At 67.4% G+C, this 113,079-nt stretch carries 103 protein-coding genes, 2 tRNA genes, 3 rRNA genes and 4 pseudogenes (2 of these 112 running past the window's edge); 38 read left to right on the plus strand and 74 right to left on the minus strand.

Translation table 11 applies throughout. The annotated features are described in order from the left end of the window. A protein-coding gene (locus AC5Y5E_RS19715; RefSeq protein WP_499904373.1) for a monocarboxylic acid transporter crosses the window boundary here: on the plus strand, positions 1-1,487 show its 3' portion. 148 nt of this gene lie to the left of the window's left edge; 1,487 of the gene's 1,635 nt are visible here — the last part of the coding sequence; the start codon falls outside the window, past its left edge; its stop codon occupies positions 1,485-1,487. Positions 1,488-1,531: 44 nt separating this feature from the next. Here the strand turns inward: AC5Y5E_RS19715 and AC5Y5E_RS19720 are convergent, their stop codons facing one another. The 7 genes from AC5Y5E_RS19720 to AC5Y5E_RS19750 all read right to left on the minus strand — a co-directional run bounded on the left by AC5Y5E_RS19720 (position 1,532) and on the right by AC5Y5E_RS19750 (position 8,815). After that, positions 1,532-2,722: an acyl-CoA dehydrogenase family protein gene (locus AC5Y5E_RS19720; RefSeq protein ID WP_499904374.1), complete on the minus strand. Its 1,191-nt coding sequence runs from the start codon at positions 2,720-2,722 to the stop codon at positions 1,532-1,534. A gap of 15 nt (positions 2,723-2,737) precedes the next feature. Beyond that, positions 2,738-3,796, minus strand: a complete 1,059-nt coding sequence (locus AC5Y5E_RS19725; RefSeq protein WP_499904375.1) for an acyl-CoA dehydrogenase family protein — start codon at positions 3,794-3,796, stop codon at positions 2,738-2,740. Positions 3,797-3,798: 2 nt separating this feature from the next. Continuing rightward, positions 3,799-4,629 (minus strand): amidohydrolase family protein, encoded by an 831-nt coding sequence (locus AC5Y5E_RS19730; RefSeq protein ID WP_499904376.1) that lies wholly within the window; start codon positions 4,627-4,629, stop codon positions 3,799-3,801. After that, a complete protein-coding gene (locus AC5Y5E_RS19735; protein ID WP_499904377.1) occupies positions 4,626-6,239 on the minus strand; it encodes an acyl-CoA synthetase in 1,614 nt (537 codons plus the stop codon). The genes AC5Y5E_RS19730 and AC5Y5E_RS19735 overlap by 4 nt, the downstream gene beginning before the upstream one ends. A 22-nt stretch (positions 6,240-6,261) precedes the next feature. After that, positions 6,262-7,464 carry an amidohydrolase family protein gene (locus AC5Y5E_RS19740; protein ID WP_499904378.1) on the minus strand — a complete coding sequence of 401 codons (1,203 nt, stop codon included), beginning with the start codon at positions 7,462-7,464 and terminating at the stop codon, positions 6,262-6,264. Between the two features lie 31 nt (positions 7,465-7,495). After that, positions 7,496-8,338, minus strand: a complete 843-nt coding sequence (locus AC5Y5E_RS19745) for an enoyl-CoA hydratase (protein ID WP_499904379.1) — start codon at positions 8,336-8,338, stop codon at positions 7,496-7,498. A 204-nt stretch (positions 8,339-8,542) separates the two neighbouring features. Continuing rightward, on the minus strand, positions 8,543-8,815 hold the full coding sequence (locus tag AC5Y5E_RS19750; RefSeq protein WP_499904380.1) for a GlsB/YeaQ/YmgE family stress response membrane protein: 273 nt from the start codon (positions 8,813-8,815) through the stop codon (positions 8,543-8,545). Positions 8,816-8,913: 98 nt separating this feature from the next. Here AC5Y5E_RS19750 and AC5Y5E_RS19755 point away from each other — a divergent pair, with 98 nt between their 5' ends. Then, a complete protein-coding gene (locus tag AC5Y5E_RS19755; protein ID WP_499904381.1) occupies positions 8,914-9,111 on the plus strand; it encodes a hypothetical protein in 198 nt (65 codons plus the stop codon). Between the two features lie 96 nt (positions 9,112-9,207). Continuing rightward, positions 9,208-9,447, plus strand: a complete 240-nt coding sequence (gene mbp1 / locus AC5Y5E_RS19760) for a microaggregate-binding protein 1 (RefSeq protein WP_499904382.1) — start codon at positions 9,208-9,210, stop codon at positions 9,445-9,447. Between the two features lie 81 nt (positions 9,448-9,528). Here mbp1 and AC5Y5E_RS19765 read toward each other — a convergent pair whose 3' ends face one another. Both AC5Y5E_RS19765 and AC5Y5E_RS19770 read right to left on the minus strand, forming a co-directional pair. Further along, on the minus strand, positions 9,529-10,536 hold the full coding sequence (locus AC5Y5E_RS19765; protein ID WP_499904383.1) for a dihydrodipicolinate synthase family protein: 1,008 nt from the start codon (positions 10,534-10,536) through the stop codon (positions 9,529-9,531). Positions 10,537-10,570: 34 nt separating this feature from the next. Next, positions 10,571-11,368: an SDR family NAD(P)-dependent oxidoreductase gene (locus AC5Y5E_RS19770; RefSeq protein ID WP_499904384.1), complete on the minus strand. Its 798-nt coding sequence runs from the start codon at positions 11,366-11,368 to the stop codon at positions 10,571-10,573. Positions 11,369-11,507: 139 nt separating this feature from the next. On the opposite strand from AC5Y5E_RS19770, the gene AC5Y5E_RS19775 reads away from it, so the two are divergent. After that, positions 11,508-12,314, plus strand: coding sequence for a TetR/AcrR family transcriptional regulator (locus AC5Y5E_RS19775; protein WP_499905007.1), 807 nt, complete (start codon positions 11,508-11,510; stop codon positions 12,312-12,314). A 90-nt stretch (positions 12,315-12,404) separates the two neighbouring features. On the opposite strand, the gene AC5Y5E_RS19780 is transcribed toward AC5Y5E_RS19775, so the two are convergent. Continuing rightward, complete coding sequence (locus AC5Y5E_RS19780) at positions 12,405-13,301, minus strand: enoyl-CoA hydratase/isomerase family protein (RefSeq protein ID WP_499904385.1); 897 nt, start codon at positions 13,299-13,301, stop codon at positions 12,405-12,407. Further along, positions 13,298-13,981, minus strand: coding sequence for a hotdog family protein (locus AC5Y5E_RS19785; RefSeq protein WP_499904386.1), 684 nt, complete (start codon positions 13,979-13,981; stop codon positions 13,298-13,300). Before AC5Y5E_RS19785 ends, AC5Y5E_RS19780 begins: the two co-directional genes overlap by 4 nt. A gap of 131 nt (positions 13,982-14,112) precedes the next feature. Between AC5Y5E_RS19785 and AC5Y5E_RS19790 the strand changes: the two genes are divergently transcribed. Genes AC5Y5E_RS19790 through AC5Y5E_RS19815 form a run of 6 tightly spaced genes read left to right on the plus strand, consistent with a single transcriptional unit; the run spans position 14,113 to position 21,049 of the window. Beyond that, positions 14,113-14,934 carry an enoyl-CoA hydratase/isomerase family protein gene (locus tag AC5Y5E_RS19790; RefSeq protein WP_499904387.1) on the plus strand — a complete coding sequence of 274 codons (822 nt, stop codon included), beginning with the start codon at positions 14,113-14,115 and terminating at the stop codon, positions 14,932-14,934. A 10-nt stretch (positions 14,935-14,944) separates the two neighbouring features. Continuing rightward, complete coding sequence (locus tag AC5Y5E_RS19795) at positions 14,945-15,757, plus strand: enoyl-CoA hydratase/isomerase family protein (RefSeq protein WP_499904388.1); 813 nt, start codon at positions 14,945-14,947, stop codon at positions 15,755-15,757. After that, the gene (locus AC5Y5E_RS19800) at positions 15,748-16,539 is read left to right on the plus strand and encodes an enoyl-CoA hydratase/isomerase family protein (RefSeq protein ID WP_499904389.1); all 792 of its coding nucleotides are present in this window, start codon (positions 15,748-15,750) and stop codon (positions 16,537-16,539) included. Before AC5Y5E_RS19795 ends, AC5Y5E_RS19800 begins: the two co-directional genes overlap by 10 nt. Beyond that, the gene (locus AC5Y5E_RS19805; RefSeq protein ID WP_499904390.1) at positions 16,539-17,993 is read left to right on the plus strand and encodes a class I adenylate-forming enzyme family protein; all 1,455 of its coding nucleotides are present in this window, start codon (positions 16,539-16,541) and stop codon (positions 17,991-17,993) included. The genes AC5Y5E_RS19800 and AC5Y5E_RS19805 overlap by 1 nt, the downstream gene beginning before the upstream one ends. Beyond that, a complete protein-coding gene (locus tag AC5Y5E_RS19810; RefSeq protein ID WP_499904391.1) occupies positions 17,983-19,524 on the plus strand; it encodes a class I adenylate-forming enzyme family protein in 1,542 nt (513 codons plus the stop codon). Before AC5Y5E_RS19805 ends, AC5Y5E_RS19810 begins: the two co-directional genes overlap by 11 nt. Then, entirely contained in the window at positions 19,517-21,049 is a 1,533-nt protein-coding gene (locus tag AC5Y5E_RS19815) for a class I adenylate-forming enzyme family protein (RefSeq protein WP_499904392.1), read from the plus strand. The genes AC5Y5E_RS19810 and AC5Y5E_RS19815 overlap by 8 nt, the downstream gene beginning before the upstream one ends. Here the strand turns inward: AC5Y5E_RS19815 and AC5Y5E_RS19820 are convergent. From AC5Y5E_RS19820 to fabG, 6 genes are all read right to left on the minus strand, one after another. Then, positions 21,046-21,408 (minus strand): Rv1352/Rv1906c domain-containing protein, encoded by a 363-nt coding sequence (locus AC5Y5E_RS19820; RefSeq protein WP_499904393.1) that lies wholly within the window; start codon positions 21,406-21,408, stop codon positions 21,046-21,048. The two genes, AC5Y5E_RS19815 and AC5Y5E_RS19820, sit on opposite strands and share 4 nt — an antisense overlap. 73 nt (positions 21,409-21,481) lie before the next feature. Then, positions 21,482-22,174 carry a GntR family transcriptional regulator gene (locus AC5Y5E_RS19825; RefSeq protein WP_499904394.1) on the minus strand — a complete coding sequence of 231 codons (693 nt, stop codon included), beginning with the start codon at positions 22,172-22,174 and terminating at the stop codon, positions 21,482-21,484. A gap of 4 nt (positions 22,175-22,178) precedes the next feature. Beyond that, positions 22,179-23,372, minus strand: a complete 1,194-nt coding sequence (locus tag AC5Y5E_RS19830) for an acyl-CoA dehydrogenase family protein (protein WP_499904395.1) — start codon at positions 23,370-23,372, stop codon at positions 22,179-22,181. Next, on the minus strand, positions 23,369-24,502 hold the full coding sequence (locus tag AC5Y5E_RS19835; protein WP_499905009.1) for a CoA transferase: 1,134 nt from the start codon (positions 24,500-24,502) through the stop codon (positions 23,369-23,371). The genes AC5Y5E_RS19830 and AC5Y5E_RS19835 overlap by 4 nt, the downstream gene beginning before the upstream one ends. 65 nt (positions 24,503-24,567) lie before the next feature. Beyond that, positions 24,568-25,785, minus strand: coding sequence for an acetyl-CoA C-acetyltransferase (locus tag AC5Y5E_RS19840; RefSeq protein WP_499904396.1), 1,218 nt, complete (start codon positions 25,783-25,785; stop codon positions 24,568-24,570). A gap of 14 nt (positions 25,786-25,799) precedes the next feature. Further along, positions 25,800-26,597 (minus strand): 3-oxoacyl-ACP reductase FabG, encoded by a 798-nt coding sequence (fabG, locus tag AC5Y5E_RS19845; protein ID WP_499904397.1) that lies wholly within the window; start codon positions 26,595-26,597, stop codon positions 25,800-25,802. A gap of 74 nt (positions 26,598-26,671) precedes the next feature. Between fabG and AC5Y5E_RS19850 the strand changes: the two genes are divergently transcribed. The 4 genes from AC5Y5E_RS19850 to AC5Y5E_RS19865 are packed head-to-tail and all read left to right on the plus strand — an operon-like array spanning position 26,672 to position 32,532. Next, positions 26,672-27,844 carry an acyl-CoA dehydrogenase family protein gene (locus tag AC5Y5E_RS19850; protein ID WP_499904398.1) on the plus strand — a complete coding sequence of 391 codons (1,173 nt, stop codon included), beginning with the start codon at positions 26,672-26,674 and terminating at the stop codon, positions 27,842-27,844. Then, positions 27,841-28,662, plus strand: coding sequence for a mycofactocin-coupled SDR family oxidoreductase (locus tag AC5Y5E_RS19855; protein WP_499904399.1), 822 nt, complete (start codon positions 27,841-27,843; stop codon positions 28,660-28,662). The genes AC5Y5E_RS19850 and AC5Y5E_RS19855 overlap by 4 nt, the downstream gene beginning before the upstream one ends. A 48-nt stretch (positions 28,663-28,710) precedes the next feature. Continuing rightward, a complete protein-coding gene (locus tag AC5Y5E_RS19860; RefSeq protein WP_499904400.1) occupies positions 28,711-29,136 on the plus strand; it encodes a pyridoxamine 5'-phosphate oxidase family protein in 426 nt (141 codons plus the stop codon). 51 nt (positions 29,137-29,187) lie between these two features. Beyond that, positions 29,188-32,532, plus strand: a complete 3,345-nt coding sequence (locus AC5Y5E_RS19865; protein ID WP_499904401.1) for a helix-turn-helix transcriptional regulator — start codon at positions 29,188-29,190, stop codon at positions 32,530-32,532. On the opposite strand, the gene AC5Y5E_RS19870 is transcribed toward AC5Y5E_RS19865, so the two are convergent. The 5 genes from AC5Y5E_RS19870 to AC5Y5E_RS19890 all read right to left on the minus strand — a co-directional run bounded on the left by AC5Y5E_RS19870 (position 32,518) and on the right by AC5Y5E_RS19890 (position 40,505). Beyond that, positions 32,518-33,597 (minus strand): phosphotransferase family protein, encoded by a 1,080-nt coding sequence (locus AC5Y5E_RS19870; RefSeq protein WP_499904402.1) that lies wholly within the window; start codon positions 33,595-33,597, stop codon positions 32,518-32,520. The genes AC5Y5E_RS19865 and AC5Y5E_RS19870 overlap by 15 nt on opposite strands. An 82-nt stretch (positions 33,598-33,679) precedes the next feature. Beyond that, positions 33,680-35,419 (minus strand): ABC transporter ATP-binding protein, encoded by a 1,740-nt coding sequence (locus AC5Y5E_RS19875; RefSeq protein ID WP_499904403.1) that lies wholly within the window; start codon positions 35,417-35,419, stop codon positions 33,680-33,682. Continuing rightward, a complete protein-coding gene (locus tag AC5Y5E_RS19880) occupies positions 35,416-37,983 on the minus strand; it encodes an ABC transporter ATP-binding protein/permease (protein WP_499904404.1) in 2,568 nt (855 codons plus the stop codon). The genes AC5Y5E_RS19875 and AC5Y5E_RS19880 overlap by 4 nt, the downstream gene beginning before the upstream one ends. 153 nt (positions 37,984-38,136) lie before the next feature. After that, on the minus strand, positions 38,137-39,369 hold the full coding sequence (locus AC5Y5E_RS19885) for a fatty acid desaturase family protein (RefSeq protein WP_499904405.1): 1,233 nt from the start codon (positions 39,367-39,369) through the stop codon (positions 38,137-38,139). Between the two features lie 8 nt (positions 39,370-39,377). Further along, positions 39,378-40,505: a ferredoxin reductase gene (locus tag AC5Y5E_RS19890; protein ID WP_499904406.1), complete on the minus strand. Its 1,128-nt coding sequence runs from the start codon at positions 40,503-40,505 to the stop codon at positions 39,378-39,380. A 274-nt stretch (positions 40,506-40,779) separates the two neighbouring features. Here AC5Y5E_RS19890 and AC5Y5E_RS19895 point away from each other — a divergent pair, with 274 nt between their 5' ends. Further along, the gene (locus AC5Y5E_RS19895) at positions 40,780-41,691 is read left to right on the plus strand and encodes an NAD(P)H-binding protein (RefSeq protein ID WP_499904407.1); all 912 of its coding nucleotides are present in this window, start codon (positions 40,780-40,782) and stop codon (positions 41,689-41,691) included. Here AC5Y5E_RS19895 and AC5Y5E_RS19900 read toward each other — a convergent pair whose 3' ends face one another. Both AC5Y5E_RS19900 and AC5Y5E_RS19905 read right to left on the minus strand, forming a co-directional pair. Continuing rightward, positions 41,692-42,006, minus strand: coding sequence for a hypothetical protein (locus AC5Y5E_RS19900; RefSeq protein WP_499904408.1), 315 nt, complete (start codon positions 42,004-42,006; stop codon positions 41,692-41,694). A gap of 57 nt (positions 42,007-42,063) precedes the next feature. Then, positions 42,064-42,147, minus strand: a tRNA-Leu gene (locus AC5Y5E_RS19905). Between the two features lie 73 nt (positions 42,148-42,220). Between AC5Y5E_RS19905 and AC5Y5E_RS19910 the strand changes: the two are divergent. The 4 genes and pseudogenes from AC5Y5E_RS19910 to AC5Y5E_RS19925 form a co-directional block, all read left to right on the plus strand. Continuing rightward, positions 42,221-42,328: pseudogene (locus AC5Y5E_RS19910) on the plus strand (hypothetical protein); the annotation flags it as partial. Positions 42,329-42,484: 156 nt separating this feature from the next. Next, positions 42,485-42,958 (plus strand): LAGLIDADG family homing endonuclease, encoded by a 474-nt coding sequence (locus AC5Y5E_RS19915; RefSeq protein ID WP_499905010.1) that lies wholly within the window; start codon positions 42,485-42,487, stop codon positions 42,956-42,958. Positions 42,959-42,974: 16 nt separating this feature from the next. Beyond that, positions 42,975-43,355 (plus strand): hypothetical protein, encoded by a 381-nt coding sequence (locus AC5Y5E_RS19920; RefSeq protein WP_499904409.1) that lies wholly within the window; start codon positions 42,975-42,977, stop codon positions 43,353-43,355. Then, positions 43,352-43,693 carry a DUF3817 domain-containing protein gene (locus tag AC5Y5E_RS19925; RefSeq protein WP_499904410.1) on the plus strand — a complete coding sequence of 114 codons (342 nt, stop codon included), beginning with the start codon at positions 43,352-43,354 and terminating at the stop codon, positions 43,691-43,693. The genes AC5Y5E_RS19920 and AC5Y5E_RS19925 overlap by 4 nt, the downstream gene beginning before the upstream one ends. A 52-nt stretch (positions 43,694-43,745) precedes the next feature. On the opposite strand, the gene rdgB is transcribed toward AC5Y5E_RS19925, so the two are convergent. The 10 genes from rdgB to clpS all read right to left on the minus strand — a co-directional run bounded on the left by rdgB (position 43,746) and on the right by clpS (position 50,988). After that, on the minus strand, positions 43,746-44,360 hold the full coding sequence (gene rdgB, locus AC5Y5E_RS19930; RefSeq protein WP_499904411.1) for an RdgB/HAM1 family non-canonical purine NTP pyrophosphatase: 615 nt from the start codon (positions 44,358-44,360) through the stop codon (positions 43,746-43,748). Between the two features lie 126 nt (positions 44,361-44,486). Next, positions 44,487-45,086 carry a DUF4395 domain-containing protein gene (locus AC5Y5E_RS19935; protein WP_499904412.1) on the minus strand — a complete coding sequence of 200 codons (600 nt, stop codon included), beginning with the start codon at positions 45,084-45,086 and terminating at the stop codon, positions 44,487-44,489. A gap of 36 nt (positions 45,087-45,122) precedes the next feature. Next, positions 45,123-45,494 (minus strand): SpoIIAA family protein, encoded by a 372-nt coding sequence (locus tag AC5Y5E_RS19940; protein WP_499904413.1) that lies wholly within the window; start codon positions 45,492-45,494, stop codon positions 45,123-45,125. A 291-nt stretch (positions 45,495-45,785) separates the two neighbouring features. Next, entirely contained in the window at positions 45,786-46,565 is a 780-nt protein-coding gene (gene rph / locus AC5Y5E_RS19945) for a ribonuclease PH (protein WP_499904414.1), read from the minus strand. Positions 46,566-46,592: 27 nt separating this feature from the next. Further along, positions 46,593-47,375, minus strand: a complete 783-nt coding sequence (locus AC5Y5E_RS19950; protein ID WP_499904415.1) for a cyclic nucleotide-degrading phosphodiesterase — start codon at positions 47,373-47,375, stop codon at positions 46,593-46,595. Between the two features lie 72 nt (positions 47,376-47,447). Continuing rightward, positions 47,448-48,263: a glutamate racemase gene (gene murI, locus AC5Y5E_RS19955; RefSeq protein WP_499904416.1), complete on the minus strand. Its 816-nt coding sequence runs from the start codon at positions 48,261-48,263 to the stop codon at positions 47,448-47,450. Further along, positions 48,260-48,928, minus strand: coding sequence for a rhomboid family intramembrane serine protease (locus AC5Y5E_RS19960; protein ID WP_499904417.1), 669 nt, complete (start codon positions 48,926-48,928; stop codon positions 48,260-48,262). The genes murI and AC5Y5E_RS19960 overlap by 4 nt, the downstream gene beginning before the upstream one ends. A 92-nt stretch (positions 48,929-49,020) precedes the next feature. Then, positions 49,021-50,052 carry a P1 family peptidase gene (locus tag AC5Y5E_RS19965; protein ID WP_499904418.1) on the minus strand — a complete coding sequence of 344 codons (1,032 nt, stop codon included), beginning with the start codon at positions 50,050-50,052 and terminating at the stop codon, positions 49,021-49,023. Next, on the minus strand, positions 50,049-50,657 hold the full coding sequence (aosR, locus tag AC5Y5E_RS19970; RefSeq protein ID WP_499904419.1) for an oxidative stress transcriptional regulator AosR: 609 nt from the start codon (positions 50,655-50,657) through the stop codon (positions 50,049-50,051). The genes AC5Y5E_RS19965 and aosR overlap by 4 nt, the downstream gene beginning before the upstream one ends. Before the next feature lie 25 nt (positions 50,658-50,682). Further along, complete coding sequence (gene clpS, locus AC5Y5E_RS19975) at positions 50,683-50,988, minus strand: ATP-dependent Clp protease adapter ClpS (protein WP_499904420.1); 306 nt, start codon at positions 50,986-50,988, stop codon at positions 50,683-50,685. A gap of 55 nt (positions 50,989-51,043) precedes the next feature. Here clpS and AC5Y5E_RS19980 point away from each other — a divergent pair, with 55 nt between their 5' ends. Together AC5Y5E_RS19980 and AC5Y5E_RS19985 are read left to right on the plus strand one after the other, a co-directional pair. Beyond that, positions 51,044-52,342 carry a nicotinate phosphoribosyltransferase gene (locus AC5Y5E_RS19980; protein ID WP_499904421.1) on the plus strand — a complete coding sequence of 433 codons (1,299 nt, stop codon included), beginning with the start codon at positions 51,044-51,046 and terminating at the stop codon, positions 52,340-52,342. A gap of 10 nt (positions 52,343-52,352) precedes the next feature. After that, positions 52,353-54,356, plus strand: a complete 2,004-nt coding sequence (locus AC5Y5E_RS19985) for an ATP-dependent DNA helicase (protein ID WP_499904422.1) — start codon at positions 52,353-52,355, stop codon at positions 54,354-54,356. On the opposite strand, the gene glgP is transcribed toward AC5Y5E_RS19985, so the two are convergent. After that, positions 54,340-56,967 carry an alpha-glucan family phosphorylase gene (gene glgP, locus AC5Y5E_RS19990; RefSeq protein ID WP_499904423.1) on the minus strand — a complete coding sequence of 876 codons (2,628 nt, stop codon included), beginning with the start codon at positions 56,965-56,967 and terminating at the stop codon, positions 54,340-54,342. The genes AC5Y5E_RS19985 and glgP overlap by 17 nt on opposite strands. Positions 56,968-57,188: 221 nt before the next feature. Here glgP and AC5Y5E_RS19995 point away from each other — a divergent pair, with 221 nt between their 5' ends. Then, a complete protein-coding gene (locus tag AC5Y5E_RS19995; protein ID WP_499904424.1) occupies positions 57,189-59,282 on the plus strand; it encodes an alpha-1,4-glucan--maltose-1-phosphate maltosyltransferase in 2,094 nt (697 codons plus the stop codon). A 6-nt stretch (positions 59,283-59,288) separates the two neighbouring features. After that, positions 59,289-61,484, plus strand: coding sequence for a 1,4-alpha-glucan branching protein GlgB (glgB, locus tag AC5Y5E_RS20000; RefSeq protein ID WP_499904425.1), 2,196 nt, complete (start codon positions 59,289-59,291; stop codon positions 61,482-61,484). Between the two features lie 6 nt (positions 61,485-61,490). On the opposite strand, the gene AC5Y5E_RS20005 is transcribed toward glgB, so the two are convergent. Together AC5Y5E_RS20005 and AC5Y5E_RS20010 are read right to left on the minus strand one after the other, a co-directional pair. Continuing rightward, the gene (locus AC5Y5E_RS20005; protein WP_499904426.1) at positions 61,491-62,393 is read right to left on the minus strand and encodes a tetratricopeptide repeat protein; all 903 of its coding nucleotides are present in this window, start codon (positions 62,391-62,393) and stop codon (positions 61,491-61,493) included. Positions 62,394-62,517: 124 nt separating this feature from the next. After that, positions 62,518-63,699: an acetyl-CoA C-acetyltransferase gene (locus tag AC5Y5E_RS20010; protein ID WP_499904427.1), complete on the minus strand. Its 1,182-nt coding sequence runs from the start codon at positions 63,697-63,699 to the stop codon at positions 62,518-62,520. A gap of 78 nt (positions 63,700-63,777) precedes the next feature. On the opposite strand from AC5Y5E_RS20010, the gene mce reads away from it, so the two are divergent. Beyond that, positions 63,778-64,236, plus strand: a complete 459-nt coding sequence (mce, locus tag AC5Y5E_RS20015) for a methylmalonyl-CoA epimerase (protein WP_499904428.1) — start codon at positions 63,778-63,780, stop codon at positions 64,234-64,236. A gap of 84 nt (positions 64,237-64,320) precedes the next feature. On the opposite strand, the gene AC5Y5E_RS20020 is transcribed toward mce, so the two are convergent. Together AC5Y5E_RS20020 and nucS are read right to left on the minus strand one after the other, a co-directional pair. Further along, positions 64,321-64,614: an Rv1322 family protein gene (locus AC5Y5E_RS20020; RefSeq protein WP_499904429.1), complete on the minus strand. Its 294-nt coding sequence runs from the start codon at positions 64,612-64,614 to the stop codon at positions 64,321-64,323. A gap of 22 nt (positions 64,615-64,636) precedes the next feature. Beyond that, positions 64,637-65,308: an endonuclease NucS gene (gene nucS / locus AC5Y5E_RS20025; protein ID WP_499904430.1), complete on the minus strand. Its 672-nt coding sequence runs from the start codon at positions 65,306-65,308 to the stop codon at positions 64,637-64,639. A gap of 44 nt (positions 65,309-65,352) precedes the next feature. Here nucS and AC5Y5E_RS20030 point away from each other — a divergent pair, with 44 nt between their 5' ends. The 3 genes from AC5Y5E_RS20030 to AC5Y5E_RS20040 all read left to right on the plus strand — a co-directional run bounded on the left by AC5Y5E_RS20030 (position 65,353) and on the right by AC5Y5E_RS20040 (position 68,614). Next, positions 65,353-66,978, plus strand: coding sequence for an adenylate/guanylate cyclase domain-containing protein (locus AC5Y5E_RS20030; RefSeq protein WP_499904431.1), 1,626 nt, complete (start codon positions 65,353-65,355; stop codon positions 66,976-66,978). Positions 66,979-67,121: 143 nt separating this feature from the next. Beyond that, complete coding sequence (locus AC5Y5E_RS20035) at positions 67,122-68,513, plus strand: L-lactate MFS transporter (protein ID WP_499904432.1); 1,392 nt, start codon at positions 67,122-67,124, stop codon at positions 68,511-68,513. After that, positions 68,510-68,614 (plus strand): MFS transporter small subunit, encoded by a 105-nt coding sequence (locus AC5Y5E_RS20040; protein WP_499905012.1) that lies wholly within the window; start codon positions 68,510-68,512, stop codon positions 68,612-68,614. Before AC5Y5E_RS20035 ends, AC5Y5E_RS20040 begins: the two co-directional genes overlap by 4 nt. On the opposite strand, the pseudogene AC5Y5E_RS20045 reads toward AC5Y5E_RS20040, so the two are convergent. Beyond that, positions 68,615-69,802 (minus strand): annotated as a pseudogene (locus AC5Y5E_RS20045) (MFS transporter); the annotation flags it as partial. A gap of 90 nt (positions 69,803-69,892) precedes the next feature. On the opposite strand from AC5Y5E_RS20045, the gene AC5Y5E_RS20050 reads away from it, so the two are divergent. Continuing rightward, the gene (locus AC5Y5E_RS20050) at positions 69,893-70,780 is read left to right on the plus strand and encodes a LysR family transcriptional regulator (RefSeq protein ID WP_499904433.1); all 888 of its coding nucleotides are present in this window, start codon (positions 69,893-69,895) and stop codon (positions 70,778-70,780) included. On the opposite strand, the pseudogene AC5Y5E_RS20055 reads toward AC5Y5E_RS20050, so the two are convergent. Further along, a pseudogene (locus AC5Y5E_RS20055) lies at positions 70,740-71,391 on the minus strand (TetR/AcrR family transcriptional regulator). The gene AC5Y5E_RS20050 and the pseudogene AC5Y5E_RS20055 overlap by 41 nt on opposite strands. 191 nt (positions 71,392-71,582) lie before the next feature. On the opposite strand from AC5Y5E_RS20055, the gene AC5Y5E_RS20060 reads away from it, so the two are divergent. From AC5Y5E_RS20060 to AC5Y5E_RS20075, 4 genes are all read left to right on the plus strand, one after another. Continuing rightward, on the plus strand, positions 71,583-72,137 hold the full coding sequence (locus tag AC5Y5E_RS20060) for a pyridoxamine 5'-phosphate oxidase family protein (protein ID WP_499904434.1): 555 nt from the start codon (positions 71,583-71,585) through the stop codon (positions 72,135-72,137). Positions 72,138-72,149: 12 nt separating this feature from the next. Further along, entirely contained in the window at positions 72,150-73,454 is a 1,305-nt protein-coding gene (locus AC5Y5E_RS20065) for an amidohydrolase family protein (protein ID WP_499904435.1), read from the plus strand. A 67-nt stretch (positions 73,455-73,521) separates the two neighbouring features. Then, a complete protein-coding gene (locus tag AC5Y5E_RS20070) occupies positions 73,522-75,009 on the plus strand; it encodes an AlkA N-terminal domain-containing protein (protein WP_499904437.1) in 1,488 nt (495 codons plus the stop codon). Beyond that, positions 75,006-75,497: a methylated-DNA--[protein]-cysteine S-methyltransferase gene (locus AC5Y5E_RS20075; protein ID WP_499904439.1), complete on the plus strand. Its 492-nt coding sequence runs from the start codon at positions 75,006-75,008 to the stop codon at positions 75,495-75,497. The genes AC5Y5E_RS20070 and AC5Y5E_RS20075 overlap by 4 nt, the downstream gene beginning before the upstream one ends. A gap of 46 nt (positions 75,498-75,543) precedes the next feature. On the opposite strand, the gene rrf is transcribed toward AC5Y5E_RS20075, so the two are convergent. The 4 genes from rrf to murA form a co-directional block, all read right to left on the minus strand. Continuing rightward, positions 75,544-75,656 (minus strand): 5S ribosomal RNA (gene rrf / locus AC5Y5E_RS20080). A gap of 80 nt (positions 75,657-75,736) precedes the next feature. After that, a 23S ribosomal RNA gene (locus AC5Y5E_RS20085) occupies positions 75,737-78,834 on the minus strand. Positions 78,835-79,109: 275 nt separating this feature from the next. Next, positions 79,110-80,629, minus strand: a 16S ribosomal RNA gene (locus AC5Y5E_RS20090). The 16S, 23S and 5S rRNA genes sit together here, the layout of an rRNA operon. A 381-nt stretch (positions 80,630-81,010) precedes the next feature. Next, a complete protein-coding gene (gene murA / locus AC5Y5E_RS20095; protein WP_077102943.1) occupies positions 81,011-82,264 on the minus strand; it encodes a UDP-N-acetylglucosamine 1-carboxyvinyltransferase in 1,254 nt (417 codons plus the stop codon). Positions 82,265-82,336: 72 nt separating this feature from the next. On the opposite strand from murA, the gene AC5Y5E_RS20100 reads away from it, so the two are divergent. Continuing rightward, the gene (locus AC5Y5E_RS20100) at positions 82,337-82,918 is read left to right on the plus strand and encodes a cob(I)yrinic acid a,c-diamide adenosyltransferase (protein ID WP_499904441.1); all 582 of its coding nucleotides are present in this window, start codon (positions 82,337-82,339) and stop codon (positions 82,916-82,918) included. 80 nt (positions 82,919-82,998) lie between these two features. Here AC5Y5E_RS20100 and AC5Y5E_RS20105 read toward each other — a convergent pair whose 3' ends face one another. The 24 genes and pseudogenes from AC5Y5E_RS20105 to AC5Y5E_RS20220 all read right to left on the minus strand — a co-directional run bounded on the left by AC5Y5E_RS20105 (position 82,999) and on the right by AC5Y5E_RS20220 (position 107,635). Then, entirely contained in the window at positions 82,999-83,442 is a 444-nt protein-coding gene (locus AC5Y5E_RS20105) for a DUF2550 domain-containing protein (RefSeq protein WP_499904443.1), read from the minus strand. A 6-nt stretch (positions 83,443-83,448) separates the two neighbouring features. Beyond that, positions 83,449-83,814 (minus strand): F0F1 ATP synthase subunit epsilon, encoded by a 366-nt coding sequence (locus AC5Y5E_RS20110; RefSeq protein ID WP_499904445.1) that lies wholly within the window; start codon positions 83,812-83,814, stop codon positions 83,449-83,451. 25 nt (positions 83,815-83,839) lie between these two features. Next, positions 83,840-85,297 carry a F0F1 ATP synthase subunit beta gene (atpD, locus tag AC5Y5E_RS20115; RefSeq protein WP_499904447.1) on the minus strand — a complete coding sequence of 486 codons (1,458 nt, stop codon included), beginning with the start codon at positions 85,295-85,297 and terminating at the stop codon, positions 83,840-83,842. Between the two features lie 19 nt (positions 85,298-85,316). After that, positions 85,317-86,231, minus strand: coding sequence for a F0F1 ATP synthase subunit gamma (locus AC5Y5E_RS20120; protein ID WP_499904448.1), 915 nt, complete (start codon positions 86,229-86,231; stop codon positions 85,317-85,319). 6 nt (positions 86,232-86,237) lie between these two features. Further along, positions 86,238-87,902, minus strand: a complete 1,665-nt coding sequence (gene atpA / locus AC5Y5E_RS20125; protein WP_499904450.1) for a F0F1 ATP synthase subunit alpha — start codon at positions 87,900-87,902, stop codon at positions 86,238-86,240. Between the two features lie 54 nt (positions 87,903-87,956). After that, the gene (locus tag AC5Y5E_RS20130) at positions 87,957-89,297 is read right to left on the minus strand and encodes a F0F1 ATP synthase subunit B/delta (protein WP_499904452.1); all 1,341 of its coding nucleotides are present in this window, start codon (positions 89,295-89,297) and stop codon (positions 87,957-87,959) included. A 4-nt stretch (positions 89,298-89,301) separates the two neighbouring features. Continuing rightward, the gene (locus tag AC5Y5E_RS20135; protein ID WP_499904454.1) at positions 89,302-89,820 is read right to left on the minus strand and encodes a F0F1 ATP synthase subunit B; all 519 of its coding nucleotides are present in this window, start codon (positions 89,818-89,820) and stop codon (positions 89,302-89,304) included. 9 nt (positions 89,821-89,829) lie between these two features. Then, positions 89,830-90,075 (minus strand): F0F1 ATP synthase subunit C, encoded by a 246-nt coding sequence (locus AC5Y5E_RS20140; RefSeq protein ID WP_066928722.1) that lies wholly within the window; start codon positions 90,073-90,075, stop codon positions 89,830-89,832. Between the two features lie 47 nt (positions 90,076-90,122). Next, entirely contained in the window at positions 90,123-90,878 is a 756-nt protein-coding gene (gene atpB / locus AC5Y5E_RS20145; protein ID WP_499904456.1) for a F0F1 ATP synthase subunit A, read from the minus strand. Then, positions 90,871-91,338, minus strand: coding sequence for an ATP synthase subunit I (locus AC5Y5E_RS20150; RefSeq protein WP_499904458.1), 468 nt, complete (start codon positions 91,336-91,338; stop codon positions 90,871-90,873). The genes atpB and AC5Y5E_RS20150 overlap by 8 nt, the downstream gene beginning before the upstream one ends. A 225-nt stretch (positions 91,339-91,563) precedes the next feature. Next, on the minus strand, positions 91,564-92,787 hold the full coding sequence (locus tag AC5Y5E_RS20155; protein WP_499905013.1) for a glycosyltransferase family 4 protein: 1,224 nt from the start codon (positions 92,785-92,787) through the stop codon (positions 91,564-91,566). 15 nt (positions 92,788-92,802) lie between these two features. Further along, positions 92,803-93,456 carry an L-threonylcarbamoyladenylate synthase gene (locus AC5Y5E_RS20160; protein ID WP_499904460.1) on the minus strand — a complete coding sequence of 218 codons (654 nt, stop codon included), beginning with the start codon at positions 93,454-93,456 and terminating at the stop codon, positions 92,803-92,805. Continuing rightward, complete coding sequence (gene prmC / locus AC5Y5E_RS20165) at positions 93,453-94,292, minus strand: peptide chain release factor N(5)-glutamine methyltransferase (protein WP_499904462.1); 840 nt, start codon at positions 94,290-94,292, stop codon at positions 93,453-93,455. Before prmC ends, AC5Y5E_RS20160 begins: the two co-directional genes overlap by 4 nt. Then, entirely contained in the window at positions 94,289-95,362 is a 1,074-nt protein-coding gene (gene prfA / locus AC5Y5E_RS20170; RefSeq protein ID WP_499904464.1) for a peptide chain release factor 1, read from the minus strand. Before prfA ends, prmC begins: the two co-directional genes overlap by 4 nt. A gap of 75 nt (positions 95,363-95,437) precedes the next feature. Beyond that, positions 95,438-95,680, minus strand: a complete 243-nt coding sequence (rpmE, locus tag AC5Y5E_RS20175; protein WP_499904466.1) for a 50S ribosomal protein L31 — start codon at positions 95,678-95,680, stop codon at positions 95,438-95,440. 143 nt (positions 95,681-95,823) lie between these two features. After that, positions 95,824-97,435: pseudogene (fadD1, locus tag AC5Y5E_RS20180) on the minus strand (fatty-acid--CoA ligase FadD1). A gap of 12 nt (positions 97,436-97,447) precedes the next feature. Then, a complete protein-coding gene (gene rho / locus AC5Y5E_RS20185) occupies positions 97,448-99,280 on the minus strand; it encodes a transcription termination factor Rho (RefSeq protein ID WP_499904468.1) in 1,833 nt (610 codons plus the stop codon). A 261-nt stretch (positions 99,281-99,541) separates the two neighbouring features. Beyond that, complete coding sequence (gene thrB, locus AC5Y5E_RS20190) at positions 99,542-100,489, minus strand: homoserine kinase (protein ID WP_499904470.1); 948 nt, start codon at positions 100,487-100,489, stop codon at positions 99,542-99,544. 3 nt (positions 100,490-100,492) lie between these two features. Beyond that, entirely contained in the window at positions 100,493-101,575 is a 1,083-nt protein-coding gene (thrC, locus tag AC5Y5E_RS20195) for a threonine synthase (RefSeq protein ID WP_499904472.1), read from the minus strand. Next, positions 101,572-102,897 (minus strand): homoserine dehydrogenase, encoded by a 1,326-nt coding sequence (locus tag AC5Y5E_RS20200; protein ID WP_499904474.1) that lies wholly within the window; start codon positions 102,895-102,897, stop codon positions 101,572-101,574. The genes thrC and AC5Y5E_RS20200 overlap by 4 nt, the downstream gene beginning before the upstream one ends. 3 nt (positions 102,898-102,900) lie before the next feature. Then, positions 102,901-104,319, minus strand: a complete 1,419-nt coding sequence (lysA, locus tag AC5Y5E_RS20205) for a diaminopimelate decarboxylase (RefSeq protein WP_499904476.1) — start codon at positions 104,317-104,319, stop codon at positions 102,901-102,903. Next, positions 104,316-105,968: an arginine--tRNA ligase gene (gene argS / locus AC5Y5E_RS20210; protein WP_499904478.1), complete on the minus strand. Its 1,653-nt coding sequence runs from the start codon at positions 105,966-105,968 to the stop codon at positions 104,316-104,318. Before argS ends, lysA begins: the two co-directional genes overlap by 4 nt. An 81-nt stretch (positions 105,969-106,049) precedes the next feature. Then, positions 106,050-107,156, minus strand: a complete 1,107-nt coding sequence (locus AC5Y5E_RS20215; RefSeq protein ID WP_499904480.1) for a DSD1 family PLP-dependent enzyme — start codon at positions 107,154-107,156, stop codon at positions 106,050-106,052. A gap of 32 nt (positions 107,157-107,188) precedes the next feature. Then, positions 107,189-107,635: a hypothetical protein gene (locus AC5Y5E_RS20220; protein ID WP_499904482.1), complete on the minus strand. Its 447-nt coding sequence runs from the start codon at positions 107,633-107,635 to the stop codon at positions 107,189-107,191. 107 nt (positions 107,636-107,742) lie between these two features. On the opposite strand from AC5Y5E_RS20220, the gene AC5Y5E_RS20225 reads away from it, so the two are divergent. Further along, on the plus strand, positions 107,743-108,711 hold the full coding sequence (locus AC5Y5E_RS20225; RefSeq protein ID WP_499904484.1) for a GlxA family transcriptional regulator: 969 nt from the start codon (positions 107,743-107,745) through the stop codon (positions 108,709-108,711). A gap of 74 nt (positions 108,712-108,785) precedes the next feature. Further along, positions 108,786-108,861: transfer RNA gene (locus tag AC5Y5E_RS20230), tRNA-Arg, on the plus strand. Positions 108,862-108,911: 50 nt separating this feature from the next. Here the strand turns inward: AC5Y5E_RS20230 and AC5Y5E_RS20235 are convergent. Further along, the gene (locus AC5Y5E_RS20235) at positions 108,912-109,217 is read right to left on the minus strand and encodes a DUF732 domain-containing protein (RefSeq protein WP_499904485.1); all 306 of its coding nucleotides are present in this window, start codon (positions 109,215-109,217) and stop codon (positions 108,912-108,914) included. 350 nt (positions 109,218-109,567) lie between these two features. On the opposite strand from AC5Y5E_RS20235, the gene AC5Y5E_RS20240 reads away from it, so the two are divergent. Then, positions 109,568-109,795 (plus strand): hypothetical protein, encoded by a 228-nt coding sequence (locus AC5Y5E_RS20240; protein WP_499904487.1) that lies wholly within the window; start codon positions 109,568-109,570, stop codon positions 109,793-109,795. 5 nt (positions 109,796-109,800) lie between these two features. Here the strand turns inward: AC5Y5E_RS20240 and odhI are convergent, their stop codons facing one another. Together odhI and AC5Y5E_RS20250 are read right to left on the minus strand one after the other, a co-directional pair. Further along, a complete protein-coding gene (gene odhI / locus AC5Y5E_RS20245) occupies positions 109,801-110,232 on the minus strand; it encodes an oxoglutarate dehydrogenase inhibitor Odhl (RefSeq protein ID WP_499904489.1) in 432 nt (143 codons plus the stop codon). 128 nt (positions 110,233-110,360) lie between these two features. Next, positions 110,361-110,861: a nitroreductase family deazaflavin-dependent oxidoreductase gene (locus AC5Y5E_RS20250; protein ID WP_499904491.1), complete on the minus strand. Its 501-nt coding sequence runs from the start codon at positions 110,859-110,861 to the stop codon at positions 110,361-110,363. A gap of 119 nt (positions 110,862-110,980) precedes the next feature. Between AC5Y5E_RS20250 and AC5Y5E_RS20255 the strand changes: the two genes are divergently transcribed. Next, positions 110,981-111,358 carry a DoxX family protein gene (locus AC5Y5E_RS20255; protein ID WP_499904492.1) on the plus strand — a complete coding sequence of 126 codons (378 nt, stop codon included), beginning with the start codon at positions 110,981-110,983 and terminating at the stop codon, positions 111,356-111,358. 1 nt (position 111,359) lies between these two features. Here AC5Y5E_RS20255 and AC5Y5E_RS20260 read toward each other — a convergent pair whose 3' ends face one another. Continuing rightward, positions 111,360-111,902 carry a carboxymuconolactone decarboxylase family protein gene (locus AC5Y5E_RS20260; protein WP_499904494.1) on the minus strand — a complete coding sequence of 181 codons (543 nt, stop codon included), beginning with the start codon at positions 111,900-111,902 and terminating at the stop codon, positions 111,360-111,362. Positions 111,903-111,983: 81 nt separating this feature from the next. Here AC5Y5E_RS20260 and AC5Y5E_RS20265 point away from each other — a divergent pair, with 81 nt between their 5' ends. Further along, entirely contained in the window at positions 111,984-112,772 is a 789-nt protein-coding gene (locus tag AC5Y5E_RS20265) for an SDR family NAD(P)-dependent oxidoreductase (protein ID WP_499904496.1), read from the plus strand. Here AC5Y5E_RS20265 and AC5Y5E_RS20270 read toward each other — a convergent pair. Next, a protein-coding gene (locus AC5Y5E_RS20270) for an SDR family NAD(P)-dependent oxidoreductase (RefSeq protein WP_499904498.1) crosses the window boundary here: on the minus strand, positions 112,769-113,079 show its end. 502 nt of this gene lie beyond the right edge of the window; the window shows 311 of its 813 coding nt (coding positions 503-813); its start codon lies off the right edge, out of view; the stop codon is at positions 112,769-112,771. The genes AC5Y5E_RS20265 and AC5Y5E_RS20270 overlap by 4 nt on opposite strands.

The raw sequence follows: 113,079 nt of genomic DNA on the forward strand, positions 1-113,079 counted from the left end.
GGGCGTTCTCGGGACCGCAGAACGGCATCGCCATCGCCGGGGACTATCTGTCGGCGGCCAGCTTCCTCGGCATCGCCGGCGCGATCGCGGTCTACGGGTACGACGGGTTCCTGTATTCCATCGGATTCCTCGTGGCCTGGTTGGTGGCCCTGCTGTTGGTGGCCGAATTGATCCGCAACACGGGCAAATTCACGATGGCGGACGTGCTGAGCTTCCGGCTGCGACAGCGCCCGGTGCGGCTGGTCGCGGCGGTGTCGACGCTGACGGTGTCGCTGTTCTACCTGCTCGCCCAGATGGCCGGCGCGGGCGGTTTGGTCGCCCTGCTGCTGAATGTCAAAGGGCGCCTTGGTGAGTCGATCGTCATCGCGGTCGTCGGCGTCTTGATGATCGTCTATGTCCTGGTCGGCGGGATGAAGGGCACCACGTGGGTGCAAATCATCAAGGCCGTCCTGTTGATCCTCGGTGCCGCGGCGATGACGGTGATGGTGCTGGCGAAGTACGGCATGAACTTCTCCGACATCCTGGGGTCCGCACAGTCGGCGGTGTCGCATGCCACCACCAAGGGTGTTTCCGGCCGCAACGTGTTGGCCCCGGGCGCGCAGTACGGCGGGTCGACGACGTCCAAGATCAACCTGCTATCGCTCGGCCTTGCGCTGGTGCTGGGCACCGCGGGCCTGCCCCACGTATTGATGCGGTTCTACACGGTGCCGACCGCGAAAGAGGCACGCCGGTCGGTGGTCTGGGCGATCGGGCTCATCGGCGCCTTCTATCTGTTCACGCTTGCGCTTGGCTATGGCGCGGCCGCCATCGTCGGGCCCGACCGGATCCTCAAGGCCGCCGGCGGCCAGAACTCGGCGGCGCCGTTGCTGGCATTCCATCTCGGCGGCGTGGTCCTGCTCGGCGTCATTTCCGCGGTGGCGTTCGCGACTATCCTCGCCGTGGTCGCGGGTCTGACGATCACGGCATCGACGTCGTTCGCCCACGACATCTATGCCAGTCTGATCAAGCGCCACAAGGTCACCGAGAGCGAACAGGTCCGGGTGTCCCGCATCACCGCCGTGGTGCTCGGCATCTTCGGCATTGCGCTCGGAATCCTGGCCAACGGCCAGAACGTCGCCTTCCTGGTAGCGCTGGCGTTCGCGGTCGCGGCCTCGGCCAACCTGCCGACCATCTTGTATTCGCTTTATTGGCAGCGGTTCAACACCCGCGGCGCGCTGTGGAGCATGTACGGCGGCCTGGTCTCGACCATCGTGCTGATCATCTTCTCCCCGGCGGTGTCGGGCGCCAAAACCGCGATGCTCCCCGGCGCGGACTTCGCCTGGTTCCCGCTTTCCAACCCCGGAATCGTGTCGATCCCACTGGCGTTCGTCCTCGGCATCGTGGGCACGCTGTCGTCACCCGATCGCGGTGACCCGGTGCGCAACGCCGAGATGGAGGTCCGCTCGCTCACCGGCATCGGCGCGGAGAAGGCCGTCGTCGCGCATTAGCCGAGCGGGCGGCCGCACTGATTACACGTTGGGTGCGATATGACTCAGGTCTTCGCAAGTGGCGGTGAGTAATTCGGCTTGCCGAGACCGAGGGTGTACTGGCCGATCATGTTGCGGAACACCTCGAGCGTGCCGCCATAGATGCCCACCAAGGGAGCGAACCGGAAGGCATACTCGGCGCTGCCATCGTCGGCGGCGCCGTCGGTGCCATATGGCAGCGTCGAGGCGGCCCCGAGGATGTCCATCAGGTCCGGCGAGATGTCGCGCATCGTCTGCGCGATGGCGACCCGGCCGTAGATGCTCGGGGACGACAGCGCGACTTCCAACCGGGCGGCGCTGCGGCCCAGCCGGTAGGCGACCGACTTGTCGTCGATCAGCCGGCGCCCGTCCGGGCCGGGCCGGGTCACGGCCGCCGCCGCGTTGTCGACCGCCTCGGCCAGGGATCCGGCCTGGTGCATCATGATCGAGGTGTCCTGCAGCCCGTCGGGCGCCGCCGCGACGGCACCGTGCTCGACGTTGAGCGGCTCGCGCAGCACGGTCCAACCCGCGTTGACGTCGCCGAGCCGGTATTTGTCGTCGACGCGAACGTCACTGTAGTAGACGATGTTGGTCCGGTCACCGTCCACCGTGCGGAGGCCCTGAATTTCGATGCCCGGCGACTCCAGCGGAACCAGAAACATGGTCAGGCTCTTGTGTTTCGGCGCCTCCGGGGCGGTGTTGGTGATCAGAAACACGTACTGGCAGTTATGCGCTCCGGTGGTGAACATCTTGGAGCCGTTGACAATCCAGTTGTCGCCGTCGCGCACCGCGCGGGTCTTGCAGGTGGCGACGTCGGAGCCGCCCTCGGGCTCGGTGTAGCCGAGGCACAGCCGGACCTCGCCGCTGAAGACCTTGGGCAGCACCTCGTCGCGCACTTCCGGTGTTCCGAACTTCGCCACCGAACGCGCGACCATCGCGGTAGTCCCCCACGTCACCCAGGGCACGTGGGCCCGCCGCTTCTCCTGCTCCCAGATGCGGCGCCGGACCCGGCTGAACCCGCCCTCGGATTCCGACTTCCACTCGGCCGCCAAGTAACCTGCGGCGCCGAACTTCAGGTGCAGGCCCTCGTCGAAGTTGTCGCCCGTCTCGCGGTCGCGACGCCGGACCTCTTCGGTCATGTGGGTGCTCAGGAAGTTCCGCGCCTCCTCGCGGAAGGCCCGGTCCTCCGCGGACAGCTCGACTCGGGAGAAGTCCATGGTTTTGCTCCTGTCCTAAGCCGGCTGGGGTGCGCTCTCGCGGGCCGCGACGATCTCGGCGACGCGCAGGGCGGTGGCGCCGGGATCGCCTCCGGCCAGCGGCCATCCCCTGGCGCGCACCAGATACGCCGTGGCCGCGGCTTCGGAGGAAACCCCAAGGCCGCCTTGGATGTGCACCGCCATCGTCGCCGCCTTCGAGGCCTCCTCGGCCATGAAGACGAAGGCCGACGGCGCCAGGTCGGGCCGCTCGTCGGGTTCGTTGTCCAGGAACCAGGCGGCCCGCCGGGCCAGGTTACGGCCGCCCTGAACGGTGATGGCCATGTTGGCAAGCGGGTGCGAGATGGCCTGCAGCGTCGAGATCGGCACGCCCAGCGTGTAGCGGGTCTTGGCGAACTCCGCGGCGATGGTCATCGTCTCCTCGACCAGGCCCACCAGGGCCGCCGCGGTCAGCAGCCGCCATTCGTCCAGGGCCCGTTGGTAACTCGCGACGGCGTCGGGTCCTTCGCCGATGACCGTGCGGGTATCCGCGGCGGCCGGGTCCACCCAGGCCATCGGCAACCGGCCGATGTTGTCGACCTGGGCCGGCCGAGTGCCGAACGTCAGCCGTACGATCTGGTCGCCGTCACGGATGACGATGTGGTCGGCGATCGAGCCCGTCGGGATCAGCCGGGCACCCACCGGACCGTCGATGCGGGCGTCGAGCCCGGCGAGCCGTTCACCGCCGGCCACCCCCGCGGTGTTGGCGTTCAATCCGCCCAGGCGTGCGAGCAACCGCGCGGCGCACACGTGGTCGATCCACGGGACCGGCGCCAGGGACCGGCCGATCTCCTCGGCCACCAGGGTAAGATCGACCAGCGTCGCGCCGTCGCCGCCGGCGGACTCCGGCAGCGCCATGGTGGTGGCGCCCATCGCGCACAGCCGCTCCCACAGGTTCTTGTCGAACCCGGATGGTTCTGCGGCGCGCACAGTTTCGATGGAGCAGTGGGTCTTGAAGAATTGCTTGTACGCGTCTTGCAGAGCCACGTGGTCCTCGGACAGGCTGTAGTCGAGTCTGCGCAGTTCGAAGCGGTCCATGGTCAACGTTCCTTCCCGAAGAAAAACTCCTGCGCGTTGTTGTAGAGGTAGTTGTCCAGCACCTCGGGGGGCAGGTCCAGCGCACGGGCTTCGGGTATCACCCGGCTCATGCGCAGCACCGGCCAGTCCGACGCGTAGATCACCTTGTTGGGGCCGCGTGTCCGCATGTAATGCAGCAGGCTTTCCGGCAGCCGCTTGGGCGACCACGCCGACGTCATCAGGCGCAGGTTGGCGTACTTGAGCAGCAACCGGATCGCGACGTCCCACCATGGGTCGGCGCCGTGGATCATGCACAGCTTGAGCTCGGGAAACCGCACGCACACCCGGTCCAGGTGCATGGGGTGCTGCACCTCTCCGGGAATCGGCGGGCCCGGGATGCCGGTGTTGACGCACAGCGGCAGGTCCAGTTCGGCGCATTTGGCGTAGAGCGGATAGTAGACGGCGTCGCTGGGCGGGTACTGCCCGTCGCCCCAAAAGCTGGGTCCCACAACCGCATACGCCACCGGTAGGTCGCTCACGAGGGCGGTCAATTCGCGCAGCGACCGGACGGGGCGAAGCAGGTTGACCCCGCCCATCGCCAGGGCGAACCGGTCCGGCTTGGCTTCGATGAACTTGCGCGCGGTGGTCGACGGGCTCGACATCGAGTCCATCAGGATCGCCCGCTGCACACCCTGGGAGTCCATCTCGTCGAGCAACTCGGACAGGTCGACCGGCGCGAACATCGATTCCGGGCCCTTGAAGTAGTCGTCCCGAACCTTGAGCATCCAGGTGGGCTGGGAGTCGGTCTCACCGAAGTGCACGTTGACGAGGCAGTCAATCGCTTTGGTGATCATGACACCTTCTCTTCGGCTTGTTCCCGCGCCCAACGGTAATTGGGTTTTCCGTTGCCCAGGCGCTGGACCTGCTCGACGAAGATAAACGCCTTGGGCGCCTTGAAATGTGCCAGCTGCGAGGTGCAGAAGGTGTAGAGTTCGGCGGCGGCGAGGTCGGTGCCCGGGTGTGGCGCGACGAGCGCGACGACTTCCTGGCCCCACCGCTCGCTGGGCCGCCCCACGACCAGGGCGTCGGTGATGCCCGGATGCGCCCGCAGCACTTCCTCGACCTCTTCGACGAAGACCTTCTCGCCGCCGGTATTGATCACCAGCGAGTCACGGCCGAATAGGCGTATGGTGCCGTCCTTTTCTATGGACGCCCGGTCACCCGGGATCACCACCCGCCGGCCATCGATCTGGGGAAAGGTGCGCCGGGTGGCCTCGGCGTCGTTGAAGTACCCCAGCGGAATCCGGCCCGTCCGCGCGGCCCACCCGACCTCTTGGTCACCGGGCCGCAGGAACCGGGTTCGGTCGGAGGAGACGACGGTGGCGCCCTCCCGGGGTTCGAAGGTTTCGCTCGCGGTGCCGTCGCGGCTGTGCCCGAAGGCCATGTTGCCGCTTTCCGAGGATCCGTAACCTTCGATGATGGTGATGTGGGGCAGGCATTCCATCAGTGCCCGTTTGTATTTCGCGTTGGTGGCGGCCCCGCCGGTGCCGATGGCGTTCAGCGAGGACAAGTCGTAGCGATGGGCGCGCAATCCGGCGATCAGCGGCCCGGCGTACGCGTCGCCGACCATCGTCATCATGCCTACCTTTTCGCGCTCGGCGGTTTCCCACACCGACCGGACGTCGAGCTTGTTGCGGTCGTCATAGAGCACAACCGTGAGGCCCGCGCAAAGCGCGGCGAACGCGGTCCACATGCCGGCCGCGTGCATCAGCGGTGAAACCGCGAACCATGGCGGGCCGCCGCCGCGCACCTTGTCGTGAATCTCGGTGACGCTCGCGTGGTCGGCCCCCACCATCGACGACACGTACATGTCGCTCTGGCGCCACAGGACCCCCTTGGGGCGGCCGGTCGTTCCGCCGGTACACATCATGATCAGGTCGTCGGGCGACCCCGCCGGGCGAAAGTCCGTACCGCCGGCGGCCAGGGCGTCGTCGAGCGACACGGCGCCCGGCAATTCCGGAGCTCCGCTTCCGTCATCGATTGACACCAGCAGCTCCGTGCCGTCCGGGGGCAGCACGTCGGCGAAGCGCGCACCGAGCGAACGGTGATAGATGATTCCCCGGGGCCGGACATAGGCGAGCAGGTCGGCGATTTCGCGCGGCGAGTAATGGTGGTTCACGTTGACCGGGACGGTGCGCGCCTTGAGGCATCCGATCACCATGTCGGGGTACAGGTCGTTGTACATGATGAGCGCGACCCGGTCCTGACCGCATTCCCACGGCTTGAGCGTCTCGCGCTCGGCGTGGGCCCCGAACCCCTTGCCGCTGAGGTAGTTCGCCAGCTCGTCGGTGCGCCGGGCAGATTCGGCAAACGTGCTTCGGCGGTCTCCGCAGACGGTCATCAGGCGATCGGGGATGACGTCGGCGATGGCGTCAAGAACCGCGCCTACGGTCCATTCGCTCACTAGCTTAACCAGCCTCGAATAATCAAGCAGCCGACCTCACTTGGACACCGAGGAGGTCTAGAGCGTTGTCACGCATGATCTTTCGGACATCGGGGTCACCGAATCCCGTGAGCTCTTCGGCGAACGACAGCGGCGATTCGAGGCCCTCACCGTGCGGCCAGTCGGAACCGAACAAAATCTTGTCGACGCCGATAACCTTGGCCAGCTCCGTCAGGTCGTCCTCGTAGTACGGCGCGATCCACACGTTGTTGCGCAACTGCTCCACCGGATCCTCTGGGAAATTGCGCGGGTAACTGTTGGCCGCCTTCTTCAGGCGCTTGACCAGCCGGTGCACGAAGTAGGACCCGTTCTCGATGCTGACCGCCCGGAGCTTGGGGTGCCGGGTGAATACGCCGTGCACGATCATCGACGCCATCGTGTCGTGGATGGCGCGGTCGTCGAGAAGCACGGTATCCAGTGGATCCTTTTCGCCGAACCCCTCGAAGGTCGCCTTGCCTCCCCACTGCGCCGCGATGTGCAGATATCCGCTGTCGCTGAGGTGGAAGCCAACCGGTACGCCCGCGTCGGCCAGCCGGGCCCACACCGGGTCATGACTGCGATCGCCCAGCGATCTCGGCTTCACGACACCGGGCACCGGCGCCGGCCGCACCAGGACAAGCTTGGCGCCACGCGCCAACACGAACTCGACCTCTTCGAGAGCCTTGGCCGGATCGGCCAGCGAGATGATCGGCGCCGCGACGATCCGGTGGTCGGGCCGGTCGAAGCCCCAATCCTCGTCGAGCCAGAGGTTGAACGCGTGCACCGACGCCATCGTCGCCTCGATGTCGTGCTTGAGCGCCTCCTCGACCCCGCACCCAAACGTCGGCAGCATGAACACCGTTTCTATGTCCTGGGTGTCCATCACCGCGATCCGCGCATCGCGGTTCTGGTACTCCGGGTGTTCGGCGAGCCGCTCGACCTTCATCAGCGATGCCGGGTCGACGCCCTCGGGAATCTCACCGCGGAACAACAGGTCCAGGCAGCCCGGCACGATGATCGGATCGAAGGTGGGATTGGGAACGAAATTGTTGACCCGGCCGCCAATTACGGCCAACGTGCGCTTGCCTTGAGTGACCATCTGCACGCCGCGGGCCTTGAACGCCTTGTCCAGGTGACGGGTGAAGGCGTCCAGCGGCTCGTAATAGTGATTGTCGACGTCGATCGCCTGGTAATCCAAGTTGGCCATGATCATCCTTTCCCGGTACCACCGGCAAGATTCAAGCGTCGGTTGAACTGAGCGACGGGAACTGCGGCGGCCGCTTCTCGAGGAAGCTCGTGATCCCTTCGATAACGTCCGGGCGCGGCATCGCCTCGTGCAGCAGGACCTCGGCGCGCGACGTGGCGTCTACGACATCGCGGGTGGCGTCGCCGTATACCTGCCGTTTGATCACCGCTATCGAAGCCGGTGAGCAGTTGCGCGCGATGTCCTCCGCGTAGTCCAGGGCCCGGCGCAGCAGATTTTCGGGGGCGACGACTTCTTTGACGAGGCCCAGCTCGGCCGCCTCCTCGGCGAGGAAGGTGCGCCCGCTCAACAACAGGTCGAGGGCGACACCCCAACTGGTCAGCCGCGGAAGTATCCAGGAGATGCCGAATTCGGCGATCAGCCCGCGGCGCGCGAACACCGCGGCGAACTTGGCGCCCGCGGCCGCGAACCGGACGTCGCACATGAGCGCCTGGGTCAGGCCGATGCCGACGCAGGCTCCGTTGATGGCCGCGACGACGGGCTTGCGCAGCATGGTCACGAAATGGGGTGGCCGCTCGCCGACCAACTCGGCCAGGTCGGTCTGACCCGCCTTCTCCATCTTTTCGCCGTAGCTGGGCGCCGAACTCGGCGCGCCCAGATACGCACCGGCGCAGAACCCCTTGCCACGGCCGGTCACCACGATCGCCCGGACGTCCGGATCCTGTTCGGCTCGGTCGATCCCGGCATAGAAGCCGGCGGCGATGTCGGGGCCCCACGCGTTCAGCCGATCCGGGCGGTTGAAGGTCAGGATCGCGACGCCGCTCGCCGTGGCCTCGTAGAGCACCGCTTCTTCGGAAGCACCGTCGCTGCCGGACATCTGCCGCGGCACCTCCTCACGCTTGCCTACCGGATCCCCACCGACTTTGTACGCATACTGTATACCTATCGGTAGCGCATTCCACAACTGCCTCCGCGGCCGACCGCAACCCGACCCAGCAGCGGTTTTCCGGCCACTGAACCGTCATCCGGCCGATGGCCGAAGGTGCTTGGCGATCTTGGCTTTCCGGTCACCGGCCGTCGCCTACCGGGACGCCCGTCGCCCGGTTATGAGCTTGACGATCGCCAGCAAGATCACCGCGCCGAGCAGGCACGTGAGAAACGAGAAGATCAGACCTCCGCCGGCCACGTTCACGCCGAAGCCGCGGAGCAGAAACCCGCCGATCAAACCGCCCACGATGCCGACCACGATATTGAGAACCAGTCCCATCTGGGCGTCGGTACTCATGATCTTGCTGCCGACCCAACCGGCCAGGCCACCGATGACTATCCAGCCGATCACACCCAGAGTGAGCATTCCCCCAATCCTTTCGATAGATGAGTAGCAATCACCTTATGCCCGACGCCGGCGTTTGAAATGGCGATCCGGCGGGTTACCGACGACTCGTGAAGGCAATGTTGAGAGCGCTTGTTCATCGCCTCCGCCAGGCCCGCGCGGCGGCGCTGCGGGCCCAGCTGGCGTTCACGGGCGCTCAAATCCTGTTCTGGGTGGCCCTGATCGGTGCCCCCGCCGGTCTCGCGCTGCGGGCCCGACGACGCCGAATGCGGCGCGAACTCCCGAAGCCGGGTGACGCACCGCCGATGGTCAACTGAGGGCTGTGGCGCGCCCCACGCTGCGAGCAGGTTTGCGTCGAGGGGGTAACCGGGAAGCCCACAGCTAAGCCAATCCGTCAACGGGAGGGAAATGCAGTGGTTGACATCAAGAGCGGTCCCATCGAGCTGGTCCGGGGCATCGTCGAGGACGTCTTCGGTAAGGCCAAGGAATTCATCGGCACCATCCTGGGCCGGGATGACCTGATCAACGAGGGCGAAGCACAGCAGGACAAGGCCGAGGCGCAGCGCAACGCGGGCAAGAAGGAAGCCGCGGCCGAGAAGGCCCGCGCGAAGGCCAAGGCTGCCGAGGCGCGAGAGCGCGCCGAGCAGGAGTAAACAGCGCGCCGATGGAGCGGGCCCGGTTACCGACCGGGCCCGCTTCGCGTTGTAATCGGTTGTGCCGTAACGGTGCGGTCGCTACGCCGCGATGAGCCCGAGCCGCCGGTAGGCGCTCAGGATCTGGGTCTTTGCCTCGTCCGGTAACACCGCCTGCGGGGGGCGGGAGTGCGGATAGTCGCCTATCGGCAGCCCCAGCAGCGAGGCGGCGTACTTGAACGCACCGCCCCAGTGGGTGAAGTAATCCGACCGGGCCGGGTAGCACGTCCACCACGATCCGACGTCGAGGTCGAATTGGTCCATCCCGGACTCTCGCCCGTAGTCCATCGCCTCGAGGAGCTTGTCGCTGTACACCAGATCCCAGTACTCGGAAAACAATCGGCGCTGCGGGGTCTCGAAGAGGTAACCGGCGGTGCCCAATTGCGCCGGGCAGACGATGCCGGCCCGCAGCCAGCCGGCGCGGTACACGGTCCTGTCGCACTCCCAGACCGCCAGGCCGGGCGCCAACTCGTGTAGCCGCCGGCTCGCCTCCGGCCGGAACGCGCCCTCCTTGGTCGCGCAGACGGCGGGCACCTCGTCGTAAATCCGCGCGCTCTCGGCCGGCGTCAGCACGTAGCCGGAGGACGGGGAGTTGAACATGCCCAACGCGATATTGGTGCGCGCGGCAACGTACTTGAAGAACCTCAGTACGCCCTCGCCGCCGTGCGCCTCCATCATCGGCGTTTGGATGTAGGCGATGTCGGCGCCCACGTCTTGGGCGTGCCGTGTCAGTTCCAGACAGTCCTTCGCCGATGTCGCCGCGGTGCAGGCCTGCACGACGACGTGGGGATTCAGGCCGCGCGCCTCCTCGATCGCAACCTCCAACAACCGCTTGCGCTCGTCGATGGTCAGTGACCAGAACTCGGCGATCCCGCTGGTGCACCACAACATCGGGTGGCCCAGGTCGCCGACGCAGTAGCGGACCAACGTCCGGTAGGCGTCCCAGTCGATGTCATCACCGTCGTTGCCGCAGAACGGCGTGTAGAGGGAGTCTCCGATTCCCCGCAGAGCCCCACGCGCCCAGGTGCGCGCCTCACTCGCCGTCGCCACAATCGACTCCTTCTGTCGGCCAAACGATTTCGGGTCAGGTGAAGTCCGAACCACCGTCGACGTTGATGTTCGCTCCGGTCATGTACGAGTTGCGCCGCGACGCCAGGAACGCGGCCACCGGGCCGATCTCTTCGGGCAGCCCGGCGCGAGGCATCTGCGCAGGATGCCCGAAATGCTTGGCGATGGCGTCCATCAGCGCATAGGGGTCGTTGCCGTCGACGCCGACTGACTTCGCCCAGCCGACCAACGACTCGGAGGCGATGCTGCCCGGCGATACCACGTTGACCAGAATCTCGTCCTTGGCCAACAGCAGCGAGAGGTTCTTCGAGACGCTGGTCAGCATCGACTTGGCCGCCGTGTAGGCGGGCAGCATCACGCTTTGCCGCTGGGTCGAGTGCGCCGAGAAGTTGACGATCCGCGCCCATTGAGCCTTGCGCAGCAGCGGCAGTGCCGAGCGCACGCAGCGCACCATGCCCATGACCCCCTCTTCGACGGCTTGGTGCCACTGGTCGTCGCTCAGCGACTCGAAACTGCCTGCCGCGCCGGGCCCGACGGTGTTGATCAGCACGTTGAGTTCGCCGCCCCATCGCTCGGCGAGCTCGGCGAACACCTTGTCGACCGCGCCGGCGTCGCCGATGTCGGCGACCAGCCCGAGCGCATCCGGACTTCCCCGGCCGGTCAAATCCGCCACCGCGGAATCGAGCGCGTCACGGCTGCGACCGATCACCGCGACCCGAGCGCCGTCGTCGGCGAGGCAGTGGGCCGTGGCCAGACCCATGCCGCGACTCCCACCGACCACCACCGCGGTCGCATTCGCCAGCCCTAGATCCATGTGTCCAGCCGTTTTACCAAAAAGCCTACGATAGGTATTACAGTAGCAGACGGAAAACTCGACGACACGCCCGCGTATGCGCAGGTCAGAGAGGAACCACCGGTAGATTCCAGTCTACCGGTGGCACGGCTAGATCGTGATGGAGGTGCCCGGAGTGGCAAAGCAGGCAACCGCTGATAAGCGTCAACGACGCGAGCGCGGGTCCATCAATCCCGACGACATCATCAGCGGCGCATTCGAACTCGCGGAGCAGGTGTCGATAGACAACCTGAGCATGCCGCTGCTGGGCAAACATCTTGGCGTGGGCGTCACCAGCATCTACTGGTATTTTCGCAAGAAGGACGACCTGCTCAACGCGATGACCGACCGGGCCCTGGGCAAGTACGTCTTCGCCACCCCCTATGTCGAGGCCAGCGACTGGCGCGACACGCTGCGCAACCACGCCCGCCTGATGCGTAAAACGTTCATGGGCAACCCAATTCTGTGCGACCTGATCCTGATTCGCGCTGCCCTGAGCCCGAAGGCGGCGCGGGTGGGCGCCCAGGAGATGGAGCGCGCGATCGCCAACCTGGTGGAGGCCGGCCTGTCGCCCGAGGACGCTTTCGACACCTACTCCGCGGTCTCACTACACGTCCGCGGTTCGGTTGTGCTGCAACGACTCTACGAGAAAAACCAGACGCCGGACAGCGGACCGCGCGCCATCGAAGACGCGGTGGCGATCGATCCGGCCACCACCCCACTGATCGCCCAGGTGACCGGGCAGGGACACCGCATCGGGGCTCCCGACGAAGCGAACTTCGAGTTCGGCCTGGACTGCATCCTCGACCACGCGGCCGGCCTGATCGAAAAGGGCGGCAAAGGCGGCAAGCCCGCGCCGTCCCGCCAGCGCAAGGCGACCAAGTCTCCCGCACAACGGGCACGGACCAAGGCGGCCGCCACGCGGTAGGCGGAGGGCTTCCTTCGCGCCGAGCGTGGAGCCACGGCGAAATTCCTGATCGTTTTGCGCCGTGGCTTCACGCTCGGTGTGTACAGGCCGTCAAGCCTCCGGCTCCGGCACGTGGAAATGCTCGTCACGTAGCCGGAAGGCTTCCTTCGCGCCGTGCTGCGCACGCGTTTTGACGAAGTTGAACTCGCCCGGCGCGAATTGCAGATTGGTGCCGTAGGCGTGAAACAGGTAGCTCGCGACTTCCTCGCCCTGGTACGCCTGGCTCTGCTCGACGAGACGGAACGCTTCCTTGGCAATGACGACTCCGTCGGCGGGCATCTTCGCCGCCTTCTCCGCCCAGTAACGAGCCCGCGCCGTAACCGCGCCGGGATCGCATGTGTCGGTGAAGATCCCGAGGTGCTCGAGCTCCCCCGCCTCGATGATGTCACCGGTCAACAGCAGCCGGCGGGCCAGCACGGGGCCCAGCCGGTGAAAGAACATGTGCAGGCTGCCGAGGGCCGGGCCGAGAAAGCGGGTGGCCGGCATGCCGATCTTCGTGTCGCGCGCAATGACGGAGATGTCGGTCATCAACGCCATCTCGAACCCGCCGCCGAGTGCATAGCCGGCTATCTCTCCCACCGTCACCTTCGGGAAGCCCATGAAGTTGTGGTAGAAGCCAAAGGACTTGCGGTCCACGGTGAGTCGCCGGCGCTGACTGGGACGACGCTTGGCCGCCGCGTCATCGGACTCCTTGGCCTTGTCGCCGTACCAGCCGTACGCGTTGTTCATGTCGGCCCCGGTGGAAAAGACGCCTTCGGCCCCCCGCAACAGCACCACCGTGAGGTCGTCGTCGTCGGCCACCCGGTCCAGGCAGCGGGCGATGGCCTCGCGCATCGTGGCGTCATAGGAGTTGCGCTGCTTGGGGTTGTTCAGCGTGATGGTCGCGATGCGCCGCTCGGGGTCGACGTCGAAGAGCACGCGATCATCCGAAGCGCTGGATGCGCTCATCTGTCGGACTCCTTTCGCCGCCTGCCGAATTTGAATCCGGTTAGGTCTTCCGGCCGCGACGCCAGCGTGGTGACCTCGCCCTTACACAGGACTTCGTCGTCGAGCCGTAGCCGCGCCGTCGATGCGATGCCCCGTTCGACCTCGTTGCGAACGATGTCGAAACGCAGGTCGGTCAGCACCGGCGTCGGCCGGCGGAAGGTGACAAGAAGGGATCGAGTCTTGCCGGAAAGCCCGGTGACGCAATTGTGGTGCTGGATCACGCTGTCGAAGAAGACGCCGAGAAAGCCGCCGTGCACCAGTCCCGGCGGCCCCTCGTACACCAGCGGGAAGCACACCGAGCCGCCCGCCCTCTCGGCGTCGAGCTGATCGAACCTGTACTCGGGAAAGCAGGGGTTGTAGGCACCGATATCGGTGGCATGGTTGAGGTAGACGCGCCGGGGGTCGTCGGCGATTTCGCCGATTCGCGGCGCGTTGTCGGTCGGGGCCGCAGTGGCCAACTCGCCCTCCCACTCGGCGAACTTCGCGAGCATCGCATCCACGGTCGGGTGAGGGTGCTCGAGGGACAACAGCAGCGAGCTGAGGCGCCGCATCGCGCCGGCCGCCGCGACCGTCTGCGCGAGCGGCGCCTCGCCGAATTTGGCGTCTGGGGTGCGGGGCGAAGCGGTTGCGCCCTCGGCCATGCTTGCCTTTTCCACGGGTTTCGGCCCCGGTCTGTTCCGTCGGTTGGGTTTCCTTGCTAACTTATACCTCGTATCAATCGTATTGCCTACTGTATGGGTAACCGTATCGGCGAGGAAAGGCCGGGTAGAAGGTGAGTCACGGGGCCGGCGCGGCTGAGGCCGATGGGTCGGTCACCGCGTGCCGAGATGGTGCGGTCCTACGGCTCACGCTGAATCGCCCGGCTCGACGTAACGCCTTGACCCACTTGATGATCGGTGAATTCGTCGCCGCCCTGACCGATGCCGCCGCCGACGATTCGCTGCGCGCGATCCACATCCGCGGCGCGGGAGACGACTTCTGCGCGGGCGCCGACTGGGTGGCCGCCAATGATCCCGCCGGGCAACGTCCCCGCGCGGGCGATCTGGTGCGGCGGATCCCCCACGCCGCGCACCGAGTGATCGAACTCGTCGCAAACGTTCAGCTGCCAGTGGTCTGCAGCGTGCGGGGATGGGCGGTGGGGTTCGGCTGCAATCTCGCGCTGGCCGCCGACTTCACCGTCGCGGCCGCCGACGCGGTGTTCTGGGAACCGTTCGTGGACCGTGGCTTCAGCCCCGACTCGGGCTCCACCTGGCTGCTGCCCCGGCTGGTCGGGCTGGCGCGGGCCCGGCGGATGCTGCTGATGGGCGAAAAGGTGACCGCGACCGACGCGGCCGACTGGGGACTGATCGACCAGGCGGTGAGCGGGCCCGAACTCGACGACACCGCCGAGAACCTGCTGGAGCGGCTGGCCGCCGGGCCGACGGCCGCGATCGGGCTGGCCAAGCAGGCCCTGAACTTCGGTCAGCACGCGACGCTCGGCCAATCCATGACGCAGGAACTGTTCAATCTGGAACTGTCCTGTCGGACGGGCGATTTCAAAGAAGGGCTGGAGGCGTTTCGGCAACAGCGTGCGCCGAAGTTCCAGGGCAGATGAGGGAGCGCGAATGCCTACCGACTCGTTCGACACCATCAACTACAACGTCGACGGGCACACGGCCACCATCACACTGAACCGCCCGGAGGCGCTCAACGCGCTGAGCCCGCACATGATCACCGAACTCCGCGCCGCCTACGACGAAGCCGAGAACGACGACAACGTGTGGCTGCTCGTCGTCACCGGCACCGGCCGCGCGTTCTGCACGGGCGCCGACGTCAAAGCGATTCCCGCGGACGGCAAGGTGATCTACGAGCGGCCGTACCTGTCCACCTACGACCAGTGGGAGGCCCCGCAGGAGGGCACACCGCCGTTTCGCACCATGGCCAAACCGGTGTTGACCGCCGTCAACGGGCTGTGCTGCGGCGCAGGCATGGACTGGGTCACCACGACGGACATCGTCATCGCATCCGAGCAGGCAACCTTTTTCGATCCGCACGTCAGCATCGGGCTGGTCGCCGGACGCGAATTGGTGCGGGTGTCCAGGGTGCTGCCCCGCTCGATCGCCTTGCGGATGGCCTTGATGGGCAAGCACGAGCGCATGAGCGCCCAACGCGCCTACGAGCTCGGATTGATCAGCGAAATCGTCGAGCACGACCGCCTACTGGACCGGGCCCACGAGATCGCCGACATCGTCAACTCGAACGCACCCCTGGCGGTGCGGGGAACCCGGCTGGCCATCCTCAAGGGCCTCAACGTACCGCTGCACGAGGCCGAGATACTCGCCGAGACCTTCCGCGAGCGCGTGCTGCGAACTGAGGACGCCCAGGAAGGCCCGAAAGCCTTCATGGAAAAGCGGAAACCGAATTGGCAATGCCGATGAGCTTCGAAACCATTCTGCTCGAGGTCGACGAGGACGACCATGTCGCCACCATCACCTTGAACCGGCCCGACCAGCTAAACGCGTTCAACCGCACCATGTGCGAGGAGATGGCCCGGGCCTGGCGGATGGTCAAACTTGACGAATCGGTGCACGCCGTGGTGCTGCGGGCGGCCGGCAAGCGGGCGTTCAGCACCGGCCTGGACATCAAGACGCCGTACGGCCAGCCGGAAAACGTGTGGAACCACGAGGATCCGGGCGAGGCGCTCAGCCCCAAGTGGCAGAAGATGTGGAAGCCGGTGGTGTGCGCCGTTCAGGGCATGTGCACCGCGGGCGCGTTCTATTTCATCAACGAGTCCGACGTCGTCATCTGCTCCGACGACGCAACGTTTTTCGATTCCCATGTGTCAGCGGGCCTGGTGTGCGCGCTGGAACCGATCGGCCTGATGCGGCGCATCGGCCTGGGCGAGACCCTGCGCATGGCGCTGATGGGCAACGACGAGCGGGTCGGGGCCGACACCGCCCTGCGCATCGGATTGGTTTCGGAGGTGGTATCCGCCGACACGCTGTGGGAGCGTGCCCATGAGATCGCCGCGATCATCGCCGCCAAGCCGCCGTCGGCGACCCAGGGCACGGTGAAGGCGATCTGGGAGTCGCTGGACCGGCCCTACCGCGCGGCAATGGAGCAGGGGCTCATCTATACGCGGCTGGGCAACCCACTCGGCACCGCGGAATTGGCCGCCCGGCAAGGTGGGGTCGCCGCGCGCGAACCGAAGACCCGTTGATGCACCTGCTCAGCCGGCGCATCGCCGACGTGCTCGATCTGCAGCCCGACTCGCACGCGATCGAGTTTGGGGGCCAATGGATCTCGTGGGGCGACGTCGGCGACACAGCGCGACGCGTCGCACCCCTGACCGCCGGCCGCGCGGGTGTCGGCATGCTGCTGCGCAACCGACCCGGTCACGTCGCGGCCTTCCTTGGGGTGCTGCTGGGCGGCGGAACCGTGGTCACCATCAACCCGGCCCGCGGCGACGAGCGCACCCGCGCCGACATCGCCGCGCTGCGGCTGCCACTGATCATCGGCGAACCCGACGACCTGGCCACGCTGGTCCCGCCGGGGACCGCGACGGCGGCGATCACGGGTGCGTCCGTCGAGGCACGCGGGCGGGCGTGTGACAGGTCCGCAGGGCGACCCGGCGTGGCGGTGCGGATGCTGACGAGCGGAACGACGGGGCCGCCCAAGCGAATCGACCTCAGCTACGACATGTTGGCGCGCAGCGTGATCGGCACCGACCCGGAGGGCGCCCCGGCGCCAACGGAGCTGCGACGCGGCGTCGCGATCGTCAACTCGCCGCTGGTGCACATCGGCGGTGTGTTCCGGGTGCTGCAGTGCGTCGCGGAGGCCAGACCCTTTGTGCTGCTGGAACGCTTCGAGCTGCAGGCATGGGCCGAGGCGGTGCGCAACCACCGGCCGCGCACGGTTTCGCTGGTGCCGGCCGCGCTGCGGACCGTGCTGCACTCGGACCTGACGCGGGCCGATCTGGCGAGCATCCGAGCCGTCACGTGCGGCACCGCCCCGCTGTCGGCCGACGACGCGGACGCCTTCACCGAAAAATACGGCATACCAGTCCTGACATCTTATGCCGCAACGGAATTCGGCGGCGGCGTCGCAGGCTGGACCCTTGCCGACTACGAAAAGCACTGGCACGCCAAGCGCGGCAGCGTCGGCCGGGCCAACCCGGGCGCGCAGCTACGCGTCGTCGACGACGAGGGCGCGACGCTCGGGCCGGGCCAGGTCGGCCTGCTAGAGGTCAAGCCCGGACAACTCGGCCCATCGGCGAAGTGGATGCGAACCACAGATCTGGCCCGCATCGACGCGGACGGCTTCGTCTGGATCGTCGGGCGGGCCGACCAGGCGATCATCCGCGGCGGGTTCAAGGTGATGCCCGAGGAGGTGCGCGTCGCGCTGGAAGGCCATCCGGCGGTGGCCGGCGCCGCCGTGGTGGCACGAGCCGACGAACGCCTCGGGGAGACGCCGGTCGCGATGGTGCAACTGCGCCGGTCCGCCGCCGCCGACGCCGACACGCTGGTGGAATACCTGCGAACGCGGTTGGCACGCTACGAAATCCCCACCGAGATCGCGATCGTCGACGCGATCCCGCGGACCCCATCGGGCAAGCCCGATCTCGGCGCGATCAGGCTCTTCTTCGGCGACTCTCACCGCGACCATGCCCGGTGACTCCCCCACCGTCGCCGAAATCCTGCGGCGCCAGGCCCGCTCCCGCGCGGAGCACCCGCTTCTCGTCTGCGATGGCGACCGCATCAGCTATGGCGAGGCCGAGCGGAGATCGGCGGAACTTGCCCGCGGGCTGATCGCGTACGGGGCGGGCAAGGGCACCCACGTTGGGCTGCTCTACCCGAACGGCACGGACTTCGTGGTCGGCATGCTCGCGGCCGCGCGAATCGGCGCGGTGGTGATCCCGTTCTCCACCTTCGCCACCGCTCGCGAGCTGCGCGAACAGCTGGTCGACAGCGACTCCGAAATCCTGTTTGCCGCCAGCTCTTTTCGTTCGCACGACTACATGCGGCGGCTGGCCGAGGTGCTGTCGCGCGCCGGACTCGAAACCGATGAGCTGCTGTTCGCCACCGCCGCGCCGCAATTGCGTCGTGTAGTCGTCCATTCCGGCGGGGTGTACCGGATCGCGCGGACCGTGGCACCCGCGCTGCTCGAGGCGATGGAGGACGACGTCGACGACTGCGATCCGCTGGCCATCGTCTATACGTCGGGCTCCACCAGCGCCCCGAAGGGGGTGGTGCACACGCACGCCGGCCTGCTCACCCATCAACGAAACCTCAACGAAATCCGCGGCCTGACGGCGGCGGACCGGCTGTTCTGCAACTCGCCGTTCTTCTGGATCGGCGGATTCGCGTTCGGCCTACTGGCCACCTTGGTTGCCGGGGCGACCCTGGTGTGCTCGAACGCCACCGCCGCGGGCGCGACCCTCGACTTGCTGGAGGCCGAAAGGCCGACCGTCACAAATGGTTTCGTCGCCGGGATCGCGCACCTCGCGGATCACCCGAGCTTTTCCGGACGCGACCTGTCGTCGATGCGCCGGGGCAACCTGTACCCCATCATGGCGGCCGACGCCCGACCCGTCGACCCGGAATTGCGGCACAACATGCTGGGGCTCACCGAGGCCGGCAGCGTCCTGCTGATCAGCGGCGACGAATCCGACCAACCCGAACACCGGCGCGGATCCTTCGGCAAGCCGGCGCCCGGATTCGACACCAAGATCGTCGACCCGGACGCCTCGGGAATCGGGGAGCTGTGCATCCGCGGGCCCTACGTGATGCAGGGCTATTACAAACGCGGCCGCGAGGAGTGCTTCGATGCCGATGGCTGGTTCCACACGGGCGATTTGGTGCGCGTCGATGCCGACGGATTCTTTTATTTCGCCGGTCGGCTCAGCGCGATGATCAAAACGGCGGGGGCCAACGTCTCGGCGGCCGAGGTCGAGAAGGCCATCACCAAGGTCACCGGCGCCGAGGCGCACGTCGTGGGGATACCCGACCCGCAACGGGGCGAGCTGGTTGCCGCCGTCGTCGCCCAGCCGGGCCTCGACGAAGCCGCGCTGCGCGAGGGGCTCAGGGCCGAGTTGTCGGCGTACAAGATCCCGAAACGGTTCATCGCCGTGCCGAGCACCGAGATTCCGCAGCTGTCCAGCGGGAAAGTCGACACCCAGCGGTTGCGGAAGCTGTTCGATGCCTGACCGCACCGTCGACCAACTCGTGCGGTCCCGCGCCGCGCGAGACGGCCCCAAGCCGGCAGTGATCGACCCGGCCGCGCGACTGAGCTACCGCGAACTCGACGCCACCACAGGCGATCTGGCCGCGGTATTCGTCGACGCCGGCGTCGGCAAGGGCACCCGCGTCGGGCTGATCATGCCCAACGGCGCCCGCTGGGTACAGGTGGCGATCGCCCTAACCCGCATCGGCGCCGTGCTGGTTCCGCTCAGCACCCTGCTACAGCCCGGCGAACTGGTCGCGCAATTGCGGGCCGCGTCCGTTCAATTCCTGGTGGGCGTGGACGAGTTCCGTGGCCACCGGTACCTGGAGGACCTGGAGGCGGTGCCGCGGCTGGAACTTCCCGCCCTGCGCCAGATTTGGTCGGCCCGCCGGTTTAGCGACACCGCTCCGAGCGAACCGGCCCGCCGCATCGTGGACGCCATGACCGAGACCGTCACCGCGGCAGACCCGATGGTCATTCTGTTCACCTCGGGCAGCAGCGGAACACCCAAGGGGGTCATCCACTCCCACGGCAACGCGCTGGCCGCTGTGCGGTCGGGCCTCGCGGCCCGCTGCATCACGCCGGACACCCGCCTGTATATCCCGATGCCGTTCTTCTGGGTGGGCGGGTTCGGCAGTGGAATCCTGTCCACGCTGCTGGCCGGCGCGACCCTGGTGACCGAGGAAATACCGCGGCCCGAAACCACCCTGCGGCTGCTGGAATCCGAACGGGTCACGCTGTTTCGCGGGTGGCCCGATCAGGCCGAGGCGCTGGCGCGGCACGCCGAGACGGTCGGTGCCGATCTGTCGGCGCTGCGCCCGGGCAGCCTGGAGGCCCTCCTGCCGCCCGAGCAGCGGGCCCAGCCGGGTGCGCGGGCCACGCTGTTCGGCATGACGGAGGCTTTCGGGCCCTATTGCGGCTACGCGGCCGACACCGACATGCCGCCTTCCGCGTGGGGTAGCTGCGGCAAGCCGTTCCCCGGCATGGAGGTCCGCATCGTCGACGCCGACAGCGGCGAGCCGCTTCTGGCGGGATCCGTTGGGCAGATCCAGATCCGGGGACCACACACCCTGCGTGGCATCTGCCGTCGCGGCCGGGAGGAGCTGTTCACCCCCGACGCCTTCTACCCCACCGGCGACCTGGGCCGGCTCGACGAGGACGGGTTCCTGTTCTACCACGGCCGGTCCGACGACATGTTCAAGGTCAGCGGCGCGACCGTCTATCCCGGGGAGGTGGAGCGGGCGCTGCGGGCGATCGACGGCGTCCAGAACGCTTACGTCACCAACGTGGCCGGCGATGCGGGAGAACGGGTCGGAGCGGCGGTGGTGTGCGCGAGGCCGCTGACCGCCGAGCAGCTGCGCAGTTCGGCCCGAAAGCTGTTGAGCGCGTTCAAGGTCCCGACGGTATGGCTGCTGCTGGAATCCGACGGTGACGTCCCGCGCGGGGGCACCGGCAAGGTCGACGTTCACCGGCTGCGGGAGTTATTGATCGAGGCGAATGCGCGCTAGGGGACCCGCGTCCAGGGCTGGCAGTTCTGCGACTCGAAGGCCTTGACCGACGTGTTGATATTCGCGAACATCGGACCGACGGACATGTTCGTCTGGAGCACGTGGTCCTTGTTCGCATCGGGGGTGCTGTAGGTGAACCACGCGCACATCGAGTCCTGGGTCGGCACGTTGTTTATCCAAACCCCCCAGGTGGACGCCGAACCGGCCGTTCGGTAAAGGCCCGGCGCGATGTCGGGCCCCACGACAAAGACTCCGTTGCCCGGGATCGGATCCATCGGGTCGGCGACGGCCGGTGCCGCGAGCGGAATCGCGGCCACACATGCGGCGATTACGGCCGCTGCGCGAAGCGTTCGGGGCATTGTTCCTCGCTCTGTGTTGTTTGCCCCCTCCGATGGCAGCCTAAGCCCAGGCGTGGGTCGGCAACAACAGCTGTCACCCAGAAGCCGGGTGACGCCCGCTCGCCACGACGCCCCGCGCGGTGAGGTGATCGATCAGCGGGACGGCGCCCGCGGCAAGATGTTCCGACATCGCGGCCCGCGCGAGCTCCTGGTCATGCTTTTTCAGCGCGGACAGGATCCGGCGATGATCCTTGATCGACTGCTGCGGCCACCCCTCGATGGCCGGGAACACCGATTCCGGTGCGTAGCGGGTGATCTGCGACATCAGCTGGGCGAGCTTCGGCGAGTCCGCGGCGACGTTGATCGCACGGTGAAATTCGTGGTTCAGTCGCACGGTCCGCTCGGTGTCGTCACCGGCATAGGCCTCTTCGAGCTCGGCCTGGATCTGCTTGAGCTCGCGCAGCTGCTCGTCGGTGATCTTGATCGCGGCCCGCGCGGCCAGCTCCCCCCCGACGTAGCCCTGCACGTTGGCGACGTCGGCGACGTCCCGCCCGGTCACCGGTAGCACCACGAAACCGCGGCGGGGCTGTTGGTCGATCAACCCCTCGGCCCGCAGCGCGAAGAGCGCCTCCCGCACCGGCGTCACGCTGATCCCCAGTTCCGCAGCCAATTGGTCCAGGCGCACATACGACCCGGCCGCGTAGGTGCCGTCGAAGATCCTTCCGCGGACGAAGCGCGCGACATCGTCGGAAAGTTGCGGCCGCGCAGCGAAATCCGGGGTGGTCATCGCGTCAGACCCGATACTCGGCGAGCAGCCGCTTGCTGATGATGGACTTCTGGATTTCGCTGGTGCCCTCGCCGATGAGCAGGAACGGGGCGTCGCGCATCAGCCGCTCGATCTCGTATTCTTTGGAGTAGCCGTAGCCGCCGTGAATCCGGAAGCTCTGCTGGGTCACTTCCGAACAGAACTCGCTGGCAAGGTATTTGGCCATGCCGGCGGCGACGTCGTTGCGCTCACCGGAATCCTTCAACCGCGCCGCGTTGACCATCATCAGGTGCGCCGCTTCGACTTTGGTCGCCATTTCGGCCAGCTGGAACGCGATGGCCTGGTGTTCGGCGATCGGCTTGCCGAAGGTGTGCCGCTGCTGGGCGTAGCGCACCGCGAGTTCGAAGGCCCTGATGCCGACGCCGCACGCGCGCGCCGACACGTTGACCCGGCCGACTTCGATGCCGTCCATCATCTGGAAGAAGCCCTGCCCGGGAGTGCCGCCGAGGATGTCGTCGGCGCTGGCCCGGTAGTTGTCGAAGATCAGTTCGGTGGTGTCGATGCCCTTGTAGCCCAGCTTGTCGATCTTGCCGGGAATCACGAGGCCGGGCACGACCTCGCCAAATCCCGTTGGCTTTTCGACGAGGAACGCCGTGAGGTTGCGGTGCGGCTTGTCCGCGCCTTGGTCGGTGCGAACCAGCACCGCGACCAGGGTCGAACTGCCGCCGTTGGTCAGCCACATCTTCTGGCCGCTGATGGTGTAGCAGCCGTCGGCGTCGCGCTGGGCGCGGGTTCGGATCGCGGCGACGTCCGAGCCAAGCTCCGGCTCCGACATCGAAAACGCGCCGCGCGACTCGCCGATCGCCATGCGCGGCAGGAACCGCTGCTTCTGGGCGTCGGTTCCGTGCTGACGCAGCATGTAGGCCACCATGAAGTGCGTGTTGAGCACCCCGGACACGCTCATCCAGCCACGGGCCAACTCCTCGACGCACAGCGCGTAGGTCAAAAGCGACTCCCCCAGCCCGCCGTATTCCTCGGGAATCATCAGCCCGAACAGGCCCATCTCCCGCATCTGATCGACGATGGCCTGCGGATAAGCGTCGTCGTGCTCGAGTTGCGGTGCGTTGGGAATGACCTCCTTCTCGACGAATTGTCGCACCGTGGCGACGATTTCGGTCTGGAACTCGGTCAGGCCCAGGGTTTGGGCGAGTTTTGTCATGCGCTGTCCGTCCCTATGGTCTTGGCGGTCGTCAGGCGCGCGATGTCCGCGGTCGTCAACCCCAGGCGCTCGGTGAGCACCTCGGCGGTGTCCTGACCCAGCGCGGGGGCCGGCGCGCTCGCGGGATGGGTGCCGTCGAACGCGGCCGGCAGGCCGGGGGCGAGATAGTCGCCAACGCCCGGTTGGTGCAGCCGGGAAAACAGCGGGTTGGCGGTCACCATGGGGTCGGCGGCGGCCTCGGCGAAGGTGCGGTACCGCTCGAACAGCACCGTGGTGGCGGACAGCGCGGCGGTGACCTCGTCGGCCGTGTGATCGTCGAACCAGGTGGCGAACAGCCCGGAAAGGGCGTCGCGGTAGCGATAGCGGTCGCCCTCCGCGCCGAAGTCCACGCCCAGCGCCTCCTCGAGCGCCGACACCGCGGCACCCGTGCCTGTCGCCTCGACGAGGTCGCGAAAGTGCCGGCGCGTCAAGGTGACCACCATGAACCGACCGCCGTCGCGGCTGGTGAAGTCCTGCCCGTACTGGCCGTAGATGGCGTTGCCGAGCCGTTGGCGCTGCGTCCCGTTGACCTGTGGTTCGGTCAGCAACCCTAGGTTGCCGGCCGTCGCCAGCGCGACATCCTCCAGCGCCAGGCTGACGCGCGCGCCCACCCCACTCTGCTCGCGGCGCCGGACGGCCGTGACGACGGCCAGCGCCGCGTACAGGCCGCAGCACACGTCCCAGGCCGGCAGCACGTGGTTGATCGGGCCGGCATGTTCGGCCGGACCGGTGACGAGCGGGTACCCGACACCGGCGTTGACGGTGTAATCGACCGCGGTGGACCCGTCGCCGCGGCCGAGCAGCTGGACGTGGATGACGTCGGAACGCTTGGCGGCCAACACGTCGTGGCCGAGCCAGGACAGCCCGGCGGCGTTGGTGACGACCACGCCGTCGCCCTCGACGATCAGCCGCTGCACCAGCTCCTGGCCCTCGGCCGAGCGCAGATCGATGGTGGCCGAACGCTTTCCCTTGTTCAGGCCGGTCCAGTAGATCGACGTGCCGCCGGCGGCCAGCGGCCAGCGCTGGACGTCGGAGGCGCCGCCGATCGGGTCGACGCGGATCACCTGCGCGCCAAGCTGTCCCAGCGTCATCCCGCACAGCGGCGCGGCGACGAAACTGGACACCTCCACGACGGTGAGACCGCTTAGCGGGGCGCTCACGACGGGGCGACCCGCTCGAAGACCGCCGCCAGGCCCTGGCCGCCGCCGATGCACATGGTCTCCAGCCCGTAGCGCGCCTGGCGGCGGCCCAGTTCGCGCGCCAGGGTCGCCAGCATCCGGCCGCCGGTCGCGCCGACGGGGTGGCCCAGCGAGATTCCCGACCCGTGCACGTTGGTCCGGTCGTGGTCGGCGGCGCCGAAATTCCATTCGCGCATCACCGCGAGCGCCTGCGCGGCAAAGGCTTCGTTGAGCTCGATGACGTCGATGTCGGACAGCCGCAGGCCCGCCTTGGCGAGGGCGACTTCGGTGGCCGGCACCGGGCCGATGCCCATGACGTTGGGCGCGACCCCGGCCGACCCCCACGACACCAGGCGGACCAACGGTGTCAGGCCGCACTCGGCAGCCTTCTCGGGCGTGGTCACCACGCACATCGACGCGGCGTCGTTCTGCCCGCTGGAGTTGCCGGCCGTCACCGTCGCCTCCGGATCCTCGCCCAGCAGAACGGGTTTGAGCTTGCTCAGCGACTCCACCGAGGTGTCGGCGCGCGGATGCTCGTCGGTGTCGATCAATTCCTCGCCGTGCCGCGTGCGGACCGGGACGGGAATGATCTCCTCGGCGAGAATGCCGTCCTTCTGCGCGGCCACCGCGCGCTGGTGCGACCGCACCGCGAGCTCGTCTTGCTCCAGCCGCGGAATGTCGTACTGGCGGCGCAAGTTCTCGGCGGTCTCCAGCATCCCGCCCGGCACCGGGTGGTGCTTACCACCGGCGGTGCTGCGTCCCCGCGCCAGCGCGTCATGCACCCGGATGCCCCCGCGGGCGCCGCCCCAGCGCATGTCGGTCGAGTAGAAGGCGACGTTGCTCATGCTTTCACACCCGCCGGCGATGACGAGATCGTTGTCGCCGTTGCCGACCTGCAGGCACGCCTGGATCACCGCCTGCAGGCCCGAACCGCAGCGCCGGTCGACCTGCATCCCCGGAACCGTCACCGGCAGGCCGGAATCCAGCGCCACCACCCGTCCGATCGCCGGCGCTTCGCTGCTGGGATAGCAGTGCCCCAGGATGACGTCCTGCACCGCCTCGGGCGCGATTCCGGTCCGCTCGAGCAGCCCCTTGAGGGCGGCCACGCCCAGGTCGACGGCGGTCAGCGACTTGAACATTCCGCCGTAGCGGCCGATGGGCGTGCGCACGGGTTCACAAATGACGGTCTGGCGCATATTCGTTGCTCCGCTCAGATGTGCCGGCCGCCCGTGACTTCCATCACGGTGCCGGTCATGTACGAGGACAGATCGGAAGCCAGGAACAGGGCGACGGTCGCGACCTCGCTCGGCTCGCCGGCACGGCCCATCGGGATCTCGGCCACCTTCTCGTCCCAAATGCGTTGCGGCATGGCCTCCGTCATGGCCGAGCGAATCAGGCCGGGAGCGATCGCATTGACCCGCACCCCGAGGTAGGCAAGCTCTTTGGCCGCGGCCTTGGTCATCCCGACAATGCCGGCCTTGGCCGCCGAGTAGTTGGTCTGTCCGACCATGCCGACCTTGCCCGACACCGACGACATGTTCACGATGGCGCCGCGCTTGTTTTCGCGCATGATCGCCGCCGCCAGCCGGATGCCGTTCCACGTTCCCTTCAGGTGCACGTCGATGACCTGATCGAACTGCTCTTCGGTCATCTTGCGCATCGTCGCGTCGCGGGTGATGCCGGCGTTGTTGACCATGACGTCCAGGCCCCCGAAGCGCTCGACGGCGGTCTGAATCAGGGTTTCGACCTCGGCCGCCTGCGTCACGTCGCAGCGGACCGCCAGCGCCACCTCGTCGCCGCCGAGTTTGTCGGCCGCGGCCTGGGTGGCCTCGAGGTTGACGTCCCCGAGCACGACCCGCGCCCCCTCGGCGACGAATCTCTCCGCAATGGCGAAGCCCAGCCCTTGCGCACCACCTGTGACGACTGCAGTCTGACCGTCCAGCAACGACACGTGAATCCCGCCTCCCTCGCTTTGCCCGCCATGGGGTACCCGTCGGTCGAATATCATATTTCATATAGGATCGCGCTCGGCGCCGGGTGCGCCGCGGCCAAGCGACAACTTCCGAAGAGGAGCGCCCGCCTATGACGACTGCCGAAATTCAGGAAGTACCCGACGAGGACTTCCGGGAGATCCTCGCCCAGACCCGGCACTTCGTCCGCAGCGCCGTCGTCCCGCGCGAGCAGGAAATCCTGACCGACGACCGGGTGCCGGACGACCTGCGCGACCACGCCAAGAAGATGGGCCTGTTCGGGTATGCGATCCCCCAGCGGTGGGGCGGCCTGGGCCTGAACCTCGTCCAAGACGTCGAGCTGGCAATGGAATTGGGCTACACCTCGCTCGCGGTGCGCTCGATGTTCGGCACCAACAACGGCATCGCGGGACAGGTGCTCGTCGGCTTCGGCACCGACGAACAGAAGCGCCGCTGGCTGGAGTCGATGGCGTCGGGCGACGTCGTCGCCTCCTTCGCGCTGACCGAGCCCGGCGCCGGCTCGAACCCGGCCGGCCTGCGGACCAAGGCCGTTCGCGACGGTGACGAGTGGGTGATCTCCGGCGACAAGCGCTTCATCACCAACGCGCCCGTCGCCAACCTGTTCGTGGTATTCGCGCGCACCCGACCGGCCGACGACCAGGGCCCCGGGATCGCAGTCTTCCTCGTCCCCGCGGACGCCGCGGGCGTCCAGGTGGGCGCCAAGGACGCGAAGATGGGCCAGGAGGGCGCGTGGACCGCCGACGTGAGCTTCGGCGACGTCCGCGTCGGTGGCGACGCGTTGATCGGGGGCAGCGAGGACATCGGCTACCGGGCCGCGATGACGTCGTTGGCGCGCGGCCGCGTCCACATCGCCGCCCTGGCGGTGGGCGCCGCGCAACGCGCCCTCGACGAATCGGTGGCGTATGCCGCCACTGCGACGCAGGGCGGGGCGCCTATCGGGAGCTTTCAGCTGGTGCAGGCGATGCTCGCCGACCAGCAGACCGGGGTGCTGGCCGGGCGCGCGGTGGTCCGCGAGGCCGCGCGATTGTGGGTCAGCAACGAAGACCGCCGGATCGCGCCGTCGGCGGCCAAGCTGTTCTGCACCGAGATGGCCGGCAAGGTGGCCGATCTCGCGGTGCAGGTGCATGGCGGCAGCGGCTATATGCGCGGCGTTCCCGTGGAGCGCATCTACCGCGACGTGCGCCTGCTGCGGCTCTACGAGGGCACCAGCGAGATCCAGCGCCTGATCATCGGTTCGAACCTCGTCAAGGCGGCGCAGCGATGAGCGGCAGGTTGGCGGGGCGGGTTGCCCTCATCACCGGGGCGGCGCGCGGCCAGGGCCGCGCCCACGCCGTTCGCATGGCCCGGGAGGGTGCCGACATCATCGCCGTCGACATCGCCGGCAAGCTCCCGCCCTGCGTCCCCTACGATCCCGCCACTACCGAGGACCTCGCCGAGACCGTCCGCCTGGTCGAACAGACGGACCGTCGAATCTTGGCCACCGCCACGGATGTTCGCGACTTCGCCGAACTTCGCCGGGTGGTCGAGGACGGTGCCGGCGCCTTCGGGCGCCTCGACATCATCGTCGCCAACGCCGGCATCTCGGCCCCGCAGGCCTGGAACGACATCACGCCCGACTCGTTCCGCGACGTCATGGAGATCAACGTGACCGGCACCTGGAACACCGTGATGGCCGGCGCCGACAAAATCATCGAAGGGGGCCGTGGCGGCTCGATCATCCTGATCAGTTCCGCGGCCGGCATGAAGCTGCAGCCGTTCATGGTGCACTACACCACCAGCAAGCACGCCGTCGCCGGGATGGCGCGCGCGTTCGCCGCCGAGTTGGGCAAGCATTCGATCCGGGTCAACAGCGTGCACCCGGGTCCGGTGAACACCCCGATGGGATCCGGCGACATGATCGCGGCCATGGGCAAGGCAATGGAGACCAACCCGCAGCTGTCCAACATGCTCACCCCGTTCCTGCCGACCTGGGCCGCCGAGCCGGAAGACGTCGCCGACGCCGTGTGCTGGCTGGCCAGCGACGAATCGCGCAACATCACCGCCGCCCAGATCCCGGTGGACCAGGGCTCGACCCAGTACTGAGCGGCCGTCGCGGGGAATAGCCACCACGGATCGGCGTTGCTAGGCGGCATGAAAGCTTTCAGCGAAACCGAACGTCAGGAGTTCCTCGCCGATACGCATGTTGGCGTCCTGTCCGTCGCCGCCGACGGTCGCCCGCCGGCCAGCGTCCCGATCTGGTACGACTACACGCCCGGTGGCGACATTCGGATCATGACGGGCGCGTCGAGCCGCAAGGCGCGGCTCATCGAGCGCGCGGGCGCGGTGACGCTCGTGGTCCAGCGCGAGGAGTTGCCGTACCAGTACGTGGTGGTGGAGGGCACCGTCGTCGACACCACCAAGCCCGCCCCGGCCGACGCGCAGGAAGCCATCGCCATCCGCTACCTCGGCGAGGAGGGCGCGCGCGCGTTCCTCCGCAGCATGGAGGGCGTCGAGGAGGTGCTGTACACCATCCGCCCGGACCGGTGGCTGTCCGCCGACTTCACCGGCGACCTCTAAGCGCGGAAATCTACGCGCATACGCGGATGTTTTGCTGCATGCGATGAGCGCATGCTGGCTAACATGAGCGAAATCGATCCGCTGGTGGATACGCCGCCGCTGGACTGGAGCGACCTGGGCACAAGCGAAGCCATGAACGCGCCTTTGCCGATCGGCACCGTCACTCTGCTCTTGGCTGACGTCCAAGGATCGACCCAGTTGTGGGAGTCCAAGCCCTCGGAAATGACCGCGGCGATCGCCCACCTCGATCGAACGCTGGCCGATGTGGTGGCGGTCCATCGCGGCGTCCGCCCGGTTGAGCAGGGCGAGGGCGACAGCTTCGTCGTCGCTTTCAGCCGAGCGTCCGACGCGGTGAGGTGCGCGCTTGCGTTGCAGCGAGCTCCCCTGGCGCCTTTGCGGCTACGGATCGCCGTGCACACCGGCGAGGTGCAGCTGCGCGACGAGAACAACTATGTGGGGCCGGCCATCAACCGGACCGCGCGGCTCCGCGAACTCGCCCATGGCGGCCAGACGGTGTTGTCAGGCACCACCAGCGACCTGGTTGCCGACACACTCCCTGCCGACGCGTGGTTGGGCGATCTGGGCACCCATGTGCTGCGCGACTTGCCCCGTCCCGAGCGAGTAGTGCAGCTGTGCCATCGCGACCTTTGCAACGAGTTTCCCCCGCTTCGCAAGCGCGAGGTTGCTGTTGCCCAACACTTTCCGGCCCAGCTCACCAGCTTCGTGGGGCGCGATGCGGAAATCGGCGAGGTGCGCGCCATGCTTGTGCGCAACAAGCTGGTGACGTTGACCGGTGCTGGCGGCGTGGGTAAGACGCGGCTGGCGATACATGTGGCGGCCTTGGTCGCGGGCGACTATGCCGACGGACCCTGGTATGTCGACCTCGCCCCGCTCACCGACCCCGACCTGGTACCGGTCACCGCCGCGCGCGCGTTGGGGTTGCCGGATCAGCCGGGGCGTTCTCCGGAGAAAGCCCTGCTGCAGTTCATCGGAGGCCGGGAGATGCTGGTGGTGCTCGACAACTGCGAGCATCTGCTGGACGCCAGCGCGGCGCTGACCGGTGCGTTGTTGGGTGCCTGCCCGCGGTTGACGGTGCTCGCGACGAGTCGCGAGCCGATCGGCATGAGCGGCGAGGTGACATGGCGGGTGCCGTCGTTGCCCTTTGGCGACGATGCGGTCCGGCTCTTCACCGAACGTGCTGGCGATGCGCGTCCCGGCTTCAGCGTCAACGACGACGATGTGGCCGCGGTGAATGAGATCTGCCGTCGCCTCGACGGTATGCCCCTCGCGATCGAGTTGGCGGCGGCGCGGGTACGCGCGCTGTCGCCGGTGGAGATCCTCGCCGGGCTACAAGACCGGTTCCGATTGCTGACCGGCGGTTCGCGAACCGCGGTGCGCCGCCAGCAGACGCTCCGAGCCTCGGTGGACTGGTCGCACACGTTGTTGACCGAGCCCGAGCGAATTTTGTTCCGCCGGCTCGGGGTGTTCATGGGCGGCTTCGATCTCGACGCCTGCCGAGAGGTCGCCTGCGACAACGATCTAGCGCCTCATCAGGTGCTGGATGTGCTGGCCCTGTTAGTCGACAAGTCGCTGGTAATCGCCGAATCAGCCAACGGGACAACGCGATACCGACTGCTCGAAACCATCCGCCAGTACGCGCAGGAGAAACTGGGTGAGTCCGCGGAGGTCGTCGCGGTCCGGGACCGGCATTGCGACTACTACGCGGCGATAGCGGCGGCGCTCGACGCGCCGGTCAACACCAGCCTCAACCTCTTGCTCGACCGGGTCGAGGCCGAGATAGACAACCTCCGAGCCGCCTTCGCATGGAGCCGCGAGATTTTCGACATCGACGGCGCGTTGCTGCTCGCCACGTCGCTGCAACCCCTGTGGCTGACGCGGGGCTGTTTCACGGAAGGGTCGAACTGGCTCGACCTCGGCCTGGCAGACGTCGAAACCTCAGGGGCTGCCGTCACACCGAGGGCGATGGCGCGCGCTCTGGCCGATAAGGCGTACCTGGACAACATGCGGACAGCGGAAAGCTCGGACCGAGCGCAACGCGCACTCGAAATAGCCCGTGAACTAGATGATCCGGCGTTGCTGGCGCGGACTCTCGCGGCCTGCGGCCGCGTCGCCGGCTGGGACTCCGAGACGGCTCAGCCGTACCTCTCGGAGGCGTCCAACCTGGCGCGTGAACTGGGCGACCGATGGCGACTAAGCCAAATCCTTTACTTTCAGGCATTCACGGCGATTTCCGGGGCAGGTGATCTCAGCGCCACGATTGCGGCCGCCACGGAGGGTCGCGACCTCGCCGACGAAATCGGAGACCACGGCTATTCCCGTGGATGCCGTTGGTGTTTGAGCGGAGCGCATTCGGTCCGTGGCGATATCGGCGGAGCCGAGGCGCTACTGCGCGAGCTGATCGCCGAATCAGACGCGGCCCATGCGCTGATATTCCAAGTTTCGGCGCGGTCCGGGCTGTGCCATGTGTTCGCGAGCAGCGGACGCGGCGACGAGGGGCGTGCTGTCGCCCTCGAAGCACTCGACGGCGCCGCCGAGCTCGGAAGGTACATGGAAGGCGTTCTCTATGCAGCGTTAGCCTTCGCGGCGTTGGCCGACGGTGATGTCGAGACGGCAACGGCCGCTTGCGACACCGCTCGCCAGCGGTTGGACGGCTGGGCCTGGCTCGCGAGCACGGTCACCAAGCCCGGGGCCCAGGTCGCGTTGGCGCGTGGCGAGCTGGCCCTGGCGCGTCGCCTCGTGGACGAGGACGTTTCCGCTGCACGCGGATGGTTCGTGGCCCACGCGTTGACCACACGCACGCGCGTTTCGATGGCGGAAGGCGAGCTGGGACAGGCCGAGCGCGACGCCCACGACGCGTTGGCCCGTGCCGCCGACATGCGTGCTCACCTGTTCATTCCTGACCTGCTGGAGCTTCTCGCCATTCTTGCCCATCGCGCGGGAAGCCATTCCGAAGCGGCCAGGCTTTTCGGCGCGGCGCACGCCGTCGGACAGCGCACCGGTATCGTCCGGTTCCGCATCTACGACGCCGAATACGAGGCATCGGTGGATGACACCCGAAAAGCTCTGACGGAAGAGGAGTTTCGTGCCGCCTGGGACGCGGGTGCGGCCCTGTCCACCGACGAGGCGGTCGCGTACGCCCGTCGCGGCCGCGGCGAACGCAAACGGCCGCCCAGCGGTTGGGACTCGTTGACCCCGGCGGAACGCGATGTCGTCCGGCTCGTCAGCGAGGGATTGGGCAACAAGGATATCGGCGACCGGCTGTTCATTTCGGCGCGCACCGTGCAGTCGCATCTGACCCACATTTACGCCAAGCTGGGACTCACGTCGCGGATGCAATTGGCCAAGGAAGTGGCCCACCGATCAGTGCCCGATTAGCTCCAGCGTCCCCAACTCGCGGATCGCCCGGCAGCCGCGGGTAAGCATGGCGAGCACCATGTCGTCGCCGCGCTCGGTTGCCGCGGCGAAGGCGAATCCGAGCGCCGAGATCAGCGGCGCCTGCAGCACGCCGAGCCGGTAATCGCGCCAGCACGTTTCGCGGTCGTATCCGGTGACCCCGCAGCTCGTCAGGGCCCGGTGATAGTCGGCGACGAGGCCTTCCTCGAGGGTGGCGCGCAGTTGCGAATCCAGGCTGGTCGCGGTGAAGTAAGCCAGGTCCCTGGCGGGCAGGCCCACGCCGAGCGTCTGCCAGTCGACCACGCTGACCCGCGTCCGGTCGGGATCGAACAGCATGTTGTCAAGTCGATAGTCCCCATGTAGCAGGGCGAACCGGCCGTACTCGGCCAGCAGCCACGGCGCCACCAAACCCATTGCCGCACTGAAGGTATCCCGATCCTCGGCGCTCATGCGACCGCCGAGCTTCTCAAGGGTGATGTCGGCGCTCATCTTCGCCACCTCGCCCATGCCGTTGGCACCGGCCTCGTCCGGCCGCCCGAACGCGATGCCGTCGAAATCCAGCCAGGCCGGGTCGCACCAGGTGGGCGCGTGCAGGCCGGCCAGGGCGGTAACCGCAAGGCGCGCTTCGGCTTCGCCGCAGCCGGCGAGCTGGTCGCCCTGCACCGCCGGCGCCTGATCGGCGAGCAGCAGGGCGAAATCCATTGCGTCCTCGGATATCTCGCAATAGAAGCACTCCGGAGTCGGCACCTGCACCCGATCGGCCACCGACGAGTAGAACGCGCACTCGCTGCGATATCCGATGACGACGCGGTCGCGCACGGTGTCGTCCTGGGCCGGCAGCTTGATCACGAAGGTCCGCGGCAGGTCACCGGGATCCGTCGCATAGCCGGCCGTCACCCGGTACGTCGCGCCGGTCTGGCCGGTGCCGATGGCGACGACGTCGACACCGGACACCTCCACGGGCGGGCGGCGTTCGCTGAGTGCGGCCGACAACCATTCGGCGGTCACGTCGCCGGGGTACCGCGGAATCGACACCACAGCACTCATGGGCAGCCCTCCAGCGCTCCGACGGTCAATTGACCGATCAACTGTAAGGCATACGGCAAGAGCCGCGGCCTGCCGCCGTGCCCTAATCGGCGGCGATGTGCCATTCCGCGGCCTCGCGCTGCTGCCGCCAGAATTCCTCGAAACGTCCGCCCGCGGACAGCAGTTCGTCGACGGTGCCGTCCTCGATTATTCGGCCGTCGTCCACGAACAGGACGCGATCGGCGTGTCGGATGCTCGCCAGTCGGTGCGCGACGATCACCCGGGTGCGCGCCTGCCGGTCGACGCTGAGCGCGTCCACCACCGCGGCCTCGTTTTCGGTGTCCAGGGCACTGGTCGCCTCGTCCACCAGCAGCAACGGCGCGTCCTTGAGCAGGGCACGGGCGATGCTGACGCGTTGGCGTTCGCCGCCGGAGAGCGCCGACCCCGCCTCCCCGACGACCGTGTCAGCGCCGTCGGGCAGCCGTCCGGTGAGTTCGTCGACGCGCGCGAGCGCGACGGCACGCGCGAACTGCTCGTCGCCGGCGGACGGGTTTCCGGCCAGGACGTTTTCGCGGATCGTGCCGTGGAACAGGTACGGGTGCTGGAACACGACGCTGCTGGCGGCGCGCCGGGCCTCGGCGTCCAGGGTCGCCGCGTCCACGCCGTCGATGAGCACACGGCCCCCCGTCGGCGCGTGCAGGCCGGCGATCAGCGCCAGGATCGTGCTCTTGCCCGAGCCGGACGGGCCGACGATCGCGGTCGTGCTGCCCGGCCGCAACGAAAAGCTCAGGCCGTCGAGCGCCGGCGCGCTCGCCCCGACGTAGCCGAAGGTGACGTCGTCGAATTCGATTCGCGGGGCCGCGGCGTTTCCGGGCAGCGTGGCCGCCCCGGCTTGCATGACGGGCGCGGTGAGCACGGTTCGGATGCGGTCCAGTGTGGCGCGGGTGCTCTCGAGCGCCGGGGCGAGCTCACTGATGGTGGTGAACGGCTCGAGGTAACGCGCGATCACGACGATCAGGGCGATGGCCTCGGGCACCGTGAGGGTCCCGCTCAGTGCCAGCGCCGTCGTCGTGCCCGCCAACAGGATGAGGGCCGCCTGGCTGGCCAGGCTGAACAGCAGCTGGCCCGGGACCTGCATGGCCAGCAGCTGCATCGTCGCCCCGCGTTGTGCGGCCAGCGCGTCACCGACCAGGCTGCGGGCCGGCTCGGCGCGCCGCGCGGCCCGCAATGCCTGCTGGGTTCGGGCGAATTCGATGATCCGTTCGGTGAGCGCGGTGTTGGTCGCGGCGGCCGCGGTGTCGGCGCGACGCGCCAGCCGCGCGGAGCCCCACAGCGCCCCGAGCAGCAACGGCACGCCGCCCAACGCGGCCAGGCCCAGCTGCCAGGAAACCGGCAGCAGCGCCAGCGCGATCGCCGCCGGCAGCAGGATCGCCGTGACGAGCGGCGTCAGCAGGTTGACCACCAGGCCCACGAGTTCTGGTCCCGTCGCCGCGATGGCCTGCCGCGCCGTCGCGGTGTTTTCGGCGGTGAACCACTCCAGCCGGACGTCCGGAAGCCGGTCGGCCAGGTCGTGCCGGCTGTGGTCGAGCACGGCGAAGCCAAGGTCCAGGCCGACGCGCGCGGTCGCGGTGTCGATCACCCAGCCGGTCACGGTCGCCGCGGTCAGCCAGCCCAGCCACACCAGGGCGCGGTGTGGTTCGCCGCCGAACAGCGCACCCACCAGTGGGACCAGCAACACCGTGGCCGCCGCCCGCACCACCACGGAGGTCAGGGCGAGCGCGGCGTACGAAAACACCTTGGCGCGGCGCTCTTTGGGAACCAGGCCGATCCACGTGCGGATCATCGCGCCGCCTCTCCGGCCGCGGCCGCCGGCACCGCTTGCCCGTGGCCCGTGTCCCAGAGGCGGCAGTAGCGTCCGTCCGCCGCGAGCAACTCGTCGTGCGTGCCGCGTTCGGCGATCCGGCCGTCGTCGAGCACGACGATCTGGTCGGCGCGGGTGACGGTGTGCAGTCGATGGGCGATCACCAGCACCGTCCGCTCCCGGGTGAGCCGGTTGAGCGCTTGCTGCACCAGGTATTCCGATTCCGGGTCCGCGAACGCCGTGGCTTCGTCGAGGATCAGCACCGGGGTGTCGGCGAGGATGGCGCGGGCGATGGTGAGCCGTTGGCGTTCCCCGCCCGACAGCCCGCTGCCCGCGCCCAGCACGGTGTCGTAGCCCTGCGGCAGTCGCATGATGCGGTCGTGGATTTGGGCCGCGCGTGCCGCGGCCTCGATCTGCGCGGCGGTGGCATCGGGGACGGCCAGCGCGATGTTCTGCGCAACGGTGCCGTGCACGAGCTGGGTCTCCTGCAGCACGAAACCGATGCGCGTGTAGAGTTCGTCGGCGCTCAGCGACCGAATGTCCTGTCCCCCAACGCGTATCGCGCCCTGCTGGACATCGTGGAATCGGGCCAGCAGCGCGGCCAGCGTCGACTTCCCCGAACCCGAAGGGCCGACCAGCGCGGTGACGGTGCCGGGCCGTAGCGTGAGCGACACGTCCCGGATCACCGGTACGCCGGGCCGATATCCGAAGCCGACGCGATCGAACACCACGGTCGCCGGCACGTCGCCGGGGGTCGCTTCCAGCGGTCGCACGTCGAGTTCGGGTTCGTCGAGCGTGTTCTGCAGCCGCCGAGCGGCCAGCATCCCGGCGCGGATGCCACCGAGGCCGTAGGCGATGCCGAGCAGGCGGGCGCCGAAGGTGGTGCCCAGCAACAAGAACGGCAGCAGGTCGACCGGATCCATCCGGCCGCCCGCGATGAGCAGGGTGCCGGTCGCCGCGACGAGCCACAGGAACGTCGAGGGACGGGTGGCCAGATCCATCAGCGCCTTCTTGCCGGCGAGGGGACGCTGCCAGGCCACCAGGAACCCGACGTACTCGTCGAGGCGGCGCCGGAAGCTGGAGGCCGCGGCGCCGCCGAAGACGCGAATGACCGGCTGCCCTTCGAGATACGCGCCGGCCTCCCCGCTCATGCGCTCCGCCCAGCGCTGCGACTGGGGGATGCGGGGGCCGGACTGGATCGTGATCGAGGACGTCAGCACCAGGTAGACCAGGACGGGCACGAACAGGACCAGCGCCACGCGCCAGTCGACGGCGAAAAGATAGACCAGCACCGCCACCGGCGCGACGACGGCGGCGACCGCGTCCGGGATGGCGTGGGTGACCAGATAGTGCAGCGCCAGCGTGTCGTCCTGCACCAGCTGCTTGATGGACCCCGATCCGCGGGCCGTGAACCAGCCGAGCGGCAGCCGGGACAACTTGGTCAGCAGCCGTGAGCGCAGGTCACTGGCGAAACGGGCGTCGAGGACGTGCAGCCACAGCGTGAGTGCGGCGCCGAGCACGGTGCCCAGCCCCAGCAGCGAAACGGCCGCGACGCCCAGCGTCCACAGCCGCTGCTCCCCGGCGCCGGATACCAGCAGCCGCGCCAACTCGACCAGGAGCACGAACGGCGCCAGCTGCACCAGCGTGATTACCGTCTGTAGCACGCCGGAGACGATCAGCGCGGAGCGCAGCGGCGCGAGCAACCGGCCCGCGCCCTGGGCGCGCCAGCTTCCGCGGGGCGCAGGCTTGGGCGCTGGTATCGACGGTTCGGGTTCTGGCGCAACGGTTTCCGGTTCGTCGCCGCGGCTGGTGCCCATCGCGCGCCCGGCGCTCCAGTAGGCCTGGGCGTGAATCTCGGACTTGGGAAAGCCGAACTCGTCGCGCAGGCGCGTTCGGACGTGCTTGAGCGTCGTCGCCTCGGGCGTGGCCCACGCGTACCAGTTGGACCAGTCCCGGGCCTCGATCGCGGCGGCGAGCGACTTCTCGTCGCGGCGCGGCACCCAATGCACCCGCAGCCGGGGGTGTTTCGCGAGCGGGATCAGGGTGTCGTTGTCGTCGTGCTGCTCGAGGTACGCCTCGATTGGTACGTCGGCGGGGACGGTCCCCACGATGCCGTTGATCCCGGGGATCGATGCCGAGTCCCCGATCAGCAGGTAGCCGGCCGGCTGCTCGGGGGGCGCGTCGAAGCGCGACGAGCCCATCAGCGACATGACGGCGATCGTCGCGCCGGGTTGCACGGTTCGCGCCCACAACGACGCCGGCCCCGCGGGCTCGTGCAGGACCACGTCGACGGCGAAGCGGCCGGCGGCGACGTCCGCCTCCGAGATCGTGTATGCGCGCTGGAACTCGGTGCTCGATCCGTCGGGGTCGGGGAACCAGAACCGCAGCCACGCCGCGGGTTCGGCCTCCACGTCGTCGAACAGCGTCGGCGACTGCATCCGGACCCGCACGAAATGCGGTGCGATGCGGACGGTTTCGACGACCGTCGCGGTGTGGTCGCGGGCGCCGAAGCTGCGCAGCATCACCCCCTGGAATCCGCGGGCCATCAGCGGTCCGCCCTGACGACCTCTGTCTCGGCGCTCAGCGGCGGCCGCCCGCCCCGACGTGACGCAACAGACAGCATTCAGCGACCCTCCGAGTAGGTAAGTTACCCACAAACTAAGGGTTGCCTTACCAAAGGTCAACCCGGGTCGCCTCGGCTAGGCCGCCCGCTCGGCCCCCCGCAACTCACGCAGGGCGGTGCGTAGGCCGCGCCGTTTGCCCGTCTGGGGATCGACGAAGCTTTCCCGCAGCCCCTCGCGGACGCGGAATTTCAGTTCCGAACGCGTCTCGCGGGCATCGTCAGGCGTCGCCTGGAGGAGTTTGTCTGGAAGCGCGAGTTTGAGGATCGTCCAGAACGTCTGCAGGTATTGGCGGCCAAGGGATCCCGTGGTGTACGGCAGGTCGTACTTGTCACACAGCTCGCGCACCCGCACGGCGATCTCCGCGTAGCGGTTGCTGGGCAGGTCCGGGAAAAGATGGTGCTCGATCTGGTAGCACAGGTTGCCACTGACGAAGGCCATCAGCGGCCCGGCGTTGAAGTTCGCCGATCCGAGCATCTGGCGCAGGTACCACTCCCCCTGGGTCTCGTTCTCGAACTCCTCGACGGTGAATTTCTCAGCGCCGTCGGGGAAGTGGCCGCAGAAGATAACCATGTACGCCCAGATGTTGCGGATCAGGTTGGCGGTCATGTTGGCCTTGATGGTGCGCTTCCAGTTTCGCCCGGTCAGCGCGGGGAAGATCAGGTAGTCCTTGCCTTCCTGTCTGACGAGCTTCTTCATGATCACCCGCAGATCCTTGGCCGCCTCGGCCCAGCTCTTTTCCTTGTTGCGCAGCTTCGCGGTCTCGATGTGGTGCAACGCGACGCCGTACTGGAAGAACGTGCCCAGCAGCATGTTGTAGATCGGGTTGCCGAGCATCCAGGGTTCCCACGGCTCGTCGCGGGTGACACGCATGATGCCGTAGCCCACGTCGGCGTCGAGGCCGACGACGTTCGTGTACTTGTGGTGGACGAAGTTGTGGGAGCGCTTCCACTGCACGCTCGGGCACGTGGTGTCCCACTCCCATTCCGTCGAGTGGATCTCCGGATCATTCATCCAGTCCCACTGCCCGTGAATGATGTTGTGGCCCAGTTCCATGTTCTCGATGATTTTCGCCATGGCGAGCATGGCGGTGCCGGAGACCCACGCCAGCTTGTTGTGGCTGGCGAACAACGCGATTCGCCCGCCGGCGGCCAACCCGCGCTGCAGCTGAATGGAGCAGCGAATGTAGCGGGCGTCGCGCTCACCGCGGGATTCCTCGATGTCGGCGCGGATGGCGTCCAGTTCGCGCGCGAGCTGGTCGACGTCCTCGGTGGTCAGGTGCGCGTATTCCTTGATGTCGGTGATTGCCATCGGTCCCCCTAGATCTTGATCGTGCAGTCTCCGGATGCCGTGGAGATGCAGGTTTGGATGCGGTCGCCCGCGCTGTGTTCGGTCCCCGACCGGAAGTCGCGCACGTGCCCGGCCTCGAGCGGCAGCACGCACGTCTGGCAGATGCCCATCCGGCACCCGAACGGCATCTGGATGCCCACCTGTTCGCCGGCCTCCATAATCGATGTGGCACCGTCGATTTCGACCGTCTTGTCGGAGATGGCGAAGGTGACCGTTCCGCCTTCGCCGCCTTTGTCCGTGGCGGCGATAGTGAAGCGCTCCATGTGCAGCTGATCGCTGCAGTCAGCGCCTTTCCAGGTCTCTTCGGCGGCGTCCAACAAGGAGTTCGGGCCGCACACCCAGGCCGGGCGGCCCTGCCAGTCGGGCACGATTCCGGCGAGGTCGTCGAATTCGAAGTGACCCTGAGTTTTGGTGAGCTGCAGGTGAAGTCGATATCCCGGCTGTGCCTTTTCCAGCTCGCGCAGCTCGTCGTGAAAGATCACGTCGTCGGCGCTCGGCGCCGAGTGGATGTGCACGATGTCCGCCTGCTGTCCGCGCGACCTGAGCGTGCGCAGCATGGCCATCACCGGGGTGATGCCACTGCCGGCGGTGATGAACAGGATCTTGGGCGGCGCCGGGTCCGGCAGCGCGAAGTCTCCCTTGGGTGAGGCCAGGCGCACGATGGTGCCCGGCTTGACGCCATTGACCAGGTGGGTCGACAGAAAGCCCTCGGGGGTGGCCTTGACGGTAATGGTGATGTTCTTGTTGTCGCGGCGCGGGATCGACGTCAACGAATAGGAGCGCCAGTGCCACCGGCCGTCGATCCGCAGGCCGATGCCGACATACTGGCCCGGCTTGTATCGCCCCGAAAATCCCCAGCCGGGCTTGATCGTCACGGTCGCCGAGTCGGCGGTTTCGGGTCGAACGTCAACGATGAGGCCGCGCAACTCGCGCGCCGACCACAGTGGATTGAGCAGCTTGAGGTAATCGTCGGGCAACAACGGGGTGGTCGCGCGGGCGGCCAGCCCACGCGGCACATTGACCCAGGATCGGGCGGTCTGTACGCGTTTGGCGGGTGCGGTGCTCCAACGAGTGAGGCTACGAAACGGAGAAGCCATGAGTCATTCCAGCGGTCTGATCGAGGTTTCACGTGGGCCGGTCGGCTCACGCTTCCCCATCGGCTTCCCACCCGCCGAGTTCGATAAACACGCGTTCGCTGACTTGATTCTCCGTGACCTCTCGACGCTTAGCGAAAATGCCGTTCTAGCTGCGCATTCAAGCTACCGCGTGCGTATCTGAGCGCCATTGAGCACGGGGCCAATTTGTGAACACGCGTAAGCCCTCCCGCGGAGTTACGATCAGCTCCAAATCCGTTGAAACAAAGGTGTTTTCATGGCAGAGCCACCCAGCTACCTCATCACGGGCGCCGGCGGCGGGGTCGCCGGCATCAGCCCACAAGTGGTGACCAGACTGCTCAGCCGGGGCGCTGCCGTCCGCGCGATGGTGCACCGCGACGACGCTCGCGCCGACGCGCTGCGCGCCCAGGGCGCCGAGGTGATCGCCGGGGACCTGACGAACCCCGTCGACGTCTTCGCGGCGATGTCGGGCATCACCCGGATGTTCTTCAACATGAGCGTCTCGCCGGATTACCTGCAGGCCACCGCGGTGGTGTGCGCGGCGGCGGAGGAGCTCGGCGGCCTGGAAGTGTTGGTCAACATGTCGCAAATGACGGTCTCGCAAATGACCGCCACGAGCACGGCGGAATCCAAGCACCAACGCCTGCATTGGCTCGCCGAGCGGGTCATCAATTGGTCGGGCGTCCCGGCGGTGCACGTCCGGCCGACCGTGCTGCTGGAGAACCCTCTCTTCGGGATGTTGACGGCCCGCTCGATCCGCGAAACCGGCCAACTCTCGCTGCCGTTCGGAAGCGGGCGCACCTCACCCGTGGCCTCCGCCGACGTCGCCGACGTCATTACCGCGGTGCTGGTCGCACCAGACGAGCATCTCGGTGCGATCTACGAATTGACCGGCCCTGCAATGCTTTCCGTCGATGAACTCGCCGAGCAGTACTCGCAAGCGCTGGGCCGACCCGTGACCGCCGTTCGGCCGACCGACGACGAGTGGCAGCGCGAGCTTGGTGGGCTGGGACTGCCGCCGCACGTGGAGCAACACATCGCCACCATGGCGCGGCTGCACCGCGAGGACCGCTACAACCGGTCCACCGACGATGTCGAACGCATCACCGGCCGTCCCGCGGAGACGGTGCGGCACTACGTCGAACGGCACCGCGAACTTTTCGGCTGATCACAATCCGTCGGCATGCAGCGAGAGGCTGTCTTCGGAATCCCTTCGCTTCTGCTCGGCGTGCTTGCGGTCGTCGGCGGCCGCCTGGCGATGGCGCATCTCAGACCTCCGGTGCACTTCTACGTGAGACACCCCGTTTTCGACGTTCTTGTCTTGCACCTGCGCAATGTGTTCGTGGTGGCGCGCGGACTCCTCGAAGCTGCGCGCCGCCGGGAGGCCTGCGAGCGCGGCCCGTTCGCGAGCCTCGGCCGCCCTGCTTTCCGCGCGGTCCACATCTTCGGCCGTGATGGCTTGCTCGAGCGGCTCCTGGGCCATGGCGCCTTCCTTATTGCGGTTCATCGCGGTTACCCGCGGAACGCGCAACAAAACACGTGCGGGCGGAGGGACTCGAACCCTCATGCTCTTTCGAGCACCGGCACCTAAAGCCGGCGCGTAAGCCAATTTCGCCACGCCCGCGGACCTAGCGATCTTATCGCCCGCTTGTCGGTGGCGCGGCCTAGCCTGGCGCCCAACCGACGAAAGGCTCTCGATGCGGCCTGCCGAGCAGTTCGAGGCGGCGAGGCGCCTCATTGCTGCTGGCCTAAACGACTGCGCGATCGCGCGTCAGCTGGGTGTGCCGAGGCCGACGGTGCGGGACTGGCGATGCCGACCTCAGATTCGCTCGCGGCTACCGTTTGGATCGAATTGCGGCGTCCTTCACGACTTTTCTGCAATCCCAGCGGCACCGTACTGTTATGTTCTCGGTCTCTACCTCGGCGATGGCTGTGTCTCACCCAACCGGCGGGTTTGGCGTTTGCGCATCACGTTGGACAAAAAGTACCCAGAAATCATCGAGCGCTGTCGGGTGGCGGTCGACTCACTGATGCCTGGCCAGCGCGCATCTATCGAGCCGCAACCGAAAGGATGCGTCATCGTCTCGCTCTACTCCAAGCATTGGCCGTGCCTCTTGCCACAGCACGGCCCAGGCAAGAAACATCTGAGGCCGATTCGGCTGGATCGGTGGCAGGAGCTGCTAGTCGAACAAGCCACCGAGGAATTCATTCGAGGCCTGATCGACAGCGACGGATGCCGTGTAGTGGCAAATGACCGCGGCGTCCGTAGTGTCCGCTACCACTTCTCGAACCGATCGGAGGACATCCTCGGGTTGTTCACCGGAGCGCTCGACGACCTTGGGATCCCATGGACTCGGTCAAGCCGCTACGTCATCGCCGTCTACCGCAAGGCTGCGGTAGCGCGCCTTGACGAATTCGTCGGGCCCAAATCGTGAGCGGTACGGTCAAGTGGTGTCCACTACCCGCCGTCGCAGGCCCGCGCTGATCGCGTTGGTGATCGTCGCGGCGTGCGGCTGCCTGGCGCTGGGCTGGTGGCAGTGGACCAGGTTCCAGTCCGTCTCGGGCACGTTCCAGAACCTGGGCTACGCGCTGCAGTGGCCGCTGTTCGCCTGGTTCTGCGTCTACGCCTACCGCAAATTCGTGCGCTACGAGGAACAGCCACCCGAACCGCGGAACAGCGGCGAGATGACCGAGATCCCCGCCGGGCTGCTGCCCGAGCGGCCCCAGCCGGCGCAGCCGCCGACCGACGATCCCGCGCTGCGGGAGTACAACGCCTACCTGGCCGAGCTCGCCCGGAAAGACGCCGAGAAGGAGAACAGGACCACCACATGAGCACCCCCGAGACGCCCGCGCCCGCTTTCCCGATCGAGAAGATTCGCACGGCATTGCTCGCCTACCGGGTGATGGCATGGACGACGGGTCTCTGGCTGATCGCGCTGTGCTACGAGATCGTCTCGCACCTGGCGTTCCACCACGAGATCCGCTGGATCGAGGTCGTGCACGGCTGGGTGTATTTCGCCTACGTGCTGGCGGCGTTCAACCTCGCGATCAAGGTGCGCTGGCCGATCGGCAAGACCATCGGCGTGCTGCTCTCCGGCACCATCCCCCTGCTCGGCATCATCGTCGAGCACTTCCAGACCAAGGCCGTCAAGGCGCGCTTCGGGCTTTAGTCGATCGAGCGTGCGGCTGTCCGCACAGTCGGGGCCGAACGTCCGGCCAGCCTCACGTTCGTGGTGCGGCCAACTCGCGCAGCGCCGGCACCAGCAGCGCCAGCGCGCGACCGCGATGCGACACCGCGTCCTTCTCCGCCGGGCCCAATTGCGCCGCGGTGCGGTCGCTGCCATCGGGAAGGAACACCGGGTCGTAGCCGAACCCGCCGTCACCGCGCGGCTCCCGCGCGATGGAGCCGGGCCACTCGCCGCGAACGACGACCTCCCCCGACGCCGAAACCAGCGCGCAGGCGGACACGAAGGCCGCGCCGCGCCGTTCATCGGGCACGTCATGCAGCTGCGCCAACAGCAGCGCGGTGTTGCCCGAGTCGTCCCCGTGGTTGCCCGACCAGCGCGCCGAGAGCACACCGGGCATCCCGTTCAGGGCGGCCACCTCCAGGCCCGAGTCGTCGGCCACGCACGCCAGGCCCGTCGCGGCGAACCCGTCCCGCGCCTTGGCCAGCGCGTTGTCCTCGAACGTCGCGCCGGTTTCGGGGGCGTCGTCGAACGGCGCCACGTCGTCGAGCGAAACCAACGTCAGCCGCGACAGACCGGCGCCGTCGAGCACGCGGCGCAGTTCCGTCAGCTTCTTGGGATTGCGGCTGGCGACCAGCAGCTTGGTCACCAATTAATCCGAAACACGGTCATCACCTCTGCTGGAACCATCTCGGCTTGCAACACGGGCAGTAGTCGAATCCTCAGCATCGTCGTCACTGCCCGGGCCGATTGAGCCTCACCGACTGTGGTCCCGGGCCTACGCGCGACTTTCCAAGTTTATTACTGAACTTTCCTGGTTTATTGCCGGTCGTGCTGCTATTTCCCTGACATAAGGGACTTCGCACTCTTCACAACCCCAAATCAATTTATGCATGTAACAGCCCACACAAAATCCCAGCGTAGCCTCCGACCACGTCAGGACAAAACAGACCGCGACGACAGCCGCCATCGCTACGGGCGAGGCCCCAAACAGGCGCATCGCAAGACACGTCGCCGCTAAACCGGCACCGAGCAACCATGCAAACCGTTTCGGCCGCGTTGGTTTCCACACAGGACGCATGTGCATTGTTAACGCTGTGCCCAGAATGCCGGTGGGGCTGAACGGAGTTAAGCCGGTAGCCGCCGCAGCCAACATATCAAAAAGCACGAGCGGACCCACAATGATTACCGGATCGGTTTCCGGGCGCAAGAGCAATAATGCAATCGTGATTGCCGAGATAATATTCAGCAAACCCGCCCTAGCGCGGGTCGCGGTTTCGTTGATGCGCGGCTCCGCATGTGTACGCGTCATCTGCCCCATCGCCCACCACGGCGTATTGAGAAAAGCATGTTCAAGTGGGACTGGTCGGCTAACCATCAATTAATCCTTCTGGGTTCACGTTCTCGTTGCAGCTTATTGTTGAGATTCAACAATCCATTCGCGCGCTTTGTCGGCTCCAGCGGTGGGGAACGTACGCAAGTCTCCGGGCATCAGGAGCGCGAAGAATTTCGTCGCCCGGCTCATCCATTCCACGTCGGTGACGAGCGCGCCGCGTTCCCAGTCGAAGAAGTGACTGAGGCCGAGCTTCGTATCTTTCCCGAGGGCCCCGGGATCGATCCCCGCGAAGTCGGACGCGATCACGGTGTCCGCCCGCAGTTTTTTGTGTCGAGTCAGCTTCTCGTTGATGTCCGGTATCAGCACCTTTTCGTAGTCCGCCTCAGTCAAATGCCCGTGGAGAGCAAATGCCACCACGTTGTCGGGGAAGTCCTTCAACGCCTCGATCACGATGTCTATCCTCCCGAACTGAAACGAGGTCTATTCTCGTGTCGTCATCGTCTCCTCGCGGGGCCTGCTTGCGTAAGAGGCCAAAGTCATCGCAACCACACAAACGGCCCGGCGTCGCGGACTGTAGATCTGTCGGCACGCCTACGCAGGTTCGAATCCCGAACCTGCGGCGACTGAACCTATGACGACCTTGCGTGCCGCATGACCGCCAGGGGCATTGGGGTTCTAGCCGGAGGCTTGGATTGCCGACGTTCGGGGATGGTCGCCCGAGACTATCGACCAGCAGGTGGGTCAGCTGCCGAACGCCTTCGACGGCGCCGCTCCCTCGGGCAACACGCCTGGGTATGGCTGCTCCAGCGCCGAGCGCTGGGCGGCGAACAACTGGTCGCAGGCCGCCAGCGCGACGTCGAGCAGCTTGTCCAGGGTCGAGCGCGGGAACGTCGCGCCCTCGCCGGTCCCCTGGACCTCCACCAGGGTTCCGGTGTCGGTGGCCACGACGTTCATGTCGACCTCGGCGCGGGAGTCTTCGTCGTAGGGCAGGTCGACCCGAATCCGGCCGTCGACCACGCCGACGCTGACGGCCGCGATGGCACACGACAGCGGTCGGGGGTCGGAAAGCTTGCCGGCCGCCGACAGGTAGGTGACCGCGTCGGCCAGGGCGACGTAGGCGCCGGTGATCGCCGCGGTGCGGGTGCCGCCGTCGGCCTGCAACACGTCGCAATCGACGGCAATCGTGTTCTCCCCCAACGCCCTAAGGTCGATGCACGCCCGCAGCGACCGGCCGATCAGCCGGCTGATTTCCTGGGTGCGTCCGCTCGGCCGGCCCTTCACCGATTCGCGGTCGGAGCGCGTGTGGGTTGCCGACGGCAGCATCGCGTATTCGGCGGTCAGCCATCCCAGCCCGGAACCCTTGCGCCAGCGCGGCACCCCCTCGGTCACGCTGGCGGTGCACATGACCTTGGTGTGGCCGAATTCGATCAGTACCGAGCCCGCCGGGTGGTCTGTGAATCCGCGGGTGATGACGACGGGGCGAAGCTCGTCGTCGAGGCGGCCGTCTTCTCGTTTGGACACCCAGTAACCCTAGCCAACGCCGGGTGGTCAGACCCTTTCGGAGCGGCGGACATCGAACGTCTCACCGCAGACCACCGCGTGCACGGGACCGTCGAACTCGGCCTTGGCCTCGGTGATGACGTCCTCGCGCGAAGTCCACGGAGGGATGTGCGTCAACAGCAGCTCGTGCACGCCGGCCTGCTTGGCGACCCGGCCGGCCTCCGTGCCGGACATGTGCAGCGCGGGCGGGCGATCCGGCGCGTGCGTCCAGGAGGCCTCGCAGAGGAAGACGTCGGCGCCGCGGGCCAGCTCGACCAGTTGGTCGCAGACCCCGGTGTCGCCGCTGTAGACGAACGACGCGCCGCTGGGGTCGGTGATGCGCAAGCCGTACGACTCGGTGGGGTGCGCGACCACGCGCGGCGTCACCGTGACCGCGCCGAACGTCACCGGCTCGCCGTCGACCCAGTGGCGGACGTCGAAAATGTCGGAACAGTCGTCGATCTCGCCGCCGTACGGCGACGACGCTGCGCCCAGCCGGGACCAGGTGTCGCCGGGCCCGTACAACAACGCCTTCCCGAGTGGCTTCGACGGGTGGTAGCGGCGCCACACGAACAGCCCCGGCACGTCCAGGCAGTGGTCGGCGTGCAAGTGCGACAGCAGCACGTGGACCGAGCCGGGATCGGCGTAGCGCTGCAGCGCGCCCAAAACACCGCCGCCGAAGTCGAGTACCAGCGGCGGGGTATCCGGTGCCCGAAGCAGATAACCCGATGCAGGCGAATCCGGACCGGTCACGCTGCCCGAGCAGCCGAGCACGGTTATTCGCACGGACACTACTGTGCCATGCCCGATGGGGCGATGGAGAAAACATGGCCGCTTTGGTGTGACCAGAATCTCCCCGCGCGCCTAGCGGGCGCGGGTTTGATGCACTGGCTGAACGCCGGTCACCGCGGGCCCGAGAAAGCGCGCGGCGAGTTTGGTGAAGGCCTCGGGATCGCCGGTCGCTTCGAACACCCTCGTGGCGGGCGGCGCGTCATGCGGGCGCAGCAGGTCTTTTTCGGTGAGCACCCGCAGCACCTCCTTGGCGGTCTCCTCGGCGCTCGAGACCAGCGTGACGTTCTCGCCCATCGCCAGTTGGATCAGCCCGGACAGCAGCGGGTAGTGCGTGCACCCGAGCACGAGCGTGTCGACCTGCGCGCGCTGCAGCGGCTCTAGGTAGCCCTCGGCCAGCCCGAGCACCTGACGCCCGCTGGTCACGCCGCGCTCGACGAAGTCGACGAACCGTGGGCAGGCCGCCGCGGTGATCTCCGTGTCCCGAGCGGCGGCGAACGCGTCCTGATAGGCGTGCGAGTTGATGGTCGCCCGGGTGCCGATGACGCCGATGCGCCCGTTGCGGGTGGTGGCGACCGCGCGCCGCACCGCCGGCAGGATCACCTCGACGACGGGGACGTCGTAGCGTTCGCGGGCGTCGCGCAGGCAGGCCGCCGACGCCGTGTTGCAGGCGATCACCAGCGCCTTGACGCCGCGGTCGACGAGATCGTCACCGATGGCCAGCGCGTGCGCGCGAACCTCGGGAATGGAGAGCGGCCCGTAGGGGCCGTTGGCGGTGTCACCGACGTAGATCATGTCCTCGTCGGGCAGCTGGTCGATGATCGCCCGCGCGACGGTCAGTCCCCCGACGCCGGAGTCGAAGACCCCGACGGGCGCTAACGGCGAACTCATGTCTTGGCGCGCCGCGCGCCGGCTTTCTTTTCGCGGGCCTTGCGCTCCGGGGCGGACAGCAGATACGCCGCGACGACGCCGGCGACCGCACCGGACAGGTGGCCCTGCCAGGACACCCCACCGCATTGGTGGAGCACCGGCATCGCGCCGAGCAGCACGCCGCCGTACGCGAACAACACCACCAACCCGATGACGATGTCGGTGAACCTGCGCACGAACACCCCGAACACCAGCAAAAACGTCAGCCAGCCAAAGATCAGGCCGGAGGCGCCGATGTGGTCGGTCGGTCCGCAACTGCTGCCGACGTCGCCGATCAGCCAGGTGCCGAAGCCGCCCAGGATCCATACGATCGCCGTGGCCCAGACGAACCGCGACAACCCGGCCAGCGTCATCAGGAATCCCAGCACCAGCAGCGGGACCGTGTTGGCCATCAGGTGCTGCCAGTTGGCGTGCAGAACCGGGGCGAAGATGATCCCCCACAGACCGTCGGCCTCTAGCGGCCTGATGCCGTTGGAATCCAGCCTGCCGCCCATCAGCTGGTCGATCAGCTCGACCAAATACAGGAGCGCGACGAACGTGAGGATCGTCGCCCCACCGACCATCCACTGGGGTCGCTTTTTCGACTTGGTTGCTGGCGCCCGCGGATGTCCTGGGGTCATGCCCATAGCTGCCCTTCTAGAGCGTTCTCGGCATCGTCCAGGCTACCGGCATACGTGCCGGTGTTGCTCCTGCGAGTCGAAGCGCGTCACGGTTCCCTTCAGGCGAATGCTCCGGGCAACACGGCTCGGTAGGTCGGTATTCCGGCGACCGATTCAGCGGCGAACACCGCGGACAGCACCGCGCGGGCCAGGCAGTCGGCCGCGGCCACACCGACCTCGGTGACGAGGCCCGTCTCCGGCGAGAACGCAGCGGGCGGCGGCTTCGAGCCGACGGCGGGTGCCACCTCAACTGCCCCGGTGGCCAGCGCGAACACGGTGTCGCCGTCAAGCGGGGTGTGCGCCGGCCGGATGGTCCGCGCCAGGCCATCCTGGGCGGCGATCGCTATGCGCCGGCACGCGGCCGCGCTCAGCGCGGCGTCGGTCGCGACCACGGCGATCGTGGTGTTCAGCGGGTTCAGGGGCGACGGCAACTGCGCGAACGCGTCGATCTGCTCGGCCGGCGGTGACGTCAGCCCGAACTCGCTGATCAGGTCGGCCATCCATGGCAGGCCGGTCGCGCGGTCGGCGACGTCGCCCGCGGAGTTCACGACGACGACGGCGCCGACGGTGACCCCGGACGTCAACGTCGTCGACGCCGATCCGACGCCGCCCTTGAGCACCCCGGCCCGCGCCCCGACGCCCGCGCCGACGGTCCCGACGGCCATCACGCCGGCTGCGGCGGCCGCGCAGGCCGCATAGCCGAACTCCGCGGTCGGCCGGCGGTCCCAGCCGCCAACCGGCAGGTCGAAGATCACCGCGCCCGGCACGATGGGCACCACGCCGCCCTCCATAGCCAGGCCGCGCTCGCTCTCTTCCAGCCAGCGCATGACCCCGTCGGCGGCCGCCAGTCCATAGGCGCTGCCGCCGGCGAGCAGCACCGCGTCGACGAACCGAACGGTGTTCGCCGGATCCAGCAGGTCGGTCTCGCGGGTGCCGGGCGCACCGCCGCGGCAATCGACGCCGCAGACCGTCCCGGGCGGGGTCAGCACAACCGTCACGCCGCTGGCCCAGCCGGCGCCCATCGACGCGTCGGGATCGAGTCTCTGGTGGTGACCGACGCGGATGCCCGCGACGTCGGTGATGGAGCTCATCCCGCCGGTCCCCCCATCAGCGCCAGGACCAGATACTCCTGCAGGACGGTCAGCCACTGGTAGACGTCGAAGTGCACGGCCAGCGGATGGTCGGCGGGCAGGCGCTCCGGTCCCTCCGGCCCGATCTCGAGCATCACCCCAAGCGTCAGCCGGATGTCGTTGACCGCCGCGATCCAGCAGTTCGCGTCGTCCTCGGTCAGCTCGAAACGGCCGCCGTTGTCCGGAACTGTATCCAGAAGCCGTTGCGCGGCAGCGCGTTTGGCGGCGATGATCTCCGGCTCGTGCAGGCTGCGCAGCGCGGCGTTGAGGCTGTCGGGTGCATCGCCGGAAGCTTTGTCGTCCGCGTCATCGGGTCCGGCGGCGTCGTCGGGATTGTGGAAATCCGGCAGCAGCCGGCGCAGCGTCGGATCGCCTGGCGGTTCGGCGTGCCCGGTCTTGATGCCGGTGATCTCCTCGAGTTCGTCTGTGGGTGAGGAAGATTCGCGCTCGTCGAGCAGGCCGATCATCGCGCTGACTAGGTTCTTGAGCAGGGCAGCCTCGTGGGATGCCAAGGCGGACCGAAAACGGGGCCCGTTGGCGGTCTCGACGCGCTTCCATTTGCGCACAAGGAGTCCCGGACTACCTCGAATCTCAGCGGTCCTGCTGCAACGTCGCCCACAAACCGGCGGCATGCAGCTTGGACACGTCGACTTCCATGGATTCCCGGCTGCCCGCCGAGACCACCGCCTTGCCTTCGTTGTGCACCTGCAGCATCAGCTTGGTGGCGTGCGGCTCGCTGTAGCCGAACAACTTCTGGAAGACATACGTCACATAGGTCATCAGGTTGACCGGGTCGTCCCACACGATGGTGACCCACGGGCTGGCCGTGACCTCCACCGGCGCTGACTCGCGTTGCCCGGTAGTGCCCGGTTTCGTGGGCGCTGACGCAACAACCATGGCCCCTACGATACCGAGGCACACGCACGCCGCCGCCAGCCGTTACCGTTGCGGAATGGACGAGCCGGTCCCGGCTGGGCTGCTGACCGACAAGTACGAGTTGACCATGCTGGCGGCGGCGCTGCGCGACGGCACCGCCCACCGCCGGACCACGTTCGAACTGTTCGCCCGCCGGCTGCCCGATGGCCGCCGCTATGGCGTGGTCGCCGGCACCGGCCGGCTCCTGGAAGCGTTGCCGCAGTTCAGGTTCGACGACGAGGCGTGCGAATTGCTGGCGCAATTCCTCGACCCGGACACCGTCGCTTACCTGCGCGATTTCCGGTTCGGCGGGGATATCGACGGCTACGCCGAAGGCGAGCTCTACTTCCCCGGGTCGCCGGTGCTTTCGGTGCACGGCAGCTTCGCCGAATGCGTGATCCTCGAGACGTTGGCGCTGTCGATCTTCAACCACGACACGGCGATCGCGTCGGCGGCGGCGCGCATGGTCAGCGCGGCCGGGGACCGGCCGCTGGTCGAGATGGGATCGCGCCGGACCCACGAACAGGCTGCGGTCGCGGCGGCCCGCGCCGCGTATCTCGCCGGCTTCGCCGCCTCCTCCAACCTGGAGGCCCAGCGCCGATACGGAATTCCCGCCGAGGGCACGTCCGCGCACGCGTTCACCATGCTGCACACCCACCGGGACGGGCCGGACGAGGTGGCGGCGTTTCGCGCCCAGGTCGACGCGCTGGGCGCCGGCACCACGCTGCTGGTCGACACGTACGACGTGACGGCCGGCGTGGCCAACGCCGTGGCCGCCGCCGGCACCGGTCTCGGTGCCGTGCGCATCGACTCCGGTGAGCTCGGGGTGCTCGCCCGTCAGGTGCGCGAACAGCTCGACGGACTGGGAGCCACGCAGACCCGCATCGTGGTGTCCGGCGACCTCGACGAGTTCAGCATCGCCGCCCTGCGCGCCGAGCCGGTCGACAGCTACGGCGTCGGCACGTCGCTGGTGACCGGCTCGGGCGCGCCGACCGCGAGCATGGTCTACAAGCTGGTCGAGGTGGACGGCATGCCCGTCCAAAAGCGAAGCAGCCACAAGGAATCCCGCGGCGGCCGCAAGGAGGCGCTGCGCCTGGCACGCCCGACGGGGACGATCACCGAGGAGGTGGTGTATCCCGCGGGCCGCCCGCCGGAGACCACCGAACCGTGCCGGGTGGTGACGACGCCCCTGGTCCGCCGCGGGGACGCGGTGTTCGACGGTGACCTGTCGGCGGCGCGCGAGCGGGTCGCTTCGGGACTGCGCAGCCTGCCGTGGGAGGGGCTGAACCTGTCACACGGCGAGCCCGCGATCCCGACGACGCAGATTCGGGCTTGAGAGCCCGGGAATGACCACGACCGACGTGTCCGTGTCCGCGTTGCTCGCCGTCGCCGTCGCCGCGCTCGGCGGCAGCGAGCGCCGCGGCCAGGTGGAGATGGCCGGCGCCGTCGAGCGGGCCTTCGAAACCGGCGAACACCTCGTCGTGCAGGCCGGCACCGGGACCGGCAAGTCGCTGGCCTACCTGGTTCCCGCGATCGTCCGCGCGGTCACCGACGACGCGCCGGTCGTCGTGTCGACGGCCACGATCGCGCTGCAGCGCCAACTCGTCGATCGCGACCTGCCCCGGCTGGCCGATTCACTCGCCGACGCGCTGCCGCGCCGGCCCCGCTTCGCGCTGCTGAAGGGCCGGCGAAACTACTTGTGCCTGAACAAGATCCACAACGGTGCCGCGGCCGGCGACCCGGACGAGGAGCGGCCGCAGGACGAGCTATTCGATCCGGTGGCGGTCAGCGCGCTGGGGCGCGACGTGCAACGGCTCACCGCCTGGGCGTCGACGACCGATTCGGGCGACCGCGACGACCTGAAGCCCGGCGTGCCCGACCGATCGTGGTCGCAGGTCAGCGTCTCGGCCCGGGAATGCCTGGGCGTGGCGCGCTGCCCGTTCGGCGCCGAGTGCTTCTCCGAGCGGGCGCGTGGCCAGGCCGGTGCCGCCGATATCGTCGTCACCAATCACGCGCTGCTGGCCATCGACGCCGTCGCGGAGTCGGCGGTGCTGCCCGAGCACGCGCTGCTGGTCGTCGACGAGGCGCACGAACTGGTCGACCGGGTGACGTCGGTGGCCACCGCGGAACTGACGTCGGCCGCCCTCGGCGTCGCCGCGCGCCGGATCGTCCGCCTGGTGGATCCCGAACTCGTCCAGCGGCTGGAGGCGACGACCGCCAACTTCTCCGCGGCCATCCACGACGGCACGCCGGGCCGCATCGACCGTCTCGACGACGAGATGGCGACCTACCTGGCGGCGCTGCGCGACGTGGCCACCGCGGCGCGGTCGGCGATCGACACCACCAGCGACGCGAAGGCGGCGTCGGCGCGGGCCGAAGCCGTTGCGGCGCTCAGCGAGATATCCGACACCGCGTCGCGGATCCTGACGTCGTTCACCCCACCCATCCCGGATCGCACCGACGTGGTCTGGCTCGATCACGAGGACAACCGGGGTTCGGTGCGGTCGGTGTTGCGGGTGGCGCCGCTGTCGGTCGCCGGCTTGCTGCGCACCGAGGTGTTTTCGCGCTCGACGACGGTGTTGACGTCGGCGACGCTGGCGATCGGCGGGTCCTTCGACGCGATGGCCGCCGCCTGGGGCCTGGCCGGAACGGACTCCGACGAACCGGCGGCCTGGCGCGGCCTCGACGTGGGTTCGCCGTTCGAACACGCCAAAGCCGGAATCCTGTACGTGGCCGCCCACCTGCCGCCGCCCGGCCGCGACGGCACCGGCTCGGCCGAGCAGCTGACCGAGATCGCCGAACTCATCACTGCTGCGGGTGGGCGCACCCTTGGGTTGTTCTCGTCGATGCGGGCCGCCCGGGCCGCCGCCGAGGCCATGCGCGCGCGGCTCTCGACGCCGGTGCTGTGCCAGGGCGACGACAGCACCTCGGCGCTGGTCGAGCAGTTCGCCGCCGACGAGGAGACCTCGCTGTTCGGCACCCTGTCGCTGTGGCAGGGCGTCGATGTGCCGGGGCCGTCGCTGTCGCTGGTGCTCATCGACCGCATCCCGTTCCCGCGGCCCGACGACCCGCTGCTGGGAGCGCGGCAGCGCGCGGTGGCCGCGCGCGGCGGCAACGGCTTCATGGCCGTCGCCGCCAACCATGCCGCGCTACTGCTCGCACAGGGGTCGGGCCGGCTGCTGCGCCGCGTCAGCGACCGGGGTGTGGTCGCGGTCCTGGACTCGCGCATGGCGACCGCCCGCTACGGCGGCTACCTGCGCGCGTCGCTGCCCCCGTTCTGGGCGACCACCGACGGCGCCCGGGTTCGCGCCGCGCTGGAACGGCTGCGCAAGGCTACCGAGCCAGCGTGACCAGACCCAACTCGTTGCTGGCGGCCAGCATCGGGTTGTTCGGCAGCACGCGCACCGTGTATCCCACCGCGCCGGCCAGCGGCAGCGGCGTGGTCGTCGAGAACACCTGGTTGCCGCCCTCGGCGGTGCCGGTGTAGGACATCTCGACGGTGACCGGGTCCAGCAGCGCGTCGCCGGCGTCGACCCGGCCCACCAGCGCCTGGACCGTGACCTCGTCGGGCGCCAGCCCGTCCAGCTGCACGGTCGCGGTCAGCGTCAGCTTGGAGCCGAGCACCGGAGAGTCCGGCAGGCCGGTGCTGTCGACGTCGGTGATGGTGATCTTGGGCCAGGCGTCGTGGGCGCGCCGGCGATAGACGGCCAGCTCGCGGGCCGCGTCGAACTCGGCGCCGCCGTCCTCGGCCGCCGTGGTCCTGCGCAGCGATTCCGCCGCCGGCGTGTAGTACTGCTCGACGTAATCGCGAACCATGCGGGACGCCAACACCTTTGGGCCGAGCGTCTGCAGCGTGTGACGCACCATCTCGATCCACCGCGGCGGGACCCCCTGTTCGTCGCGCTCGTAGAACTTCGGCGCCACCGCCTGCTCCAGCAGGTTGTACAGCGCGGTGGACTCCAGGTCGTCGCGACGGGCCTCGTCGGCCACGCCGTCGGCGGTCGGTATCTCCCAACCGTTTTCGCCGTCGTACCACTCGTCCCACCAGCCATCGCGGATGGACAGGTTCAGCCCGCCGTTCAGCGCGCTCTTCATCCCCGACGTGCCGCAGGCCTCCAGGGGCCGCAGCGGGTTGTTCAGCCAGACGTCGCAGCCCCAATACAGCAGCCGCGCCATCGACATGTCGTAGTCGGGCAAGAAGGCGATGCGGTGCCGCACCTCCGGCCGGTCAGCGAACCGCACCACCTGCTGGATCAGCGCCTTGCCGCCGTCGTCGGCGGGGTGCGATTTGCCGGCGACGATCAGCTGGATCGGCCTCTCCTCGTCCAGCAGCAGCTGTTCGAGCCGTTCCGGGTCGCGCAGCATCAGCGTCAGCCGCTTGTACGTCGGCACCCTGCGGGCGAACCCGATTGTCAGCACGTTGGGATCGAAAGCCGTTGCGATCCAACCCAATTCGGCATCAGGCGCGCCCCGCTCCTGCCAGGAGCGGCGCAGCCGCCGCCGGACGTCCTCGACGAGCAGCGCCCGAAGTTGCGACCGGATCCACCACAGATGCCCGGCGTCGACCTCCTGCAGCCGCAGCCACACACCGGGATCGCCGAACGAATCCGACCCGGCCAGCTCGCGGCCCAGCTGCAGCCACTGCGGGGCCGCCCAGGTGCGCGCGTGCACGCCGTTGGTGATCGAGCCGATCGGCACCTCGGCCGAATCGAATCCCGCCCACAGCTCGTTGAACATGGCCCGGCTGACCCGGCCGTGCAGCAACGAGACGCCGTTGGCGCGTTGAGCCAGCCGCAGGCCCATGTGGGCCATGTTGAACTTCGTCGGATCGTCCTCCGCGCCGAGCGCGAGGATCCGCGCGGTCGGCACGCCCGGCAGCAGGGCCGGCGCACCCTTGGCCTTTCTCGCCCCGTCGGCGCCGTCGTCCAGCCCGTCGTCGAAGTAAAGCCGCACCATGTCGACCGGGAACCGGTCGATACCGGCGGGCACCGGCGTATGCGTGGTGAACACGGTGGCCGACCGCACGACGGTCAGCGCGGTGTCGAAGTCCAGGCCGGAATCGGTGATCAGCTCGCGGATGCGTTCGGCCCCGAGGAACCCCGCATGCCCCTCGTTCATGTGCCACACCTCGGGCGCGGGCAGGCCCTCGATGGCGGTGAACGCGCGGATGGCGCGCACCCCGCCGATGCCGGCCAGGATCTCTTGGCGCATGCGGTGTTCCTGGTCACCGCCGTACAGGCGATCGGTGACGCCGCGCAGCTCGTGCTCGTTCTCCGGGACGTCGGAATCCAGCAACAGCAGCGGGACGCGACCCACCTGCGCGATCCAGACCCGCGCCCGCAGCTGCGCCGAGTCGGGAAGCGTCAGCTCCACCAGCACGGGTTCGCGCGCCGCATCGGTGAGCAGCCGCAGCGGCAGCCCCTGCGGGTCCAGCGCCGGGTAGGTCTCGTGCTGCCAGCCGTCCGCGGTCAGCGACTGCCGAAAGTAGCCGGACCGGTAGTACAGGCCCACCGCGATCAACGGGACGCCGAGGTCCGACGCCGACTTCAGGTGGTCACCGGCGAGGATCCCCAGGCCGCCCGAGTAGTTGGGCAGCACCTCGGCCACCCCGAACTCCATCGAGAAGTAGGCGATGGCGGCCGGCATCGCGGCCCCGGCGTGCTGCCGCTGCTGATACCAGAGCGGACGGCTCAGGTAATCGTTCAGGTCGGCCGACAGCGCATCGAGCCGGCCGACGAATTCTTCGTCGAGCGCAAGTTCGTCGAGCCGCGCCGGGCTCACCGCCCCGAGCAGCGCCACCGGGTCGGCGCCGCACCGCGCCCACAGCGTCGGGTCGATCGCCGCGAAAAGGTCTTGCGTGGGCTTGTCCCACGACCACCGCAGGTTGGTCGAAAGCTGATCCAGCGCGGCCAGACGATCGGGCAAATGAGCACGGACGGTAAAGCGGCGAAGGGCTTTCACACGTCATTACCTTACTGAGGATTTCGACGCTCGCAGGTCCAGCGAGTGCCCGTTTGCCTTCAGCGGTGTGTGATCGCCCACTAGGGTGGGTATCGGTTAGTTATTGGGCCGCAACGATGCGGTCCGTCCGATGAAGTCCCCACGACAGGAAGTTTCTGAGAGGCGAGGCATTCCGCGCCGAACACAGCGCGGTCTCGCCACACAATCGAAACGGAGTGGTTGTGCCCGGTCGTGTCGAGATCGACAACGTCCAGCCCGTCGTCTCCTGCGGCGCGTACCCCGCCAAGGCGGTGGTCGGCGAGATGGTCCCGGTCAGCGCCGCGGTCTGGAGAGAAGGCCACGAGGCGGTCGCGGCGACCCTGGTCGTGCGCTACCTCGGGCAGCGCTACCCGCAGGTAACCGAATCCCGCCGGATCAAGGCCGTCCAGGCCCCCGAACGGACCGCGCCCGCGCTCGACGGCAAGGCGGCCGAACCGCGGATCAAGCCGCTGCTGCTGCCCATGACCGAGGGCCAGGAGCCGTACGTGTTCCACGGGGTGTTCACCCCCGACCGGGTCGGGCTGTGGACCTTCCGCGTCGACGGGTGGGGCGATCCCATCCACTCGTGGCGGCACGGGCTGGTCGCCAAGCTGGACGCCGGGCAGGGCGCGACCGAGCTGTCCAACGACCTGCTGGTGGGGGCCGCACTGTTCGAGCGCGCCGCGACCGGTGTGCCGCGGGCTCGGCGCGATCCGCTGCTGGCGGCGGCCAAGGCGCTGCGGACGCCCGGGGACGCGGTCACCCGCACCGCGCTGGCGCTGGACCCCGAAATCGAGGAGCTCCTGGCGGAGTTTCCGTTGCGGGACCTCGTTACCCGCGGCGAGCAGTTCGGGGTATGGGTGGACCGGCCGCTCGCCCGGTTCGGCGCATGGTACGAGATGTTCCCGCGCTCGACGGGCGGCTGGGACAAGAACGGTAAGCCCGTGCACGGCACCTTCGCCACGGCGGCCGCCCAGCTCCCGCGGATCGCGGACATGGGCTTCGACGTCGTCTATCTCCCGCCGATCCATCCGATCGGGAAGGTACATCGCAAGGGCCGCAACAACTCCCCCACCGCCGCACCCGGCGACGTGGGATCTCCGTGGGCGATCGGCAGCGACGAGGGCGGCCACGACGCGGTTCACCCGGACCTGGGGACGATCGACGATTTCGACGACTTCGTCTCCGCCGCAAGCGATCTGGGCATGGAGGTAGCGCTGGACCTGGCGCTGCAATGCGCGCCGGACCATCCGTGGGCCCGCGACCACCGGCAGTGGTTCACCGAGTTACCCGACGGGACCATCGCCTACGCGGAGAACCCGCCCAAGAAGTACCAGGACATCTATCCGATCAACTTCGACAACGACCCGGCGGGTCTCTACGACGAAGTGCTTCGGGTGGTCCGGCACTGGATTGACCACGGCATCAAGTTCTTTCGGGTCGACAACCCGCACACCAAGCCGCCCGACTTCTGGGCCTGGCTGATCGGTCAGGTCAAAGACGCCGACCCCGACGTGCTCTTCCTATCGGAGGCCTTCACGCCGCCGGCCCGCCAGTACGGCCTGGCCAAGCTCGGCTTCACGCAGTCCTACAGCTACTTCACGTGGCGCACGGCCAAGTGGGAGCTCACCGAGTTCGGCAACGACATCGCCGCCCTCGCCGACTTTCGCCGGCCGAACCTGTTCGTCAACACCCCCGACATCCTGCACGCGGTGCTGCAGCACAACGGCCCCGGCATGTTCGCCATCCGCGCGGTGCTGGCGGCGACCATGGGTCCCGCCTGGGGCGTGTACTCCGGTTACGAGCTGTTCGAACACCGTGCGGTGCGGGAGGGCAGCGAAGAGTACCTGGACTCCGAGAAGTACGAATTGCGCCCCCGCGACTTTGCGGGTGCGCTGGCCGAAGGCCGATCACTCGAACCGTTCATCAAGCGACTCAACATGATTCGCCGCCTGCACCCGGCGCTGCAGCAGCTGCGCACGATCCATTTCCATGGCGTGGACAACGACGCCATGCTTGCCTACAGCAAGTTCGACCCGGCCACCGGCGACTGCGTGCTGGTCGTGGTGACGCTGAACGCGTTCGGGCCCGAGGAAGCGACGCTGTGGTTGGACATGGCGGCATTGGGTATGGAGCCTTATGAGCGCTTTTGGGTGCGCGACGAGATCAGCGGTCAGGAATTTCAATGGGGGCAGTCCAATTACATTCGCCTCGATCCCGGGCAGTCGGTCGCACACATCATCAACATGCCGCTCATACCGTACGAATCGCGAATCACGCTGCTGCGTAGGAGGTGACGGGCTGTGAGCCGAACCGACGAACTGGCCGGACTGGATCTGGCGCCCGATCCGGCCGACTTGGCGCGCCTGGTCGCCGGTGCGCATTACAACCCGCACGGCATCCTCGGTGCCCACGAATACGGCGACTACACCGTCATCCGGGCGTTTCGCCCGCACGCGCGGGAAGTCGTCGCGCTCGTCGGCGAGGACCGGTTCCCGCTGCAGCACATCGAAGCCGGCCTGTTCGCGGTGGCCCTCCCGTTCGTCGACCTGATCGACTACCGACTCGAGGTGACCTACGAGGGTTCCGACCCGTACGTCGTCGCCGACGCCTACCGCTTCCTGCCCACCCTGGGTGAAGTCGACCTTCACCTCTTCGGCGAGGGCCGCCACGAGCGGCTCTGGGAAGTCCTTGGCGCCCACCCCCGCTCGTTCACCACGGCCGACGGCGTCGTAAATGGGGTCTCGTTCGCCGTGTGGGCGCCCAACGCCAAGGGCGTCAACCTGATCGGCGAGTTCAACGGCTGGAACGGCAACGAGGCGCCCATGCGGGTGCTGGGCTCGTCGGGGGTGTGGGAGCTGTTCTGGCCGGGCTTTCCGCTGGACGGCCTGTACAAGTTCCGCGTGCACGGCGCCGACGGCGTGGTGACCGAGCGGGCCGATCCCATGGCGTTCGCCACCGAGGTTCCACCCCACACCGCGTCGCGCGTGACGCGCAGCACGTACACGTGGGAGGACGCCGACTGGATGGCGCGGCGCGCGCAACGCAACCCGGTGTTCGAGCCGATGAGCACGTACGAGGTGCACCTCGGCTCCTGGCGGCCGGGGCTCAGCTACCGCCAGCTGGCCCGCGAGCTGACGGATTATGTTGTGGAGCACGGGTTCACCCACGTGGAGCTGCTGCCGGTCGCGGAGCACCCGTTCGCGGGGTCGTGGGGATACCAGGTCACGTCGTACTACGCGCCGACGTCGCGATTCGGCACGCCGGACGACTTCCGGGGGCTGGTCGACGCGTTGCACCGGGCCGGCATCGGCGTCATCGTTGACTGGGTGCCGGCGCACTTCCCCAAGGACGCATGGGCGCTGGGACGATTCGACGGCACCCCGCTCTACGAGCACGCCGACCCCAAGCGCGGGGAGCAACTCGACTGGGGCACTTACGTCTTCGACTTCGGCCGCGCGGAGGTCCGCAACTTCCTGGTGGCCAACGCCTTGTACTGGCTCGAAGAGTTCCACGTCGACGGCCTGCGGGTGGACGCCGTCGCGTCGATGCTGTACCTGGACTACTCGCGCCCCGAGGGCGGCTGGACCCCCAACGCCTACGGCGGGCGGGAAAACCTGGAGGCGGTGCAGTTCCTGCAGGAGATGAACGCCACGGCCCACAAGGCCGCTCCCGGCATCGTCACCGTCGCCGAGGAGTCGACCTCGTGGCCCGGCGTGACGCGGCCAACAAACCTTGGTGGCCTTGGCTTTTCGATGAAGTGGAACATGGGCTGGATGCACGACACGCTCGACTACATCAGCCGCGACCCGATCTACCGCAGCTACCACCACCACGAGATGACGTTCTCGATGCTGTACGCCTTCAGCGAGAACTACGTGCTTCCGATCAGCCACGACGAGGTGGTGCACGGCAAGGGCACCCTGTGGGGCCGGATGCCGGGCAACAATCACGTGAAGGCCGCAGGCTTGCGCAGCCTGCTCGCCTACCAGTGGGCACACCCCGGCAAGCAATTGTTGTTCATGGGCCAGGAATTCGCCCAGCGCGCCGAGTGGTCCGAGCAGAACGGTTTGGACTGGTGGCAGCTCGACGAGCAGGGCTTCTCCAACGGGGTGTTGCGCTTCGTGCGCGACATCAACGAGATCTACCGCAGCCGACCGGCACTATGGAGCCAAGACACGATTCCCGACGGCTATTCCTGGATCGACGCCAACGACTCGGCCAACAACGTGCTGAGTTTCCTCCGGTATGGAAACGACGGATCGGTGATGGCCTGCGTATTCAATTTCGCGGGTTCGGAGCACAGCGGCTACCGGCTGGGCCTGCCCTGCTCCGGCCGCTGGCGCGAGGTGCTCAACACCGACGCGACCATCTACAACGGCTCGGGAATCGGCAACATGGGCGGCGTCGACGCCACCGAAGACCCGTGGCATGGTCGCCCCGCCTCGGCCGTAATGGTCCTGCCGCCGACGTCGGCGCTGTGGCTGGAACCCGAGTAGGGGCGCTCAGTACAGCGCGTTCGCCAAGTTGCGCCGACCGGCGATGACCTCGGGGTCGGCGGGATCGAACAGTTCGAACAGCTCGATCAGGCGGGTGCGCACCCGGGTGCGGTCGTCGCCAGATGTGCTGCGCACCAAGGCAGTCAGGCGCTCGAACGCGGCGCTCACATCCTGGTTGAGGATTTCCACGTCGGCGGCCGCCAACGCGGCGTCGATGTCGCCCGGCGCGGCGTCGGCCACCGCGACGGCGTCGGGGCGTTGCGCCGTTGCGCGCGTGAGGAAGTCGATCTGGCGGATCGCGCCCTTCGCTTCGGCGCTCCCCGGGTTGGCGTCCAAGATCGCCTGATACGACTGCTTGGCGGCGTCGAAGTCGCCGTCCTCAAGCTGCTGGCGCGCCTGGGCCAACTCCGGGTCCACTTCGGCTTGCTCGGAACCGCTTGCGCCCCTTAACTTCCCGGCTGTCGCCGACAACAGCGAGTCGACCCAGCGCCGCAACTGGTCGGGCGGTTGCACTCCCTGGAAGCTGGACAGCGGCTGCCCGGCGGCCAAAGCCACCACCGTCGGGACCGCGTCGACACCGAATATCTGGGCCACCCTGGGGGCCACGTCCACGTTGACCGTTGCCAGCGACCACTTGCCGGCGTCCTCGACCGCCAGGCCGGCGAACGCCTCGACGAGCTCCACGCACGCGTCGCTGCGCGGCGACCACAGCACGACCACCACCGGGACCTCGTCGGAGCGGACGAGCACTTCGGCTTCGAAGTTGGCCTCGGTGACCTCGGTCGCACCGGGGGCCGCCGGCCCGCCGGGGCCGGGCGGAGAAGCGCTCTGCTGGGCTCGCTGCTTGAGACCGGAAAGATCGACCGCACCGGCCAGTGCGGGCCCGATACTGGGTCGCGGACGCGTCACGCCGTCAAGTCTGTCATGCGCGCGGATAACCCCGAATCGGCCCCTCCGCGGCGCCGATGGCGGCTTATGACCTAAATCACAAACTTTCCCGAATGGCTGACGCCAGCAACGTCGAGCCGCGCGTCTAGCCGGCCCGCAGGATCAGCGCGTCACCCTGGCCGCCGGCCCCACAAAGGGCCGCGACGCCGTATCCGGAGCCGCGGCGGGCCAGCTCCAGGGCCACATGCAGCGTGATCCTGGCGCCCGACATGCCGATCGGGTGCCCGACGGCGATCGCGCCGCCGTTGACGTTGACGATGCCGGGATCGACGCCCAGTTCACGGGTCGAGGCCAGCGCGACGGCCGCAAACGCCTCGTTGATCTCGATGACGTCGAGCTGGTCGACAGAAATCCCCTCGCGACCGAGCGCTTTCTTGATCGCGTTGGCGGGCTGGGACTGCAGCGTCGAGTCCGGGCCCGCCACCACCCCGTGCGCGCCGATCTCCACCAGCCAGGAAAGCCCCAGCTCTTGGGCTTTGGCCTGGTTCATCACCACGACCGCGGCCGCGCCATCGGAAATCTGCGACGCCGAACCGGCCGTGATGGTGCCGTCTTTGCGGAACGCGGGCTTGAGGCCGGCCAGCGACTCGGCGGTGGTGTTGGCGCGGATCCCCTCGTCCTCGGCGAACTGCAGCGGATCGCCCTTGCGCTGCGGAATGTTGACCGGCACCACCTCGTCGGTGAACACGCCGTCCTTCCACGCCGCGGCCGCCTTCTGGTGCGAGGTCGCGGCGTACTCGTCCTGCTCGGCACGGGTGAACTTGTCGAGGTCGTTGCGCTGCTCGGTCAGCGCGCCCATCGGCTGGTCGGTGAACACGTCGTGCAGGCCGTCGTAAGCCATGTGGTCGCGCACCGTGACGTCGCCGTACTTGTAGCCGGCCCGGCTGTCCATCAGCAAATGCGGCGCCTTGGTCATCGACTCCTGGCCGCCGGCCACCACCACGTCGAACTCCCCGGCGCGGATGAGCTGGTCGGCCAGCGCGATGGAGTCGATGCCGGACAGGCACATCTTGTTGATGGTCAGCGCCGGAACGTCCCAGCCGATGCCCGCCGCGACCGCCGACTGGCGCGCGGGCATCTGGCCGGCACCGGCCGTCAACACCTGGCCCATGATCACGTACTCGACCGCGCTCGCCGGAAGTTTGGCCTTTTCCAGCGCGCCCGCGATCGCGATCGCGCCCAGATCGCTGGCCGAAAAATCCTTCAGCGAACCCATCAACTTGCCGATGGGCGTCCGCGCCCCAGCAACTATCACCGACGTCGTCATGAGTACCTCCTGGGCGTGCGCCAACGGCCGTTTCCGCGACCTGGAGAAGCGGAATCTTTGCTGCCACGTTACCGTGGTGTGATGACGACCGATCAAGTTGACGCCCGCCACCTCCTGGCAACGTCCTTGGTGACTGGCCTGGATCATGTCGGCATTGCGGTCGCCGACCTAGACGCCGCAATCACCTGGTACCACGACCACCTCGGCATGATCCTGGTGCACGAGGAAGTCAACGACGACCAGGGCATCCGCGAGGCGATGCTGGCCGTCCCCGGCACGAGCGCGCAGCTGCAGTTGATGGCCCCGCTCGACGACTCGTCGACGATCGCGAAGTTCATGGAAAAGCGCGGACCGGGCATCCAACAGATGGCGGTGCGGGTCAGCGATCTGGACACCATCTGCGAGCAGCTGCGCGAGCAGGGAGTGCGCCTCGTCTACGACGCGGCCCGGCGCGGCACAGCAAACTCGCGGATCAACTTCATCCACCCCAAGGACGCCGGCGGCGTCCTCATCGAGCTGGTCGAGCCCGCCTCCTGAAGCCTGCGCCGAGTGTGCGGCCAGCCGCACGTTCGGCGTTCAGCGTGCGGCCAGCCGCACGCTCGCGAATTCACGCCGGTGTTCTCAAGACCACTTTCGCGTCGGGCCGCGGGTAGCGCGGTTGGTCCAGCACGGCGTGTGCCAGTGCCGCCGGTCCTCGACCCCGCCATGTGGTGAATCGGTCGGCCATACCACCAGATGCGATGTGCCGGAACGTATTTCGTGGTCACAACCCGGGCAGCGGTAGGTCTTGAGCGCGCGGGCCGCCGCGATCGGCCGAACCTCGTACTCGTGACCATCGGGTCCGATTTCCACCCGGCTCAGCACCGGTGGCCGTATTGGCCGTTGGCCACGTGGCGGTGTGCGGCGCCGAGCCATGCCGCCAGTCTAGTCGGGCAGGTCAGAATAGCCGGTATTCGTCGCTATCCATGCCGCGCATCTTGTCGTAGTCCAGTGTGATGCAACGGATTCCGCGATCGGTCGCGAGAGTGCGCGCCTGCGGCTTGATCTGCTGGGCGGCGAAGACACCTTTGACCGGCGCCAGCACGCTGTCGCGGTTGAGCAACTCGAGATAGCGGGTGAGCTGTTCCACGCCGTCGATCTCGCCGCGCCGCTTGATTTCCACGGCGACCGAGCCGCCCCGTTCGTCGCGGCACAGCAGATCGACGGGACCGATTGCGGTCATGTACTCGCGGCGGACCAATGTGTATCCCTCGCCCAGCAATTGCACGTGCTCGGCCAGCAACGCCTGAAGGTGCGCCTCGACGCCGTCCTTCACCAATCCGGGGTCGACGCCCAGGTCGTGGCTCGAGTCGTGCTCGATCTCCTCGACCGTGATGCGGAGCTGCTCGCCGGCCTTGTTCTCGACCACCCACAGCGGCACCTCGCCGCCGAGCTCCTCGGTGAGCCAGCACGGCGGGCTCATCCAGTTCAACGGCTTGTAGGCGCGGTCGTCGGCGTGCACGCTCACCGATCCGTCGGCCTTGAACAGCAGCAACCTTCGCGCGGACGGCAGGTGTGCGGTGAGCCGGCCGACGTAATCGACGGTGCATTGGGCGATGACAAGGCGCACCCGACTCACCTTAGAGCGTGGGCGGCAAATAGGCTGGCGCCACCATGTCGGCCAAAATGAGCATGGCCCAACGTATCGGCCGGGTGCTCGAGCGGATCACCCGTCAGAGCGGTCGCCTGCCGGATACGCCGGCGTACGGATCCCTCATCCTCGGCCGGGTGGCGGAGAGCCAGCGGCGCCGTCGCATCCGCATCCAGATCATCATGACGGTGCTGGTGCTTGGGGTGAACCTGATCGGCATCGGCGTGGCACTGCTGTTGGTGATCGTCGCCATTCCCCAGCCGAGCATCTTCCACGACGCGCCGGCCTGGCTCACCTTCGGCGTCTCCCCGGCCTACATCGCCGCCGCCCTGGCGGTGGGCACGTATTGGATCACCCGCCGCACCGTGCTCGCTTTGCGCTGGGCGACCGAGGAGCGCGCCCCCACCGCCGAGGACGAGCGCAACACCTTCCTGGCGCCGTGGCGACTCGCCATGTACGACCTCGTCCTGTGGGGCATCGGGACGGTGGTCTACACGATCCTCTACGGTCTGGCCAACACCTTGTTCATCCCGCGGTTCCTCCTCGTCGTCAGCTTCTGCGGCGTCCTGGTGGCCACCGCGAGTTATCTACTCGCAGAGTTCGCGCTGCGCCCGATTGCCGCCCAGGCGCTCGAGGCGGGACCACCGCCGCGGCGGTTTTCGGCGGGCATCATGGGCCGCACGATGGTGGTCTGGTTCCTGGGTTCCGGCGTGCCCGTCATCGGCATCGGCCTGCTGGCGATGTTCCAGATCCTGCTGCGCAACCTGACCGAGACCGAGTTCGCGGTCGGCGTGCTGATCATTTCAGTCGCCACGCTCGTCTTCGGTTGCGCCCTGATGTGGATCCTGGCCTGGCTGACGGCGACCCCGGTGCGGGTGGTGCGCGCGGCGCTGCGCCGCGTCGAGCAGGGCAACCTGCGCGGGAACCTGGTGGTCTTCGACGGGACCGAGCTCGGCGAGCTGCAGCGCGGGTTCAACGCGATGGTCGACGGCCTGCGCGAACGCGAACGCGTGCGCGACCTTTTCGGCCGGCACGTCGGCCGCGAAGTCGCCCTGGCGGCCGAGCGCGAACGACCGAAACTGGGCGGCGAGGAACGACACGTCGCCGTCGTCTTCATCGACATCGTCGGCTCTACCCAACTGGTGACGAGCCAACCGCCGACCGAAGTCGTCGAAGTGCTCAACCGGTTTTTCGCAATCGTCGTCGAGGAAGTGGACCGCCATTGCGGCCTGGTCAACAAGTTCGAAGGCGATGCGTCGCTGGCCATCTTCGGTGCCCCGAACCACCTGGACTCTCCCGAGGACGAGGCCCTGGGCGCCGCGCGCCGCATCGCCGAGCGCCTCGCCGGCGAGATGTGTGAGCTGGATGCCGGCATCGGCGTGGCGGCCGGTCAGGTCGTCGCCGGCAACGTGGGCGCCAAGGAACGGTTCGAATACACCGTCATCGGCGAACCGGTCAACGAGGCCGCGCGCCTCTGCGAACTGGCCAAGTCACGCCCGGGCAAATTGCTCGCGACGGCAGGTGCCATCGAGGGCGCCAGCGAAGAGGAAAGTGCCCGTTGGTCTTTGGGCGATACCGTGACCCTGCGCGGGTACGAGCGCCCGACGCGGCTGGCCGCCCCGGTGGAGGCTAGCCGGTCCGATCGCTGATTCGCGCTGACAACGCCCGTGGTCAACGGCGATGACCACGCTCGATAGAAATCCTTTATAGGACAATAGAAATCGCGCCTTGACCCGCCCGCCGCGCCGCACCGATAGTGGTGAAGCTCCGGCCCGTGTGAGAAGGGTACATATTGACAACCGTTGCGCTGCTTGATCGTTCGCGAATCGTTGCTGGACCCGGATGGAACCGCTGGCTGGTGCCGCCCGCCGCGCTGTCCATCCACCTCGCCATCGGGTCGGTCTACGCCTGGAGCGTCTTCAAGATCCCGCTAGAGAAATCGCTGCACGTCTCGGGAACGGCCAGCGCGATGCCGTTCACCGTCGCCATCGTGATGCTGGGCCTTTCGGCCGCGGCGTTCGGCACGCGCGTCGACCACTACGGACCGCGCTGGGCCATGGTCGTTGCCACCGTGTGCTTCTGCAGCGGGTTGCTGATCGCCGGGTTCGGAGTTTCGGTTCACCAATACTGGCTCGTCGTGGTGGGATACGGGGTCGTCGGAGGGGTCGGCCTCGGTATCGGCTACATCTCGCCGGTGTCGACGCTCATCAAGTGGTTTCCCGATCGGCCCGGCATGGCGACCGGCTTGGCGATCATGGGCTTCGGCGGTGGGGCGCTGATCGCGTCCCCGTGGACGAACAGCCTGCTCGACGCGTTCGGCCGCACCAGCACCGCCGGCGTCGCCAGGACCTTCCTGGTGATGGGCGGCACCTACGCGGTGTTCATGGCGATGGGGTGCCTGCTGATCCGGGTGCCGGCGCCGGGATGGACGCCGGAGGGCTGGAAACCCAAGCCGCACAAAGCCGGATCGCTGATCACGACGGCCGGTGTGTCGGCGGCCAACGCGATCAAGACACCGCAGTTCTGGCTGTTGTGGGTGGTGCTCTGCTTCAACGTGACGGCCGGCATCGGCATCCTGGAGAAGGCCTCGCCGATCTATCAGGACTTCTTCCCGAGGGCGCCCCGCGCGGCGGCATTGGCGTCCGCGGCCGCCGGGTTCGTCGCGCTCCTGTCGCTGGCCAACATGCTCGGCCGGATCGGATGGTCGTCGTTGTCGGATGCGTTGGGGCGCAAGAACATGTACCGGCTCTACCTAGGCGGAGGCGCGCTCCTCTATCTCACGCTGGCGCTGACGACCAATTCCAACAAGGTCACCTTCCTGCTGTGCACGCTCCTGATCCTGTCGTTCTACGGCGCGGGGTTCTCGACCGTTCCCGCGTACCTGCGTGACTTGTTCGGCACCTATGAGGTCGGCGCCATCCACGGCAGGTTGCTGACGGCGTGGTCGGTCGCGGGCGTACTGGGTCCGCTGATCGTCAACGCCATCGCCGACTCGCAGAAGGCGGCCGGCAAACACGGCCCGGACCTGTACCTCGCCTCGTTCGAGGTGATGATCGCCCTGCTGGTCGTCGGGATGTTCTGCAATGAGCTGATCCGGCCCGTGGCCACGCGACATCACGAGCCCGACGGGGCCGCACCGGCGTCCGAAGCGGTCGCTGACCGGCAACCGGAGAGGCAACCATGACGAAGCCGAGCATCGCGCTGGCGTGGCTCTGGGTGGGCGTTCCGTTCGCTTACGGTGTCTGGCAACTCTTTTCGAAGATCAGCCAGTTGTTCGGCGCCTGACCCGAAACCCGTTTCCCTGACCAGCAGCACCGCCAGCGCCACGGCGACGAGAATGAGGGCACCCACGAACCAGACCGTGGCCGGCCACCCGCCGGCGCCGTAGACCAGCCCGCCGAATGCGCCGGCGACCGACCCGCCCAGGTAGTAGCTGAACAGGTACAGGGCCGACGCCTCGGCCCGATCCCGGCGCGCGGCCGCACCCACCCAACCGCTGGCCACGGTGTGCGCGGCGAAGAACCCGCCGGTGAACACACCGAGCCCGACGACGACCGCGACCAGTGAGTGCGGGACGGTCAGCGCCAGGCCCGTCACGGTGATCGGCAACGCGCCGCCGAGCACCAGCGCGCGCCCCCTGCGGTCGGCAAGCCGCCCGGCCACCACCGACGCCCCGGTGCCGGCGAGGTACAGCAAGAACAACAGTCCGACCACCGACGGCGCCAATCCGAACGGCGGGGAGGTCAACCGGTACCCGAGGTAGTTGTACACCGTGACGAAGCCGCCCATCAGCGCGAACCCCAGCGCAAAAAGCTTCAGCAACACGGGGTTTCGCAGGTGTGCGGCGAGGTCGCGCGCACTGGCGCGCACGCTGGCGGCCTTCGGGGTGAAGAACTGCGACCGGGGCACCAGGATGGCGAAGACCGCCGTACCCGCCAGCGTCGTCAGCGAACAGACCAACAGCGCGACACGCCAATTGCTGATGTCGACGACCAGCGCCGGAACGATCCGCCCGGTCAACCCACCGATGGTGGTGCCGGCGATGTAGCGTCCCATCGCCGCACCGAGCGACGAGGCGTGCACCTCCTCGGCGAGGAACGCCATCGCGACCGCGGGTATCCCGGCGAGCGCGACGCCGTGCAGCGCCCGGCCGACAAGCAGAACGCCGAGCGAGGGACTGAAGGGCAACAACAACCCGATCACGCTGGAAGCGACCCCCGACGTGAGCATCACCGTGATGCGTCCGTAGCGCTCTGAAAGCACACTCGCGGGGATGACCGACAGCGCCAGCACTCCCGTGGTCAGCGCGACAGTCAGCGCGGCGGTGGCCGGCGTGATCCGGTAGTAGTTCGAGAACGCCGGCAGCAGCGCCTGGGTGAAGTACATCGCCGCGAAACTGGCCAGGCCGGCACCGTACAGCGCCGCCGTCACCCGACGGTATCCGCGGCTTCCGGCTTGGTGGGCGATCGGCATGGCAACGATGTTTCGCCCCGCGGCGTGCGAACGGAAATGAATTGTTAGCGGAGTTATGATGCGATAACTACATAAGCAAAGGTGACGGCGATGCAGGACGGCGACTACGAGTGGTTCGTCACACTCGCGGAACTACAGCACGTCACGGCCGCGGCCGAACAGCTGCACATCGCCCAGCCGACCCTCACCCGGATGCTGGCGCGCCTGGAGCGGCGACTGGGCGTCGCGCTGTTCGAGCGCCGCGGCAAGCGGCTCGCGCTCAACACCTATGGACGGATCTTCTACGAGCATGCCCGACGCGCCCAGTGCGAGCTCGATTCGGCCAGGCGGGCGATCGACGACCTGGCCAATCCGGCCGTCGGCGAGATCCGCCTCGGCTTTCTCGGTTCGTTCGGGTCCACGGTGGTGCCGCGCCTGATCGCCCGGTTCAGGGCAGCGTCACCGGGAGTGACGTTCACGCTGGAGGAAGGTGCCGCCGAATCGATCGGCGACCTGGTGCGGTCCGGGTCGATCGACCTCGGCGTCGTTTCACCACGGCCACAGGCACCGAACCTGGCCTGGCGCAGCCTGTTTCGTCAGCGGCTCGGCGTGGCCTTCCCGCGCGACCATGCGCTTGCGGCTGCCGCGGCGGTATCCATGTCCGAGCTGACCGACGAGCCGTTCGTGGCCATGCAGCCCGGCTTCGGCATGCGCCGCCTGCTCGACGAGCTTTGCGCCGCAGCGCAATTCCAGCCGCGGATCATCCTCGAGTCGGCGACCCTCACGTCGACGGCCGGCCTGGTGGCCGCCGGACTGGGCGTCAGCCTGATGCCCATCGACGGCAGCGAGCACGCCCCCGGGATCAGCGTGCTGCCGTTGGCCGACGCCGACGCCTACCGGGACGTCGGACTGATCTGGAATTCCGGGCGAGCATTGCCCCGCCCGGCCCGCGACTTCATCACGTCCGCCGGGGGCGTCCATCACCAGGCCACGATGTAGCTTCTCTATCACTCTGCGCTGCTGAGTATTTCGCCAGACCACTGATGATGAGCTCAAGTCCGAGCGCAAACTCCTCTTCGATCGGCACAGGCAGGTGGTCGGCCACCGGCGCTGGTGGCGGGGAACAACCGTCGATCCAATGTATGAAAAAGATTGGACGCGTGCCGCTCGTCGAATCCGCGACCGCTGAGCTGAATGGCGAAGCCCAGCACGTAGCGGGCCACCGTCGCATACGAGCGGGCCGCGAGACCCGGGGTAAAGCCGCTGTCGAGCAGGACCGCCAGTAACGCTTCCCGCTGCGCCAGTGCATTGGGCCCCAGCGGAAGCTGGTCGACCAGCAGCGGAGCCACGTTGCGGTGCCTGTGCAACACCTCAAACGTCGCTCGTGCGAAGGACTCGCAGGCCCGCCGCCACTCCATCGTGGCGAGTCCCTCCGCGCTGCACTCGATCTCGCCGAACACGCGATCGACCACTTGCGAAACCAGCTCGCCTCGGTTGGCGAAGTGGCGATACAGCGTGGCCGTTCCCGACTCCAGCCGCTGCGCGAGGGTCCGCATCGAGAGCGCCTCAGCGCCCTCGTCGTCCACGATCTCGAGGGCCGTGCCGACGATGCGGTCGAGCGGAAGCCGCGGGCGTCCGCGGGACGGGCGGCCCGAGGTGTCGTCTGGAGTCGGTGGGCCGCTTCGGGTCACGCGCCCAGTATCGCGACCCTTGACCCTTCACGCAATAACGGATACGGTGTATCCATAAAATATCGGGTGCCGCACGATCACCTTCAAGCCAGACCGGAAGACGCGTTGCCATGCTGCTACCACTTGCCACGGAACCCTTCACCATTCCCACCGACCGGGACCTGCTGCCATCCGAGCGTCGCGAGTTCGTGCGGACTCATCGAACGTGCGTCTTCGGCTACCGTCGGAAGAACGACGGGCCCGGAATGTCGGTCGTCTACTACGTCCCCACCGATGGGGACGAGCTGCTGGTGTCGACGATGGCGGGGCGCGGCAAGGCCCGCGTCGTCGCGCGGGACGGCAAGATCAGCCTGTGTGTCCTCGACGAACGTTGGCCCTTCGCCTATTTGCAGGTGTATGCCGACGCGGTAATCGACGACAATCCCGACCTGGTGTGCGACGTCATGATGGAAGTTGGTGCCAGGATGTCGGGCCAGCCGCTCCCGTCAGAAGCCCGGCCGGTCGTCGACGCCATGCGTCGCGAAGAAAACCGGGTTGTCGTTCGGTGCCGCCCCTACGCGACATTCGGTCAACCGCCGCGACACCTCTATCGCAACGACCAGGTAGAGCGCATCACCCATTGGCTTTCCGGCACGGTCCCGTGGGACGCGCCCGACCCGGCCTGAGTCAGTCCGCCCATGAGCCGCACCGTGCTGCGCGGAGCGCAGGTGATCACCATGTCGACGGCCCGCCCCGATGCGGAGCGCATCGACATCGTCGTCGAGGGCGATGAGATCACCGAACTCGGCGACCGCGTTGACGATTCGGACGCCGAAACGGTCGACCTTCCCGGTCGCGTCATCATGCCCGGCCTTGTCAACGCTCATCTACACACGTGGCAGAGCGCGCTGCGCTTGGCGGGCGCCGACTGGACACTGCTGGACTACCTGCGGCACATGCACGGTGGCGTTGCGGACCGCTACACGCCCGATGACCTCTACATCGGCAACCTGGCCGGTGCTGTCAATCAAATCAATTGCGGCACAACAACGCTGGGTGACTGGTGTCACAACAACGCGACGCCTGAGCACACCGGCGCGGCCCTCGAAGGGTTGGAAAGATCCGGCATCCGCGCCGTGTTTCTGCACGGAGCGCCGAAGCGAGCCCCCGACGTGACCCATCCGCTGGCCGAGGTCGACCGGCTTCTCGACCGACCCGCCTCAGCGCTCGGCACACTCACCGTCGGGATGGCGATCGCCGGGCCGCAATACGCGACACCGGACGTGGCCGTCGCCGATTTGCGTGCCGCCGCCGAACGCGGCCTCATCGCCTCGATGCATCAAAGCGGCGGCCAACCGGGGGCCGGATGGGAGGCGGTCCACGCCGCTGGACTGTTCGGGCCGCGCACCAACATCGTCCACGGCGCCGGTCTCACCGACGACTGGTTCGGCCGACTGATCACTGCAGGCGTCAGCTTCACCGTCACACCGGAAAGCGAGCTCGGGCACGGCCATGGCGTCCCCATCACCGGACACCTGTTGAGACATGGCGCGGCGCCGTCGTTGGGCACCGACACCGACACGGCGGTATCCGGGGAGATTCTGGGCGGCGCGCGCATCGCGCTGGCCCATCAGCGCGGTCTCGACCACGAGCGCCACCGGCAGGTGGCCGGTGCGATAGCCCCGTCGCCATCAGTGACCAGTAAGCAGGCGTTGTCATGGGCAACCGTCGAAGGCGCGCGCGCCCTTGGGCTGGACGACCGGATCGGCAGAATCGAACCGCGCATGCAAGCCGACCTGGTCGTCATCGACGCGAGACCGCTCAACCTCTGGCCGGCCAGTGACCCGATCGCCGCCGCGCTCCACGCCGGCATCGTCAACATCGAAGCCGTGATGATTGCGGGCCGTTGGCGCAAACGGGACCATTCGCTGATCGAGGCAGACCTGGAAGGCCTACGTAGCCGCCTCCTGGAATCCGGCGAACGGCTGCTTCGCGCGCGATGAGCACGCGCCCCACATCGATGTCGCTTTTCCGCCAGTTTTGTCGGTGGCCGGGTGTAACTGTGGAACCGTGCACGAGGATTTCGAACGCTGCTACCGGGCCGTCCAGTCCAAGGACGCCCGCTTCGACGGCTGGTTCGTCACCGCGGTCCTGACGACGCGGATCTATTGCCGGCCCAGCTGCCCCGTGCGGCCGCCGTTCGCCCGCAACGTGCGGTTCTATCCGACCGCGGCGGCCGCCCAGCGCGCGGGGTTCCGGGCGTGCAAGCGATGCCGTCCCGATGCGTCTCCCGGATCACCCGAATGGAACGTGCGCGGTGACGTCGTGGCGCGCACGATGCGGCTGATCGCCGACGGGACGGTGGACCGGGAAGGCGTGGGCGGGCTCGCGAGTCGCCTCGGTTACACGACCCGCCAGCTGGAGCGCCTCCTGCAGGCCGAGGTCGGCGCCGGGCCACTGGCCCTGGCCCGCGCGCAACGCGCCCAGACGGCTCGGGTGCTCATCGAGACCACGGACCTGCCGTTCGGCGACGTCGCCTTCGCGGCCGGATTCTCCAGCATCCGCCAGTTCAACGACACCGTGCGTTTGGTGTTCGAGCTCACCCCGACGGCGCTGCGCCGACACGCGGCGGTGCGGTCGACGCTGGACGCCAATTCACCTGGGGCGCTGTACCTTCGACTACCGGTGCGCACGCCGTTCGCCTACGAGGGTGTGTTCGGGCACCTCGCGGCCGGGACCGTGCCCGGCTGCGAGGAGGTCCGCGACGGGGCCTACCGGCGCAGCCTTCGGCTGCCCCGGGGCAGCGCCGTCGTAACGCTGACGCCCGCCGTCGACCACGTGCGCTGCCAACTGGCGCTGGACGACTTCCGCGACCTCACGACGGCGATCGCCCGCTGCCGGCGGTTGCTGGACCTCGACGCGGACCCGGAAGCCGTGGTCGATGCGCTGGCCGGCGACCCCGAGCTGGCGCCGATGGTGGAAAAGGCGCCAGGGCAACGCATTCCGCGCACGGTCGACGAGGCCGAGCTCGCCGTGCGCGCCGTGCTCGGCCAACAGGTCTCGACCAAGGCCGCGAGGACGCACGCGGGCCGGCTGGTCGCGGCCTACGGAAGGCCGATCGACGATCCCGGGGGCGCGTTGACCCACACCTTCCCGTCGGTCGAAGAGCTGGCCGAGATCGATCCCATCCACCTGGCGGTGCCGAAGGCCCGACAACGGACGCTCACCGCGCTGCTCGCGGGGCTAACCGAGGGAAACGTCGTCCTGGACGCCGGCAGCGATTGGCAGGGCGCCCGCGCGCAGTTGTTGGCGCTGCCCGGCATCGGCCCCTGGACCGCGGAGGTGATCGCGATGCGCGCCCTGGGCGACCCGGACGCCTTTCCCGCCAGCGACCTCGGACTGCAGTTGGCCGCAAAGGAACTCGGACTGCCCGCCGATCAGCGCAAGCTCATCGAGCGCAGCGCCCGTTGGCGACCCTGGCGCTCCTACGCCACCCAGCATCTGTGGACCACCCTCGAGCATCCGGTAAACCATTGGCCGCCACGGGAGGTCGCATGATCCGCTACCGCACCATCGAGAGCCCGATCGGCTACCTGACCCTGGCCGGAAACGGCTCGGCTTTGACGAATCTGCGGATGGTCGATCAGACCTACGAACCGGACCGCGCCGACTGGTCGCCGGACCCGCGGGCCTTCGACGACGCCGTCGCGCAATTGATCGCGTATTTCGCCGGCGAGCTCACCGACTTCGACATCGAGTTCGAGCTGCGGGGCACCGAATTCCAGCGGCGGGTGTGGAATGCGCTGCTGACAATCCCGTATGGCGAGACCCGATCATACGGGGAAATCGCCGAGCAGATCGGCGCGCCGGGCTCCGCGCGCGCGGTGGGCTGGGCCAACGGCCACAATCCGATCGCCATTATCGTTCCCTGCCATCGCGTCATCGGCGCCAACGGAAGCCTCACCGGCTTCGGCGGCGGGCTCGACCGAAAGCGCACACTGCTCGAATTAGAAAAACGACGAGAGAACCTGACGTTATTCGATTAATGGAGAATGCAAAAACACCCCCGTTGCCGGGGGTGTTTTTGTATATGTTCGGCGGTGTCCTACTTTTCCACCCGATCGGGCAGTATCATTGGCGCTGACAGGCTTAGCTTCCGGGTTCGGGATGGGACCGGGCGTTTCCCTGTCGCTGTGGCCGCCGTAACTCTATTTAAATGTGTTTGGTGGGGGGTGTGGTGCGCCACGGCATTACTGCCAGGCGCTGGATTGTGGTTGCGATTTGTGTTGGTAAGTTTTCGGCCGGTTAGTGCCAGTTCCCTACACCCATTACTGGGCTTCTAGGTCTGGCCTATCGAACCCGTGTTCTGCGGGGGGCCTTATCCCTCTAAAAGGGTGAGAAACCTGATCTTGGAGAAGGTTTCCCGCTTAGATGCTTTCAGCGGTTATCCTGTCCGAACGTAGCTATCCAGCGGTGCCCCTGGTGGGACAACTGGTGCACTAGAGGTTCGTCCGTCCCGGTCCTCTCGTACTAGGGACAGGTTTCCTCAAGTTTCTGACGCGCGCGGCGGATAGAGACCGAACTGTCTCACGACGTTCTAAACCCAGCTCGCGTGCCGCTTTAATGGGCGAACAGCCCAACCCTTGGGACCTGCTCCAGCCCCAGGATGCGACGAGCCGACATCGAGGTGCCAAACCATCCCGTCGATATGGACTCTTGGGGAAGATCAGCCTGTTATCCCCGGGGTACCTTTTATCCGTTGAGCGACACCCCTTCCACTCGGGGGTGCCGGATCACTAATCCCGACTTTCGTCCCTGCTTGACTTGTAAGTCTCGCAGTCAAGCTCCCTTGTGCATTTACACTCAACACCTGATTGCCGTCCAGGTTGAGGGAACCTTTGGGCGCCTCCGTTACATTTTAGGAGGCAACCGCCCCAGTTAAACTACCCACCAGGCACTGTCCGTGAACCGGATATACGGTTCGACGTTAGGTGTCCAATACGATCAGAGTGGTATTTCAACAACGACTCCGCCCCAACTGGCGTTGAGGTTTCACAGTCTCCCACCTATCCTACACAAACCGTACCGAACACCAATACCAAGTTGTAGTGAAGGTCCCGGGGTCTTTTCGTCCTGCCGCGCGTAACGAGCATCTTTACTCGTAGTGCAATTTCGCCGAGTCTATGGTTGAGACAGTCGAGAAGTCGTTACGCCATTCGTGCAGGTCGGAACTTACCCGACAAGGAATTTCGCTACCTTAGGATGGTTATAGTTACCACCGCCGTTTACTGGGGCTTAAATTCTCCGCTTCACCTTGCGGTTAACGGGTCCTCTTAACCTTCCAGCACCGGGCAGGCGTCAGTCCGTATACATCGTCTTGCGACTTCGCACGGACCTGTGTTTTTAGTAAACAGTCGCTTCTCGCTGGTTTCTGCGACCGGATCCCGCTCCCAGCGCAAGGCTGTTCACGGTATTCCGGCCCCCCTTCTCCCGAAGTTACGGGGGTATTTTGCCGAGTTCCTTAACCATAGTTATCTCGTACGCCTCGGTATGCTCTACCTGACCACCTGTGTCGGTTTGGGGTACGGGCCGTGTGTGTGCTCGCTAGAGGCTTTTCTTGGCAGCAGAGGATCACCGAATTCGCCTCAATCGGCTATGCATCACCTCTCAGGAATATGAGCGACGGATTTGCCTATCGCTCTCCCTACAGGTTTGCCCCAGTATTACCACTGACTGGTACGGCTACCTTCCTGCGTCACCCCATTGCTTGACTACTACCAATCCGGGTCCCACGCAGCCGGCGATCCTCGCACCCCGAAGGGATTGATAGACCACCTTTTGGGTGGTTAGCAGAATTGATTCATCACGGGCGCCCACACACGGGTACGGGAATATCAACCCGTTGTCCATCGACTACGCCTGTCGGCCTCGCCTTAGGTCCCGACTCACCCTGGGCGGACTGGCCTGGCCCAGGAACCCTTGGTCTTACGGCGGGCAAGGTTCTCACTTGCCTTATCGCTACTCATGCCTGCATTCTCACTCCCCCACCCTCCACCACCGGTCACCCGGTGGCTTCGCTGAATGGGGGACGCTCCCCTACCCAACCTTTCGGTTGCCGCGGCTTCGGCGGTGTGCTTGAGCCCCGCTACATTATCGGCGCACAATCACTTGACCAGTGAGCTATTACGCACTCTTTCAAGGGTGGCTGCTTCTAAGCCAACCTCCTGGTTGTCTCTGCGACTGCACATCCTTTCCCACTTAGCACACGCTTTGGGGCCTTAGCCGGCGATCTGGGCTGTTTCCCTTTCGACGTACGGAGCTTATCCCCCGCCGTCTCACTGCCACGCTATACACCACGGCATTCGGAGTTTGGCTGACGTCAGTAACCTAGTAGGGCCCATCGGCCATCCAGTAGCTCTACCTCCGTGGTGAAACACGCAACGCTGCACCTAAATGCATTTCGGGGAGAACCAGCTATCACGGAGTTTGATTGGCCTTTCACCCCTACCCACAACTCATCCCCTCAGTCTTCAACCTAAGTGGGTTCGGGCCTCCACGCGGTCTTACCCGCGCTTCACCCTGGCCATGGGTAGATCACTCCGCTTCGGGTCCAGAACACGCCACTACACCCCAACGGGGATGCGCCCTATTCAGACTCGCTTTCGCTGCGGCTACCCCACACGGGTTAACCTCGCGACGTGTCCCTGACTCGCAGGCTCATTCTTCAAAAGGCACGCCATCACCCCACGAGGAGGCTCTGACGGATTGTAGGCACACGGTTTCAGGTACTCTTTCACTCCCCTCCCGGGGTACTTTTCACCATTCCCTCACGGTACTAATCCGCTATCGGTCATCGAGAAGTATTTAGGCTTACCGGGTGGTCCCGGCAGATTCACAGCAGATTCCACGGGCCCGCTGCTACTCGGGAGTTGATACAAGGTAGGTGCCGGGTTTTCGCGTACCGGGCTCTCACCGTCTATGGCGGACCATCCCAGGCCACTTCCGCTAACTACGACACTTTCTGACTACCCTCCAGCCAGGTAGAGCTGGACGTATCAATCCCACAACCCCGCACACACAACCCCTACCCGGTATCGCATGCGTGCGGTTTAGCCATGTTCCGCGTTCGCTCGCCACTACTGACGGAATCACAATTGTTTTCTTCTCCTACGGGTACTGAGATGTTTCACTTCCCCGCGTTCCCCCTCGCACCCTATATATTCAGATGCGAGTAACACGACATCACTCGTGCTGGGTTTCCCCATTCGGAAATCCTCGGATCAACGCTCGGTTGACAGCTCCCCGAGGCATATCGCAGCCTCCCACGTCCTTCATCGGCTCTCGATGCCAAGGCATCCACCATGCGCCCTTAAGCACTTACAAACACAAAAACCAAAGAATAAAATTACACAAAACGAACACACCACCATCGGCAGTGCGTCCATTTAGATGCTCGCAACCACTATCCAGTTCTCAAACACCACACCCCACCACCAAGATGGGGGGACAAGCACTCAATCGATCCGAGTGTTGCCTCAGGGCCCAATAGTGTGTCTGGCAATCATTTGCTGTTGTGCACCCGGCCCCGCCCACTACAGGCGGGAACCCCTCACGGCTCGCACCCCACCAATTGAGGTGCTTTTCGTGGTGCTCCTTAGAAAGGAGGTGATCCAGCCGCACCTTCCGGTACGGCTACCTTGTTACGACTTCGTCCCAATCGCCGATCCCACCTTCGACAGCTCCCTCCCAAAGGGTTAGGCCACTGGCTTCGGGTGTTACCGACTTTCATGACGTGACGGGCGGTGTGTACAAGGCCCGGGAACGTATTCACCGCAGCGTTGCTGATCTGCGATTACTAGCGACTCCGACTTCACGGGGTCGAGTTGCAGACCCCGATCCGAACTGAGACCGGCTTTAAAAGGATTCGCTTAACCTTGCGGCATCGCAGCCCTTTGTACCGGCCATTGTAGCATGTGTGAAGCCCTGGACATAAGGGGCATGATGACTTGACGTCATCCCCACCTTCCTCCGAGTTGACCCCGGCAGTCTCTCACGAGTCCCCGCCATTACGCGCTGGCAACATGAGACAAGGGTTGCGCTCGTTGCGGGACTTAACCCAACATCTCACGACACGAGCTGACGACAGCCATGCACCACCTGCACACAGGCCACAAGGGAACCGACATCTCTGCCGGCGTCCTGTGCATGTCAAACCCAGGTAAGGTTCTTCGCGTTGCATCGAATTAATCCACATGCTCCGCCGCTTGTGCGGGCCCCCGTCAATTCCTTTGAGTTTTAGCCTTGCGGCCGTACTCCCCAGGCGGGGTACTTAATGCGTTAGCTACGGCACGGATCCCAAGGAAGGAAACCCACACCTAGTACCCACCGTTTACGGCGTGGACTACCAGGGTATCTAATCCTGTTCGCTCCCCACGCTTTCGCTCCTCAGCGTCAGTTACTGCCCAGAGACCCGCCTTCGCCACCGGTGTTCCTCCTGATATCTGCGCATTCCACCGCTACACCAGGAATTCCAGTCTCCCCTGCAGTACTCCAGTCTGCCCGTATCGCCCGCACGCTCACAGTTAAGCCGTGAGATTTCACGAACAACGCGACAAACCACCTACGAGCTCTTTACGCCCAGTAATTCCGGACAACGCTCGCACCCTACGTATTACCGCGGCTGCTGGCACGTAGTTGGCCGGTGCTTCTTCTGCAGGTACCGTCACTTGCGCTTCGTCCCTGCTGAAAGAGGTTTACAACCCGAAGGCCGTCATCCCCCACGCGGCGTCGCTGCATCAGGCTTGCGCCCATTGTGCAATATTCCCCACTGCTGCCTCCCGTAGGAGTCTGGGCCGTATCTCAGTCCCAGTGTGGCCGGACACCCTCTCAGGCCGGCTACCCGTCGTCGCCTTGGTAGGCCGTCACCCCACCAACAAGCTGATAGGCCGCGGGCCCATCCCACACCGCAAAAGCTTTCCACCATAAAGCATGCGCTAAATGGTCCTATCCGGTATTAGACCCAGTTTCCCAGGCTTATCCCGAAGTGCAGGGCAGATTACCCACGTGTTACTCACCCGTTCGCCACTCGAGTACCCCCGAAGGGGCCTTTCCGTTCGACTTGCATGTGTTAAGCACGCCGCCAGCGTTCGTCCTGAGCCAGGATCAAACTCTCCAAACAAAAACCCCTCGATAACGAGGTGAATTTACAATCAGAGAAAATCTGACCTAACAAAGACACCAATATTACTGGCATCAAAAAACGACCATACCCACACACGGGGGGTGCAGAGTATGGTCAAAAAACAACAACAAAATAAAAAGACCAAACACACTATTGAGTTCTCAAACAACACTCTTGCTTGTTTTCGCCCGCTTCCGGGCAACCCTGCCAGCTTAATACCGGTCTGGCGGAGGCGTCAAGCCCCAGTTTTGGCCATCTCATTGTGGTGACCGCTGCAGGGGCAGCCGTGCCAGGCTAGTACCGATCCGGCGAGGGAGTCAAGGCCCCGGTTTCGGCCATCTTCGAGAGGTGACCGGCCTTGTGGGGCACTGACTTTGACTACTCTACCCGCTCGATCTCCGCTCCCAAAATCGCCAGGTTTTCCACGAACAACGGGTAGCCACGATCGATGTGAAAGACGTCGTGGACCTCGGTATCTCCGTCGGCGACCAGCCCCGCCAACACCAGGCCGGCGCCGGCGCGGATGTCCGAACACCACACCGGGGCGCTGGACAGTTGGGGCAGGCCACGCACGACGGCGTGGTGCCCGTCGGTGCGGGCGTCGGCGCCGAGCCGGATCATCTCCTCGACGAACCGGAAGCGCGCCTCGAACACGTTCTCGGTGATCATCGAGGTGCCGTCGGCGATCGACGCCAGCGCGATGGCCATGGGTTGCAGATCAGTCGGAAAGCCGGGGAACGGCAATGTCGCCACGTTGACGGCCTTCGGGCGCTCGTACTGAGTGACCCGGAAGCTGCTGTCGGTCTGGGTGACGGTGGCACCCGCGTCGTGCAGCTTGTGCAGCACCACCTGCAGGTGTGCCGGATCGACGCCGGTGACCTCGATGTCGCCGCGGGTCATCGCGGCGGCGATCCCCCAGGTGGCGGCGACGATGCGGTCCCCGATCACGCGGTGCTCCGTGGGGTGCAGCCGCGGGACGCCGGTGATCGTCATGGTCGGCGAGCCCGCGCCTTCGATCTGTGCGCCCATCTGGTTCAGCATCGTGCACAGGTCCACCACGTCGGGTTCGCGCGCCGCGTTGTGGATAGTGGTGACGCCCTCCGCCACGACCGCGGCCATCAGGATGTTCTCGGTGGCGCCGACGGAGGGAAACTCCAATTGAATCTCCGCGCCGCGCAACGTGTCTGCCTGAGCAACGACGCACCCGTGCTCGATGTTGCACTGCGCGCCGAGCTGTCGCAGGCCGGCCTGATGCATGTCCAGCGGACGCGAGCCGATCGCGTCGCCGCCCGGGAGCGCGACCCGGGCGCGCTTGCACCGGCCGACCAGTGGACCGAGCACGCAGACCGAGGCGCGGAACTGGCGCACGGCCGCGAAGTCGGCGTCGTACTTGGGTTCGTCCGGCGAGGTGATGCGGGCAACGTCGCCGTCGAGTTCGACGGTGGCGCCCAGGCCGCGCAAGACCTCCGCCATCAGCGGCACGTCGAGGATGTCCGGGCAGTTGGTGATGGTGCTGGTGCCCTCGGCCAGCAGGGTCGCGGCCATCAGCTTGAGCACGCTGTTCTTGGCGCCCCCGACAGCGACTTCGCCGGACAACCGGTTCCCGCCGGTCACCACGAATCGCTCTGTCACCCGCGTCAGTCTAATGAAGCGGTATCGGCTTGTCAGTCAGCCGGGCGCGGCCAGCCGAGTACCGTTTGGCTCATGGCGATCCACCTGACCCGCATCTATACGCGAACCGGCGATGACGGAACGACGGGATTGAGCGATTTCTCACGGGTCTCCAAAAACGACGCCCGCCTGGTTGCGTACGCGGATTGCGACGAGGCCAACTCCGCGATCGGTGTCGCGATCGCCCTCGGCCAAGCCACCGAGGAAATCGCGGGCGTGCTGCGCCAGATCCAGAACGACTTGTTCGACGCCGGCGCGGATCTGTCCACCCCGGTGGTGGAGAACCCCGAACATCCCCCGTTGCGGGTCACCCAGCCCTACATCGATCGGCTCGAGGCGTGGTGTGACAAATATAACGAAGCGCTGCCGGCGCTGAATTCCTTTGTGTTGCCTGGCGGTTCGCCGTTGTCGGCGCTGCTGCACGTCGCCCGCACCGTGGTGCGCCGGGCCGAGCGCTCGGCGTGGGCCGCGGTCGATTCGCACCCGGAGGCCGTCAGCGTGCTGCCGGCCAAATACCTGAACCGACTGTCGGACCTGCTGTTCATCCTGGCTCGGGTGGCCAACCCCGGCGGGGACGTGCTCTGGAAGCCGGGCGGTGGCGCGCCGGAGGGGTAAAGTGCCGTCGAGCCTGCGCCTAGAGCGCGATTCGCGCCAAAAACCGCACTCTCAACGCAGTTTCGACGACTCTCGGCCTCCTAAACGCTGCGGCGGCGTGCGCGCGGCGAGGGCCGCGACTCCAGCCAGGACAAGAACGCGGTCAGTGCGCCCTTGTCGAGGGCGAGCTCGTAACCCGACCGTCGGTCCTGCGTCGTGTCGCGCAGCTCCAGCACGACGATCTCGTCGGTCATGATGTCGAATTCGTCGCCGCGCGGGGCGCGCCGGGCCACGATCTCCACGCCGCGCCGGCTGAGCCGTCGGTCCGGCCACAGCCGCAGGCTGGACAACCGGTAGAACGCGGCCTCGCCGCCGCGGTAGCGAATCACCCCGTGCCGCCAGCCGTGGCCTCCGACGGCCGGAATGTCGCGCATGATTCCTGCGGTTCCGCCCTGCCGCAGCTTCAACAGCCGATAGCTCAGGGCCACGACGGCGGCGGCTAACAGGACGACGAGCACGACCATGCCGGCCATGGGCGCGCTCATCGACTGTTAGTCGATCGCGCCGACGGCGCGCAGTCTGGCGCGCCCCCTTGCGGCGATGCGGGGATCGTCGGATTCGGCGTCCTCCCGGGCGGCGCTCTCGTCGATCTCCGACTCGAACTCCGCGGATTCGGCCAGGATGCTGACCTGCTCCTCGGTGACCGACAGGAACCCGCCGTCAACCGCGATCCGCAGGTCGTCCTCGCCTTCGCGCTCGACACGCACCATGGCGTCGTCAACCAACTGCGCCACCAGCGGGATGTGGCGGGGCAGGATCCCGATCTCACCGACGGTGGTGCGGGTGAACAGGAACGTTGCCTCACCCGACCAGATCTTGCGGTCGACGGCGACTATCTCAACGTTCAATTCGGCCATGCCACTGTGCCTTTCGACTTATGCCTCAGGAATCGAGCTTGGCGCCGAAGCTTTCGGCTTTCTTGGCCAAGTCGTCGAGGCCGCCGATCAGGAAGAACGCCTGCTCGGGGATGTGGTCGAAGTCGCCCTTGGTCAGCTTGTCGAACGCCTCGATGGTTTCCTTCACCGGAACCGTCGAACCCGGCTGCCCGGTGAACTGCTCGGCCGCCATCATGTTCTGCGACAGGAACCGCTCGATGCGGCGCGCCCGGTTGACCAGCTGCTTGTCCTCTTCGGACAGCTCGTCGATGCCGAGGATGGCGATGATGTCCTGAAGGTCCTTGTACCGCTGCAGGATTCGGATGACCTCCTGCGCCACGCGATAGTGCTCGTCGCCGACGACGCCCGGGTCGAGAATGGTCGAGCTCGACGCGAGCGGGTCCACCGCGGGGAAGATGCCCTTGGAGAACACCGAACGCGACAGCTCGGTGGTGGCGTCCAGGTGCGCGAACGTGGTCGCGGGCGCCGGGTCGGTGTAGTCGTCCGCGGGCACGTAGACCGCTTGCATGGATGTGATCGAGCGCCCACGCGTCGAGGTGATCCGCTCCTGCAGCTCGCCCATCTCGTCGGCCAGCGTGGGCTGGTAACCCACCGCCGACGGCATCCGGCCGAGCAGAGTCGACACCTCCGAGCCGGCCTGGGTGAACCGGAAGATGTTGTCGATGAACAACAGCACGTCCTGGCCCGCCTCGTCGCGGAACCACTCCGCCATCGTCAGCGCGGACAGCGCGACCCGCATACGGGTGCCGGGCGGCTCGTCCATCTGACCGAACACCAGCGCGGTGTCCTTGAGCACGTCGGCTTCCTTGAGCTCCACCCACAGGTCGTTGCCCTCGCGGGTGCGCTCGCCCACCCCGGCGAAAACCGAAGTGCCACCGAAGTTTCGGGCGATGCGGTTGATCATCTCCTGGATGAGCACCGTCTTGCCGACGCCGGCACCACCGAACAGCGCGATCTTGCCGCCACGCACGTACGGGGTCAGCAGGTCGACGACCTTCAGGCCGGTCTCCAGCATCTCGGTGCGCGGCTCGAGCTCCTCGAACGCCGGCGGCTTGCGGTGGATCGACCAGTGGTCGAAGTCCTCCCCGTAGCCCGGCTCGTCCAGGCAGTCGCCCAGGGCGTTGAAGACGTGACCCTTGACCGCCTCGCCGACCGGCACCGAAATCGGGTTGCCGGTGTCGGTGACCTCGACGCCGCGCACCAGACCGTCGGTGGGCTGCAGGGAGATCGTGCGAACCAGGCTGTCGCCCAGGTGCTGTGCGACCTCGAGCGTGAGGGTCTTCTTCAGCTCCTCGAAGGTGATTTCGGCGTGCAGCGCGTTGAACAGCTCGGGGACGGCGCCGCGCGGGAACTCGACGTCGACGACCGGACCGGTGACGCGCACCACGCGGCCACCGGTGTCCGTGACCTTCGAGTCCTTGGTCTTCTCGTCAGTAGCAGTCATGTCTCTTCTTCCTCGTGTGCTACTTGGCGTCCGCGAGCGCGTTTGCGCCGCCGACGATTTCGCTGATCTCCTGGGTGATCTGGGCCTGCCGCTCGCGGTTCGCCATCAGCGTCAGTTCTTTGATGAGGTCGTCCGCGTTGTCGGTGGCCGACTTCATCGCACGTTGGCGTGACGCGAGCTCGGACGCCGCCGCTTCCAGCAGCGCCGCGTACACCCGGGTGGTGAGGTACCGCGGCAGCAGCGCGTCGAACAGCGTCGTCGCATCGGGCTCGAAGGAGTAGAGGGTGTGCAATTCCTCCTCCTCCTCGACGTACTCCACCACCAGCGGGGCAATGCGGTGGGCCACCGCCGTTTGCGACATCATCGACTTGAACTCCGAGTAGACGATGTGCAGTTCGTCAACGCCCTGGTCGTCGGACTGCTGATTTTCGTCGTCCCCGGTGCCCTTCATGAAGGCGTCGACCAAGGTGGTGGCGATCTCCGCGGCATTTTCGTACTGCGGTTGCTCGGAAAAGCCCGCCCACGATTCGGTGATGTCCCAGTTGCGGAACTTGAAGTAGTTCAGCGCCTTACGGCCCACCGTGTACAGAACCGGCGTCTTTCCTTCCTCCCTCAGCAGGGAGAACAGCTCCTCGGAGCGACGGAACACGCTGGAGTTGTAGGCACCGCACAGACCCCGGTCGGACGACACCACCAGGACGCCGGCCCGCTTCGGGTCCTCCCGCTCGACCAGCAAGGGGTGGTCCAGCGCGGCTTCGGCAGACAGGGTGGTGAGCATCGAGGTGATCTGGAATGCGTACGGACGCGCGGATTCCAGCCGTGCCTGCGCCTTACCGATGCGCGAGGTCGCGATCATCTCCTGGGCCTTGGTGATCTTTTTGATCGACCCCGCCGATCGGATCCGGCCGCGCAGTTCGCGAAGTGTGGCCGCCATCGTTAGCTACTTCTTGTCCTTCTTGGAGTCCTTCTTCGGCTTCTCTTTCTTGACCTGCACCGACTCCTTCGCCAGGTCTCCCTCGTCCAGCGCCTCGACGTGTTCGTCGGGCACCACCGATCCGCCGTCGGAGGCCGCGAAGCCCTTCTTGAACTTCTTGATGATCTCGGTGAGCTCGTACTCGCCCTCTTCCGAGAGCTTCTGGCTGTCGCGGATGCCGGCCAGGAACTTCTCCTCGGAAGCCCGCATGTGGTCCAGCAATTCGGTTTCGAATCGCCTGACGTCCTCGACGGGTACGGAGTCCAGGTGGCCGCCGGTGCCCAGGAAGATCGAGACCACCTGCTCCTCGACCGGCATGGGCTGGTACTGCCGTTGCTTGAGCAGTTCGACCAGCCGCTCGCCGCGCTCCAGCTGGGCCTTGGACGTGGCGTCCAAGTCGGAGGCGAACGCCGCGAAGGATTCCAGTTCGCGGTACTGCGACAGGTCCAGACGCAGCGAGCCGGCCACCTCTTTCATGGCCTTGATCTGCGCCGCGCCACCCACGCGGGACACCGAGACACCGACGTTGATCGCGGGCCGGACACCCTGGTTGAACAGGTCGGACTCCAGGAAGCACTGCCCGTCGGTGATCGAGATGACGTTGGTGGGGATGTAGGCCGAGATGTCGTTGGCCTTGGTCTCGATGATCGGCAGGCCCGTCAGCGAGCCGCCACCGAGTTCGTCGGAAAGCTTGGCGCAGCGCTCCAGCAACCGCGAGTGCAGGTAGAAGACGTCACCCGGGTAGGCCTCGCGGCCCGGCGGGCGGCGCAGCAGCAGGGAGATCGCGCGGTACGCCTCGGCCTGCTTGCTCAGGTCGTCGAAGACGATCAGCACGTGCTTGCCGTCGTACATCCAGTGCTGAGCGATCGCCGAACCCGTGTAGGGCGCAAGCCATTTGAAGCCGGCGGAGTCCGACGCGGGAGCCGCGACGATGGTGGTGTAGTCCATCGCGCCGCCCTCTTCGAGCGCGCGGCGGACGGCCGCGATCGTGGTGCCCTTCTGGCCGATGGCGACGTAGACGCAGCGCACCTGCTTGCGCTCGTCGCCCGACTCCCAGTTCTGCCGCTGGTTGAGGATGGTGTCGATGCAGACCGCGGTCTTGCCGGTCTTGCGGTCGCCGATGATCAGCTGGCGCTGGCCGCGGCCGATCGGGGTCATCGCGTCGATGGCCTTGATCCCGGTCTGCAGCGGCTCTTTCACGCCTTGGCGCTGCACCACCGACGGCGCCTGGATTTCCAAGGCGCGCCGGATGTCGGTGTCGATGTCGCCGCGCCCGTCGATCGGCTGGCCCAGCGGGTTGACGACCCGGCCTAGGAACGCGTCGCCAACGGGGACGGACAACACCTCGCCGGTGCGCTTGACCTGTTGACCCTCTTCGATTTTCTCGAAGTCACCGAGGATGACCGCGCCGATGCTGTGCTCGTCCAGGTTGAGCGCGACGCCGAGGACCCCGCCCGGGAACTCGAGCAGCTCCTGGGTCATGACGGACGGCAAACCTTCGACGTGCGCGATGCCGTCCCCGGCGTCGACGACGGTACCGACCTCCTCGCGCGAGGTGTCGGCGGTGAAAGAGCCTACGTATTCCTCGATGGCGCTTTGGATGTCGTCAGCCGAGATTGTCAACTCTGCCATGGCTTTTCGTCTTCCTACTTGATCTTCGTTCGCATGCTGTCAGTGATGATGTGGTCAGTCGGGCAACTGGGCCTTTGCCGCGGCCAGCCGGGAGGAGAGCGTCCCGTCGATCACCTCGTCGGCCACGGCGATCAACAGGCCGCCGAGCAATTCGGGGTCGATCTGCAGCTGCACCGACACCGGGTGGTCGTAGATGCGGCTGAGGACCTCGGTGACACGGGTGCGTTGGGCGTCGGTGAGCTCGGCCGCGGCGCCGACCCGCGCGACGATTTCGCCCCGGCGCGCCACCGCAACCTGCGCCAGGAACTTCGTGGCCTCCTCGGCCGGTTCGCCCCGCAGCAGCTCGACGGTCTGGCTCAGCAGTGCCAGCGCGACGGGGTTGACCCTGCCGGTGGCGCTGTCAAGCACCTTGCGCAGCAACGCAACCCGCCCTTCGGTGGGAGACGCGTAGTCGCCCAACAGGATGGCCAGTCGCGGCTGCGCGTCGAGGATGCGCGCGAAGCGGAACAGCTGCTCTTCGACCTCGGCGACGCGATCCTCGCGCTCGGCGACCTCCAGCAGCGCCTGCCGCGAGATGTGCTCGATGGCGTCGACCAAATCGGAGTTGGCCGACCAGCGCTCGGAAACCGCGGCCCGCAGCACCTCGAGCGCGGCGTCGCCGACCTTGTCGGACACCAGCCGCTCGATCAGCCGGACCCTGGGCGCCGCGTCTTCGGCCGGCACGGTCAGATACCGGGTGACGACGATTTCGCGGTCCAGCATCTTGGCCACCGACACCAGCTCGCTGGAGAGGGTGGAAAGCGCTTTGTTGTCAAGGTTTTTGGCGATGGTGCCGAACCGGTCCGACAGGCTGCCCAGCGCCTCGCGACTGGCCGAGCGCATCTTGGCCAGCAGTGGGTAGGCGACCTCGGCGGGGGCAGGTGCCATGGCTTCCAGATCGTCCAGGAACCGATCGACAGTGGCCGACTGCTGGTCGGCGTCGGCGACAAAGCTGCGCACCAATTCGCCCGCCTGGCGCACGGATTCGTGTCCGAGCTCCAGGCGAAGCTGGCGGGTCAGCTGCGCCCGCAGCAGCTCGGCCTGGCGGGCGCCCTGCGCCGCGATGCGTTCGGCCTCGACACCGGCCTGCGCCTGCAACTGCTCCGTGATGCGTTCCGCGTCCGTGCGGGCCTCTTCGACCACCCGCTCGGCCTCTTCCTTGGCCGCCTCGACCGCCTTGCTGTGGGCCGTGGTCGACTCGGTCAGCCGCTCGGCCGCCGCGGCCGAATCGGCCAGCTGCTGGCGCACCAGATCCTGCCGGGCCGCCATCATCCTGCGCACCGGCGGGACGGCGTACCGCCACACCAGCGCCACGATGAGCGCGAACCCGAGCAACTGTCCGATAAAAGTCGACATCGCTTTACCTTGTCGCGGCCGAGGTGGTGACGTCGACGCCGAGGATCCGGCTGGCCAGGGTCGCCGACATAGTTCCGACGTTGGCACGCAGATCCAATTCCACGGCGTCCCTTTCCCGTTTCAGTTGCTCGGCGGCCATTTGCACCGTCGCCATCACCTCTTGCTCGGCACTGGCCCGCGCGTCCTCGATGACCTTGCGGCCTTCGGCGCGGGCGTTGTCGCGGAAGGCCGACGCCTGCACACGGGCTTCCTTCATGGCTTCTTCGTAATCGGCCTGGGCGGCTTCGAACTGCTCTGCCGACTTCTTGTTGTCGGCAGCGGTCTTGGCGACCATGGCGTCGCGTTCGCGCAGCACCTTGAGGATCGGCGGCACCACGAAAGTGCCGATGACGCCGAGCACGATGAGGAAGATGGCGAGCACGAAGAAGAACGTGCCGTTGGGGACAAGGAAGTTGCTGCCCCCCTTGCCTCCCTCGGCGACCACCTGGCCGGCGGCGAGCACCATGGGGTTCGGGTCACCCATCACAGCGAACTACGTGACGGGCGTGGCGAATACGAACAACGCCATGAACGCCAGGTTGATGAAGTAGGCCGCCTCAACCAGACCGACGGTGATGAAGAACGGCGTGAACAACCGGCCCTGCGCCTCGGGTTGCCGGGCGATGCCGGAAACCAGCGCGTTACCGGCGATACCGTCACCGATACCGGCTCCGATTGCGCCGCCGCCCATGATGATTCCACCGCCGATGAGGGCACCGGCAGCGATAGTGGGGTCCATTCTTTCCTCCTTTATCCAGCTTTTATCTGTTGGCTTATCCGGCTGGGCTAGTCATGGTGTTCCTCCAGCTCCATGGCCTGGCTGAAGTACAAGATCGTCAGGATCGAGAAGATGAAGGCCTGGATCGCCCCGACGAACAGGTCGAACGATTTCCAGATCGCGTTGGGCAGCCACATGATGTAGGGCGGGAAGAGCGCGATCAGCGCCACCAGGATGCCCCCGGCGAAGATGTTGCCAAAAAGACGGAGCGACAGCGAGATCGGCTTCGCCAATTCTTCGACCAGGTTGATCGGCGCCAGGAACGCCACGTGCCCCTTGAGCACCTTGAGCGGGTGCCCGACGATGCCGCGGCGCCAGATGCCGGCCACGTGGTAACAGACGAACACGAAAAGTGCCAGCGCCAGAACGTAATTGATGTCCGCCGCGGCCGACTTGAGCAGCTCGGTGGTGTGGCCGGATTTATCGGTGTATTGCAGCGGCAGCACCGACAGCCAGTTGGAGATCAGGATGAAGATGAAGATGGTGACGGCCAGCGGCAGCACGAACGGCGCGATCCGCATCCCGATGGCGCTCTCGATCTGGTCGCGCATCTGTATGGTGAGCGCCTCCCAAAACAGTTGAACCCCACTGGGAACGCCGCTCGAGGTGATCTTGGCGCGCAGGAAGAAGGCCAGGGCGATCACGATCACGCCGGCGATCGCGGTCGACAGCACGGTGTCGGTGTTGACGGTCAAACCCAGCCACGTGGCGGTGGTGTGCTCGCCGACCTCGATTTGGGAACCGGCCAGGATCATTTCAGTCATCGCTGGTGCTCCTTCCGTCCGGCCCCTCCGGGCCGAGGGATGCGACCGGCTCGCCCGTGCGCAGCTTCTTGTAGACCGGCACCGCCGTCGACACGACCAGGAGCACTTGGAAGAGCGCCAGCCCGAACATCGCGCCCAAGCCGTTGGGCCGGAAAACGTAGGCAATGATCAGCGCGACAACGGTGATGATCGCCAGCCGGGTCGCCGAATTGAGCGCCATCGAGCTTTTCAGCGGGTGCTCTTTGGCGGTGATCGACGCGACCGAACGCCGCACCAGCAATGCGTTGAGCAAACCCAGTAGCAACCCGACACCGAAGAACACGCCGAGCATGAGACGACCCGACAATCCGGCGGCGAGCATCGCCAGCGCGGTGACCGCGACGCTGATCGCCAATAGCCGAATCGGACGGAAAGCAACAGAGGGGAACACCAACGGCGCGTCCTGCGCTGGTGTCGTCACTGCAGCACCTCAATCCCAGGTTGTAGAGCGGGAAACCCTCGACCGACCGATCGGTGGCCCGCCGAGCGTATCGCACGTCACGCTGGAATCACCCAAGGGGTAGCTCCCTATGTCGGTCGTGACTCGGCGCCGTCGGACAAGCGTCCGAAGGGCCGGCTGGCCGGCAACCCTCAAGGTTTCTTTTTGGGGTTCTACCTGCACCGTACCATACGACGGGCCCCACTACTACTGGGTGTCGTAGTCCTCGTCGACGTAGTCGTCGCGCCGGCGCAGGAGCGGGATCGCCGTCGCCACGCCGGCGACCACGATCGCCCCCAGCATCACCGCGCCGGTGTCGCGCGGGTTGAAAAAGATTGTGCTCGCGGCTCCGAAAGCGACAATGCCCACCCATAAATAGATGAGCAGCACCACCCGGCGATGCGAATGACCGATCTGCAGCAACCGGTGATGCAAGTGCATTTTGTCCGGGCTGAATGCGCTGCGGCCCGCGCGGGTGCGGCGCACGATCGCCAGTAAAAGGTCGAGCATCGGCACGAAAATCACGGCCGCCACCAGCAGGAACGGCGACAGCAGAGCAAACACGTCGCGGGCGCCGTAGGCGTTTTGCGAAACCGGGCCGGCCGCCGTCGTCGCGGCCGCGGAGATCATCAGGCCGATCAGCATCGAGCCGGAGTCGCCCATGAAGATCCTGGCGCGATGGAAGTTGTGCGGCAGAAAGCCCAGGCAGGCCCCCGCCAGCACCACCGAGATGACCGCGGGCGGATAGAACAAAACGTCGCCGCCGTGGTCGCGCAACAGGCCGACCGAGAACAGGCAGATCGCCATCGCCATGATGAGCCCCAGCCCGGCGGCCAGCCCGTCGAGCCCGTCGACGAAGTTCATCGCGTTGACGACCGACACCGTCAGCGCCAGGGTGAGCAGGATCGACGACGCCTGGTCCAGCACGATCGTGCCGACACCGCCGATCGGGATGTACAGCACGCTCCAGGCCACACCCATGGTGACCAGCACGCTGGCCGCGGTGATCTGGCCGGCGAACTTGGTCAGGGCGTCCAAGCCCCAGCGGTCGTCGATCAGGCCGATGCCGACGATCACCGCGGCGGCCACCAGGACGGCGGGCATGCCGGTGGAGTAGACGAAGCCGCGGGTGAGCGCCGGAAGCTGCCACGCCAGAAAGACGGCCGAGATCACGCCGAGGAACATGGCCAGCCCGCCCATGCGCGGAGTGGGGGTCACGTGCACGTCGCGTTCCCGCGGGTAGGCAACGGCTCCCAGCCGGGTGGCCAGCACGCGCACCGGTCCGGTCGCAAAGTACGTGACGATCGCGGCGGTCAGCCCAACCACGGCCAGCTCGCGCAGGGGGACGCCGGCGCCGCGATCGGACAGGGCGAGCAGACCACCGGCAAGGCTGGACACCACCGAAACCGTACTGCACCGGGCTGAGGCCAGATTGGCCGCGCTCGGCTACGCGATCAGGCTTGCGGGGTCGGTGCCGAGCACGTCGGCGATCCGCTCGGCGCTCACCGGGCCCGCGCGCAGGATGCGCGGGGCCTCACCGGTCAGGTCCACGATCGTGGAGGCGGCCTGCTGCTGCGAGCGGCCCGCGTCGAGATAGACGTCCACCAGATCGCCGAGCTGGTCGCGGGCCTCGTCGGCCTGCACCGCGGGTGAGCGGCCGGAGACATTGGCGCTGGACACCGCCATGGGCCCGACCTCGCGCAGCAGCTCGATGGCCACCGGGTGCAGCGGCATCCGCAGCATCACGGTGCCACGGGCATCGCCGAGGTCCCAATGCAGCGACGGCGCCTGCGTGACCACCAGGCTCAGCGCGCCCGGCCAGAAGGCGCGGATCAGATCCCGCGCCCCGTCGGGCATCGCGTAGACCAGGCCCTCGATGGTGTGCCAGGAGCCGACGAGGACGCCCACCGGCATGTCCCGGCCCCGGCCCTTCGCCGCAAGCAGCGCGGCCACCGCGGTGCTGTCGAAAGCGTCGGCGCCGATGCCGTACACGGTGTCCGTCGGCAGCACGACGAGCCGGCCGTTCTTGACCGCCCCGACGGCCGAAGCGATTCCGACCGAACGCTGGTCGGGATCGGAACAGTCGAACACCGTCGTCACTGCTCCCCCCTCCTCGCGGTGACGAACCTCGGCCGCCCGGCCAGATCCCGGCGGGACTCGATGCCGTCGAAAAGCCCAGCGGTTTCGAGCAATTCGACGGTTCGCGACGACGTGGTGTCGTCGTGCTCGACGGCGAAGTGGCCGCCCGGGCGCAGCCAGCGTCCCGCGAGTCGGACGACCGCGGCGATGACCGCCATCCCGTCCGGACCGCCGAACACCGCGTGCGGCGGATCATGTTGGGCCACTTCGGCTTCCACCGCGTGATCGTCGGGAACGTAGGGCGGGTTGGCCACCACCAGGTCGACGCTTCCGTCGAGCTCGGCGAGCAGTCCGGCGGCGGTGACGTCGGCGCGCACGAGTTCCACGGCGGTGCCCGCGGCGTTACGCCGCGCGTAGCCGAGGGCCGATTCGGAGTCGTCGATGCCGATCACCCGCGCGGCGGGCCGGTGCCGGGACAGCGCCACTGCCAATGCGCCGGATCCCGCGCACAGGTCGACGATCACGGGCCGGGCCGGGAGTGGTTGGGCGGTAGCCCATTCCAGCATGGCCTCGGTCTCCGGGCGCGGGATGAACACGCCTGGGCCGACGCGCAGCGTCACCGGCCCGAACGCCGCCGTCCCGGTGAGATGTTGCAACGGCACCCGCTGCGCGCGCGCTTGCACGATGTCGCGATAACGCCCGAAGAATTCGTCTCCCGGCGACTCGAGCAGCGTCAGCCGTCCGCGTTCGGTGCCGGCGAGGTGGGCGGCCAGCTCCTCGGCGTCGTAACGCGCGGAACCGATCCCGGCGGCGGCGAGTTGCGCCGCCGCCGAGTCGATCGCCTGCCGCAGCGTCATGCCTGTTGCAGCCTCGCTTGCTTGTCGGCGGCGGCGAGCGCGTCGAACAACGCGTCGAGGTCGCCGTCGAGCACCTGATCGAGATTGTGGGCCTTGAAACCGATCCGGTGGTCGGTGATCCGGTTCTCCGGGAAGTTGTAGGTGCGGATCCGTTCGCTGCGGTCCACCGTGCGGACCTGGCTGGCGCGGTCGGCCGAAGCGTCGGCCAGCGCCTTTTCCTCCGCGAGCGCCTGCAGGCGGGCGGCCAGCACTTGCAGGGCGCGGGCCTTGTTCTGCAGCTGCGACCGCTCGTTTTGACAGGTGACGACGATCCCGGTGGGCAGGTGCGTGATCCGGACGGCGGAGTCGGTGGTGTTGACGCCCTGCCCGCCCTTGCCGGACGAGCGGTACACGTCGATGCGCAGATCGGACTCGTCGATCTGCACCTCGCCGACTTCCTCGGGCTCGGGATAGACCAGCACGCCCGCCGCCGAAGTGTGAACGCGGCCTTGGGATTCCGTCACCGGAACGCGTTGCACCCGGTGCACCCCGCCCTCGAACTTCATCCGCGACCACACCCCGTCGGCCGCGTCGCCCTTGCTGGCGATCGCCAGCGTCGCGTCCTTGTAGCCACCCAGATCCGAAGTGGTTTCGTCGAGCACGGTGACCGTCCAGCCGTGCCGCTCGGCGTAGCGAATGTACATACGGGCCAGGTCGGCGGCGAACAGCGCCGATTCCTCGCCGCCCTCACCGGATTTGACCTCGAGGACGATGTCGTCGGCGTCGTGGGGGTCGCGCGGCGCCAGCATGTCGGTGAGTTGGGTGTCCAGCTCGGCCACCCGCGCCTCGAGTTCGGTCACCTCGTCGGCGAACGACTCGTCGTCGGCGGCCAGCTCCCGCGCGGTGTCGAGGTCGCCGCGCGCGGCCTCCAGCTTGCGGTGCGTGGCGACGATCGGGGCCAATCGGGCGAATCGGCGTCCCGCTTTGCGGGCCTCGTCGGGCTTGCTGTGCAGTTCGGGGTCGGCCAGCCGCTTCTCGAGGTCGGCGTGCTCGGCGAGCAACACGTCGATGGTCTGTACCGGCTTCGTCATGTCACACCTCCTGCCCCGGACACAAACCGACGCCCGGCCTGTGCGGCTCGCACAGTTCGGGCGTCGGTAAGCCAGCTATTTGTCGGTCGCCTCGGCCGCGTCGGCTGCGGCCTTGCGCTTGCCGTAGCGCTTCTCGAAGCGGGCCACCCGGCCGCCGCTGTCGAGGATCTTCTGCTTGCCGGTGTAGAAGGGGTGGCACTGCGAGCAGACTTCGACGTGAATCTGCCCGCCGGGCTTCGTGCTGCGCGTGGTGAAGGTGTTCCCGCACCCGCAGTGCACGGTGGTCTCCCCGTACGCGGGATGAATGTCAGCTTTCATGATGTCCTCTTCGATCGTTTGCCGCCCGGACCGGGCGCGAACTCCGGGAACCTGATCTGGTCCTGGGTTAGTCGACCCTCGATTATGCCAGGTCAACCTACATCAGCCCAAACAGCGAGCTGGTCGCCCGCATTCCCGGCTGCTCAGGGCCGAGACGCGTCGCGATAGACGCGGCTTTTTGCGTCGCGGGTCCACACCTTGCCGCTCCCGGGCGTCGGCCCCAGGGCGCTGAGCTCGCGTTTGAGGATCTTGTTGGTCGCCGTGATCGGCAACCGGTCGGTGAGCCAGACGTGGCGGGGCCACGCCTTGGGCGACAGGTCGGGCTGATCGGCCAGGAACCGGCCGAATTCCTCGGGTGTCAGCTCCGCGCCGTCGGCCGGCACGATCGCCGCCATCACCTGGTCGCCGGAGTGTTCGTCGGGCACCGCGTACACCGCGACGTGGCTGACCGGTGCCAACCGCTGCAAAATGCGCTCGATGGGCGCCGTGGTCATGTTTTCGCCGTCGACACGCAACCAGTCACCGCTGCGCCCGGCAAAGTAGATCCATCCGTCGGCGTCTTTGTAGGCGAGGTCGCCGGACCAGAACATGCCGTGCCGCATCCGCGCGTCGGTGGCCTCGGAGTCGTTGTAATAGCCGGCGAACAGCCCCGCGCCGGTGGTGTTGACCAGCTCCCCGATCGCCTCGTCGGCGTTGGTCAGGGCGCCGTCCCGGAAGGTGGCGGGCGGGCATTCGGCCAGGGTGTCGGGGTTGCAGATGGCGACCCCGGGGAAGCCCCGGCCCAGCGAGCCGGGCGGGCAGCCGTCTTCGCGGGTGATGACGATCGCGCCCTCGGTGGAGCCGAAACCGTCCCACACCGTGCAGTCGAACCGCCTGCTGAACTCGGCGATGTCGCGATCGCTCGCCTCGTTGCCGACCGCGACCCGCAGCGGGTTGTCGTGGTCGTCGGGTCGCTCCGGGGTGGCCAGCACGAAGGCCAGCGGTTTGCCGACGTAGTTCATGAAGGTCGCCCCGTACCGGCGCAGGTCGGCCAGCAGCCCGGACGCGGAAAACGTCGCGGGGGCCATGGCCGCGCCGGTGCCCACCGCCACGCTCCACCCGGCATAGAGCGCGTTGGCGTGAAACAGCGGCATCGACAGGTAGCAGACGTCGGAGGCGTCGAGGTCGAACCGCCCGATCAGCGTCGCCCCGGCGAACAGCACGACGAGATGGGTGACCCGCACGGCCTTCGGGTCGCCGCTGGTGCCGGAGGTGAACAACATCATGAAGGTGTCGGTCGGCGCGACCTCGCGATGCGGGGTCAGCGTTCCGGCGCCGGCCAGCAGCGCCCGCCACGGCTCGCCGGACACGTCGAAGACCCGCACGCCGGGCAGGTCCAGGCCGTCCAGCAGCCCCTGGTGCGCCGGATCGGTGAGCAGGATCTGGCAGTCGGCGCGCGCGATGTCGCGGGCCAGCGCGGCGCCGGCGCGCGATGTCGCGGGCCAGCGCGGCGCCCCGGCGGGTGTCGTTGATGCCGCACAGCACGTAGCCGCCGAGCGCCGCCGACGCCATGGCCGTCAGCATCTCGGGGGTATTGCCCAGCAGGGCGCCCACGTGCAGCGGGCGGTCCGGATCGGCGACGCCGATGACGGCGGCCGCCGTGGTGGCGGCATCGGCCAGGTGCTCACGCCAGGTCCAGACGCGGTCGCCATACTTCAGCGCCGGCGTGTCCTGGTCCGAGCGCTGCCGAAGCAGTTGCTGCAGCGTCTCCGCCACGGCGCGGGTGAGTTAGTCGTTATCCATCGACCCGGGGGTCGTCTTCGACACCTGCACCAGGAACTCGTAGTTGTTCTTCGTCTTGCGCAGCTGCGACATCAGCAGGTCGATGGCCTGGTGGGGGTCCAGACCCGATAGCACGCGGCGCAGCTTGTGCACGATGGCGAACTCGTCGGGCGAGAGCAGCAGCTCGTCCTTGCGGGTGCCGGACGGGTTCACGTCGACCGCGGGGAAGACCCGGCGCTCGGAGATCTTGCGGTCCAGCTTGAGCTCGGCGTTACCGGTGCCCTTGAACTCCTCGAAGATGACCGTGTCACCGGTGGACCCGGTCTCGACCATCGCGGTGGCGATGATGGTCAGCGACCCGCCCTCCTCGATGTTGCGGGCCGCGCCGAGGAAGCGCTTCGGCGGATACAGCGCGGTGGAGTCGACACCACCGGAGAGGATCCGGCCCGACGCGGGCGACGCGTTGTTGTAGGCGCGGCCCAGGCGGGTGATCGAGTCGAGCAGCACCACGACGTCCTTGCCCTGCTCGACGAGCCGCTTGGCGCGTTCGATGGCCAGCTCGGCGACCGAGGTGTGGTCCGACGGTGGCCGGTCGAACGTCGAGGCGATGACCTCGCCCTTGACCGAGCGCGTCATGTCGGTGACCTCCTCGGGCCGCTCGTCGACGAGGACGACCATGAGGTGGCATTCCGGGTTGTTCTTGGTGATCGCGTTGGCGATGTCCTGCAGGATCGTCGTCTTACCCGCCTTGGGCGGCGACACGATCAGCGCGCGCTGGCCCTTGCCGATCGGCATGATCAGGTCGATGACGCGCGTGGTCAGCCGGTCCGGCGTGGTCTCCAGGCGCAGCCGCTGGTTGGGGTACAACGGCGTCAGCTTGGAGAAATCGGGCCGCTTCTTGGCCTCTTCGACCGAGCCGCCGTTGACGCTGTCCAGGCGCACCAACGGGTTGAACTTCTGCCGCTGGTTGGGCTGCTCGCCGTCCCGGGGCACCCGGACCGCGCCGGTCACCGCGTCGCCGCGGCGCAGGCCGTTCTTGCGCACCATGTTCATGGAGACGTAGACGTCGTGTGGGCCTGCCAGGTAGCCGGAGGTGCGCACGAACGCGTAATTGTCGAGCACGTCAAGGATTCCGGCGACGGGCTGGACGACGTCGTCCTCACGGAGTTCGGTGTCGGCCCCTTCGCCCGAACGTTCGCCGCGGCGACGGCGGTCGCGGTCGCGGAACCGGCGTCCCCGCCGGCCCTGGCGGCCTTCGCCGTCGTCGTCCTGCTGGTTCGAACCGCCGCGATTCTGCTGGCCGCCCTGGTCGCCGCCGCGCTCGTCGGTCTTGGTGCCCTGTTGGCGGTCTTGGCGCTTGTCGGCTTCGCGAGCGGCCCCGCCCTTTTGGGCGTCCGCGTCCTCGCGGTCCCGCTCTTCAGACGGTGATCCCGCGTCGCGGGAGGCACCGCGTCGTTCGCGGCGCGGCGCCTCGCCGGTGGAACCGTTCTGTTCCCCTTGCGCGGCCGGTGCTTCCGCCGGTGCGTCGGCGGTGGCCGTGTCGGATTGGTCGGACTTGCCGCTGTCCGCCGGGGCGGTGTCCGGGGCGGCCGGAGCCGCAGTCCCGTTGGCCTGTCCCCTGACTTCCTTTATCGCGGCAATGAGTTCGTTCTTGCGCATCCCGGACGTCCCCTTGACGCCGGCCTGGCTGGCCAGCGCACGCAGCTCGGGCAGCACCATGGTGGACAGGGAGCCGGCCGAGGCGTTGGTTTTCACGTCGGGTGTGTCTGTGGTCACGGCGTCCGAAGCGTGATTGCTATCGGTGTTTTCGCCAGCCGTGAATAGGTCCGTATCTGTCACGGAGTTCCTTTCTTCCCCCGCTGATCAGGTCATACGGGGGTTCGTTGCATTCAGCCAATTTGCCGAGTGCGCCCAATCATCGACTCTGCAACGGTGATCGCCCGGATCGGCGGAGAAGACGGCGAACCTCGTTCACGAGAAGAATTGGTGTTGTCCTAGCGGCAAGGCAGTTGCAGATGCAGATGCTGCGATTGCTGGACGGCTCCGAGGATAACCTGCATCCCTGCCGGAAGCAAGCAAACCCTCCGGCCACGCTGTGGATTAACCGGCGACGGTGACGCCCGGGCCCCAGCGAACTCCTTCGCCAGCGGACATCTTGGTGACGGCAAATCCGTGCGCGGCGCCGTACTCCAGCGCCTCCGTGGGTAACTCCGACTCTGTGCTCAGTGCAATCAGCGAGGGACCGGCCCCGGAAAGCGTCGCTGCGATGCTATGACGCCGCAACAGCCGCAAATATTCCGCGGATGCCCGCATCGCGGGGGCGCGTTGGGGTTGGTGCAGCAGGTCTTCGGTGGCCGGCATCAGCATGTCGGGGCGTTCGGTGAGCGCGACGACCAGCAGCGCGGCCCGGCTGACGTTGAAGCTGGCCTCGTCGTGGCCGACCAGGCTGGGTAGCAGCACCCGGGTCTCGGCGGTCAGCGAGCGTTCCTCGGGAATCGCGCAGAACAGGTGGATATCCGGGTGCAGCCGAAGCGACACCGCGGAGTACCGGGGCCGCTCGCCGGTGCGGTCGGTCCAGGAGACCACCGCGCCGCCCAGCACCGCGGCCGCGGCGTTGTCCGGGTGCCCCTCGAATTCCGAGCACAGCTGGATCAGCTGTTCGACGCTCAGTGGGGTCGAATCGGTCTGCGCCACAAGCCCGTTCACCGCCGCCAGGCCCCCGGTGACGGCCGCCGCCGAGGAGCCCAGGCCGCGGGAGTGCGGGATGGCGTTGCGGCAGCGCACCACCAGGCCGGGCGCGCCGACGCCGACGGCGTCCAGCCCGCGCCGCACCGCGCGCACGACCAGATGGTCGGCGTCGAGCGGCACCTGGTCGGCGCCCTCGCCCTCGACCACCACCTGCAGGCCGGAATCGGTTGTCTCCACAACGATCTCGTCGCGCAGGTCCAGTGCCAGGCCGAGGCTGTCAAACCCGGGGCCGAGATTGGCGCTGGACGCCGACACCACGGCGCTGGCCACCAGCCCGGCGGGCAGCATCTGAACCGCCATTTCTTACGCGAGGCCCAGTTGTTCGACGACGAGGACGGGATCGACCGGCAGCGGGGACACGGTCGGCATGTCCTTCAGCGCGGTGTCGGGATCCTTGAGGCCATTGCCGGTCACGGTGCAGACGACCGTGGAGCCGCGAGCCACCCAGCCGTCGTCGACGGCCTTGAGTAGCCCCGCGATGCTGGCCGCGGACGCCGGCTCGACGAAGACGCCCTCGGAGGCGGCCACCAGGTGGTACGCCGCCAGGATCTCCTCGTCCGTGACGGCCAGGAAGCGGCCGTTGGACTGTTGTTGCGCCGCGACGGCGGCCGTCCACGACGCGGGGGCGCCGATGCGGATCGCCGTGGCGATGGTCTCCGGGTTGCGGACCGGTTCGCCGTGCACCAGGGGCGCGGCGCCGGCGGCCTGGGCGCCGAGCATGCGGGGCAGCCTGTCGATCACGCCCTCGTGGTGATACTCGGTGTAGCCCTTCCAGTACGCGGTGATGTTGCCGGCGTTGCCGACCGGAAGCGCGTGCACGTCGGGGGCGGCGCCCAGCGCGTCGACGATCTCGAACGCCGCCGTCTTCTGGCCCTCGATGCGCACCGGGTTCACCGAGTTCACCAGCGAGATCGTCGGGAAGTCGGCGGCCATCTTGCGGGCGAGTTCCAGGCAGTCGTCGAAGTTGCCGTCGATCTGGATGATCTTGGCGCCGTGCATGACTGCCTGCGCCAGCTTGCCCATCGCGATCTTGCCCTGCGGTATCAGCACAGCGCAGGTGATGCCGGCGCGCGCGGCGTACGCCGCCGCCGAGGCCGAGGTGTTGCCGGTCGATGCGCACAGCACCGCCCGCTGGCCGCGGGCCAGGGCGTCGGTGACCGCCATCGTCATGCCCCGGTCCTTGAAGGAGCCGGTGGGATTGAGGCCCTCGACCTTGAGATGGACGGTGCAGCCGGTCTTTTCCGAGAGCCGGGTCGCGGCGATCAGCGGGGTGCCACCCTCCAGGAGGGTGACCGGGGTCCAGTCGTCGCCGACCGGCAACCGATCGCGGTAGGCCGCGATCACTCCCGGCCAGGGTTGGTGGATGGCCGTCCGGGGGATGCTCACAGGCCGTTTCCTTCCAGTCGCAGCACGCTCGTCACGCCCTGCACGACGTCCAAATCGGCCAGGGCGCTGACGGTTTCGGACAGCGCCGCGTCGGTGGCGGTGTGGGTGACAACCACGACGCGGGCCCCGACCCGCCGGCCGCCCTCGTCGACCATGCCCTCCTGGCGCACCTCGGCGATGCTCACCTCACGCTTGGCGAATTCCGTTGCCACCGATGCCAATACACCGGGCTCGTCGGCGACGTTCATGCTGACGTAGTAGCGGGTGGGGATGAGACCCATCGGGGCGATGGGAAGCTGGGCGTACCGGGACTCCTTGGGGCCACGGCTGCCCAGCACCCGGTTGCGGGCGGCCATCACCAGGTCGCCGGTGACGGCCGACGCGGTGGGCGCGCCGCCGGCACCCTGCCCGTAGAACATCAGCCGCCCCGAGGCCGCGGCCTCGACCACCACCGCGTTGAACGCCCCGCTGACCGTGGCCAGTGGATGCGACAACGGCACCAGCGCGGGGTAGACGCGGGCCGAAACCCGTTGCTGGCCATCGTCTCCCGTGACGCGCTCGCAAATGGACAGCAGTTTGATGGTGCAGCCCAGCGCCCGCGCGGACGCGAAGTCGGCCGGGGTGATCTTGGTGATGCCCTCGCGATAGACGTCGTCGGCATGCACCCGGGTGTGGAAGGCGATGGACGCCAGGATCGCGGCCTTGGCCGCGGCGTCGTAGCCCTCGACGTCGGCGGTGGGATCGGCCTCGGCGTAGCCCAGCGCGCTGGCGTCGGCCAGGGCGCTGGCGTAGTCGGCGCCGGTGCTGTCCATCTCGGACAGGATGTAGTTCGTGGTGCCGTTGACGATGCCGGCCACCCGCAGCACCGTGTCGCCGGCCAGCGATTGGGTGAGCGGGCGGATGACGGGGATCGCGCCCGCGACCGCCGCCTCGAAATACAGGTCGACGTGCGCATTTTCGGCCGCCTGGGCCAGCTCCCCGGTGGAGATGGACAGCAGCGCCTTGTTGGCCGTGACCACGGACTTGCCGTGTTCGAGCGCGGCCAGGATCGCCTTGCGGGCGGGCTCGACGGGTCCCATCAACTCGACGACGATGTCGACGTCCGCGCGGGATACCAGCTCTTCGATGTTGTCCGTCAGCAGCCCGATGGGGACGCCGCGGTCGGCGGCGACGCGACGCACCCCGACGCCACGCAGCACCAGCGGGGCACCGATACGCGCCGCCAGGTCGGCGGCGCTGTCCTCGATGATGCGGACGACTTCGCTGCCGACGTTGCCCAACCCGAGTACTGCTACGCCGACGGGCTTTTCGTTACCGGGCACGGGTCACCTCACTTCCAGACTCAAGAGATCGTCGACCGTCTCCCGGCGCAGCACCAGGCGGGCGCGCCCACCGCGCACGGCCACCACCGCGGGACGGCCGATCATGTTGTAGCGGCTCGACAGCGAATAGCAGTAGGCGCCGGTGGCGGCGACCCCGAGCAGGTCGCCCGGCTGCAGATCCCCTGGGACCCAGGTGTCGCGGACGACGATATCGCCTGTCTCGCAGTGCTTTCCGACGATTCGGGCCAGCTCCGCCGGCGCGTCGCTGACCCGCGAGACCAGCCGGGCGTCGTACTGCGCGTCGTAGAGCGCGGTCCGGATGTTGTCGCTCATGCCACCGTCGACGCTGACGTAGCGCCGGTGCGCCGTCGTGCTCACGTCGACGTCCTTGACGGTGCCGACCTCGTACAGGGTGATGGTGCCCGGTCCGACGATGGCGCGCCCCGGCTCGACGACCAGCCTGGGGGTGGGCAGCCCGACGGCCGCCGACTCGCTGCGCACGATGGCGCCCAGCTTGGCCGCCAGCTCGCCCACCGGAGGGGGATCGTCGGCCGACAGGTACGAGATGCCAAAGCCGCCACCGAGATCGACCGTCGACAGCTGGGCCGTCTTGTCCACGCCGAACTCGTCGACGATCTCGTGCACCAGCCCGATGACGCGGTGCGCGGCCAGCTCGAAGCCGGCGACGTCGAAGATCTGGGAGCCGATGTGGCTGTGCAACCCGACCAGCCGCAGGTGATCGGTGGCGAACACCCGGCGTACCGCCGCCATCGCCGCGCCGCTGGCCACCGACAGCCCGAACTTCTGGTCCTCGTGCGCGGTGGAGATGAACTCGTGGGTGTGCGCCTCGACCCCGACGGTGAGGCGCACGAGCACGTCCTGGACGATGCCCGCCTCCCCCGCGATCGCGTCGAGGCGTTCGATCTCGATCAGCGAGTCCAGCACGATGTGCGCCACTCCCGCCTTGACGGCGGCGGTCAGTTCCGCGACGGATTTGTTGTTGCCGTGGAAGATGATTCGCTCCGGCGGGAAGTCGGCGTGCAGCGCGACGGCCAGTTCGCCGCCAGTGGACACGTCGAGCGACAGGCCCTCCTCGTCGATCCAGCGGGCGATTTCGGTGCACAGGAACGCTTTGGCGGCGTAGTGCACGTTGTGGCCGCCGCCGAAGGCCGCCGCCATGTCGCGGCAGCGGGAGCGGAAGTCGTCCTCGTCAACGACGAACAAGGGGGTCCCGTACTCCTGGGCGAGGTCGGTGACCGCGACTCCCCCGATGACGGCCGCGCCGTTCTCGTCGCGAGTTGTGCTGCGCGGCCACACGTTCGGCGCCAGCAGCAGCAGCTCCTCGGGGGATTGCGGCCGGGGCGGGCTTTCGGCGTGGCGCGTCTCGTCGGCGTGCCGGGGACCGGCGGGATGGACGTTCACATGCGCTCCGGTGCGGTGACGCCGAGGATCGTCAGGCCGTTGGCGATGACCTGGCGGGCGGCCTGGCACAGCGCGAGGCGCGCGGTGTGCAGGTCGGTCGGCTGCTCGTCGCCCTGCGGCAGGACGCGGCAGGAGTCGTAGAACCGGTGGTAGTCGCCGGCGAGGTCCTCCAGGTAGCGGCAGATCCGGTGCGGTTCCCGCAGCGCTGCGGCGGTTTTCACCACTCGCGGGAATTCGCCGATACTGCGCAGCAGCGCGCCTTCCTTGTCGTGGCTGAGCAGCTCGAGGTGGCCGCCGCCGGGGATCAGGCCGAGCTCGGCGGCGTTGCGGGCCAGCGCCGACAGCCGCGCGTGCGCGTATTGCACGTAATAGACCGGGTTTTCGTTGGACGCCGAGGACCACAGCGCCAGGTCGATGTCGATCGGGGTGTCCACCGACGAGCGGATCAGGCTGTAGCGCGCGGCGTCGACGCCGATCGCCTCGACCAGGTCGTCGAGCGTGAGCACCGTGCCGGCCCGCTTGCTCATCCGGACCGGCTGGCCGTCGCGGACCAGGTTGACCAGCTGCCCGATGAGCACCTCGACGCTGGCCGGGTCTTCGCCGAATGCGGCGGCCACGGCCTTCAGCCGGGCGATGTAGCCGTGGTGGTCGGCGCCGAGCATGTAGATGCACAGGTCGAAGCCGCGTTGCCGCTTGTCCAGGTAGTAGGCGATGTCGCCGGCGATGTAGGCCGGCTTGCCGTCGCTCTTGATCACGACGCGGTCCTTGTCGTCACCAAAAGCGCTGGTGCGCAACCAGGTTGCGCCGTCCTTCTCGTAGACGTTGCCGGTCCCGCGGAGCCGGGCGATGGCCTGCTCGACGCGTCCGCTGGTGTGCATCGAGTCTTCGTGGGTGTAGACGTCGAAGTCGGTGCCGAAGTCGTGCAGCGACTCCTTGATGTGGGTGAACATCAGGTCGACGCCGATTTCGCGGAAGGTCTCGTGCATTTCGGCTTCGGGCAGGCTCAGCGCGTCGGGCGCCTTCTGCAGAACCTGCGCGGCGATGTCATTGATGTAGGCGCCCGCGTAGCCGTCTGGTGGCGTCGGCTCGCCCTTGGCCGCCGCGATCAACGAGTTCGCGAACCGGTCGATCTGCGCGCCGTGGTCGTTGAAGTAGTACTCCCGCACCACGTCGGCGCCCTGGGTGGACAGCAACCGGCCCAGCGCGTCGCCGACCGCAGCCCAGCGGGTGCCGCCGATGTGGATCGGCCCGGTGGGGTTGGCCGAGACGAACTCCAGGTTGATCTTCTGCCCGGCCAGGTCGTCGGAGTACCCGAACTCGTCGCCGGCGTCGATGACGTTGGTGACGACCACCGCCTGCGCCGACGCCTCGAGGCGCATGTTGATGAAGCCCGGCCCGGCGACCTCCGCCGCCGCGATGCCGTCGGCGCCGGCCAGCTTTTCGGCGAGCCATCCGGCCAGCTCACGCGGGTTGGCGCCGACCTTCTTGCCCAGCTGCAGCGCCAGGTTGCTGGCGTAGTCACCGTGATCGGGATTACGCGGCCGTTCGACCGTAACCGTCGCCGGCAACGCGGCAGCGTCGAGCCCGCGCTCGGCAAGCACCGCGGCGGCGGTGACTTTGAGCAGCTCAGCCAGGTCGGCGGGGGTCACGAGCGTCCATCCTATTGGCTAGGGTCCCCCGGCCCCGAATCTATTGCAGGGGGCAGCGCGGCCGCACCGGGGCCCGGGCCGCTACCGACTGGCGCGGGCGGCCTCGATCGGCACGATGTCCACCAGCCGGTCGCCGCGGACGACGTGATAGGCGTCATACCGATCGACGGTGGGGTCGCAGTGCGGGGTGGCGAACTCCACACGTTCCCCGAGGCTGACGGGCGCGCCAGCGGGCCGGGTCAGTGCGCCGTGTTCGTCGCCGAAGAACGCGTAGGTCGAGCCGCCGAACCGTGCACCGGCCGGCCGCGGCATGGGACCGTCCGTCGCGAAAGCCTTGAGGCCGGCGTCGACGGTGACGATGGCGTCGGCGTTGGCGCTCACGACTTGGCTCGCAACCCACAGGCTGGTTCGGAAGGCTCCGTCGTCGTCGTCGCCCAGTGCGTCGGAATATTCGGCGTCCATGAAGACGTAAGAGCCGGGCTGCAACTCGTTGAGGACGCCCAAGTCCAGATCGGCCGCGACGGTTCCGGTGCCGCCGCCGGTGACGATGCCGACCGGGTGACCGGCGGTGCGCAGCGCGTCGACCACCACGGTGAGCGTATCCATGCCTATTTTGACTGCGTCGCAACGGTGTTGGAAGCCGGGGATGTGCTGCCAATGCCCGCCGTAGCCCTGAACGCCGGCCAGCGTCAGCCCGTCGCACCGATGGACGTGCTCGGCCAGCGCCACCGCCTGTTCGGGCCCGGAGACACCGGTGCGGCCCAGGCCTACGTCGACGTCGATGAGGACGTTGAGGTGAATGCCGCGGCGGCACGCTTCGGCGCTGAGCGCGGTCGCCGGGTCGGGATGATCCACCACACAGGCAAAACCCGGGTCGAGCGACGCCACGTCGCACAGCCGCTTCGGCATCAGCGGATCGGCGACCGGCGACGTCAGGAGGATGCCGCGCACGCCGGCCGCCGAAAGTGCTTCGGCCTCCCCGATTTTGGCGCAGCAGATCCCCACCGCGCCGGCGGCGATCTGCTTTCCCGCGATCCAGGCGCATTTGTGCGTCTTGGCGTGCGGGCGCAGGGCGACCTTGCCGCGGGTGCGATCGGCCATTCGGCCGATGTTGGCGTCCAGCGCCGCCTCGTCCAGGATCAGCGCCGGGGTGGGCAGGCGGAATCGTGAGTTCGGCTCGCCAATCATGGCTTGCGCCAACGATTCCGCCGGACGCATCGTCATCCGGGGGCGACGGACGTCAGGTGCTCGAATCCCGCAATCGGGACGATGTCCGGGAGTCGGCGGATCGCGCCGTTCTGAGCCCACTGGCCTTCGGGCACTTCATGGATGACGCACGACGTGACGACCATCCGGTCGCCGTTGGCTTGAGCCGCCGCCGCGGCGACCTCCTGAATTTCGCCGGCGAATCGCGCCTTGCGGGCCCCGTCGAGCACCCCGGTGCTGACCTGCCAATCGATGAATACGCCGGCGACCGCGGCGTCCGCCGGCAGGCCGGCGGAGTAAAAGCACCCGGGCGTGAGCTCGTGCAGCAGGACCAGGGCCCGCATCCGGTGCTGGGGCCGGTCGGGCACCGACTCGGCGCGGCACGCCGCCTCGGTCAGACCCGTCACCAGGCGCTCCTTGCCCGTCTCGTCGAAGGCGCCCGGCGTCAGTGTTACGCGCATCAGCGGCATGACATGTCCTTTCAGGGAGTTCTTGCCCTCGTAATCTCCTCCGGCCGCGCCGCAGAATCCAGTGGCGAGGCAGACAGCTTTCTTGCATAATTCGCCACATGATCGGTTTCGATGTGCTGGTGCTCGACGGGGCCAGCGCCAGCGCGGTGGGTGTCACGATCGACGTGGTCTCGGCGGCCAACCGGATCCTCGGCAAGTCCGCGTTCGACCTGCGGTTCGTCTCCCCGGAGAGCCAGGTCGCCCTGCGCGGTGACCTGGCCGTCGCCGCGCAACCGCTGACGCACGCCGGCGCGCGAGACGTCGTCGTGGTGCCCGGGCTGGGCGCCGCACAGCCGGAGGAGATCGCGGAGAGGCTCGACGGCGCCGACGTCGCCGTCGCCGCCGAGTGGCTGGCCGCCGCGGACGCCCGCGGCGCGGAAATCGCGGCCTCCTGCACGGCGGTATTCGTCCTGGCCGCGGCCGGACTTCTCGATCAACGGCGCTGCGTCACAACGTGGTGGCTCGGGGCCGACCTCGCCCGGGTCGCGCCGGCCGCCCGTGTCGTCATCGACGAAATGGTCGTGCGCGACGGGTCGATCTGGACGGCCGGCAGCGCCTTCGCGCACATCGACCTGATGCTCGCGTTGATGCGCGACCTCGGCGGCGCCGCGCTCACCGACGAGCTCGCGAACCGGCTCGTGGCCGATCAGCGGACGTCGCAGGCGAGCTTCCTCATCCCCTCGCACCTGGCGGCGCGCGACGAAACCGTCGCGACGCTGGAGCGATTCGTCCGGTCCCGGCTGGACGAGCCGCACACGCTCGACTCGCTGGCCCGGTTTTGCGGCCTGAGCACCCGGACCCTGGCGCGCCGGACGCGAAATGCCGTGGGGCTCAGCCCGCTCCAGCTGGTGCAGCGGGTTCGCCTCGAGCGCTCGCTGCATCTGTTGCGCACCACCCGCATGCCGCTCGAGGAGATCGCCGCGTCCGTCGGGCTGGCGGATCCCGCGACGCTGCACCGACTGGTGAAGAAACACACCGGGCGATCGCCGGGCGCGCTGCGTCCGAGTGCGCAGGCGAAGGCCAGTTGAGCCCTGGCGGGGTCACGACCGTCACGTCGATGCGTTACTCTGGCTGGGCCCGCTGGCGCATCATCTTGTTTTGCGCCCCCGTAGCTCAGGGGATAGAGCGTCTGCCTCCGGAGCAGAAGGCCGCAGGTTCGAATCCTGCCGGGGGCACCATCTCCCCCGCAGCTCAGAGCGGCACGAGCACCTGCACGAACGGGTAACCCTTAAGGCGCGTATTCGGGGCAGTATGACGTGGCCGAAGTTCGCACCAAAAACCTCACGTCGTCGTCCGTCATACCGTTGCGCTCGTGCGACTGAAACATGCCCAGGATCGAATCCATGTTGCGGCCCTGCGCCAACAGGGCACAGATCTTGTGGCCCATGTTGATCAGGCCCTGATCGCCTTTGGCGCTCGAGATGCCCTGATTGTGGAGCGCGTTCAGGAACGCGGTGTCGTTGTCGTCCGCATGAGCGGACGGGATAACCATCAGGAAAAGGGCCGCTGCCAGCAGCGCGGCAGTGCGCGTCATGAGGTTGCATGGTAGCCCGGCCCAGTCATCGCGCATCGGGCTGGCCCGCGCGGGTCGGTGCCCGAAAACCACGTACTCGAGCAACGGGGCAATGATCGACCAGGGCGCGGCCGTTGTGGCCGATCGTCTCGGCGGAGCTTCCGGCGGGCCAGCCGGTGCGGGTCCCGCCGCGCCGACCACCGTCGTTGGGTCTCCGTCTTCGAGCGGAGGCTTTGAGAGTTAGCAGCCGATACAAGTCTCCCGTTTGCCTCAACGGGCGAACACGACACGGCTACGCTGTGTGCCTGGCGGCCGGGCGGCTCGGATGAGGAGGCTAGGTTGGTGCGACGCGAAGGTCAGGTGCCGACCTGATGTTGTCGCTGTTCATCGCTTTGGTCGGGCTCGTCTTCCTCGCCCTCGCGCCGACCCGCTACACCGGCATGATCTTCGTGCTCACCCTGCTCGCGACCTTCGGGATCACCGCGTTCGACATGAGCACCCATCAACCCACCAGCACCGACGTCACCGGCTTCGCGCTCGCGCTCATGCTTGGCGGCCCCGCCCTGCTCGTCCGAAGCGAGCGGGGAATGAAGGGCTGACTCGGCTATCCAGTCAGGAAAACCAGCCGGAACTTACCGATCTGAACTTCGTCGTTGTTGGCCAGCACTGTTGAGTCCACCGCCTGCCGGTTGACGTAGGTGCCGTTGAGGCTACCGACGTCGGCGACGGCCCAGTTGCCGTCCTCGTCGAGCCGAAACTCCGCGTGACGGCGGCTCACGGTGACGTCGTCGAGAAGAATGTCGCTGTCGGGATGGCGCCCCGCCGAGGTAACGGGTCGATCGAGCAAGAAACGGGAACCGGCGTTCGGGCCACGCTTGACGATCAGCAGCGCGGATCCGCTCGGCAGCCGTTCGGCGGTTTCCGCCTCGGTGGCGGTCGAACCGTCATCCGGTTCGTCGAGGAACTGTGTGCCGTAATCCGCGGTCGTCTCCCCCACCGCTTCGGTGAGGTATTGGTCGTCGTCGCCGCGGTTCATGTGTTGCTCCCGCCGCCGGCCGCGCTGGCCCGCTTCGCCAGTTGCCGGCCCTTCTTACCTGGACCGCGAGCACGGTCAGATGCCCGTTAGCCCAAGAGAAGTACCCACCTTCCGGCGGTCTTATGCCCTCACGTCCGGCTGAGAACGAACGCCTCGATGCGGCGGTCGCCGGCGCGCACTTCGTACTTGCGCCAGCCGGGGTACATCTTGAGCCCTTTCGCCCAGATCTCGTCGCGCTCGGCCGGCGTGGCCAACCGGGCGGTGGCAGGCCAAGTGTCGCGGCCGATCGACACCGTGGCTTTCGGGTTGGCCTTGAGGTTGTAGTACCAGGCCGGGTGCTTTTCGCCGCCCCAGTTGGACGCGATGAGGCCGACGCCATCGGGGTGCGGGATTCCGTACAACGCGACGGTGCGGGGTTGACCCGACTTGGCGCCGGTGGTGGTGAGAATGACCGCGGGAACCCCGGTCACGATCCCAGCGAAGCTGCTTCGGCCGCCGGTGACCTTGGTGACGAGTCGGTCCAGATGGTGCGCCGCCGGGCGCATGAACGCCGCCCCCACCTTCGTGGCGGCGAAGGTGCGCATCATTCGATGAAACGGGTTGGTGGCGTCGAAGGACCGGTCGGACATGGTGTCATTCTTGCCGCAATTGCATCGCCGGCTCAAGTGGGTGCCAATGAGTGACACCCTTGCCGCGGGCGGCCCGTCGTTGGATGATCGCGAGATCGCCCTTCTCTGAGGAGGTCTGGATGAACATGGCGCTGTGGATCGTCGCGATCGTTCTGGCGGTCGCATTCGTCGGGAGCGGGCTGTTGAAACTCGTTCGCACCAAGGACCAACTGGTGGGCTCGGGCTTCGGTTGGGCGGAGGACTACAGCCCGACGACGATCCGGCTCATCGGGGTCGCCGAGATCCTCGGCGCGATCGGGCTGATCGTGCCGGCCCTGACGCACATCGCGCCGATCCTGGTGCCGCTGGCCGCGATTGGGCTCGCGGCGGTGATGGTCGGCGCTTCTGTGGTGCACGCCCGGCGCAAGGAGACTCCGTTCGTCGCGATGAACGCGGTGCTGCTGGTGCTCGCCGTCTTCGTCGCGTGGGGCCGCTTCGGGCCCTACCCGCTTACCTAAGTCATTCCGGCTTGGTGGCGTCGACCTGATCCTGGGTGTATTCGATGGCGGGCGGCGAGTCGCCGTAGACGTCGAGGGTGTGGATGAAGCGGTGCACGCCCATCACCCCGGCGCAGGTGAAGCCCAGCTCGATGATCTGCGCGGCGGTGAAGTGCTCCCCCAGCCGCTTGTAGAACTCGTCGTCCATTGCGTGATGGTCGGCCGACAGCAAATCGAGGAACTCGACGGCCATCTGTTCCTGCGGGGTGAGGTCGCCGTGGCCCGGGGCGAGCAGGCAGGCGACGTCCTCGTCGGTGATCGAGTCGTGCTTGCGCGACTGGCGACACGGCTCGCACTCGCCGAGTTGGGCGCTGCGGATGCGCAGCAACTCGAGGATCCGGCCGCCGAGTAGGGTGCCGGCACCGAGCTGGTGTCTGGCCATGTCGACCTGTTCGAGTTGTGCGCTGCGATACGCGAATATCTGCAGCGGCACCGGGGTTGCGTAGAGCCCGGCGGCGACGCCGGCCTCCACGATCTCGCGGGAGCGCGAGCTGAGCTGTTCCATTGGGATTGGCGCAATACGCGGCATAAATCAGGCTAACTTTCTTGTGCGTGGCCGAAAAGCCCCGATGAGTGGGAGAACTCGATGTCCAGACTTGCCGAAAAGGTCGCGATAGTCACCGGGGGTGCGGGCGGAATCGGTGCGGCGACGGCGCGCGAATTGGCCCGCGAGGGCGCCGCCGTCGCCGTCGTCGACGTCGACGAGGCGAAGGCCGCCGGGGTCGCCGACGAGATCCGGCGCACCGGGGCCCGGGCGATCGCGCTCGGCGGCGATCTCGCGCGGGAGGCGACCGCGCGAGACGTGGTGGAATCGACGGTCGCGGAATTCGGGCGCCTCGACGTCCTGCACAACAACGCGGCCCTGACCGCCAGCGACTTCCTGTCGCGGGACACCACGGTCACCGAGATGTCGCAGGACGTGTGGCAGCGATCCCTGCAGGTGAATCTCGGCAGCCAGCTGCTGATGTGCAAGTACGCCGTCACCGAAATGCGAAGGGGCGGAGGGGGTTCCATCGTCAATATGTCGTCGGGGGCCGCACTCAAAGGCGACCGCACCCGCTTGGCCTACGGCGTCTCGAAGGCCGGGGTGCACGCCCTGACGATGTACGTCGCGACCAGCGAGGGCAAGGCGGGCGTGCGGGCGAACACGATCGTGCCCGGCTTGATCCTCACCGACGCCGTGCGCGCGCACCTCTCCGAGGAGATCATCGGCCGCCTCGGCCGGGCCACGTTGACGCCGTACCTCGGGGAGCCGCGAGACGTCGCCGGTCTCGTCGTCTTCCTGGCCTCGGACGCGTCGCGCTACATCACCGGGCAGATGATCGCGATCGACGGCGGGATGTCCGCTCATGTCGGCCTCGACACCGGCGACTAACCGCTCGTCGGCCCGAGCGCGTACGCACCGGTCTCGGGATGGTGATACCAGCCGCTGGCGGCATGCGTGCCGCCGTCGACGTGGATCGTCTGACCTGTGATGTAGCTGGACATCTCGGACGCGAGAAAGACTGCCGCGCCCGCCATTTCGTCGACGTGACCGGCCCGGCCCATCGGGACGGTGAGGCCGAATCGCTGCTCGGAGCCGGGCGGCGCGATCGCCCTGATGCCTTCGGTCAGGGTGATGTCGGGCGCCAGCGCGTTGACCCGGATGCCGTGCGGCGCGAGCTCGAGCGCGGCGGTCTTGG

It is taken from the genome of Mycobacterium sp. NGS54 (assembly GCF_059812465.1).

Excerpts from the sequence above, each read along its gene's own strand:
- AC5Y5E_RS19720 (WP_499904374.1), bottom strand. The coding sequence starts at position 2,722 with ATGGACTTCTCCCGAGTCGAGCTGTCCGCGGAGGACCGGGCCTTCCGC.
- AC5Y5E_RS19725 (WP_499904375.1), bottom strand. The coding sequence starts at position 3,796 with ATGGACCGCTTCGAACTGCGCAGACTCGACTACAGCCTGTCCGAGGAC.
- AC5Y5E_RS19730 (WP_499904376.1), bottom strand. The coding sequence starts at position 4,629 with ATGATCACCAAAGCGATTGACTGCCTCGTCAACGTGCACTTCGGTGAG.
- AC5Y5E_RS19740 (WP_499904378.1), bottom strand. The coding sequence starts at position 7,464 with ATGGCCAACTTGGATTACCAGGCGATCGACGTCGACAATCACTATTAC.
- AC5Y5E_RS19745 (WP_499904379.1), bottom strand. The coding sequence starts at position 8,338 with ATGTCCGGCAGCGACGGTGCTTCCGAAGAAGCGGTGCTCTACGAGGCC.
- AC5Y5E_RS19750 (WP_499904380.1), bottom strand. The coding sequence starts at position 8,815 with ATGCTCACTCTGGGTGTGATCGGCTGGATAGTCATCGGTGGCCTGGCC.
- AC5Y5E_RS19755 (WP_499904381.1), top strand. The coding sequence starts at position 8,914 with ATGTTGAGAGCGCTTGTTCATCGCCTCCGCCAGGCCCGCGCGGCGGCG.
- AC5Y5E_RS19770 (WP_499904384.1), bottom strand. The coding sequence starts at position 11,368 with ATGGATCTAGGGCTGGCGAATGCGACCGCGGTGGTGGTCGGTGGGAGT.
- AC5Y5E_RS19775 (WP_499905007.1), top strand. The coding sequence starts at position 11,508 with ATGGAGGTGCCCGGAGTGGCAAAGCAGGCAACCGCTGATAAGCGTCAA.
- AC5Y5E_RS19780 (WP_499904385.1), bottom strand. The coding sequence starts at position 13,301 with ATGAGCGCATCCAGCGCTTCGGATGATCGCGTGCTCTTCGACGTCGAC.
- AC5Y5E_RS19785 (WP_499904386.1), bottom strand. The coding sequence starts at position 13,981 with ATGGCCGAGGGCGCAACCGCTTCGCCCCGCACCCCAGACGCCAAATTC.
- AC5Y5E_RS19795 (WP_499904388.1), top strand. The coding sequence starts at position 14,945 with ATGCCTACCGACTCGTTCGACACCATCAACTACAACGTCGACGGGCAC.
- AC5Y5E_RS19800 (WP_499904389.1), top strand. The coding sequence starts at position 15,748 with ATGCCGATGAGCTTCGAAACCATTCTGCTCGAGGTCGACGAGGACGAC.
- AC5Y5E_RS19805 (WP_499904390.1), top strand. The coding sequence starts at position 16,539 with ATGCACCTGCTCAGCCGGCGCATCGCCGACGTGCTCGATCTGCAGCCC.
- AC5Y5E_RS19810 (WP_499904391.1), top strand. The coding sequence starts at position 17,983 with ATGCCCGGTGACTCCCCCACCGTCGCCGAAATCCTGCGGCGCCAGGCC.
- AC5Y5E_RS19815 (WP_499904392.1), top strand. The coding sequence starts at position 19,517 with ATGCCTGACCGCACCGTCGACCAACTCGTGCGGTCCCGCGCCGCGCGA.
- AC5Y5E_RS19820 (WP_499904393.1), bottom strand. The coding sequence starts at position 21,408 with ATGCCCCGAACGCTTCGCGCAGCGGCCGTAATCGCCGCATGTGTGGCC.
- AC5Y5E_RS19825 (WP_499904394.1), bottom strand. The coding sequence starts at position 22,174 with ATGACCACCCCGGATTTCGCTGCGCGGCCGCAACTTTCCGACGATGTC.
- AC5Y5E_RS19830 (WP_499904395.1), bottom strand. The coding sequence starts at position 23,372 with ATGACAAAACTCGCCCAAACCCTGGGCCTGACCGAGTTCCAGACCGAA.
- AC5Y5E_RS19835 (WP_499905009.1), bottom strand. The coding sequence starts at position 24,502 with ATGACGCTGGGACAGCTTGGCGCGCAGGTGATCCGCGTCGACCCGATC.
- AC5Y5E_RS19840 (WP_499904396.1), bottom strand. The coding sequence starts at position 25,785 with ATGCGCCAGACCGTCATTTGTGAACCCGTGCGCACGCCCATCGGCCGC.
- fabG (WP_499904397.1), bottom strand. The coding sequence starts at position 26,597 with ATGATATTCGACCGACGGGTACCCCATGGCGGGCAAAGCGAGGGAGGC.
- AC5Y5E_RS19850 (WP_499904398.1), top strand. The coding sequence starts at position 26,672 with ATGACGACTGCCGAAATTCAGGAAGTACCCGACGAGGACTTCCGGGAG.
- AC5Y5E_RS19855 (WP_499904399.1), top strand. The coding sequence starts at position 27,841 with ATGAGCGGCAGGTTGGCGGGGCGGGTTGCCCTCATCACCGGGGCGGCG.
- AC5Y5E_RS19860 (WP_499904400.1), top strand. The coding sequence starts at position 28,711 with ATGAAAGCTTTCAGCGAAACCGAACGTCAGGAGTTCCTCGCCGATACG.
- AC5Y5E_RS19865 (WP_499904401.1), top strand. The coding sequence starts at position 29,188 with ATGCTGGCTAACATGAGCGAAATCGATCCGCTGGTGGATACGCCGCCG.
- AC5Y5E_RS19870 (WP_499904402.1), bottom strand. The coding sequence starts at position 33,597 with ATGAGTGCTGTGGTGTCGATTCCGCGGTACCCCGGCGACGTGACCGCC.
- AC5Y5E_RS19875 (WP_499904403.1), bottom strand. The coding sequence starts at position 35,419 with ATGATCCGCACGTGGATCGGCCTGGTTCCCAAAGAGCGCCGCGCCAAG.
- AC5Y5E_RS19880 (WP_499904404.1), bottom strand. The coding sequence starts at position 37,983 with ATGGCCCGCGGATTCCAGGGGGTGATGCTGCGCAGCTTCGGCGCCCGC.
- AC5Y5E_RS19885 (WP_499904405.1), bottom strand. The coding sequence starts at position 39,369 with ATGGCAATCACCGACATCAAGGAATACGCGCACCTGACCACCGAGGAC.
- AC5Y5E_RS19890 (WP_499904406.1), bottom strand. The coding sequence starts at position 40,505 with ATGGCTTCTCCGTTTCGTAGCCTCACTCGTTGGAGCACCGCACCCGCC.
- AC5Y5E_RS19895 (WP_499904407.1), top strand. The coding sequence starts at position 40,780 with ATGGCAGAGCCACCCAGCTACCTCATCACGGGCGCCGGCGGCGGGGTC.
- AC5Y5E_RS19900 (WP_499904408.1), bottom strand. The coding sequence starts at position 42,006 with ATGGCCCAGGAGCCGCTCGAGCAAGCCATCACGGCCGAAGATGTGGAC.
- AC5Y5E_RS19925 (WP_499904410.1), top strand. The coding sequence starts at position 43,352 with ATGAGCACCCCCGAGACGCCCGCGCCCGCTTTCCCGATCGAGAAGATT.
- AC5Y5E_RS19935 (WP_499904412.1), bottom strand. The coding sequence starts at position 45,086 with ATGGTTAGCCGACCAGTCCCACTTGAACATGCTTTTCTCAATACGCCG.
- murI (WP_499904416.1), bottom strand. The coding sequence starts at position 48,263 with ATGAGTTCGCCGTTAGCGCCCGTCGGGGTCTTCGACTCCGGCGTCGGG.
- AC5Y5E_RS19960 (WP_499904417.1), bottom strand. The coding sequence starts at position 48,928 with ATGGGCATGACCCCAGGACATCCGCGGGCGCCAGCAACCAAGTCGAAA.
- AC5Y5E_RS19965 (WP_499904418.1), bottom strand. The coding sequence starts at position 50,052 with ATGAGCTCCATCACCGACGTCGCGGGCATCCGCGTCGGTCACCACCAG.
- clpS (WP_499904420.1), bottom strand. The coding sequence starts at position 50,988 with ATGGTTGTTGCGTCAGCGCCCACGAAACCGGGCACTACCGGGCAACGC.
- AC5Y5E_RS19980 (WP_499904421.1), top strand. The coding sequence starts at position 51,044 with ATGGACGAGCCGGTCCCGGCTGGGCTGCTGACCGACAAGTACGAGTTG.
- AC5Y5E_RS19985 (WP_499904422.1), top strand. The coding sequence starts at position 52,353 with ATGACCACGACCGACGTGTCCGTGTCCGCGTTGCTCGCCGTCGCCGTC.
- AC5Y5E_RS20010 (WP_499904427.1), bottom strand. The coding sequence starts at position 63,699 with ATGACGACGTCGGTGATAGTTGCTGGGGCGCGGACGCCCATCGGCAAG.
- AC5Y5E_RS20020 (WP_499904429.1), bottom strand. The coding sequence starts at position 64,614 with ATGGCTCGGCGCCGCACACCGCCACGTGGCCAACGGCCAATACGGCCA.
- AC5Y5E_RS20030 (WP_499904431.1), top strand. The coding sequence starts at position 65,353 with ATGTCGGCCAAAATGAGCATGGCCCAACGTATCGGCCGGGTGCTCGAG.
- AC5Y5E_RS20040 (WP_499905012.1), top strand. The coding sequence starts at position 68,510 with ATGACGAAGCCGAGCATCGCGCTGGCGTGGCTCTGGGTGGGCGTTCCG.
- AC5Y5E_RS20050 (WP_499904433.1), top strand. The coding sequence starts at position 69,893 with ATGCAGGACGGCGACTACGAGTGGTTCGTCACACTCGCGGAACTACAG.
- AC5Y5E_RS20060 (WP_499904434.1), top strand. The coding sequence starts at position 71,583 with ATGCTGCTACCACTTGCCACGGAACCCTTCACCATTCCCACCGACCGG.
- AC5Y5E_RS20065 (WP_499904435.1), top strand. The coding sequence starts at position 72,150 with ATGAGCCGCACCGTGCTGCGCGGAGCGCAGGTGATCACCATGTCGACG.
- AC5Y5E_RS20075 (WP_499904439.1), top strand. The coding sequence starts at position 75,006 with ATGATCCGCTACCGCACCATCGAGAGCCCGATCGGCTACCTGACCCTG.
- AC5Y5E_RS20100 (WP_499904441.1), top strand. The coding sequence starts at position 82,337 with ATGGCGATCCACCTGACCCGCATCTATACGCGAACCGGCGATGACGGA.
- AC5Y5E_RS20105 (WP_499904443.1), bottom strand. The coding sequence starts at position 83,442 with ATGAGCGCGCCCATGGCCGGCATGGTCGTGCTCGTCGTCCTGTTAGCC.
- AC5Y5E_RS20110 (WP_499904445.1), bottom strand. The coding sequence starts at position 83,814 with ATGGCCGAATTGAACGTTGAGATAGTCGCCGTCGACCGCAAGATCTGG.
- atpD (WP_499904447.1), bottom strand. The coding sequence starts at position 85,297 with ATGACTGCTACTGACGAGAAGACCAAGGACTCGAAGGTCACGGACACC.
- AC5Y5E_RS20120 (WP_499904448.1), bottom strand. The coding sequence starts at position 86,231 with ATGGCGGCCACACTTCGCGAACTGCGCGGCCGGATCCGATCGGCGGGG.
- atpA (WP_499904450.1), bottom strand. The coding sequence starts at position 87,902 with ATGGCAGAGTTGACAATCTCGGCTGACGACATCCAAAGCGCCATCGAG.
- AC5Y5E_RS20130 (WP_499904452.1), bottom strand. The coding sequence starts at position 89,297 with ATGTCGACTTTTATCGGACAGTTGCTCGGGTTCGCGCTCATCGTGGCG.
- AC5Y5E_RS20135 (WP_499904454.1), bottom strand. The coding sequence starts at position 89,820 with ATGGGTGACCCGAACCCCATGGTGCTCGCCGCCGGCCAGGTGGTCGCC.
- AC5Y5E_RS20140 (WP_066928722.1), bottom strand. The coding sequence starts at position 90,075 with ATGGACCCCACTATCGCTGCCGGTGCCCTCATCGGCGGTGGAATCATC.
- atpB (WP_499904456.1), bottom strand. The coding sequence starts at position 90,878 with ATGACTGAAATGATCCTGGCCGGTTCCCAAATCGAGGTCGGCGAGCAC.
- prmC (WP_499904462.1), bottom strand. The coding sequence starts at position 94,292 with ATGACGCTGCGGCAGGCGATCGACTCGGCGGCGGCGCAACTCGCCGCC.
- prfA (WP_499904464.1), bottom strand. The coding sequence starts at position 95,362 with ATGACGAAGCCGGTACAGACCATCGACGTGTTGCTCGCCGAGCACGCC.
- rpmE (WP_499904466.1), bottom strand. The coding sequence starts at position 95,680 with ATGAAAGCTGACATTCATCCCGCGTACGGGGAGACCACCGTGCACTGC.
- thrB (WP_499904470.1), bottom strand. The coding sequence starts at position 100,489 with ATGGCGGTTCAGATGCTGCCCGCCGGGCTGGTGGCCAGCGCCGTGGTG.
- AC5Y5E_RS20215 (WP_499904480.1), bottom strand. The coding sequence starts at position 107,156 with ATGATTGGCGAGCCGAACTCACGATTCCGCCTGCCCACCCCGGCGCTG.
- AC5Y5E_RS20220 (WP_499904482.1), bottom strand. The coding sequence starts at position 107,635 with ATGCGCGTAACACTGACGCCGGGCGCCTTCGACGAGACGGGCAAGGAG.
- AC5Y5E_RS20225 (WP_499904484.1), top strand. The coding sequence starts at position 107,743 with ATGATCGGTTTCGATGTGCTGGTGCTCGACGGGGCCAGCGCCAGCGCG.
- AC5Y5E_RS20235 (WP_499904485.1), bottom strand. The coding sequence starts at position 109,217 with ATGACGCGCACTGCCGCGCTGCTGGCAGCGGCCCTTTTCCTGATGGTT.
- AC5Y5E_RS20240 (WP_499904487.1), top strand. The coding sequence starts at position 109,568 with ATGTTGTCGCTGTTCATCGCTTTGGTCGGGCTCGTCTTCCTCGCCCTC.
- odhI (WP_499904489.1), bottom strand. The coding sequence starts at position 110,232 with ATGAACCGCGGCGACGACGACCAATACCTCACCGAAGCGGTGGGGGAG.
- AC5Y5E_RS20250 (WP_499904491.1), bottom strand. The coding sequence starts at position 110,861 with ATGTCCGACCGGTCCTTCGACGCCACCAACCCGTTTCATCGAATGATG.
- AC5Y5E_RS20255 (WP_499904492.1), top strand. The coding sequence starts at position 110,981 with ATGAACATGGCGCTGTGGATCGTCGCGATCGTTCTGGCGGTCGCATTC.
- AC5Y5E_RS20260 (WP_499904494.1), bottom strand. The coding sequence starts at position 111,902 with ATGGAACAGCTCAGCTCGCGCTCCCGCGAGATCGTGGAGGCCGGCGTC.
- AC5Y5E_RS20265 (WP_499904496.1), top strand. The coding sequence starts at position 111,984 with ATGTCCAGACTTGCCGAAAAGGTCGCGATAGTCACCGGGGGTGCGGGC.